This window comes from Kluyvera sichuanensis (assembly GCF_040930405.1).
Taxonomy (GTDB): Bacteria; Pseudomonadota; Gammaproteobacteria; order Enterobacterales; family Enterobacteriaceae; genus Kluyvera; species Kluyvera sichuanensis.
The window spans coordinates 57672-173014 of record NZ_CP162271.1; the positions used below are offsets into that span (position 1 = coordinate 57672).

The window sequence follows — 115343 nt, forward strand, 5'->3', positions numbered from 1 at the left end:
ATCTGAAGATCGCGGTGATGGCGCATCTCCCAGTCGCCGAAAAACATCTCGTTCAACAGCGGGTGAGGGGTGATAGGGATTCGTCGCTCGCCCAGCAGCAGGCGTGCCGTGTGCTGGGTGCGCTCCAGTTCGCTGCACAGCACGCGGTCGAAGGGAACCTGATACAGCATTTCGCCAAGGCGTTCAGCCTGCCTTTGGCCTTTAACGGTCAGCGGGGTCGGCGCGTGGCCGCTGTACAGTCCTGCCACGTTGGCTTCGGTTTCACCGTGACGTACTAGCCAGATTTTCATCGCGTCTCCCCTGGTGTATGACGCTAAGCGCCGTGGTGATACAGCCCCTGGTTGATGATGTAAGAGAGTACGGCCTCCGGCATCATCTCTTCACAGGACTCACCGCGCTCTAAGCGTTCGCGAATCAGCGTGGCGGAAACATCAAACCACGGCGTTTCTGCCAGGTATATTTTCCCTGCCGGCTGATGATGCAGATCTTCGATGTTGCTGGTGAGATGGCGATCCAGCCACTGCTGGTGCTCCTCATGCTTCATGGTTAGAGGATAGCCCGGCCGGCGGGTCACCAGCAGGTGAGCGTTGTCGAGAATCGTCTCGTAGCGCTCCCAGCTTGGGAAGGTAAGCAGCGAATCCTGGCCGATGATAAAGGCGAGCGGTTGCTCTGGCCCCTGTTCCTGTCGCCACTCCTGCAGCGTATCTGCCGTCCAGGACGGCGTGTCACGGCGCAGTTCGCGTTCGTCGAGCACAAACAGCGGCTTATCGGCAATGGCCAGTTCGACCATAAACTTACGCTGTTCGCTAGTGGCTTCCGGCTGCGGACGGTGCGGCGGCACGTTATTGGGCATAATGATGACCCGAGACAGGCCTATCTGGTTAGCCAGAATCTCTACTGGTTTGAGGTGACCATAGTGAATGGGATCGAAGGTCCCGCCGAAAAGCGCCTGTAGTTTTGCCATATCATCCATCGATAAAAACGTCGGCCAGTGCTTTATGACAAAGCAGCAGCGACAAACTTTCCAGTTCAGCCCAGACCGACTGACCGTAATCCTGTTTCAGCGTCAGCTCTGCGTGACTTAACAGCGTCACGGCCTGACGAAGCTGTGCGGCGCTATGTCGGTTGAGCGCATCGCCCACCATGCCGCGACGGTTTTGCCAGACCCGATGCTTATCAAACAATGCGCGCAGCGGAGTGTGCGCGCTTTGACGCTTTAAGGTCACCAGCATGAGCAGTTCACGCTGTATGGTGCGCAGCAGGATAACCGGCTCGCTGCCTTCCAGACGTAGCTGCTGCAGGATATGCAGCGCGCGTTTGCTCTTGCCAGCTAACAGGGCATCGACCCAGTGGAAAGGGGTAAAGTGCGCGGCATCGTTGACGGCTTGTTCAACGCGAGGCAGCGTCAGCTTGCCGTCCGGCCACAGCAGCGACAGGCGCTCCAGCGCCTGTGACAGCGCCAGCAGGTTGCCTTCATAGCAGTAGCAGAGCAGTTGGCTTGCGGGTTCATCAAGCTGCAGGTTGTTCTGCTTCGCGCGGTTAGCCAGCCAGCGCGGTAAATTCGCGGGTTCCGGCGTCTGACAGCTAATCTGCACGGCGCGGGTCGCCAGAGTGGTCAGCCAGGCGGCGTTTTCCTGCGCTTTGGTCAGCTTGTTGCCGCGAATAATCAGCAGGAGATCGTCATGCAGCAGGCTCACCAGCGTGGCGAGCTGTTCGTTGATCGCGGCGTTAGGGCCGTTTTCAGGCAGCAGCAGCAGCAGCGTCTGGCGGCTGGCGAACAGGCTCATCGCCTGGCAGAGGGAAAAAAGCTCGTTCCAGTCGGTGCTGGCGTCAAGCGTGATGGTATGGTGCTCGATAAAGCCTTCGCTGACGGCGGCATGCCGGATGGCGTCCTGGCTTTCCTGGAGGAAAAGGGGGTCATTACCGAGCAGGAGATACGCCGCGCGCAGCCCTTCAGAGAGCTGCGCGCGGAGTTGTTCTGGGTACAACCGAATCATCAGTTACCCAGAGTGGTTGATACACGAGAGCTGGCGGCAGGCTGGGTCGCCTGATTTTCCGCACTCTCTTTGGCATCGGCAATGTGTACGCTTGGCAGCTTACGAATCAACTGTTCAGCCGCTTTCTGGTACATCTCTTGTACGATCATGCCCTGCTCGCTGTCTTTCGCCAGCGCTTTCTGCGGGTTGTCGAAGAACGAACGGTACACTTTGGTCGAGATAGGGAAAATATCCTGACCTGGGATAAGTACCGTGGCGTTAACCGTCATCACCATCTGATATTCAGCCGTTTGACCATTCTGGAACACGGAAGCTGTGTCCTGCTGGAGGCTGAATGAGCCCAGACGCAGGGACGGAACGTCCTGGCGCGTCGTGCTTTGATCAAGCACGGTTATGCCACTCGTTCTCAGCTGTTCGCGAACTGCACGGCTCAGAGGACCGTTTGGATCGCTAGACTGGAAAATCAGCGTTTTCATTTCGTCTGGCACCTGCGTAGTGCTACGCAGATGCCAGCCGCATCCGGCGGTGACCAGCACCGCCAAAGATAACAACAATGTTGTCAGGTATCGCACGCTTCCTCCCGCGCTTAGCCAACGACCAGGTTAAGCAGCTTGCCCGGTACGTAAATCACTTTACGCACGGTTACGCCCTCAAGGTATTTCGCAACCAGGTGTTCCTGGCCTGCACGCTCACGAACTTGCTCTTCAGTCGCGTCAACCGCAACGGTGATTTTACCGCGAACTTTACCGTTGACCTGAACCACGACCAGCGTGGTGTTTTCCACCATCGCTTTCTCGTCAGCCACCGGCCACGGCGCGTTGTCGATATCGCCTTCGCCGCCCAGCTCTTGCCACAGCGTGAAGCTAACGTGTGGGGTGAACGGGTTGAGCATACGCACGACGGCCAGCAGCGCTTCCTGGATCAGCGCTCTGTCCTGCTCGCCTTCCTGCGGTGCTTTCGCCAGTTTGTTCATCAGCTCCATGATCGCCGCGATGGCGGTGTTGAAGGTCTGACGACGACCGATATCATCGGTAACTTTAGCAATAGTTTTATGAACGTCACGGCGCAGTGCCTGCTGATCTTCCGTTAACGCATCGACGTTCAGCGCCGCAACCGGGCCCTGAGCGGTGTGTTCATAGACCAGTTTCCAGACACGTTTCAGGAAGCGGTTCGCCCCTTCAACGCCGGATTCCTGCCATTCCAGAGTCATATCCGCTGGAGAAGCAAACATCATGAACAGACGCACGGTATCTGCACCATAGCGTTCAACCATCACCTGCGGGTCGATGCCGTTGTTTTTGGACTTGGACATTTTGCTCATGCCGGTATACACCAGCTCATGGCCCGCCGCGTCCTTCGCTTTCACGATACGGCCTTTCTCGTCGCGCTCAACGATAGCGTCAACTGGGGAAACCCAGTTACGTTCGCCGTTTGCGCCCACGTAGTAGAAGGCATCTGCCAGCACCATGCCCTGACACAGCAGCTGTTTAGCCGGTTCATCAGAGTTAACCATGCCCGCATCACGCATCAGTTTGTGGAAGAAGCGGAAGTAGAGCAGGTGCATGATAGCGTGTTCGATACCGCCAATGTAGATATCAACCGGCAGCCAGTAGTTCGCCGCTTTAGCGTCCAGCATGCCTTCCTGATACTGCGGGCAGGTGTAACGCGCGTAGTACCATGAAGATTCCATGAAGGTGTCGAAGGTGTCGGTTTCACGCAGTGCAGGCATACCGTTAACGGTGGTTTTTGCCCACTCTGGGTCGGCTTTGATCGGGCTGGTGATGCCGTCCATGACCACATCTTCCGGCAGGATAACCGGCAGCTGATCTTCTGGGGTTGGCAGCACGGTGCCATCTTCCAGCGTCACCATTGGGATTGGCGCACCCCAGTAGCGCTGACGGGATACGCCCCAGTCACGCAGACGGTAGTTCACTTTACGCTCACCCACGCCCATCGCCGTCAGTTTGTCAGCGATAGCGTTGAAGCCGTCTTCAAAGCTCAGGCCGTCGAACTCGCCGGAGTTAAACAGGGTGCCTTTTTCGGTCAGCGCCTGCTCGGAGAGATCCGGCTTGCTGCCGTCTGCGGCAAGGATAACCGGCTTGATGTTCAGGCCGTATTTAGTCGCAAATTCATAGTCGCGCTGATCGTGGCCCGGAACGGCCATCACTGCGCCAGTACCGTACTCCATCAGGACGAAGTTTGCCGCCCATACAGGGATCGCTTCGCCGGTCAGCGGATGAATAGCTTTAAAGCCGGTGTCGACGCCTTTTTTCTCCATGGTCGCCATATCGGCTTCAGCCACTTTGGTGTTACGGCATTCGTCGACGAAAGCTGCCAGAGCTGGGTTGTTAGCCGCAGCCTGCTGTGCCAGCGGGTGACCCGCAGCAACGGCCAGGTAGGTGCAACCCATGAAGGTATCTGGACGGGTGGTGTAAACGGTCAGTTTGTTGGCGTAGTCGTTAACGTCAAAGGAGATTTCAACCCCTTCGGAACGGCCGATCCAGTTGCGCTGCATCGTTTTCACGGTGTCAGGCCAGTGATCCAGGTTGTCCAGATCGCGCAGCAATTCGTCAGCGTAAGCGGTGATTTTGATAAACCACTGTGGGATCTCTTTACGCTCAACTTTGGTATCGCAGCGCCAGCAGCAGCCGTCGATAACCTGTTCGTTCGCCAGTACGGTCTGGTCATTCGGACACCAGTTCACCGCAGAGGTCTTCTTGTACACCAGGCCTTTTTTATACAGCTCGGTGAAGAACTTCTGCTCCCAGCGATAGTACTCAGGGGTACAGGTAGCCAGCTCGCGGCTCCAGTCATAGCCAAAGCCCAGCATTTTGAGCTGGTTTTTCATGTACGCGATGTTGTCGTAGGTCCATGGCGCAGGCGCGGTGTTATTTTTTACCGCAGCACCTTCAGCCGGCAGGCCGAACGCATCCCAGCCGATAGGCTGCAGAACGTTTTTGCCCAGCATGCGCTGATAGCGAGCAATAACGTCGCCGATGGTGTAGTTACGGACGTGGCCCATGTGTAGTCGACCAGAAGGATAGGGAAGCATCGACAGGCAGTAATACTTCTCTTTGCTCTCGTCTTCAGTAACTTCAAATGTGCGCTTCTCATCCCAGTGAAGCTGGACTTTCGATTCTATCTCTTCCGGGCGGTATTGCTCTTGCATGGCAGCCAGTGATCCTGTTTTCAATACAGCTACAAATGTAGCCTATAGATGTGGTATTTCAGATCCGCATAGCATAGCCCAAACGTTCACGTCAAAACAGCCTTTCGCACGTTAAGGCGGCGAAAAGCTCCGGGCGTCATTTATCAACTCTGTGGTGAAGCTGGCAAAGCAGAAATCAAATAACGGCTATTATTAGAAGAGGTTAACTGGCTGGGAGAGGAAACAATGAACAAGGTTGCTCAAATTTACCGTGAATTGGTGGGCTCGCTAACTGAACGTCTGCGCAATGGTGAACGCGATATCGATGCCCTGGTCGCGCAGGCGCGGGCGAAGGTCGCACAAACCAGCGAGTTAACGCGTAGTGAAATTGATGAACTGCTGCGCGCCGTTCGTCGTGACCTCGAAGAGTTCGCGATGAGCTACAGCGAAAGTCAGGAAGATGATTCCGACAGCGTGTTTTTGCGGGTGATTAAGGAGAGTATCTGGCAGGAGTTGGTGGATATTACCGACAAAACGCAGCTGGAATGGCGCGAAGTGTTCCAGGATCTGAACCATCACGGGGTGTATCACAGTGGGGAAGTGGTGGGGTTGGGTAACCTGGTGTGCGAGAAGTGTCATTACCACCTGGCGGTGTATACGCCGGACGTGCTGCCGCGCTGCCCGAAGTGCGGGCATGACCAGTTCCAGCGTCGGCCGTTCGAGCCGTAATGGGTATTCCCGGGGGCACACCGTTCGCCCGGGCTACATGAGGATTGTAGCCCGGCCAAGCGCAGCGCCGCCGGGACCGGCTCAATGGTAAAACGCTAACCGTTCAGCCAACAGATCAACAAACGCCTCTCGGTCTACGTCCACCATGACCGTCGCGTTCGGTTTATTCCCCGTCAGGAAGTAGTAATCCACCACCGTCATCCCCTGCGTGTATTTCCCCTGCGTCTCCACGCCAACCCAGCGCTCAACGGTAGTGAAGATCTCCGGCTTCAGCAGCCAGGCGATGGTACACGGGTCGTGCAGCGGCGCGCCAACAAAGCCCCACTTTTCATCCTTGTGGTATTCCATAAAGAAGTCGAGTAGCTCGGCAACAATGGTTGAAATCGGGTTGCCAATCGCGCGAAAACGCTCGGTATCGGCAGCGTGGATTTGCGCTTTATGCGTCACATCAAGTCCAGCCATGACGACCGGAATTCCCGACTGGAAGACGATTTCTGCCGCTTCCGGATCAACAAAGATGTTGAACTCGGCGGCAGGCGTCCAGTTGCCGAGCGTCATCGCACCTCCCATGATAACGATACGGGCGATTTTTGCGTGCAGTTCCGGGTGGCCGTTGAGCAGCAGCGCGACGTTGGTTTGCGGGCCTGTAGAGACAATAGTGACCGGCTGCGGGCTTTCACGTAGGGTTTTGGTCATCAGCTCAACGGCGGTGCAAGGCTGCGGCGCAAAGGACGGCTCCGGCAGCGCCGGGCCATCAAGCCCGCTCTCGCCGTGAACGTTGTCGGCAATAATCAGCTCACGCATCAACGGCTTTATCGCGCCGCGAGCGACCGGAATATCCGGACGTTGGAGTAACGTCAACATGCGCAGGACGTTACGCAGGGTTTTGTCCGGCGTCTGGTTACCGGCGGAAGAGGTGATAGCTTTCACCTCCAGCTCAGGTGAGGCGAGGGCGAGAACAATAGCGATCGCGTCATCATGACCCGGGTCGCAATCAAGAATAATTGGCAGTGCCATAGCGGTTCCTTGTCAGCATTATTTTGTGACAAGGGTAAATCCTGCATGTGGAATGAACGAGAGCAGAAACGCGAAAGCGTGATGAGACGCGCAAAAGGGTAGCCCGGCCGAGCGAAGCGACGTCGGGATAGCTCAGTGCCCGACCCGGCGTCGCTTCGCTCGGCCGGGCTATATGAGGTTGGGATTAGTGCAGGATTTTGGCGAGGAAATCTTTCGCGCGGTCAGATTTCGGGTTAGCGAAGAAGGCCTCTTTGTCGGCATCTTCAACGATCTTGCCTTCGTCCATAAAGATAACTCTGTTAGCCACTTTGCGCGCAAAGCCCATTTCGTGAGTCACCACCATCATGGTCATCCCTTCATGGGCCAGCTCGACCATCACGTCCAGCACTTCGTTGATCATCTCAGGATCGAGCGCCGATGTTGGCTCATCAAACAGCATTGCGACCGGATCCATACAGAGCGCACGGGCGATTGCCACACGCTGTTGCTGGCCGCCGGAGAGCTGCGCCGGGAACTTGTTGGCGTGCGCGGAAAGCCCTACGCGCTCGAGCAGCTTTAAGCCTTTTTCGCGGGCCGCGGCTTTATCGCGTTTCAGAACCTTAACCTGCGCCAGCGTCAGGTTCTCGATGATCGACAGGTGCGGGAACAGCTCGAAGTGCTGGAACACCATGCCGACGTGAGAACGCAGCTTCGCGAGGTCGGTTTTTTTGTCGTTGACCTTAGTGCCGTTGACCAGGATTTCGCCCTGCTGTACCGGCTCAAGACCGTTAACGGTTTTAATCAGCGTGGATTTGCCGGAGCCGGACGGCCCGCACACCACCACCACTTCGCCTTTTTTCACTTCCGTGGAGCAATCGGTCAGCACCTGAAAGTGACCATACCATTTAGAGACGTTTTTCAGGGTAATCATTATACGGTCCTTTTCTTCAAGTAGCTGACCAGCAGCGAGGCGCTAAGGCTAATCACAAAATAGACAAAACCAGCAAACAGAATCATTTCCACCTGAGTCCCGTCACGCTCACCAATCGTGGAAGCGGTACGGAAGAAGTCCGCGAGGCTCAGGACGTACACCAGCGAGGTATCCTGGAACAGGACAATCCCCTGGGTTAGCAGCAGCGGCACCATGGCGCGGAAAGCCTGCGGCAGAATGATGAGCTTCATTGATTGCCAGTGGGTCATCCCCAGCGCCAGTGCGGCGCTGGACTGCCCGCGCGAGATGCTCTGAATACCTGCACGGATAATCTCGGAGTAGTAGGCGGCTTCAAACATCGAGAACGCCACCATCGCCGAGATCAGGCGGATATCGCTTTTTGGTGACAGCCCAAGCACGTTTTGCAGGAAGCCCGGCACAATCAGGTAGAACCACAGCAGCACCATCACCAGCGGCACGGAGCGGAAGATATTGACGTAGGCTTTAGCAAACCAGGCAACAGGTTTAAACGCCGACAGGCGCATCACCGCCAGCAGCGTACCCCAGACGATACCGATGATAATCGCCGTGACGGTAATTTTGAGGGTGATAACCAGACCTGCCAGCAGGTAAGGCATCGACGGAACAATCGAACTCCAGTCAAAATCGTACATTATTTACCTCCCAGATTGCCTGGCAGGCGGATTTTGCGTTCCACCAGCGCCATTACCAGCATAATCACGGCGTTAATGAAGACGTAGGCGAGGGTGATCGCCGTAAAGGATTCCCAGGCGTGCGCGGAGTAGTCCAGCAGCTTGCCTGCCTGCGCGGCCATATCGACCAGACCAATCGTGGAGGCGATGGCCGAGTTCTTCACCAGGTTCATCATCTCGGAGGTCATCGGCGGCACGATAACGCGATAAGCGTTCGGCAGCAGCACGTAGCGGTAGGTTTGCGGTAGCGTCAGGCCCATCGCCAGACCGGCGTTCTTCTGCCCGCGCGGCAGCGACTGAATGGCGGCGCGTACCTGCTCGCAGACGCGGGCGGCGGTGAACAGACCCAGACAGATCATCGAAGAGAGGAAGAACTGGATGTTCGGATCCAACTCCGACTTAAACCACATGCCGAGATTTTCCGGCAGTAATTCCGGCACCACGAGGTACCAGGTAAAGAACTGCACAATCAGCGGGACGTTACGGAACAGCTCGACGTAGCAGGTGCCGAGCGAGGACAAAAAGCGGTTTGGAACGGTACGCAGGATGCCGAACAGCGAGCCGACGAGGAAGGCGATAATCCAGGCGGTAATCGAGAGTGCGACGGTGACCTGAAAGCCGCTCCACAGCCAGCCGAGATAGGTGGTGTTGCCGAATGGGGCCTGTTGTAAAAAGATACCCCAGTTCCAGTCTATTGACATAATGAACTCCAGAAAAAAAAGGGTAGCAGTACGACCTGCTACCCTCGAAGATTGTGGAACAGCGTTTTGCGGTATTCAGGCCAGGTGGGGAACGACCACCTGACGTATAGTCTGTCCGTGCTGAACTACAATCGAGAGGGCAGATTTATCCGCCCCATTTTTTTAATTAGTTAAGTGCTTTGTCGTTTGGCGTTTTGAACAGCGTTTTCATCTCTTCTGACAGCTCAAAGTTCATGTTCAGGTTTTTCGGTGGAATTGGGTTTTTGAACCACTTATCAAACCATTTCGCCGCTTCGCCTGAGGTCTGCGCCTGAGCGATGGTGTCATCCATCAGCTTTTTGAAGTCAGGGTCGTTTTTACGCAGCATACAGCCATAAGCTTCCTGAGACTGCGGCTTGCCGACGATCTCCCAGTTGTCTGGTTTCTTGGCTTTCGCACGTTCACCAGCCAGCAGGGCATCATCCATCATAAACGCCACTGCACGACCGCTTTCCAGGGTACGGAAGGAGTCACCGTGGTCTTTGGCGCTGATGATGCGCATATTCATTTTTTGCTCGTCGTTCAGCTTGTGCAGCAGAATTTCAGAGGTAGTACCGGAGGTCACAACCACCGCTTTGTCTTTCAGATCCGGGAAGTCTTTAATCGGGCCGCCTTTTTTCACCAGCAGACGCGTACCGACCACGAAGATGGTGTCGGAGAATGCAGCTTGTTTCTGGCGTTCGACGTTGTTGGTGGTAGAGCCACACTCAAAGTCGAAGGTGCCGTTTTGCAGCAGTGGAATACGGTTCTGGGAAGTGATTGGAATCAGCTTCACATCCAGTTTCGGGTTGTTGAGCTTTTTCTTGATAGCGTCAACGATGGCGTTGGAGTAGTCCTGAGAGTAACCGACCACTTTCTGCTGGTTGTCGTAGTAGGAGAACGGCACAGATGATTCGCGGTGGCCAACGACGATAACGCCGTTTTTAGCAATTTTATCCAGCGTCGATTGCTGCGCGGCATCGGCGGCAGGCTGTGCGTCTTCTGCATGCGCCAGGCCAGCGGTCACACCCATGACCAGCATGGCGGCGGCCAGTTTACGTAATTGCATATCCAACTCCTTTATCCTCTGCATCGGCAAAGATGCATTGATACCCATTGTGATTGTTGTGTTGTTCTCGCTGCGTCTTTAGCGTGCAGCGTTATGTGTGTTTGTTAGCATTTAGTTTGGCTTAATGTAAAGATTTTGCTGCTTTATTGTTTATTTTTGCGAAGCGCGCCGCACCGATTTGAGGCAAAAATCGCAGTTTGCACGATTTTGGTGCTACCGATGTGTTGTTGTGGTGCAACTTAGTTGCGCCAGTCGGTGGTGTGCAGCCTCTTGATTATATTAAGCAATTGGCGTGCCAGAATGGGCTTTGTGAGGGAGGTTTACGAGTGGAAAAGGACCTGTAGGCCTGATAAGCGCAGCGCCATCAGGCGCCATACGGCACGGTTGCCGGATGGCGGCGTACCGCCTTATCCGGCCTACATTCGGTAGTGCAGAGTTTTACTTGCGACGCTGACGCAGGCTCATCACCAGCGCACCAAAACCAAACAGTGCGGTAATCAGCCACACGGTCCAGTCGCCGGTACGTGCATAAGGCGTTAACCCAGTGGTTGGCGTCACTTTGGTGGTCAGTACCTGACGCGTGAACTGCGGGATCATCGCCTGAATTTCACCGCGTGGGCCAATCACGGCGGTAATGCCGTTGTTGGTGCTACGCAGCAGCGGACGCGCCAGCTCCAGCGCGCGCATGCGTGCCATCTGGAAGTGCTGCCACGGGCCGATAGACTTACCAAACCACGCATCGTTAGAGATAGTCAGCAGGAAGTTGGTGTCCGGGCGGAAGTTGTCGCGCACCTGCTGGCCGAGAATAATCTCGTAGCAGATAGCGGCAGTCAGCTTCAGGTTATGCGCCTGCAGCTGCGGCTGGACGTACGGCCCACGGCTGAATGACGACATCGGCAGGTCAAAGAACGGCGCGAGCGGGCGCAGAATCGACTCCAGCGGGACAAACTCACCAAATGGCACCAGGTGATTTTTGTTGTAACGGTTGGTCGACTCGTAGCTGTACGGGCTGTCTTTACCCAGGGTGATGATGGTGTTGTAAGTGTCGTAGCGGTTCTGCTTATTGAGTCGCTGGTCGACAATACCGGTAATAAGCGTGCTGTCTTTGGCGCGCAGTAAATCATCCATCATGCTCAGGAAGCGCTGCTGGTTGATTTCCAGATCCGGAATCGCCGACTCCGGCCAGATAATCAGCTGCGATTTGCCCATCACCTGTTCGGTGGCATCAAGGTAGATTTTCAGCGTATTAATCAACTGGCCTTCATCCCACTTCATGGCCTGCGGAATATTGCCCTGCACCAGTGAAACCTGAGTGGTTTTGTCGGTTTGTAGGGTATACCACTGGATGTAACGCAGTGGGAACGGCAGGGCGAAGAGCACGACGCCCACCACCAGCGGACGCCAGTTGCGGGTCACCAATGCCAGCACTAACAGGCCGCTTACCGCCATCAGCAGGAAGTTGATGGCCTCAACGCCCATCAGCGGCGCCAGCCCTTTCAGCGGGCCGTCAATCTGGCTGTAGCCAAACTGCAGCCACGGGAAGCCGGTCAGCACCCAGCCGCGCAGGAACTCGGTAATTTGCCAGACAACCGGCGCGGCAATAGCGACGCGAACCCAGTTGGTTTTCGGCCACAAGCGCGACAGAATGCCGGCAAACAGGCCGGTATAGAGTGAGAGATAGGCGGCCAGCAGCACGACGAGGAAGACGTTGACCGGGCCCGGCATACCGCCAAACTGCGCGATGCTGACGTAGACCCAGTTAATGCCGGTACCAAACAGGCCAAAGCCCCAGAAATAACCAATGGCGGCGGCCTGCACGGGACGACGGTTAAGCGTCAGCGCCTGCAGCCCTATCAGCGAAACAATCGCCGCTGGCCAGAAGTCATAGGGAGAAAAAGCCAGCGTACCGCTGGCTCCGAAAAGTAGCGCCAGCAGCAGACGAATGCGCTGGCGTTCAAGCAGTGAGGCAAATGCCATGAAGGTTATTCATCCAGTTTCGGTTGTGGGGAATCGTCCGGGATTTTAACGTGAACCTGAATAATACGACGGCTGTCCGCCATAGCGACCTTAAACTGGTAACCATCGATGTCGATGGTTTCCCCACGGGCAGGCAGGTGGCCAAAGGCCTGCATTACCAGACCGCCAATGGTGTCCACTTCGTCATCGCTGAAGTGGGTGCCGAACGCGTCGTTGAAGTCCTCAATAGAGGCCAACGCGCGTACCGTCCAGGTGTGGCGGCTGAGCTGACGGAAGTCGATATCGTCCTCTTCGTCATACTCATCTTCAATTTCGCCGACGATCAGTTCGAGAATGTCTTCAATCGTCACCAGACCCGACACGCCGCCAAACTCATCGATAACGATGGCCATATGGTAGCGCTGGGAGCGGAACTCCTTCAGCATACGGTCAACCCGTTTGCTTTCCGGCACGACAACCGCGGTGCGTAACACTTTATCCATGCTGAAGGCTTCGGAGTCGCTGCGCATAAACGGCAGCAGATCTTTCGCCATCAGAATCCCTTCGATGTGATCTTTATCCTCACTGATCACCGGGAAGCGCGAGTGGGCGGACTCGATGATCACATCAAGACATTCGTCCAGGGTCTGGTTGCGTTTCAGGGTAATCATTTGGGAGCGCGGGATCATGATGTCGCGGACGCGTTGGTCTGCGATATCCATTACCCCTTCAAGCATATCGCGCGTATCTTCATCGATAAGCTCGTTCTGCCCGGAATCACGGATCAGCGCCAGGAGATCGTCACGGTTTTTTGGTTCACCGTGGAAAAGCTGGCTGAGTAAGAGGGAGAAGAATCCCTTTTTGCTGTTTACTGTGTCACTACTGTGTGAATTGTCGTCGCTCATGGCGTCGTTTGGGTTCTCATGTTGATTTAACTGTCGCTCGTCACGCGTAAACTCAGCGCCGGACGGCATGTGTACTCGTCTTACTTCAAGTATAAAAAGGCAGGGCCGAAGCCCTACCGTTTATTCTTTCTCGGAAATGTACGGATCCTCATAGCCCAGAGCAAGCATTATCTCTGTCTCGAGGCTTTCCATCTCTTCCGCTTCCTCATCTTCGATATGGTCATAGCCCAGCAGATGCAGGCTACCGTGCACCACCATATGCGCCCAGTGGGCTTCCAGCGGCTTGCCTTGCTCAACGGCTTCCTGCTCAACGACCTGGCGGCAGATGATCAAATCGCCCAGCAGCGGCATTTCCATTCCCGGCGGTGCTTCAAACGGGAATGACAGCACGTTGGTTGGCTTATCCTTGCCGCGGTAGGTGAGGTTCAGTTCGTGGCTTTCAGCCTCATCCACCAGGCGAATCGTAACTTCTGATTCCTCCTGAAACTGCGGGATGACGGCATCCAACCATGTCTGAAACTGACTTTCTTCTGGCAGACCGGTGTTGTTTTCACAGGCCAACTGGAGATCGAGGATCACCTGACTCATTTCTGCTCCTGCGCCTGAGTTTCGCGTTTACGTTCTGCGGCCTGCTCGGCTTTACGTTTTTGATCGGCTTCTTCCCACGCCTCGTAGGCGTTAACGATGCGGGCAACCACCGGGTGGCGCACCACGTCTTCGCTGTGGAAGAAGTTAAAGCTAATTTCATCGACTTCAGCCAGCACTTCAATAGCGTGGCGCAGGCCAGATTTGGTGCTGCGCGGCAGGTCAATCTGGGTAACGTCGCCGGTAATTACCGCCTTGGAGTTGAAGCCGATACGGGTCAGGAACATTTTCATCTGTTCGATGGTGGTGTTCTGGCTCTCATCAAGGATGATAAAGGCATCGTTCAGCGTACGGCCGCGCATGTAGGCCAGCGGCGCAACTTCGATGACGTTACGCTCCATCAGCTTTTCGACTTTCTCGAAGCCCAGCATCTCGAACAGCGCGTCGTACAGCGGGCGCAGATACGGGTCAACCTTCTGGCTTAAATCGCCCGGCAGGAAGCCGAGTTTTTCGCCTGCTTCCACCGCAGGGCGGGTCAGCAGAATACGGCGAATCTCCTGGCGCTCCAGCGCATCAACGGCGGCGGCGACGGCAAGGTAGGTTTTACCCGTACCGGCAGGGCCTACGCCGAAGGTGATGTCGTGGTCGAGAATATGGGCGATATACTGCGCCTGGTTCGGCGTACGCGGTTTAATCACCCCGCGTTTGGTTTTGATATTGATGGCTTTGCCGTACTCCGGCACGCTCTCCGCGCTCTGTTCCAGCACGCGCGCTTCTTTAATCGCCAGGTGAATCTGTTCCGGCTCAATATCCTGAAGCTGGCCGCGCATTGGCGCGGTATCAACGTACAGGCTGCGCAGAATGTCGGCAGCGGCGGTCACGCAGATAGCGCGTCCCGTCAGTTTGAAATGGTTATCGCGGCGGTTGATCTCGATGCCCAGTCGTCGCTCCAGCTGTTTGATATTGTCATCAAACGGGCCACACAGGCTCAGCAGACGGGCATTGTCGGCTGGCTCCAGGGTAATTTCGCGAGTGTCTATGTTCAAACTGTTCCTCTTATGCATGAGTTGCCGGTAGTAAGACGTGACCGGCTGATAAAGGAATTATTCACGCCGCAGTAAAAAGGCGCAAGCATTGCAGTAAATATGGGGATGACGGCAGGAAATACAAGGCCCGTCAGGGGAGACGGGCCAGGGAGATTATGGCTGATAAATCCCAACGCCAGCGTCGCTCTCTTTGCGAGTACGCGCAATCACCGACTCCGGTGATTCAACGATACGCAGGCCCATTTCGTCCTCGGTGCGCACCAGCTTGCCGCGCAGTGAGTTGGTGTAGACGTCAACGATCTCCACATCAACGAATTTACCGACCATATCCGGCGTACCTTCAAAGTTGACCACGCGGTTGTTCTCGGTGCGGCCGGTTAGCTCCATAATGCTCTTACGGGAAGTGCCTTCTACCAGAATGCGCTGCACGGTGCCGAGCATACGACGGCTCCAGGCCATTGCCTGTTGGTTGATGCGTTCCTGCAGAATGTAGAGGCGCTGTTTTTTCACCTCTTCCGGCACGTCGTCGACCATATCGGCCGCTGGCGTTCCCGGACGCGCGGAGAAGATAAAGCTAAAGCTGACGTCAAAGTTCACGTCGCCAATCAGCTTCATGGTCTGCTCGAAGTCCTGGTCGGTTTCGCCCGGGAAGCCGACGATAAAGTCGGAGCTAATCTGAATATCCGGGCGCGCTTCACGCAGCTTACGGATGGTGGATTTGTACTCCAGCGCGGTATGGGTACGCCCCATCATGTTCAGCACACGGTCAGCACCGCTCTGAATCGGCAGATGCAGGAAGCTCACTAGCTCCGGCGTATCGCGGTAGACATCGATAATATCGTCGGTAAATTCGATCGGGTGGCTGGTGGTGAAACGGATACGGTCGATGCCGTCAATTGCCGCCACCAGACGCAGCAACTCGGCAAAGCTGCCGGTAGTACCGTCGAAGTTCTCACCGCGCCAGGCGTTGACGTTCTGCCCCAGCAGGTTGACTTCGCGCACGCCCTGAGCGGCCAATTGGGCAATCTCAAACAGAATATCGTCGCACGGACGGCTGACCTCTTCACCACGGGTGTACGGCACCACGCAGTAGGTGCAGTATTTATTGCAGCCTTCCATGATCGAGACAAACGCGGTCGGGCCGTCGGCGCGCGGCTCCGGCAGGCGGTCAAACTTCTCGATTTCCGGGAAGCTGACGTCCACCACCGGGCGGCGGTTATTACGCACGGCATCGATCATTTCTGGCAGGCGGTGCAGGGTCTGCGGGCCAAAAACGATATCCACGTAGTGTGCACGTTGGCGGATAAGTTTGCCTTCCTGTGAGGCGACGCAGCCGCCAACACCAATAATCAGCTTAGGATTTTTTGCTTTAAGTAATTTCCAGCGGCCTAAAAGGTGGAAGACTTTCTCCTGGGCTTTCTCACGGATTGAGCAGGTATTCAGCAGCAGGACGTCGGCTTCTGCTGCGTTTTCAGTCAGTTGATACCCATGAGTGGCATCCAGCAGATCGGCCATCTTTGATGAATCGTATTCGTTCATCTGACAGCCCCAGGTTTTAATATGGAGTTTTTTTGTCATCGACTTGCTCTTGCTCAATTATGAATAGCCCACATTGCAGGGCGCGTATTGTAATGCTTTGGTGCGGTTGTGACCAGCTTGACGGTTATTGGCCTCAGAGGGCGAAAGTCCGGTAAACTGAAGGTATTCGGCTTTAAGGATAATAAATGATGACAATTCTACATAAAGACGTTGCGGTGGTTGGCGGCGGGATGGTCGGTGGTGCGCTGGCATTAGGGTTGGCGCAACAAGGGTTTTCCGTGGCGGTGCTGGAAAAGAGTCCGCCGCCGGACTTTGACCCGGCCTCACAGCCTGATGTCCGGATTTCAGCCATCAGCGCCGCGTCGGTGCAGCTGTTACGTGGCCTCGGCGTCTGGGACGCTGTGCTGGCAATGCGGGCACATCCCTGGCGTCGACTGGAGACCTGGGAGTGGCAAACCGCACACGTTGTTTTTGATGCCAGCGAGCTGAAGCTGCCTAACCTTGGCTATATGGTCGAGAACAACGTTCTGCAGTTGGCGCTTTGGCAGGCGCTGGAAGCGCATCCGCAGGTGACGTTGCTGCACGGTACGTCGCTCAATGCGATGCGGGTTGATGGCGATAGTCACGTTTTACATCTCGAAGATGATAGTCAGGTTACGGCTCGCCTGGTGGTGGGCGCTGATGGCGCACTTTCGCAGGTGCGTCAGCAGGCGGGAATTGGCACCAACGGCTGGCAGTATCCGCAGTCCTGCATGCTGATTACCGTACAGTGCGACAATGAACCGGGTGACAGCACCTGGCAGCAGTTTACGCCAACCGGGCCGCGCGCTTTCTTACCGCTGTTCGATAAGTGGGCTTCGCTGGTGTGGTACGACACCCCGGCGCGGATCCGTCAGCTACAGTCGCTGCCGATGCCGCAACTACAGCGGGAAATCACGCGCCATTTTCCGGAACGTTTAGGAACTATCACGCCGGTTGCCGCCGGGGCATTTCCGCTGACTCGCCGTCATGCGCAGCAGTATGTGCAGCCGGGGTTGGTGCTGATAGGCGATGCCGCACACACCATTCATCCGCTGGCGGGGCAGGGGGTAAACCTTGGCTATCGCGACGTCGATGCGCTGCTGGATGTGTTGGCAAACGCGCGTAGCATCGGCGAAGACTGGTCTAGCCTACCGGTGCTGGAGCGCTACCAGGCGCGCCGTCGAGTGGATAACTTGCTGATGCAAAGTGGGATGGATCTGTTCTACGCCGGTTTTAGCAACGATCTCGGCCCGCTGCGGATTTTACGCAACCTGGGGCTGATGGCGGCGCAGCGCGCGGGCGTGTTGAAGCGTCAGGCGCTGAAGTACGCGCTGGGATTATAGTTTGCTCGCTCGGGCGACATTGAAGTAGTAGCCCGGGCGAACGCAGTGACCCCGGGATATCAAAAGCACAAAAACAAAAAAAGCTCGCCGAAGCGAGCTTTTTGAAAATGGCTGGGGTACGAGGATTCGAACCTCGGAATGCTGGTATCAGAAACCAGAGCCTTACCGCTTGGCGATACCCCAACGGGTGCGTCCACAAAAGTGAACGACTTTTTGAAAATGGCTGGGGTACGAGGATTCGAACCTCGGAATGCTGGTATCAGAAACCAGAGCCTTACCGCTTGGCGATACCCCAACAATTTTTTTTCGAATGTATCGATAACTCGATAGATTCTGAATTTGGTGGCTACGACGGGATTCGAACCTGTGACCCCATCATTATGAGTGATGTGCTCTAACCAACTGAGCTACGTAGCCGATACTAACATATTCTTCGATGGCTGGGGTACCTGGATTCGAACCAGGGAATGCCGGTATCAAAAACCGGTGCCTTACCGCTTGGCGATACCCCAATACCGTCGCGGCTATCCGCAAATATCGAAGAAAATATGGCTGGGGTACCTGGATTCGAACCAGGGAATGCCGGTATCAAAAACCGGTGCCTTACCGCTTGGCGATACCCCATCCGTGCAACGCTTACTGGTGAATGGTGCGGGAGGCGAGACTTGAACTCGCACACCTTGCGGCGCCAGAACCTAAATCTGGTGCGTCTACCAATTTCGCCACTCCCGCAAAAAAAGATGGTGGCTACGACGGGATTCGAACCTGTGACCCCATCATTATGAGTGATGTGCTCTAACCAACTGAGCTACGTAGCCATCTTTTTTTTCGCGTTACCTTATCGGCGTTGCGGGGCGCATTATGCGTATTGAGCCCAATACCGTCAACACCTTTTTCAATGAAATTCACCGGAATGTGACTGTTTGGTTGGGTTGTGAACAGCCTGGCGCATTATTCGGCAATTATTGGTTATTTCGCGTTAAATCATGCCATCAATACATCCGGATTCACTGCAAGGTTATCGCGTTAATACGCTAACAAGTGAAACCACCGGGCCACCGACTGTACGCTTAAGTGCACCGAAAGCCAGCGTTTTTAATAAATGACTGGCGCCCACGCGCAGGGTGTTCTCGATATAGCTTTTATCTTTCTGGCTGCTAAGCCATTGCGCCTGTTCCAGCTCATTGAGCAGGGTTGAGGCAGAAATACGTGCGGGATCGAAGCTCACCGCCACGGAACCAGCATATAAGCGGTGAATCACCTCTTTAATACCGTCGCGGGCGCGGAGTTGTTCAATCAGCTTCTCGACTTCATGCGGATGGCGTTGGATCCAGCTGGAGCGGATGCGGATGCGATTGGGGGTCTGGTGCAGGTAAGGAGTCATAGCCGCCTCATTTTTACTTATATAGTGGTAATGAGAGTAATTTATATTTGCATTCCACCCATGTCCAGCCTTCACCGCACGCAGCGCAAAAAAGAATCGGACGTTCCCTTTTGACACATCGCAAGAGAAGGGCGATTAGCGCTATCTGACGTTTTCTATCTGTGATTTCATTAATGTCACCTATAAATATCAGGGTATTAAATGATATGCCTGCCGAATCCTTGGGCGACTTACTGACTTTGCGCCGCTTTGTCGAAGTGGCGCACCATATACCCGGGCGTCTGCGCCTGCGGTTTTCCAACAAGCTTGTAGCCAGCCTTAGCCAGGGGAAGCTCAAGCAGCTTGATGCTTATTGCTCCCCTGAGGGGTACCTCCGGCGTTATCAAATCAACAGCGAAACCGGTTCTATCGTCCTTGAGTACGATGCGGCCGCGATTCGCCCGCAAATCCTCAACCAGCTGTTTGGTCAGGATGGTGAGCAGGCCCAGCACGCGCTGGAGCAGCTAGCCGCCATTCTTAGCCCTTCTCACTAAATGAAAAAGGACAGTCATCATGAGCACCAATGACAACAACGCACAGCAAGTTCCACCGGCCGGTTACTATCCGCCATACGGCTACCCGTGGTATCCGTACCCGCCAATGCCGCAGGGAATGGCATGGCCGCAGAGCGGGCAGATGCCTCCTCAGCCACAGATGCCACCACAGCCGCAAATGCAGATGCCACCGCAAATGGCGATGGGGTTCCCGCCTATGGGCTTCCCACCGGCACCTCAGGGCGCGGTACCGCCGCAGTTTGCTCACCCGCATCACCATCATCACCACCACGCTGCCGCGCAGCAGGGCGTGGACTGGAGCCAGTATGCTCAACACGTGGTTGATGGCGCGATGGGCGACCAGGCTGGCCTGCTGAAAAATATCATCAGCACCGTCGGGATGGACGACAAAGAGTTCTGGAAAGGCGCGATGGTTGGCGCGGCGGTAACGCTGCTGCTGACCAACGATTCCGTGCGCGGCATGCTGATGCAAACGCTGGCGGGGGCGGGCGACATGCTTAAAGCCGGTTCCAGCAAAGTCAAAGACGGCGTGAAGAATAGCTCTGAAGCCATCAAAGATACGGCAACCTCCAGCGCGGCTATCTTTCGCGACACCATGAAAGCAGGTAAAGAGGGCTTTCAGGAGTCCGTAGAGCGTCATCGCCAGCCGGGTGCCGTGCCGTTTGATGATGAGGGCGTAGCGGATGAACAACAGCCGTGACCGACAAAACCGCGTAGGCCGCGCCGCCATTGCTGGCGCGCTGGTCGGGGGAAGCGCTGCCTGTGCGCGTGAATGGCAGCGCTACCAACAAAATGAACAAACGCTGAATGAAGCGGCCTGTACGGTAATGAAGGCGACGGCGAAGGCCAGCCTTATTAGCGGAACGGTGATGGCGATAGCGGATGCCAATAAGACGCGTCCGCTGCAGTCCGTGCTGACCCTTATCGGGGTGAGCGCTGCTTCTCTTTATCTTATGGATGCGATAGCTAAGCGAGGAAATGATGAATCAGCCTGAATACCTGTACAACCCGTGGACCGGTGCGTGGGAACGTAATCCCGCAGCAATGCCGGTACAGGTGCCTACGGCAACCAATAGCCGTACCCACCTGTTAACCGGGCTGGTAGCGGGTGCCGCAATCACCTACCTTCTGACCAACCGTAACGTCCAGCAGGGGATCACCAATACGGCGAGTAAAGCCTGGGGTACCGTGCGTGGCGAAATGGAAGAGATGAAAGAGCGCATTGCCGACCTGCAGGCCGAACTGGACTACTACCGTAGCCAGAATAAGGATGAGATCGAGTGAGTGCGGTAGGCGAACGGGTTACCGTCGTTCACCAGATCCCCGGACGCGTGCGCCTGCGTATTGCGGCGCTCGGTGACTACCCTGATGCCGCCGGGTGGCTGAAACAGCAGATCCTGACGTTGCCCGGCGTAAGCGGTGTGCGTATTCGTCCTTCGGCGCGTAGCGCGGTGATCCAGTGGGATCGCGCCCGGACTTCACTTGCCGCGATTATGGCTGCGGTGGAAGCGCTGGACTGGCAAGCGGCGGAAGACGGCGAATTCGAAACCGAATACTGCGGTGGCGATAACCTCCTCAACCTCGCTGGGTTGGCGCTAACGCAGGTGCTGCCGCCTCGCTGGGCGCGTCTGCCGGCGGCGCTGCTGACTGCACCGACTATCCTGGAAGGGGCGCATACCCTCAGCCAGGGGCAGTTGAAGGTGGAAGTGCTGGATGCGCTGGCGCTGAGCCTGTCGATGCTGCGCGGCGATAACCGTACCGCTATGCTGACGCAGTCGCTGCTGACGCTCGGCGAGTATATGGAGCAGGAGACCAGCCGTCACTCCGACGCGCTGCTGGCCGATCTGATGCAGCCTCGTGAGCACCCGGTCTGGGTTGAGCGCGATGGTGAAAGCGTGGAGATCAACAGCAGCGAGCTGGTGGCGGGTGACGTAATGCTGCTCGGCCCGGGGGATAATATCCCTGCCGACGGTACAGTGCTGCGCGGCGTTGCTCAGGTCAACCAGGCGTCAATGACCGGAGAAAGCGTGCCGGTGCGTCGTGAGCCGGGTTCCTGGGTTTATGCGGGAACGCAAATCCAGGACGGCAACGTGGCGATCACCGCCGAGCAGGTGGGCGAGTCTTCCTCGACGGCGCATATTCGCCGCTTTATCCGCGACTCGCTGACTCAGCGTAGTGAAACCCAGCAGGTTACTCAGGCCATGGCCGACCGTCGCGTTGGTATCACGCTTGGGGTGGGTGCGGCGGTGTTTGCCATGACCCGCAGTTGGGAGCGTCTGGCTTCGGTATTCCTCGTTGACTACTCCTGCGCGCTGAAGCTCAGTACGCCAATCGCCTTTAAATCGATTATGTATCGGGCCGCGCAGAACGGTCTGCTGCTGAAAGGCGGGCGAGCGATTGAGAAGCTGGCTGAAGTCGATACGGTGGTGTTCGATAAAACCGGCACCCTGACTCACGACGAGATGCAGGTGACGGACGTCATCAGCTTCAACGACCAACTGGTACAGGCTAAACGCTTGCTGGCGATTGCCGCTTCGGTGGAAGAGCACAGCAATCACCCGCTGGCGCATGCGGTCGTGGCGGCGGCAGAGCACCACGAACTGCCGCATATTGCGCACGGCGAAGTGGAGTATGTCATTGCTCACGGTCTGCTTTGCGCGCTGGAAGATCATCAACTGGTGATCGGCAGTCGTCACTTCCTGGATTGTCACTACGACATCGATTTCACGCCGTATGAAGCGGAAATTAATGAACTGGCGGCGCAGGGGCGGCATCTGCTGTTTATCGGCTTTGATAATCAACTGGTGGGGATGATCGGTCTGCAGGATCATCTGCGCGATGAAGCCTCTGAAGTGATCGAACAGCTTAAAGCGTCCGGCATTCGTCAGGTGGTCCTGTTGACCGGCGATCGCGCCGAGAAAGCATGCCAGTTGGCAGAACGTGTAGGCATCGATCGCTACGTTGCCGAAGCCACGCCAGAGAGTAAGGTCGAAGTCGTGAAAGCGCTGCAGGAAGCGGGGCACAAGGTGATGTTCGTGGGTGATGGTATCAACGATGCGCCGGTGCTGACGCAGGCAGACGTGGGCCTCGCCATGAACCAGAGCACTGAGCTGGCGCAGCAGGCGGCGGATGCCGTGCTGTTGCAGGACAGTTTGTATGGCGTTATCACCGCGCGTGAACTCTCGCTGGAGGCGATGAAGCTGGTAAACAGCAACATCAAGCTGACCGAGTGGGTGAACAGCGCCATTATGCTGGCAGCGGCGCTAGGCTGGCTGTCGCCGGGTGCTAGCGCCATGCTGCATAATGGGACGACGCTTGGGGTGCTGCTGCGATCGCTGGCGGCGAAGAAAGGGCGCGGGGAGTAGGTGTTCCCCTCACCCTAACCCTCTCCCAAAGGGAGAGGGGACCGCTGGTTTTCTCCCTCGCCCCTTTGGGGAGAGGGCCGGGGTGAGGGGAATCACCCGCACCGAGCCAAAATAAAAAGCCCCCGATGTCACCATCAGGGGCTTTTTTCTATCTCACCGCCACGCTTACTTGTAAGCCGACTGGTGCACGCCTACCGCGCGACCAGACGGATCGTCCATGGTTTTGAACGCTTCATCCCACTCAATCGCTTTCGCAGAAGAGCACGCAACGGACGGGCCGCCCGGGACACATTCCGCAGCGCTTGGCACCGGGAACAGCTCTTCAAAGATTTCACGGTACAGATAGCCTTCTTTAGACGTCGGTGTGTTGTACGGGAAGCGGAAGTGCGCGGTTTCCAGTTGCTGATCGGTCACCTGTTTCGCCGCCACTTCTTTCAGCGTATCAATCCAGCTATAGCCTACGCCGTCGGAGAACTGCTCTTTCTGGCGCCATGCAACACTTGCTGGCAGGTAAGATTCGAAGCATTCACGCAGTACGTGTTTCTCCATCTTGCCGTTGCCGCACATTTTGTCCTGCGGGTTGATGCGCATCGCCACGTCGAGGAATTTTTTATCCAGGAACGGTACGCGTGCTTCCACGCCCCAGGCGGACATCGCTTTGTTAGCACGGGCGCAGTCGTACATATGCAGCGCCTGCAGCTTACGTACGGTCTCTTCGTGCAGCTCTTTAGCGTTTGGCGCTTTATGGAAGTACAGGTAGCCGCCAAACACTTCATCAGAACCTTCGCCGGACAGCACCATTTTGATGCCCATTGCTTTGATTTTACGCGACATCAGGTACATCGGCGTAGAGGCGCGAATCGTGGTTACATCGTAGGTTTCGATGTGGTAAATCACGTCGCGAATCGCATCCAGACCTTCCTGCACGGTGAAGTGAATTTCATGGTGCACGGTGCCCAGGTGGTTTGCTACTTCCTGCGCGGCTTTCAGGTCAGGGGACCCTTCCAGACCAACGGCGAAGGAGTGAAGCTGCGGCCACCAGGCTTCTGAACGTTCCTGATCTTCAACGCGGCGAGCGGCAAATTTCTTGGTGATAGCCGAGATAACCGAAGAATCCAGGCCGCCGGAGAGCAGCACGCCGTAAGGCACGTCTGACATCAGGTGGCTTTTCACCGACTCTTCCAGTGCCTGACGCAGTTCGTTTTTGTCGGTCACGTTGTCTTTAACCGCGTCGTAGTCGAACCAGTCACGCTGGTAGTACTGACGAATTTCGCCGTCTTTGCTCCACAGATAGCTCCCGGCTGGGAACTCCTGGATGGTGCGGCAAACCGGGGTCAGCGCTTTCATTTCAGAAGCAACGTAGAAGTTGCCGAATTCGTCGTGGCCCATATACAGCGGGATAATACCGATATGGTCGCGGCCAATCAGGTACGCGTCTTTTTCGCTGTCGTACAGCGCAAAAGCGAACATCCCCTGCAGGTCGTCGAGGAATTCAGGCCCTTTTTCCTGATACAGCGCGAGGATAACTTCGCAGTCAGAACCGGTCTGGAACTGGTAGCGGTCACCGTATTCAGCGCGCAGCGCCTGATGGTTGTAGATTTCACCGTTGACGGCCAGAGCGTGCGTTTTCTTTTCGTTATACAGCGGTTGAGCACCGGCGTTGACGTCAACAATCGACAAGCGTTCATGCGCGAGAATCGCTTTATCGCTGGCGTAGATCCCGGACCAGTCCGGGCCACGGTGGCGCATCAGGCGGGAGAGCTCAAGCGCCTTTTTACGCAGCTCAACCGCATCAGTTTTAATATCCAGTACACCGAAAATAGAACACATAGACTTCTCCGTTAACCCTGTGGCGTTGTGCTGTTTAATTGTGTGGCGCTGCGCTATCGCGGTGCCTTTGCATAACTAAAAAAATGCCGTAAAGCCGGGGACGGCGCAAGGGTTTTTCCGCCTCATAAAGAAAAAATGCAATGGGGGTTATGGAATACTAAAAAATACGTACGCCTATTCTTCTATTATTGATGAATCATCATTTTTTAGGTGTTATTTTTGAATTATCTTCTTTTTTTGCCAGTCGGTAGATAACGAGAATAGATTTCTCTCCCCGTGCAGAGGAAAAATCTGCACGGGGTGGGGTCAGGCAATGCCGAAAGGCCAGACCTGCTGGACCGTTTTGTAGAGAATTTGCTCGCGGTCTTTGGGGGTTAACCACGCCAGGTGATCGCGGTAGAGCGCGACCGCTTGCGCGTAGCTCAGTTTATTCAAACAGATTGGCCAGTCGGTGCCCCACATCAGTCGCTGTGGCCCAAAGGCATCAAACACCTGCTTAACCTGCTGCGCGGCATCCGGGTAGGGGTAAGGCTGCTGGGAGAGCGACCACATATGCGAAATTTTGACGTAGACCTGCGGATAGCGCGCCAGCGCCAGCAGTTTGTTCAGCTCGTCAGGATGATTCAGCGGCGAATCGGCCATGTGGTCAATGACCACCGTCAGATCCGGGTTTTGCTCAATCCAGGGAATAAGGTCGGGCATTCGGCTGGGAGCAGCCAGAATGGTCATCGGTACTTTCAAGTCGGCGGCCTGTCGCCAGAGTGGTTTCATTAACGGCCCACGAATCCAGTCACCGTCAGCTTTATCAGAAGGGCTCAACCTGACGCCGCGAAAACCTTCGTCAATGGTCAGGCGGGCCAGATGTTCCGGCGCAGCTGGGTCTTCCGGGTTAACGCGGCAGATACCCTGGAATTTATCCGGATACTGTCGCAGAACGTCAGCCAGATAGCGATTATCCCAACGGTAGTGAATAACCTGCACGATCACCGTGCGAGCAACGCCGTTGGCGGCCATCAGCGATAGCAGCATTTCGGCGGTGAAATCCTGCGGCGGCGCTTTGCGGTCCTTAGCGTAAGGATAGCGCGGGTCGGTTTTCCAGACGTGCACGTGGGAGTCAATCATGAGCGGTGAGGGTAGAGCGGCAAACGCCGGGCGCAGCGCACAGGCGAGCGGTAGGGCGGCGCTGGCGGCAAGGAATTGACGACGGCTAAGCATGTTTTTCTCCATTGCATCGGCCGTTGGCAACCCTGGGGTGTCAGAGGTAGTTGTTATAAAGGGTGAACGGGCGGATGCGTGAACTGACGAGATACTATAAAACGCGAGGTGGCAGGGCGACTCGGGCTAATGCCCAGGAACGGTTGAGCGATATTGGTAGGGTGAACAAGGTCGTGTGATCCCTTTCTCCAGAATGTGTACCGTATTCATTTCGTAAATGGGTATTACGATGCAGAGCTTCCGGTGACTAGCATTACCACCGGAAGCCCGTTTCTGCCTTTAGAAATGGTAATAGACGCCGACACGCACGCGGTTTTCGTCATCGCCATTGCTAGCTTTGTCGAGGTAGGCGACATCAATGTACGGTGTGAAATGGTCGTCAATTTTGTAGCTCAGGGCGACCGTATGCTCATAGTTTTCCGTTGAACCGTTGCCGTAGCGATAGTCCTCATCGCGTTTATGGTAGGTAAAGTTGTACTCCATCCAGATGCGGTCGGTAACGTTCAGGTCGGCCCAGATGTTCACTTCCTGGTTAGAATCCTCCGTGTAGTCACCGTTATAGTCATAGCTCTGGTAGTTGTTCTGGTTATAGCGGTAGCCAGCAATCAACATAAAGTTATCGGTGACCTGCACACCGAGCTTCACATAGGGGTCAAAGGCGCTGCCGTTAGCACCCCAGTTAAAGACAAAACCCGGCCAGAAGAAGAGTCGCGAGGCGAGTGGAATTTTGTAATTGCTTTCAATCTCGTTGTAACGGTTATTAAATTCGTCGAAATGCTTACCCTGCCCGGAGGTATTCTGGATGCTGAAATAGAGATCATTATCCAGCTTCATGCCGTATTCCATTTTTGTCTGAAACTGTTCGCTGCCTGACATATAGGCTTCACGGAAGTTTACCCAGGAGTCGGTAATCGTCATTGCCGGGACGGAGGAGCTAACGAGGGCTAAACCCACGGCGGTTGATAACCAGGAGATTTTATTCATTTGATTTATCCATTATTAATTTGAATTATATTTCCGATACGGCTTAATTCGGGCAAGAAGCGTTATCGTTATTTTTCAGGCCACAGTTTCTCGTGTGGAATACCGGTTAATGTGTGGAGTACGGATTTTGTTTCGGGATCCGTCTCGGTTAATGAGCCTCCATTTTTCAGTCGGGCAATTTCGTTTTTGACAATCAGATGGTTTTCTTTCGAGAGCTTAAAGTGGAAGGCAATCACCGTGCTGAGCAGCAGCAGAATGACGTTGCCGAAGAAGAACAGGCTGGTAATGCCGTGGATGGTGGTGAGGGATTGGGTGGTGCTGGTGGCATCAAAATGCACAAACTGCAGCACGACCCCAATGAGCATACCGGCGAGCGCTGAGGTGCTTTTACGGGCGAGCGTCATCACGCCAGCAAAGACCCCTTCACGACGCTGGCGGGTTACCAGTTCATCGACATCAGGAATAAACGGATAAATATTCCAGATGATATAGACGTAGCCGCCCTTAAAGAATTGATAGACCAGCGAAGTGGCGTACATGATGGGCAGCATCAGCAGCGGCTTCCAGAAATAGAAACCGGCAAAGACAAAGAAGCACAGCATGCTGATGGTCAGGCAGACCCTCAGGCACCAGGTCTGGCCGTAGCGGATCACCATCCACGCCATCAAAGCGTTGCTCCAGCCGGTCAGGAAGATGCCCACCGCCAGCAGGTTTGAGGCCATAACGGCGGTACTGTTAAGCGAGTAGATAATGAAATAGATAAAGACGGTGTAGAACAGATCGAGCGAGGTAAACGACAGTACGTACATTGTCAGATGCTGACGGAAGCAGCGAACGCGCAACGTTGAGGCCATATCGGTGAAGATATGCTTGATGTTGAACCCGCGTGGTTTGGGGGCTTCCTCTGCGATGTCCTGTTTACGCTCCCAGGTTGTAGACCAGGTCACCAGCAGCGCAAACATAAAGATGATGGAGAAGATAACGCCGTTGATGAAAAAGACTTTACTGTCGGAGGTGCCGAAATGAGCAAACAGGCGTCCGGGGAGGAAAGTCGCAAGCCAGGTGCTAAAGCCGCCGTAAAACAGGCGTATCGCGGAGAGAATACTGCGTTGCTTATAGTCGTCGGTCATCTCGGAGGCCAGCGTTTCCCAGGGGATAATCACCAGCGCCGCGACGATCTCGACGGAGATATAGACCACCAGATAGTAGACGTATGGCATACCGGGGATCCACAGCAACGAATAGATGTAGACCAGCACGGCGCCTAATAATAAAAACAAGCGACGGCGGCCAAACTTGCGACCAAGCCGGGTATTGCCAATATTATCGGTCAGATAACCCACGCAGGGGCTAACGAAGGTATCAATAATTTTAGCGATAAAAAGAATCGATCCAGCTTCAATAGGCGTCAGACCCGAGAAATTAGTGAAGAAATACATTAACCAAGCGGCAATAATTGCGAAGGCGCCGCTGGAAAATAGATCTGTCATGCCATAGCCAATATAGGTCTTGAGTTTAATAGGTATAGGGGCGCTCATAGGGTATCTCCAGGAATACACCATATCAGTGAAATAGTCGGTAGGCTGGCGTTCGTATAAACGCCAGCGTTATTTTTTATTTATCAGGGGTAAATGTTCCTGTTACGAGAATCTTTAATTCCAGATTTACGGTAAAAATAGGTATTAACCTGATCGCACCACGCTTGTGCGTTATTCAGTTGCTTACTAAGGCGAGTTTTAACTTCGTTGAAAATACATTCCGGGATATGGCTATCCGCTGAAAGCGCATCCCACTGCTGGATAAAGTCCTGCACCTGATTAACACCGTTGAAGTGGCTATCGTAGATATGCTGGATAACGGTTTTACCGGAAGGTAGCACGTGGCGATATTTCAGGTGATGGAAGAACAGCAGCAGTTCTTGCGGGCAGCGGTTAGGGTTGTTGTACATCTGGCAATTGATCGGGTGATATTGTTTAACGTAGCCTGTGCCGCTTGCCTGACTGCGGTCAACGCCCAGACCAAAACGGTTGGCGTAATGGTAGGTTCCCCAGCTGTCATATTCGTAGCCGTCGACTGACGGACCATAGTGATGATGAGGCTGGACCATCCAGCCTACGCCGAGCGGCGCGGTGTAATTTTCATAAACCTGCCAACTGCTGAGCAGCATCCGGCTAACCGTTTCGACGGTTTTGGGCTCGCAGGAGAGCGTCAGTCGGCACCACTCTTCGGCAAGCTCGCGCTCATCAATGTCCGGATCCCACAGCAGGCGTCCATAGCCGTAGAGATTCGCCTGCGCCAGCGGGTGCCCGGTCCAGAAGGGGTGGTCACCAACGTTGACCACGGCGGTGATCCCGCTGTGGCGCATCCGCTGCTGCTGGCAGCGCCCGGCGAGAATATCGCTAATAAGCGCGTCGTGCCGGCCGGGTTGAGTGTCGAAGTTCAGGATGGATTTCCACTGCGGCACCAGCCAGCAGAGATCGATTTGTTGACCGGTGTACTCCTGCGTTATTTGCAGTTCCATCACTTTGTTGGTATCAGGCATGGCGCCGAGCAGTGGTGATACGGGTTCCCGTACCTGAAAATCCATCGGGCCGTTTTTAATCTGCAGGATCACATTGTCATCGAACTGCCCGTCCAGCGGTGAAAAATGGTCCCAGGCGGCCTTTGCCCGATCGGTGCTGCGGTCGTACCATTTTTGCTGGCAGTTGTAGACAAAGCAGCGCCAATACAGCAACCCACCGTGTTCATTGAGGGTACGTGCTAGCATATTGGCCCCGTCGGCATGCGTGCGCTGGTAGGTAAACGGGCCAGGGCGATGTTCTGAATCGGCTTTGACCACGTAGCCGCCGAAATCGGGAATCTGCTGGTAAATGCGCTCTGCGCGCTGTTGCCACCAGGCGATGACCTCTGGGTCGAAGGGATCTGCGGTGGTGAGATCGCCGGTTTCTATCGGCGCGGCGAAATTGACGCTCAGGAAAAGCTGAATGGCATACTGACGAAAAATAGCCGCAATGCGTGCGACTTCAGGGAGACGTTCATCACCAATCAGCGCCGTTTCGTAGTGATGGACGTTAACGTTATTGATGGTGAGCGCATTAATGCCCACGCTGGCAAGCAGGCGTGCATATTGATGCAGGCGAGCGGCATCATAGGCGATTTTATTATCCGCAAAGAACAGCGAGCGCCCGGCATATCCACGCTCAATTGAACCATCCATATTATCCCAGTGGTTAATCATGCGGATAGCAAAGGACGGCTTCTGCTTTTTCGCAGAAATAAAATATTCGGGGTGCTGTCTATTCCGTAAAAGATGGAACCAGGCGTAGAGAAATCCCCGCCAGTCGCAGGCGGTAATAGTAATGGAGCGGCTATCCTGCGCAATGAAATATTCGCCGGGCACGGTATCATTATTCGTTTCTGATAGCAGTGAAAATCGCAATGTGGCATTATCTGCTGATGTTAATGTGACAGGTGAATCCGCTAATTGTTTGATCTCCTGAAGTAATGTGTCGCGGATAACGCTATCTTCTGGCGGAATATGGACTGCATGTAAATAGCGCATGAGCCATGTCCCATCGAGGCTGGAAGGTAACCAACAATCTGCAACATGACCGGGGGTATTTGCATTAAGGCTGACGTTCATTATTGACCCTTATTAGTACCATACAAGTATTTAAATGAGGGTAATTAGCAGCAGAAAAGAAATCTATTATAAAAATCGACTGCGGGTTTACGAGAATTCCTTTTTACTCGGTGGATCACATTTTTAATGGTTGCTGGATGAATGTGTTGCGGACGATGGTATATAAGTCGCGTGGGTGCGGTGAGGAGGTCGGGGGGAATATGAATGCTTGTGATTTTATAAATTGAATGGGTGAATGAATATGGTGATTGGCGACGTTCATTCACCCTCTGCGGGTAGGCGAGTTAGATAATGTCGATTTCCGCAACGGACGGATAAATCCACGACGGACGGAACGGCATATTATCGATGTCATCAACGGTCGAGACGCCAGAGAGCACCAGAATCGTCTCCAGGCCTGCCTGGAAGCCGGCCAGAATATCGGTGCGAAGATTATCGCCGACGATAACCGTCTGCTCTGAGTGCGCCTGCATTTTGTTCAGCGCAGCGCGGATGATCCACGGGCTTGGCTTGCCCACGACAAACGGCTTACGGCCTGAGATTTTTTCGATGCCGGCGCACAGTGCGCCACAGGCTGGGTAATAGCCGCGGCCATGCGTGTCCGGGTTGGTCGCGATGAAGCGAGCGCCATTGGCGACGAAGAATGCCGCCTTGTGCATCATTTCCCAGTTAAAGGAGCGCGTTTCACCCACGATAACGAAGTCAGGGTTGACGTCGGTGATGGTGAACCCGGCTTTATAGAGCTCGTGGATCAATGCCCCTTCGCCGACAACGTACGCTTTTTTCCCTTCCTGGCGACGCAGGAAGTCGGCGGTTGCCATGGCGGAGGTATAAAACACGCTATCAGGCACGTCGATGCCTGCGGTGGCGAAACGGTTCGCCAAATCCTGACCCGTCTGTGAAGGGTAGTTGGTCAGACAGAGGAACGGCATACCTTTATCCAGTACGCGAGCGACGAATTCTGCCGCGCCCGGCACGGCAACGTTGTCGTGCATCAGCACGCCGTCAATATCACAGATTACATTCTGAATGGTCATGGACTACCTGGCGTTTGTTTTTAAAGAGGCGTAATTATACACGTTATCCCCAGCATTGCCTCTTAGGTCTAGCCTTCCAACAAATGTTGCAGCAGGATACCGTTGAGCATTGCACGCTTAACCAGTGCAAAAGCGCCGATCGCGGAGCGGTGATCGAGGGTTGAGCGCACCACCGGCAGGTTTTTGCGAAAAGCCTTTAAAACCTGAGTGTTGATGCAACCTTCAATAGCGGGTAGCAGCACGCGGTCAGCCTCGATGATCTCACCGGCAATCACCACTTTCTGCGGGTTAAACAGGTTAATGGCAATGGCGATGGTTTTACCAAGATGACGGCCCACGTGTTCAATCACCTCGGTGGCCAGCGCGTCGCCTTTATTGGCGGCTTTGCAGATGGTTTTGATGTGGCAGTCATCGAGCGTGACGCGGCTCTGGTATCCCTGTTCCAGCAGGTGGCGCACGCGCTGCTCGATGGCGGCGTTGGCGGCGACGGTTTCCAGGCAGCCAAAGTTACCGCAGTGGCAGCGTTCGCCGAGCGGGTCGACCTGTATATGACCAATTTCCCCGACGTTGCCATTACGGCCGATAAAAATACGCCCGTTAGAGATGATTCCCGCACCGGTACCGCGGTGTACGCGCACCAGAATGGAGTCTTCACAATCCTGACTTGCACCAAAGTAGTGCTCTGCCAGCGCCAGGCTGCGGATATCGTGGCCGACGAAGCAGGTGACTTTAAAGCGTTTTTCCAGCGCTTCGACCAAACGCCAGTTTTCCACTGGGATGTGCGGCATGTAGCGGATGACTCCACTCTCCGGGTCAACCAGGCCAGGCAGAATCACTGAAATGGCGATCAGTTCACGGATTTTACGCTGGCACGATTCAATAAAGGTGCCGATAGTGTTCAGCAGAGCGTGTTCCAGCGTCTCCTGGGTGCGTTCCGGCAGCGGGTAGTGCTCTTCAGCAACCGCTTTACTGCTCAGATCGTACAGCGTGAGGGTGGTGTCGTGACGGCCCAGACGAACGCCGATGGCGTGGAAATGGCGGGTTTCGGTGACAATCGAGATAGCGCGGCGGCCCCCGGTGGAGGCCTGCTGATCGACTTCTTTGATCAATCCGCGCTCAATGAGCTGACGCGTGATTTTGGTCACGCTGGCGGGAGCAAGCTGGCTCTGCTCGGCAATCTGAATACGCGAGATTGGCCCATGCTGGTCAATCAGGCGGTATACGGCCGCGCTGTTAAGCTGTTTTACGAGGTCAACATTACCAATTTGAGCTTGTCCGCCTGGTGTCATACTTTCTCTTACTCAGTAACGACCTCGTTGCCATTAACGATGGTCTTGATGATTTTATAATCGTGCGTGAATGCGGTCAGGTTGGCGACCTTGCCAGGCGCGATGCTACCAAAATGTTTCTCAACGCCAATCGCGCGGGCAGGGTAGAGCGTTGCCATGCGCAGCACTTCGTCCAGCGCAATATTGGCATGCTCAACCAGATTACGAACGCCTTCGATCATCGTCAGCGATGATCCACTCAGTGTGCCGTTTTCATCAACACAGAGTCCATTGCGGTAGTATATTGTTTTACCAGCAAAAATGAACTGATCAATATTGGCACCTGCCGGAGCGGTGGCGTCGGTCACCAGACACAGCTTATCGCCTTTCAGACGTTTGGCGTTACGGATATTGATGTAATCCACGTGCAGGCCATCAGCAATGATGCCGCAGTAAATTTCGTTTGCATCCAGGATAGCGCCGGTCAGACCAGGTTCGCGGCCTGACATATAAGGCATGGCGTTAAACAGGTGCGTCGCGAAGGTGATACCCGCGCGGAAACCTACGCGTGCTTCTTGCGCCGTGGCGTTGGAGTGGCCTGCAGAAACCACGATACCGGCATTCGCCAGCGCGGTGATAACTTCCGGTGCAACCATTTCGGGCGCCAGGGTCACTTTGGTAATTACGTCGGCGTTATCGCAGAGGAACTTCACCAGTTCAGCGTCGGGTTTACGCACGAAGCTTGGGTTGTGAGTGCCTTTTTTCACCAGATTCAGCCATGGGCCTTCAAGGTGCAGCCCCAGCGCTTGGTTAGGGTGCTTCGCCAGATATTCGCGCATCACGCGTACGCCCTGTTTCATCAGATCGTCGCTGGTGGTGATAAGCGTTGGCAGATAGTTGGTGCAGCCCGATTTCTCGTTGGCTTTCTGCATGATTTCCAGCGTTTCAACGGAGACTGCTTCAGCGGTGTCGTTAAACTGCACGCCGCCGCAGCCGTTGAGCTGAACGTCGATAAAACCAGGGGCGAGAATGGCGCCATTAACGGAACGCTGTTCGACGTTCGCTGGTACATCGGCCAGTGGGCAAATACGTTCAATAAGGCCATTGGCGACGATAATCGCATGGTCATCCAGAATTTCGTGGCCGGTATAAATTCGGCCATGGGTTAATGCATACATTACGACCCCCGGTGTTCTAAAATTTTGTCCCGCAGCAGGCTACGGGACGGTAAGACATTACAGACCTTTAATATTTTCAGCTTCTAATTCATTGAAATATTTCAGGGTCTTGACCTTCAACTCCATGGTGGAAGGTTCATCGCAGACGATCAGTGATTTCGGATGCAGTTGCAGACAGGTGATGGTCCACATGTGGTTGACGTTACCTTCAACCGCTTGCTGCAGCGCCAGCGCTTTCGTCGCGCCCTGCACCAGAATCATCACTTCTTCCGCATCCAGCAGCGTACCAACGCCAACGGTCAGCGCGTATTTTGGTACCAGCGCAACGTCGCCGTCAAAGAAACGGGAGTTAGCGACGCGGGTTTCATGCGTCAACGTTTTGATACGGGTACGGGAAGACAGTGAAGACGCCGGTTCGTTGAACGCGATGTGACCATCGTTGCCCACGCCACCCATAAACAGGTGAATTTTGCCGTAAGAGCGAATTTTTTCTTCATAACGGCGGCATTCTGCGTCAACATCCGGCGCGTTGCCGTTCAGCAGGTTGATGTTTTCTTCTGGGATATCAATGTGGTCGAAGAAATTGCGGTGCATGAAGCTGTAGTAGCTTTCCGGATGCTCTTTTGGCAGCCCAACGTATTCGTCCATGTTGAAGGTGACGACGTGCTTAAAGCTCACCTGGCCCGCTTTATGCATTTCAACTAAAACTTTATAGGTCGCCAGCGGGGTGCCGCCGGTTGGCAGGCCGAGGACAAACGGACGGTCCGCGGTAGGTTTAAAAGCATTGATGCGGTTAACGATGTGGCGGGCAGCCCATTTGCCGACTTGTTCAGCGTTAACGAGAGGAATCAGTCTCATTCTTCACCTCAAAATGTAAAATATAAGAAGTTGGCGGATGGCATCTCCGTGCACTCTTTAAGCGTAACCTGTTTGCATCGTCAGGGAGCAATCCGTTTTGATTTTTTGAATGATAAAATAAGTTTTCATGGTTAGCCAGTAAAAGGGAGTGGTGAGAACAATATTTGGTGACTATAGTCACAAAAAACACGTGTTTAATTTGCGATACGAATTAAACTTCCACACACTCATAAGCCTTAGAGTTGTGATTGCAGTTTACAAGACATCGCAGTGTCATGCTTTTTTGCACAATAAAAAAATGGCTTAAATGAGCCGTATCGGGGTCTCGTAGGGGGAATAAGATGAATATTTTAGGTTTTTTCCAGCGGTTAGGTAGGGCGTTACAGCTCCCTATCGCCGTGTTGCCAGTAGCGGCGCTGTTGCTGCGATTTGGTCAGCCAGATTTACTGAACGTGCCTTTCATCGCGCAAGCGGGTGGGTCCATTTTTGATAACCTGGCGCTGATTTTCGCCATCGGTGTGGCATCCAGCTGGTCTAAAGACAGCGCGGGTGCGGCAGCACTGGCGGGCGCAGTCGGTTATTTCGTTCTCACTAAAGCAATGGTCACCATCAACCCAGCCATTAACATGGGTGTCCTGGCGGGTATCATTACCGGTCTGGTCGGCGGTGCCGTTTATAACCGTTGGGCGGGTATCAAACTGCCTGACTTCCTGAGCTTCTTCGGCGGCAAACGCTTTGTGCCAATCGCCACTGGCTTCTTCTGTCTGGTGCTGGCAGCCATCTTTGGCTACGTCTGGCCACCGGTGCAGAACGCCATCCACGCAGGTGGTGAGTGGATCGTAGGCGCTGGCGCGCTGGGCTCCGGTATCTTTGGTTTCATCAACCGTCTGCTGATCCCAACCGGGCTGCATCAGGTGTTGAATACCATCGCCTGGTTCCAGATTGGTGAGTTCACCAACGCGGCCGGTGCGGTCTTCCACGGTGACATCAACCGCTTCTACGCGGGTGACGGCACTGCGGGTATGTTCATGTCCGGCTTCTTCCCAATCATGATGTTTGGTCTGCCGGGTGCGGCGCTGGCGATGTACTTCGCAGCACCGAAAGCGCGTCGTCCAATGGTTGGCGGTATGCTGCTGTCCGTTGCGATCACCGCGTTCCTGACCGGTGTTACCGAGCCGCTGGAATTCCTGTTCATGTTCCTGGCGCCGTTACTGTACCTCCTGCACGCGATTCTGACCGGTGTGAGCCTGTTTATCGCGACGCTGCTGGGTATCCACGCTGGCTTCTCCTTCTCCGCAGGTGCTATCGACTACGTGTTGATGTACAGCCTGCCGGCAGCAAGTAAGAACGTCTGGATGCTGGTGGTAATGGGTCTGGTGTTCTTCGTTATCTACTTCGTCCTGTTCAGCGTAGTGATCCGCATGTTCAACCTGAAAACGCCGGGTCGTGAAGATAAAGACGACAGCGTGGTGACGGAAGAAGCGAACAGCAACACCGAAGAAGGTCTGAATCAACTGGCAACTAACTACATTGCAGCGGTTGGCGGTACTGACAACCTGAAAGCGATTGATGCCTGTATTACCCGTCTGCGTCTGACCGTAGGCGACTCCGCGAAGGTGAGCGATGCGATGTGTAAACGTCTGGGCGCTTCCGGTGTGGTGAAACTGAACAAACAAACCATCCAGGTTATCGTGGGTGCGAAAGCCGAATCTATCGGTGACGCGATGAAGAAAGTGGTTGCTCGTGGCCCGGTTGCCGCAGCAGCAGCGGAAAGTGCAGCACCAGCAGCGCCAGCGGCAGCAAAACCGCAGGCGGTGGCTAACGCCGCGACCGTAGAAACCCTGGTTTCTCCGATTACCGGTGATGTGGTTGCGCTGGAGCAGGTTCCTGATGAAGCCTTCGCTAGCAAAGCGGTCGGTGACGGCGTGGCGGTAAAACCAACGGATAAAACCGTGGTTTCCCCAGCAGCGGGCACCATCGTGAAAATCTTCAACACCAACCACGCGTTCTGCCTGGAAACTGACAAAGGCGCGGAAATCGTTGTCCATATGGGTATCGATACCGTTGCGCTGGAAGGTAAAGGCTTCAAACGTCTGGTTGAAGAGGGTGCAGAAGTGAAAGCGGGTGAGCCAATCCTGGAAATGGATCTGGACTTCCTGAACGCCAATGCACGCTCCATGATTAGCCCGGTTGTTTGCAGCAACAGCGATGATTTCGGTGGTCTGGTGATTAAAGCCGAAGGTCATGTCGTTGCCGGTCAAACGCCACTGTATGAGATTAAAGGTAAGTAACTGCTCCTGAGTAAAGTGAGTTAAGTGCCTTAAGCGGCGGGGGCGTTCCTCCGCCGCTTTTTTTTGCCGCTAATTCCCCCACATTCGTTATTCCATCGCTTTTTTTGTGCAACTAATAGTTGTCTAGAAGCGCGGCTTATAAGATCATGTGCCGTTATACGTTGTTTACGCTTTGAGGAATCTACGATGAGTGAGGCTGAAGCCCGCCCGACTAACTTTATTCGTCAGATCATTGATGAAGATCTGGCTACCGGTAAGCACAACACGGTGCATACCCGTTTTCCGCCGGAGCCGAATGGCTATCTGCACATTGGCCACGCGAAATCTATCTGCCTGAACTTCGGCATTGCGCAAGATTATCAGGGCCAGTGCAACCTGCGTTTCGATGACACCAACCCAGTCAAAGAAGACATCGAATACGTTGAGTCCATCAAAAACGACGTCGAATGGTTAGGTTTTCACTGGTCTGGCAACGTTCGCTACTCCTCTGATTACTTCGATCAACTGCACGCCTATGCGGTAGAACTGATCAACAAAGGTCTGGCGTACGTCGATGAACTGACGCCTGAGCAGATCCGCGAATACCGCGGCTCGCTGACCGCTCCGGGCAAAAACAGCCCATACCGCGATCGCAGCGTAGAAGAGAACCTGGCGCTGTTCGAAAAAATGCGTACCGGCGGTTTTGCCGAAGGTACAGCCTGCCTGCGCGCGAAAATCGACATGGCATCACCGTTTATCGTGATGCGCGATCCGGTGCTGTATCGCATCAAATTTGCCGATCACCACCAGACCGGCACCAAGTGGTGCATCTACCCGATGTACGACTTCACCCACTGCATCAGCGATGCGCTGGAAGGCATTACGCACTCCCTGTGTACGCTGGAGTTCCAGGACAACCGTCGTCTGTACGACTGGGTGCTGGATAACATCACGATTCCGGTTCACCCGCGCCAGTATGAATTCTCGCGCCTGAATCTGGAATACACCGTGATGTCCAAGCGTAAGCTGAATCAACTGGTGATGGAAAAGCACGTAGAAGGCTGGGATGACCCGCGTATGCCGACCATCTCCGGTCTGCGTCGTCGTGGTTACACCGCCGCGTCTATCCGTGAGTTCTGTAAGCGCATCGGCGTGACCAAGCAGGACAACACCATTGAGATGGCTTCCCTGGAATCCTGCATTCGTGAAGATCTCAACGAAAACGCGCCGCGCGCGATGGCGGTTATCGACCCGGTTAAACTGGTTATCGAAAACTACCCGCAGGGCGAAAGCGAGCTGGTGACCATGCCTAACCATCCGAGCAAACCGGAAATGGGCAGCCGTGAAGTGCCGTTTAGCGCGGAGATCTGGATCGACCGCGCGGACTTCCGTGAAGAAGCCAACAAGCAGTACAAGCGTCTGGTGATGGGTAAAGAAGTTCGTCTGCGTAACGCCTACGTGGTGAAAGCAGAGCGCGTGGAGAAAGATGCGGAAGGCAATATCACCACCATCTTCTGTTCCTACGATGCGGATACTCTGAGCAAAGATCCGGCCGATGGTCGTAAAGTGAAGGGCGTGATTCACTGGGTGAGCGCGGCACATGCGCTGCCGGTTGAAATTCGTCTGTATGACCGTCTCTTCAGCGTGCCGAATCCAGGCGCCGCAGAAGACTTCCTGTCGGTGATGAACCCAGAGTCACTGGTTATCAAGCAGGGCTACGCTGAGCCGTCTCTGCAGGCTGCTGAGGCCGGTAAAGCATTCCAGTTCGAGCGTGAGGGTTACTTCTGCCTCGACAGTCGTTATACCACCGCTGAGAAGCTGGTCTTTAACCGCACCGTCGGTCTGCGTGATACCTGGGTAGGTTGATTCCTTTCCCTGATAAAAACGCCGCGCTTGCGGCGTTTTTTTTGGCCTGGATAAAGTCTGTTATCGTTTTGGCCTTAGCATCAGAACCTCTTATCCTGGGTACGGTTAAAACAGTGTGATGAATAACTTTTTCGCTAATGACCGGGTGATTAATTATCTCTGATGATAGGTCTGAAAACGGAGATGAATTGGTATGTACTTAATAGACAGATAGGGATATAAGCGAATAAACGTTTCCCTGCTGTTATCCTGAACCATATTCAATAATATATTAAGGTGAGTAAATAAGCGCAAATTATAATTTAATGGGATTAATATGCTAAATATTAAAGGACTAACCTATAGCACTTCAGGTATTTTTGTGGCATTCCGTTTTCGATACCGCCCTCATGCTCGACTGAAACACCTGCTTTATTTTATTGGGATCGCATGTACTACGGTAGTCACACCGCCTCTTTATGCTGAATCACTTAATACAGGGACTGATGATGACGCCCTGCCGGCGATGACCTGGGATGAACTGGAGAGGCAACGTCCCGCCAATAGCTTTAACATGGTTTACGCTGAAGATAAACAGATATGCCAGACCGTCCTCAATGCACTGAATGAACAGGGTTATGACCCGGAGGTCTATCACTCCTCACCTGATATCTACCATCCACTCCCTGAATTACTCCTGCAAACCCGTCTCAATCTGCCACGCAAACTCCTGGGAACGCATATTTTTCGCACCGAGGAGTATGAAATAAATTACACCGATAAAACGGGAATGCAGCAGAAGGATTACTGGTATCGATTTATAGGCCAGGGCTATGATGAACTTGCGTTGGGCCATGAAGTGAAGGAAAGCTATACGGTACATCATACGGTTCCATATACTGATTTTATTCAATTCCGTTGGGAGGCCTTTCCACTAACCCAATCGACGTGTGGTGACTGTGTATTCGGTCTGGAAGAAGCGCGTCGGTATGATTATTGGAAGAATGAGACATTTAACCAATGGACTTATGATGCTGTGGATAATAAATCTCATACTTTTAGCTATTTTGATGAGATTATAACGGTTAATAAAGAATATTTTATCCTCTCTACGCTATCTTATCCTGAACAAGATAAACCGCTACGTGTTGTAGCTAGTCCATTAAATCGTATGCGGACTTTTCAGCAATGGGTTTATGGGGAAAGATCGACTCTTGGTATTTGTTTTATGAAATCCAGGTTTATACTTCAGGGGTTTAAAAATGAATAAATTATCCTTAATGGTTAGCAAACATAAAGTAAAAATGGTGTTTTTAGTTTTTATAGCATGCGTTATATTAATTGCTCTTCAGGGAATATACCAAGGGGAGAAAAAATTTGCCATCAGGGAACGTAGGGCGGTAGAGGAAGTTATCAAGAGTTTTGTTACTAATAGAGATAAGCAAATAGAAATTTCACATGATATTTTGTCTATTTATCCATGGCCTAAGCTTGGTGATTATTTTATTCATGATGCTACAGCGTATAAAGATAAATTAAAAAAGAAATATACAAATGGCAATTATTTTATGTTAGTGCTTTATCGTTCTGTCAATGAATTTAACCGTGAGAATCCAGATTGCTGTGAGACCACTACCGTGAACAATAGTGATAATTGTTTTCCCGGTGAATTAGATTGGGTGGGTGATGATGGCCCATATACCTGCGTATTTTTTAGAGCCAGGATTCGCTACTTTGATGAAAACCATGCTTATAGTGAAACGTCGAATGGGCTTACCACAGGAGTGATTGTTGATAAAAAGGGGAAAGTCATTGCGTGGTATTAGATGATGGTCACGAGATAATCCTATGACCTGGTCCCATGGTCAGCTTGCTGGGGTGTGCATGGAGGCACTCAGCACCGGGTAAGCGTCTCGGCAAACGTTGCCTTACTTAGTTTCGCGAAGCGAATTAATGCAATTATTCTACCTCTAAGTATCCCACGCTTTTAATCCCGCTTGTTACAAAAGTCTAATGTAAACGGTCTCATTCACACTTTTCTCAGGCCCGGCAAGGCTTGGCGCGGAGATGTTGCAGTAACGCACTCTGTTACAAACGGAAACCAAATATGTGCGCTTTGTCATAATCCTGCACTCTCGTTGCGGAAAAGGATTGATAATTCGCGTCGCGAAAAATAGTCTGTAGGTGTAGTGAAACACAATTTTTTAGCAGTACCTTTTTATCAGTTTTATTTTTTTGCCTTCTGCTTTGCAGCGGCATTTTTAAAAGTCAAAGAGGATATAACTATGCGTACGTTTAGTGGCAAACGTAGTACGCTGGCGCTGGCTATCGCCGGTGTGACAGCAATGTCAGGCTTTATGATGACTCCGGAAGCAAAGGCAGAAGGCTTCATCGACGATTCTACAATGACCGGTGGTATCTATTACTGGCAGCGTGAGCGTGACCGTAAAGATGTAAATGACAACGGTAAATATAAAACCAACCTTTCCCACTCCACCTGGAACGCCAACCTCGACTTCCAGTCTGGCTATGCGGCTGACATGTTCGGTATTGATATTGCGGCGTTTACCGCGATTGAAATGGCAGAGAATAACGGTAGTGCTCACCCGAACGAAATTGCCTTCTCCGCGAGCAATAAAGCATACGATGAAGATTGGTCTGGCGATAAAAGCGGTATCAGCCTTTATAAAGCGGCAGCTAAATTTAAATATGGTCCTACCTGGGCACGTGCTGGTTATATCCAGCCAACCGGTCAAACGCTGCTGGCTCCGCACTGGAGCTTTATGCCTGGCACCTATCAGGGTGCTGAAGCCGGCGCTAACTTCGACTACGGTGATGCTGGCGCGCTGAGCTTCTCGTACATGTGGACCGATCAGTACAAGGCTCCGTGGCACCTGGAAATGGATAATTTTTACCAGGGCGACCGTAAAAAGAAAGTGGATTATTTACACTCTCTGGGCCTGAAGTATGACTTCAAAAACGATCTGGTGCTTGAAGCTGCTTTTGGCCAGGCTCAGGGATATATGGACCAGTATTTTGCTAAGGCATCCTATAAATTTGATGTCGTGGGTAATCCATTAACCACCAGCTATCAGTTCTATGGCGCACATGACAAAGTCAGCGACCAAAAAAATCTGACAACGGCAGATGATGTTGCGCTGGCTAACGACCTTTACGATGGAATGGCATGGTTACAGGCATTAACCTTCGGCTACAAAGTCGGTCAGGTTGATTTACGCCTGGAAGGCACCTGGGTGCGTGCAGAAGGTAACCAGGGTTACTTCCTGCAGCGTATGACTCCTACCTATGCATCGTCTAACGGTCGTCTGGATATCTGGTGGGATAACCGTTCTGACTTCAACGCCAACGGCGAAAAAGCGGTATTCTTCGGCGCCATGTACGACTTAAGTAATTGGGACCTGCCGGGTTGGTCCGTCGGGGCATCATATGTCTACGGCTGGGATGCTAAACCAAGCTCTGCTGAAATCTACGATCAAAGCCAGCGTCTGAAAGAATCCTCGTACAGCCTTGATGCTGCCTATGTTGTACAGGATGGCCGTGCGAAAGGAACGATGTTCAAACTGCACTTCACCCAGTATGACAATCACTCCAATCTTAATATGGGCGATGCAGGTTACAACAACATGTTCCAGGATGAGCGTGACGTGAAATTCATGGTTATCGCACCGTTCACTATTTTCTGATGCTAACGCGGCAGGGGGAGACCTCTGCCGCTGTTAAGAGGCTCATCGTATGAAAAAATTGATTATTATTGCGCTGATGGCTGCTGGATTAACCGCCTGTGCCCAATCTCCTGCACCGAAGGAAGATAGCAAGCTTAAGGATGCTTACAGCGCCTGTATTAACACCGCAGAAGGCAATCCGGATAAAATTCAGGCCTGCCAGAGCGTGCTGAATGTGCTGAAGCAAGAGAAAACGCACGAGCAGTTCGCGAATCAGGAAAGCGTGCGCGTCATTGATTACCAGAAATGTATTAACGCCAGAAAAATGGGCAATGACGAAGCGGTAGCGAAAAACTGCGATAAGATTTGGCAGGAAATTCGCAGTAACAACGCGCCACAGAAATAAGTTCACGTTGATTACCAATAACCGCTGCTTGCAGCGGTTTTTTTATGGCTATCGTAAAAGCAGGGCATAAAAAAACCAGCGCTTAGGCTGGTTTTCGAGAAGCGCGGTACGCTTATTTTGCTACCGCGTCATGTGCGTGTTCATCTTCACGGCAGTCGCCTTCAGCGCAGTGACCATAAAGATAAAGACTGTGGTTCGTTAAGCGGATACCGTGCTTCGATGCGATTTCACGCTGACGAGCTTCAATGGAATCATCGCTGAACTCGATCACTTTGCCGCAGTCGAGGCAGATCAGGTGATCGTGGTGATGCTGCTGGGTCAGTTCAAAAACGGATTTACCGCCTTCAAAATTGTGACGGGTCACGATACCAGCGTCATCGAACTGGTTCAGTACGCGGTAAACCGTGGCTAAACCAATCTCTTCACCCATGTCGATCAGGCGTTTGTATAAGTCTTCCGCGCTGACATGGTGGTTATCCGGTTCCTGAAGGACTTCCAGAATCTTTAACCGTGGAAGTGTGACTTTCAGGCCAGCCTTCTTTAATGCGGTGTTATTGTCAGTCATGCGGAATCTGTCCTGTTGCTAAACGATTAACTTCCATCAGCGAAAGTATCACAGAGAATGCACCCGAATTAATGCGTCTCATTATAGAATGACCCTATTGAAATGAAAACAGCAAGAGCCGGGTAAACTAAGCTTTCAAAAACGAGGCTTCACCGACAAACTGGCGATGAGACCGCGCTAAATCAGAAGATATTGTACAGGTATGCGCTCAAAAGTTAAAAAATTGTAGCTATTATTTTAATTGCTTTTACCTATTAATGCGGCACGATTTATCATCGTGCCGCAGGATAATCAGGCGTTTTTGATCTCATCCAGGTGCAGCTCTTCTGCAACCTGCTTGACCCATTTCTCAACGCGCTCGGCGGTCAGTTCTGGCTGACGGTCTTCGTCGATAGCCAGACCCACAAAGTGGTCGTCATCCGCCAGACCTTTGGATGCTTCGAAATGGTAGCCCGCGGTCGGCCAGTGGCCGACGATGGTTGCGCCACGCGGCTCAATGATGTCGCGGATGGTGCCCAGTGCGTCACAGAAGTATTCCGCGTAGTCTTCCTGGTCGCCGCAGCCAAACAGCGCAACCAGTTTACCGTTGAAGTCCACTTCTTCCAGCGTAGGGAAGAAATCATCCCAGTCGCACTGTGCTTCACCGTAGTACCAGGTTGGGATACCCAGCAGCAGAATATCGAATGCTTCCAGATCTTCCTTGCTGCTCTTGGCAATGTCGTGAACGTCAGCGACATCTTTACCAAGCTGTTTTTGAATCATTTTTGCGATATTTTCGGTGTTTCCGGTATCGCTACCGAAAAAGATGCCAACGATTGCCATGAGTAAAATAACCTCTTGAAACTTAATGATATGGTGGTGGCTCATTGCCCACAGATAAGGGCAATCATAGCAGAACAGAGAGGTGCGCGGAAACCGCTATCGTGCCGGACTGCACACTCTGCTACATGAAAGCGTATTTTGGGGGATTTTTCAGACTTTCCCCTGTCCGTGCAGCTGGGCCAGTTGGCTCATCAGAATCTCTTCAATGAGTTCACTCCGGCTCATATCACGGGCAGTCGCCAGCTCGTTGAGTGCATCAACGGCTTCGTTATTCAGCTTCAGCTCCACGCGCTTCAGACCGCGCACTTTGTCGCGTTTTAACTGATTACGCTTATTAATGCGCAGCTGTTCGTCACGCGAAAGCGGATTGGTTTTTGGTCTTCCCGGCCGACGCTCATTTGCGAACAAATCTAAGGTCGTACGGTCCGTTTGTTCTTTTGCCATGGTTCTGAGTGACTTCGGGGAAACAAGCTACCGGGCGGTACCCGGTGCAGACAGCGCGCAATCATACATCAGTGGGGCCCACACGCCAACGACCACGGCCATTCTGGCGCGCGGTCGATGCATTTTTAATCACTCGGCGAGATAACGGCGAATGGCTCGCAGCACCGCTTCCGGTTTTTCGGCGTGAACCCAGTGACCCGCGCCGGCGATAACGTGCGCTTTTGCCTGCGGGAACTGAGCCAGCAGCGCGTCACGATAGGCTTCGGTCACATAGGGTGAATTGCCACCGGGAATGAATAGGGCAGGGTGGTCCCAGGCCGGAATGGTCTCCCAACCAACGATATGCGGGTATTGCTCCCACAGCACCGGTACGTTAAAACGCCAGGCACCATCGACAAAGGATTTCAGCAGGAACTGAATCACGCCTTCTTCTTTAAGGTACTCGCGCATTACCGTCGCGGCCTGCTGACGGGTGGCGACGCCAGCGTTGGTGACTGCATTAATAGCTGCAAAAATCTCATCGTGACGGCGGACCTGGTAATCGACCGGGGCAATATCAATCGCCACCAGTCGGTCGATGCGTTCAGGGGCCAGCGCGGTGAGCGCCATCACCGCTTTACCGCCCATGGAATGGCCGATAACCGTTGCTTTTTCAATGCCGTTAGCATCGAGCGTATCGAGCAGATCCTGAGCCATAGCGGGGTAGGTCATCTCATCGGCGCGCGGTGAGAGACCGTGGTTACGCATGTCTACCTGGAGGATATCGTGGTCGGTGACCAGGTCGCGGGCCAGGATGCCCAGATTATCCAGGCTACCAAACAGGCCGTGGACGAGAACGATGGGAGAATTATTGTGCAGGTTTTGTGCAGTTTGCGCTCGGACATTCAATTTCATAGCAAAGTTCTTTTTTTCGCATTGTCGGGTTAGGGTATCATGTTGGACATTCTAACGCTCAGGGGCAAGAGAGGAACTCATCCGAATTTTGCTGTCTTCCTGGTTTGGCGCTACCCGCTGTTGGGTTTTGACTTTATAATCCCAATGAATTGTATTCAGAAAAATTATCGCACCGGATTAAGATGAAAACGATCGAAGTTGATGACGAGCTCTATCGCTATATTGCGGCTCACACTCTGCACATTGGCGAGAGCGCGTCCGACATTTTACGGCGTATGCTGAAATTCTCCGCCGCTTCTCAGCCCGTGGCGACTGCTGCTGCGCCGGTCGTCAAAGCAGAACCGGCTCCCGCTCCGGCCCCGGCTGCTGCCCCCGTTGCTGACGTGAAAACGGTAAAAACCGCCAAAGATAAAGTCCGTGCTATGCGTGAGCTGCTGCTCTCTGATGAGTATGCAGAACAGAAGAAAGCGGTTAACCGCTTCATGCTGGTACTGACCACGCTGTACGCTCTGGACAACAAGGCGTTTGCCGAAGCTACCGAATCCCTTCACGGTCGTACCCGCGTCTATTTTGCTGCTGATGAGCAGACGCTGCTCAAAAACGGCAACCAGACAAAACCAAAACAGGTTCCGGATACGCCATACTGGGTCATTACTAATACCAATACAGGCCGTAAATGCAGCATGGTCGAACACATCATGCAATCAATGCAATTCCCGGCGGAATTGATTGAGAAGGTTTGCGGTACTATCTAATACTGACAATCTAACCCTTGCATAAGAAGGACCAGGCAATGGCAAACCATACCCGTGCAGGACAACCTGCACAGCAGAGTGATTTGATCAACGTCGCCCAACTGACGGCGCAGTACTACGTGCTGCAGCCTGACGTGAGCAACCCGGAACATGCGGTGAAGTTCGGTACGTCCGGCCACCGTGGGAGCGCGGGTCGTCACAGCTTCAACGAAAAGCATATTCTGGCCATTGCTCAGGCGATCGCGGAAGAGCGCGCGAAAAATGGAATTACGGGCCCATGCTATGTCGGGAAGGATACACACGCGCTTTCTGAGCCAGCGTTTATCTCTGTTCTCGAAGTGTTGGCGGCAAACGGGGTAGATGTCATTGTCCAGGAAGACAATGGCTTCACGCCGACTCCGGCGGTATCCAATGCTATCCTGGTACACAACAAGAAAGGCGGTAAGCTGGCTGATGGGATCGTGATTACGCCATCCCACAACCCACCGGAAGACGGCGGCATCAAGTACAACCCACCAAACGGTGGCCCGGCTGATACCAACGTCACCAAAGTGGTTGAAGACCGCGCGAACGCGCTGTTGGCAGCCGACCTGGCGGGCGTGAAGCGTATTGCTTACGACGCTGCGCTGGCTTCCGGTCACGTGAAAGAAGTCGATCTGGTACAGCCGTTCATTGAAGGGCTGGCGGATATCGTCGATATGGCGGCTATCCAGAAAGCCGGTCTGACCCTGGGCGTTGACCCACTGGGTGGCTCCGGTATTGAATACTGGAAGCGTATCGCTAAGCACTACAACCTGAACCTGACCATCGTTAACGATCACGTTGACCAGACCTTCCGCTTTATGCACCTCGATAAAGATGGCGCAATCCGCATGGACTGCTCCTCCGAGTGCGCGATGGCGGGCCTGCTGGCGCTGCGTGATAAGTTCGACCTGGCGTTTGCTAACGACCCTGACTACGACCGTCACGGTATCGTCACGCCGGCTGGCTTGATGAACCCGAACCACTATCTGGCAGTGGCGATCAACTACCTGTTCCAGCATCGTCCGCAGTGGGGCAAAGAGGTTGCCGTCGGTAAAACCCTGGTCTCTTCCGCGATGATTGACCGCGTGGTGAACGACCTGGGGCGTAAGCTGGTTGAAGTGCCGGTTGGCTTTAAATGGTTTGTTGACGGTCTGTTCGACGGCAGCTTCGGCTTCGGCGGCGAAGAGAGCGCGGGCGCTTCCTTCCTGCGCTTCGACGGTACGCCGTGGTCTACCGATAAAGACGGGATCATCATGTGCCTGCTGGCGGCGGAAATCACTGCTGTCACCGGTAAGAACCCGCAGGAGCACTACAACGAACTGTCTGCCCGTTTCGGTGCGCCAAGCTACAACCGTCTGCAGGCTAGCGCCACTTCAGCGCAGAAAGCAGCGCTGTCTAAGCTCTCTCCAGAGATGGTGAGCGCGAGCACCCTGGCAGGTGATCCTATTACCGCACGTCTGACGGCGGCACCGGGTAACGGCGCTTCTATCGGCGGTCTGAAGGTGATGACCGACAACGGTTGGTTCGCGGCGCGTCCATCCGGTACCGAAGATGCGTACAAAATTTACTGCGAAAGCTTCCTCGGTGCTGAACACCGTAAGCAGATTGAGAAAGAAGCGGTAGAGATTGTTAGCGAAGTGCTGAAAAACGCCTGAGTGATTAGGTAAGAAAAAGGGAGCCGACTGGCTCCCTTTTTTTATGGACTTTGTGCTGCCCCGGGGTCGGCATAAATGCCTCGCCCGGGCTTGTATGATTACCTCGTCAGAAAGAACCGGCCAGTTCTCTCTGATGGCGGTCCGGATGCCGTGCCCGGGCTTAGGCTTTCACGCCTGTACCGTAGATATTCTGCACCGGTCCGCCGTTCTTTCTCATGTGACAAACCGGACAGTATCATGGACCGGTTTTTACCGGTAATCCGCATTCGCAAGGTGGGTTTCACTATGGAATATGAACTGTACTTCATCGGCATTGATGTCGCTAAAACTAAACTTGATGTTGATATCCTTCGCCCTGATGGCCGCCATCTCTGTAAAAAGTTTGCCAATACTCCCCCGGGCTATGAGGACCTGGTCCGCTGGCTTCGTAGCCATGAGGTGAGCCATGCTCATGTCTGCATGGAGTCTACCAGCACCTACATGGAAGACGCTGCCGCCCATCTGAGCGATGCCGGGTATACCGTCTCCATCATCAACCCTTCCCTGAGCGCTGCCTTTGCCCGCAGTGAAGGGCTGCGCAACAAAACCGACAAAGTGGACGCTCGTATGCTGGCTCACTTCTGCCGGGAGAAAAAGCCGCCAGCATGGGAAGCGCCGCACCCGACAGAGCGGGCCCTGAAAGCGCTGGTGCTACGACATCAGTCGCTGACAGAGATGCAGACTCAGGAGAAAAACCGCCAGGAAACTGCACCGGAAGTACAGCTGGAGAGCATTGATGTTCTCCTGCAGTGTCTGGGAGCAGAGCTGAGGCGCATTGAAAAACAGATAAAAGACCTGGCGGACAACGACCCGGATATGAAACAACGGCGGAAGCTGCTGAGCAGTATCCCGGGGATAGGAGAGAAAACCGCCGCGGTGCTGCTGGCGTACACGGGACTGAAGCTGAGGTTCGCCACTGCGCGGCAGTTCGCAGCGTATGCAGGACTGACGCCGAAGCAGCATGAGTCGGGGAGCAGCGTGATGCGAACAAGCAGGATGAGCAAAGCAGGACCGGTTCATCTGCGCGGAGCGTTATATATGCCGGCGATGTCAGCGTTGTATCACACGGCATGGGGAAAAGCGTTCAGGGAAAGGCTGGAAGGTAACGGGAAGCGACCGAAAGTGATAATAGGTGCAATGATGCGTAAGCTGGCGCAGGTGGCCTATGGGGTATTAAAGTCAGGAAAAACGTTCGATGCGTTGCAGCATGGGATGCCTGTAGTATAAAGGCGGACGGGGAAGTGATAACAGCGCCAGAAGGCGCTGTTAAAGTTATGCCTGCAATCCGGGAAGCAACGGTGAAAAGGAGTTGCTGCCGCTCACAGTATCTACGATCAACTGTGTTTGTTTTTCAATTCGAAACGTGGTGACACCAGGCCGTACAGCGTCCAGCCGAGGAACGTCACAATGGAACCGTACAGCATTGCTTCTTCGCCGGAAGAGTAGAGCGCATAGAAGCTGTACATCGCGCCAATAAAGGCCACGAAGTTGGCGACGCGCGCTTTGTTCACCGGCACGTTAGCCATCCGCTGGATGATGACCAGCGCAGCCATCGACAGGATGTACGGAATAATGTTGGTCACCACCGCCAGGTTAACCAGCACGTTGAACTGATTGTTCAGCGACGGGCTAATGGTCATCAGCGACAGCCCGGACTGAATAACCACAATAACCAGCATCCCTTGAACCGGCGCGTCGGCACTGCTGACGCGGGAGAAGATTTTCGGGAAGTAGCCTTCGTCCGCCGAGGATTTGAATACCTGGGCGATGGTGAACTGCCAGCCGAGCAGCGAACCGCAGCAGGACATCACCATCAGCGCCATGATCACTTTCCCGACTTCCGGGGTAAACATCTGCGCGAAGGCCAGACCGAACGGCGCGGTGGAGTTAGCCAGATCCATGTTTGGCACGATACCGGCAATCACGTTGGTGGAGATGATGTAAATCACCGCTGCCCCGAGCGTCCCACCGAGCACGGCGATTGGCACGTTACGTTCCGGATTCTCCACCACTTCAGCGTTGGCACAGGCGGATTCCAGACCGAGGAACGCCCACAGCGTCATCGCAATAGAAGAACCTACGGCGCTAAAGAACGGCACGTGGTGCGGGTTCCAGGATTCAACGTACATCGTTGGGCTGAACCAGTACCAACCGATAATGCACAGACCGACGACCGGAATAATGACGCCCCATACCGTGATGCTGCTGATCTGCCCGGTAATGCGCGCACCACCGAAGTTAGCCACGGTACAGATCCACAGTACGCCGATGGTGGCGAGCCCGATCTGCACCGGGCTCAGCGCGGCACCGAAAAGCTCGGTGCCATAACCCACTGCCGAAATCGCGATAGCGACGTTGGCAATCAACAGCGAAACCCCGTAGGTATAGTTGGCCATAAAGTTGCCCGACTTACCAAAGGCATACTCCGCATAGCCGCCCATGCCGCCGGATTTCTTACTGAACATCCCACATTTTGCAAAGGCCCAGGCCAGCGCCATCGAACCGACGGCGGTGACCAGCCAGGAGATAATGGAGATGGTGCCGACTTCAGCGAGTTTGGTGGGCAGCATGATAATCCCGGAGCCCATCATGTTCACCATCGTCAGGATGGTGAGCTGAACAACACCCATCTTATTGTTGGCTTTGCTCATAATTTCTCCCCTTTCAGCAGGGCAGGCTGCGGCTGCTGAGTATCAATCACGTTGCACCACACTTCTTTGCGGCCGTCGTGTTCCTGGATATAAACCCCCTGCAGCTCTGGCGCGAAGCCCGGCAGCAGGTTGATGCCTTCTTCCAGCGCTTTGAAGTAACGCAGAACGGAGTCACCCCAGATTTCCCCAGGAACAACGCACAGCACGCCTGGAGGATAAGGCAGAGCACCTTCGGCGGCGATTTTGCCTTCTGCCATTGACAGCGGTACCAGCTCAACCTGTCCACGAAGGTAAGCGTAGTTGGCATCCTGCGGGTTCATGCTGACGCGTGGGAAGTGTGATTTACGGAACATCTCTTTTTGCAGCTGTTTCACGTTGTGGCGTGCGTACAGATCGTGCATTTCCTGACACAGCTGGCGCAGGGTGTAACCGGCATAGCGGTCTTTATGCTGGACGTAGAGCGATGGCAGAACCTCTTGCAGCGGCGCATCGGCTTCCAGCAGCGTTTCGAAACGTACCAGCAGGGCCACAAGCTGTTGCAGCTTGGCCATATCTTCCGCTGGCGTCAGCAGGAACAGGATGGAGTTGAGGTCGCATTTTTCCGGTACTACGCCGTGCTCGCGCAGGTAGTTCGCCAGAATGGTTGCCGGTACGCCAAAGGTGTCATATTCACCTTCACCGTTGATGCCCGGCGTGGTTAGCAGCAATTTGCATGGGTCGACAAAGTACTGATGTTCGGCGTAGCCTTCAAAACCGTGCCAGCGTTCGCCTGGGACAAAGTGGAAGAAACGCAGATCGTTAGCGATGCTCTCGGTCGGCCAGGACTGCCATGGTTTACCGTCAATCTCGGCAGGCACGAACGGGCGAATGTGGTGGCAATTATCGAGGATCAGCTTACGCGCTTCGATACCGTTGGAGACGCAGTCCATCCACATATTGCGGCCTGCCTGCCCTTCGTGCATGCGGGCGTTCACGTCCAGCGCGGCAAACAGCGGGTAGAACGGGCTGGTGGAGGCGTGCATCATAAAGGCGTTATTAAGACGCTTATGCGGAACATAGCGCTGCTGGCCTTTGATATGGCTATCTTTTTTGTGAATTTGCGAAGTCTGAGAGAAGCCCGCCTGCTGTTTATGCACCGACTGGGTGACCAGAATCCCTGGATCGTTTTCGTTAAGCTCAAGCAGCAGCGGCGAGCAGTCGGCCATCATCGGAATAAACTGTTCGTAGCCGACCCACGCGGAGTCGAACAGAATGTAGTCGCAAAGATGACCAATTTTATCCACCACCTGACGAGCGTTATAGATCGTGCCGTCGTAGGTGCCGAGCTGAATGACCGCCAGGCGGAAAGGACGCTGATTGCGCGCGCGGTTTGGTGCGACTTCAGCAATCAGTTCACGCAGATAGCGCTCTTCAAAGCAGTGGGCATCAATACCGCCGATAAAGCCGTACGGGTTACGTGCGGTTTCCAGATAAATTGGCGTGGCCCCCGCCTGTAACAGCGCGCCGTGGTGGTTGGATTTGTGGTTGTTGCGGTCAAACAGCACCAGGTCACCCGGAGTGAGCAGGGCATTCAGCACCACTTTGTTAGAAGAAGAGGTACCGTTCAGGACGAAGTAAGTTTTGTCAGCGTTAAACACTTTGGCCGCGTGCTGCTGCGCAATGCACGGCGCGCCTTCGTGGATCAGCAGGTCACCCATTGCCACGTCGGCGTTGCAAAGGTCAGAGCGGAACAGGGTTTCGCCAAAGTATTCAACAAACTGGTTGCCGGAAGGGTGACGACGGAAGAATTCACCACCCTGATGCCCTGGGCAGTCAAACGCACTGTTACCCTGCGCGACGTAATCGACCAGCGCGCTAAAGAACGGTGGGCGCAGATTCACTTCATACTTGTGTGCCGCCGATTCCAGCTGGCGACCGTAGAAGTCGTTGCGGGTTTCGTCATGCTCAAATACCCCTTGAATACGTGAGAGATATTCGGCGGGAACAATTTGGTCTTTATTAATAGCAATAAATACTGGCAGGTTATAACCCGTCGCGTCTATTTCATCGAGTTTACCACACTCAACGTCTTCAATAGATAATACGGCAGCAGCAACATCAATAAAGTGAGTGTCGCAGGTATTGATAATACTACGCTGGGTAGTAAAACAGTCCGGGCAAGTACGGCTTACGGCAATTTTTAATTCAGACATTTTTCATCTCTTTATTTTAGGTAATAGCAGTCCCTCAATTTCCCGAATGAGAAATTGATTTCGCCGGAAAAAAAGCAACACTATCTCGCTGACAATAACGTCAGGGCGTGAGCTTTTTTGGAATGTGGCAAACCCAGCCGGTCCGGTGGCCGGAAGCTTTATACCCTAGGGTATAGGTTTGTCAGAGCGAGCGCTGGCTACAGGCGTGAGCCCGTATTAGCAGGGAATAACTGCGAGGCGCCCGAAGTCGGGAGACTTATCGGGCGTTAAAGAAGTGAAAATCGAAACTATTGCGATGGGCAAACATCATAATATGTGTTGTCCGTCGAATATGAGGCATCAATCGGTTATTGTTTTCCATTTCGTATACCTTCGATGAATATCTTAAAGCGAAGTCATTTTATCTCTGAATGGTCTTAAAACTGTGAGGATGATCAACATAACAAGATCAATAGTGAAATTATCCATTATTGGTAGGGGTGATGCCAGGATTAAATGCTGTATTGTTTCAATGTTGTAAATAAACTGTTTAATGTTTAGTTTAAATAACGGTGGTGACGCCGCGGTAATATTTCGCGGCTTAGGATTAATGTATTTATGGAATAATAATTGAAGGAAGCAAGAATTATGAATAAGTATTCATAACATAAACCGATAGCCAATTCCGGTTTCGGTTAATAAATGCTGAGGGCGCGCGGGATCTATTTCCAGCTTCTGACGCAGGTGCCCCATATAAATGCGCAAATAGTGACTATGCTCCACAGCATTTGGCCCCCAGACCTGATTGAGCAACTGGCGTTGGGTGAGCACCTTTCCCGCATTGTTGAGCAGCACCGCCAGCAGGCGGAACTCAATAGGGGTGAGGTGAACTTCTTCACCGCCGCGCGTGATACGACGTGCGGCAAGGTCGACGGTGGTATCCGAGAACGTGACGATCGGGTCGTTCGGCTGACTGCCCGCATGACGTCGCAGCGCGACGCGCAGGCGAGCCTGAAGTTCGCCGATGCCAAAAGGTTTGCTGAGATAGTCATCTGCGCCCGCGTCGAGCGCGGCAATTTTATCGCTCTCTTCGCTGCGCGCCGACAGCACAATAATCGGTACCGGGCTCCACTGACGAATGTCGCGGATAAAATCCAGGCCGTCGCCGTCGGGCAGACCGAGGTCGAGAATGATCAGGTCAGGCTTGCGCGTCGCGGCTTCCAGCAGGCCTCGCTGGAGCGTAGGGGCATCAAAAACGCGCAGTTCGTCAGCTTCCAGCGCGGTGCGCAGAAAACGGCGGATCGCTTGTTCATCTTCAACAATTAAAACGCTGGTCACAGGCCGTCGTGTCCCTCATCAAGTTCAGGTGGTTGTTCTAACGGAAGTGTAACACGAAAACAGGCGCCGCCTTCCGGGCGGTTGCTGGCGGAGAGCGTCCCGCCGTGAATATCGACAATCGCCTGGCAGATAGCCAGCCCCAGGCCGACGCCGGGGATCGCGGACTCTTTATGCCCACGGGTAAACTTGGCAAAAATATGCTCTTCCTGCCCGCCGGGAATGCCCGGGCCGCTGTCCCAGACGTCGAGCAACAGATGGTCATCTTTGGTGGCGGCGGCGATACCTATTTCGGCGTCGTGACCGGCATATTTCACGGCGTTTTCCAGCAGGTTAATCAGCACACGTTCAAACAGTGGGCCGTCGATGTGGACCAGCATCAACGGGTCGGGGAGGGAGAGGGCGATATGCCGACCGTTAAGGCTTGGTTCCAGCATACGCAGCGCGCTACCGACCACTTCCTCGAGCGTCAGCCACTCTTTATTCAGATTAAAGCCGCCCGATTGCAGCCGCGCCATATCCAGCAAATTATTGACCAGTCGCGTGGTATTGAGCACGTGTTGGCGAATTTCATTGGCCTGTGGGGCGTACGGTGAGCCACTGCTGGCAAGGTCGAGCGTCAGAATTTCCGCCTGGCCGAACAGCACGGTCAGCGGCGTACGTAGATCGTGAGAAAGTGCCGCCAGCAGTGAGTTGCGCAGGCTTTCGCGGGCGCTGATAAGTCGCGATTGCTCCTCACTTTCGGTCAACGCCAGGCGTTCCAGTGCGCTGGCGACCAGTAGGGTGAAGGTTTCCAGCAGCCGCTGCTGCTCGGGGATCATCAACTGGCGCAGGTTATTGGGCTCGACCACGATAAGCCCGTGGGTTTTATCGGCGCTACGCAGGGGCAGGATCAGGTACGGTACGCCGGGCAGGGTATCGGTTCCTGCGCCCGCTGGCAGCCCTTTATCAAAGCTCCAGTGAGCAATGGCGTCATCCCACGGCGTCATACCTTCCTGGTGGGTCAGCGACGTCAGCTTCCCCTGTTCATCCGGCATCAGTACCTGGCTGCGCGCATGGAAGGTGGTGCGAATATACTGCTCGCAGGTGTGGGCGATATCGTGGGCGTTGCGGCCGACGGCAAGCGCTTTGGACATCTCATAAAGATGGCGCGTGCGCTGTTCGCGATAGCGCGCCACCCGCGCCTGATAGCGCACGCCGGCGGTGAGATTACCGATAACCAGACCCACGGTGAGCATCACGCCAAAAGTGAGCAGGTACTGCACGTCAGAGACGGCGAGCGTCCCGCGTGGGGCAATGAAAAAGAGATCGAAGCTAACCACGTTAATCACCGTGGCGAGCACCGACGGCCAACGGCCGTAAAACAGCGCGACGATCACCACGCCCAGCAGATACAGCATCACCAGGTTGGCGGCCTCAAAGGCCATCAGAAATTGATCGGCAATCAGCGTAATACCGGCACACAGCCCCAGCGCCACCAGGCAGCCGCGGATCTGCACCCGCCACTTATCCATAAACGGCCGTTGATCGCGCGCCCGCTCCGGCAGGGGAAGGGGCGATTCATCGACGCCGACGACCAGCAGATCCAGCTCTGGCGCGTGGCGGGAGATGCGTTCGCCAAAGCGTTCACCTCGCCACCAGTGGCGCTTTTTCTGGCGGCCAATCACGATTTTGCCAAGGTTGTGCTCGCGCGCATAGCGGATCACCGCCGCCTCTTCCGATGGCTCAGAAAGCGTGGCCGTTTCAGCGCCCAGCTCCTGCGCCAGACGCAAGGCGTTGAGAATGGCTCGGCGCTGCGGCTCAGGCAGTCGGTGTAGGGTCGGGGTTTCGACATAGACGGCATGCCAGGCGCTGCCAAGGCGGGCCGCCAGCCGGGCGGCAGAGCGCACCAGCTTTTCGCTGCCGCTGTGGTGACCGATGCACAGCAAAATGGCATCGCGGGTGTGCCAGACTTTTTCTTGCCCCTGGCCATCGCGCCAGGCACGCATCTGATCGTCCACGCGGTCGGCGGTGCGGCGCAGCGCCAGTTCACGCAGGGCAATCAGGTTACCTTTGCGGAAAAAGTTCTCGATGGCCCGTTCGGCCTGCCCGGCAAGATAGACCTTTCCTTCGTTCAGGCGCTGGCGCAGATCGTCCGGGGGAAGGTCGACCAGCACTACCTCATCGGCGGCATCAAAAAAGGGGTCAGGCACCGTTTCGCGTACCTGAATGCCGGTTACGCCGCTGACGATGTCGTTGAGGCTTTCCAGGTGCTGAACGTTAACGGTGGTGAAAACATCGATGCCCGCCTCCAGCAGTTCATCAATGTCCTGCCAGCGCTTCGGGTGGCGAGAGCCGGGCGCATTACTGTGCGCCAGTTCGTCCATTAACACCAGCGCCGGACGGCGGGCGAGTGCGGCATCGAGGTCGAATTCATAAACGTAGCGACCACGATAGGCACTGCGCTTTGGTGGCAGGAGAGTGAGACCGCTGAGCATCGCGGCGGTCTCCTTACGCCCGTGCGTCTCCACCACGCCCGCCAGAATATCCAGCCCTTGCGACCGCAGACGCTGCGCCTCGGCCAGCATCGCCCAGGTTTTTCCCACGCCAGCACAGGCACCGAAGAAAATCTTCAGCTTGCCGCGGTGAGCTTCGGTGGCTTGTTCCAGCAGGCGATCCGGGTTGGGACGCAGCGGCTCGTCGGTCATCATCAGTTATCCTTGTGGGCATCCAGCGCCATATTCAGCTTAGTAATATTTACCACAGGTTGTCCGAGAAAGCCGAGCAGCGGAGAGTTTGTCGCCGCTTCAACCTCTTTACGCAGCCACTCTGCCGGGACGTTGCGCGCTTTGGCGATACGCGGCACCTGCCACAACGCGGCGGCTGGCGTCAGGTTAGGGTCCAGCCCGCTGGCGGAGGCGGTAACCAGTTCCACCGGCACCTCGCGGCTGGCTTCCGGGTTAGCGGCGCGCAGCGCGGTGATGCGGTCGGTAAACTGTTTATCCAGCGCCGGGTTGCTGCCCGCCAGGTTGCTGCCGCCGGATGCCATCGGGTTATCCGGGGAGTCCGACGTCGCCGAAGGGCGGCCCTGGAAATAGCGGGGATCGGTAAAGTTCTGCCCGATCAGGTACGATCCGCGAATTTCATGGTTTTCGATAATCAACGACCCTCCCGACTGCGCCGGAAAGAACCACTGCCCCAGCGCGGTGGTCAGCAGAGGGTAGAGCCCTCCGGTGATAAGCGTCAGGAACAGAAAAATTACGATGGCAGGACGTAATGCAGACATGTCTATTTCCTCAGACCAGACCCAGCAGGGTCAGCAGTAAATCGATAACTTTGATGCCGATGAACGGCACAACCAGACCACCCGCACCGTAAATCCACAGGTTACGGCGCAGCATCGCCGAGGCGGAGAGCGGACGGTAGCTCACCCCTTTCAGCGCCAGCGGCAGCAGGAAGACGATAATCAGGGCGTTGAAAATCACCGCGCTCAGGATCGCCGAGTCTGGCGAGTGCAGGTGCATGATGTTGAGCACGCCCAGCTGCGGCCAGCTTGCCGCGAACGCCGCGGGAATAATGGCGAAGTACTTGGCAACGTCGTTGGCAATACTGAAGGTGGTCAGCGAACCACGGGTCATCAGCATCTGCTTACCGATATGCACCACTTCAATTAGCTTGGTGGGGTTCGAGTCCAGATCCACCATGTTGCCAGCCTCTTTCGCTGCCTGGGTTCCGGAGTTCATTGCTACCGCTACGTCGGCCTGCGCCAGCGCCGGGGCATCGTTGGTACCGTCGCCGGTCATCGCCACCATGCGACCTTCGGACTGATACTGACGAATCAGCGCCAGTTTGGCCTCCGGTGTGGCTTCGGCCAGGAAGTCATCCACGCCCGCTTCGGCGGCGATGGCGGCGGCGGTGAGACGGTTGTCGCCGGTGATCATCACCGTCTTGATACCCATTTTACGCAGCTGCGCGAAGCGTTCTTTGATGCCGCCTTTGACGATATCTTTCAGCGAGATAACGCCGAGCACCCGCGCCCCTTCAGCCACCACCAGTGGGGTGGCACCCAGGCGGGCAACGCTCTCTACTTTCTGCTCCACGTCCTGCGGGAAGCTGCCGCCGTTGCTTTCGATATGGCGGCGGATCGCATCGACGGAGCCTTTACGAATCAGGCGGTTGTCGATGTTGATCCCGCTCATGCGGCTTTGGGCGGTAAAGGGTACGAAGGTGGCATGCAGCGTTTGCAGATCCCGCTCGCGCAGATTAAAGCGCTGTTTCGCCAGCACCACGATACTGCGGCCTTCCGGCGTTTCGTCCGCCAGCGATGACAGCTGCGCGGCATCGGCCAGCGTTTTTTCGTCCACGCCATCGGCTGGCAGGAACTGGGAAGCCTGACGGTTACCGAGCGTGATGGTGCCGGTTTTATCCAGCAGCAGCACGTCAACGTCGCCCGCTGCTTCGACCGCACGACCGCTGGTGGCGATCACGTTGGCGCCGAGCATACGGCTCATCCCGGCCACGCCGATGGCGGAAAGCAGGCCGCCGATGGTGGTCGGAATCAGGCACACCAGCAGGGCGACCAGCACGGTGACGCTAATCGGCGTACCGCTCCAGGCGGAGAACGGCCAGATGGTGGCGGTCGCCAGCAGGAACACGATAGTCAGCGCGACCAGCAAGATGGTCAGGGCAATTTCGTTAGGCGTTTTACGACGCTGCGCGCCTTCGACCATGGCGATCATCCGGTCAAGGAAGGTTTCGCCAGGGTTCACGCTGCAGCGCACGACCAGCCAGTCGGAGAGGATGCGCGTCCCACCGGTCACCGAAGCAAAGTCGCCGCCGGACTCACGGATAACCGGAGCTGATTCCCCGGTAATAGCGCTTTCATCCACCGATGCGCCGCCCTCAATGACTTCACCATCGCAGGGAATGATATCCCCGGCTTCGACCAGCACCACGTCGCCTTTGCGCAGTTCATCTGCCGGAACGTGATCCATCGCGGCACCATAGCGGGCTTCGCGCAGTTTGCGGGCAAACGCCGTTTTCTTCACCCCTTTCAGGCTGTTCGCCTGCGCCTTGCTGCGGCCTTCCGCCATCGCTTCGGCAAAGTTGGCGAACAGCACGGTAAACCATAGCCACAGCGCGATAGCGCCGCTAAACCACGCATTGCCAGGCAGGGTGCCCAGCGCCATGGCGACGGCCAGTCCGCTGGTGAGCACGCTGCCTACCCAGACGATAAACATCACCGGGTTGCGCCACTGAATGGTCGGGCTCAGTTTTTTCACGGCATCGATCAACGCCTGGCGAACCAGAGACGGTTCGAACAGGGCCAGTTGTTTGCGACTCATAACCAATAGCTCCGCATCACTCAAAACAGGGAAAGATGTTCCGCAACAGGGCCAATCGCCAGCGCGGGAATAAAGGTCAGGGCGCCGACCAGCAGCACGGTCCCCATCAGCAGGCCGATAAACAGCGCATCGTGGGTCGCCAGGGTGCCTGAGGTGGCGGGTTGAATTTTTTTGCTCACCAATGAACCGGCAATCGCCAGCACTGGCACAATCACCCCGAAGCGGCCGAGGAACATGCACGCGGCCAGCAGACAGTTCCAGAACGGCGTATTGGCGCTAAGACCGGCAAAGGCGCTACCGTTGTTGTTTGCCGCCGACGACACGGCGTACAGCACTTCGCTAAAGCCGTGCGAACCGGGGTTCGCCATCGCGCTGCGGCCTGCATCGGTCATCATCGCCAGCGCCGTGCCAAGCAGCACCAGCGTTGGGGTAACCAGAATCGCCAGCGCGGTCATCTTCATTTCCGGCACGTCGATTTTTTTACCGAGGTATTCCGGGGTGCGGCCAATCATCAGCCCGGCGATAAATACCGCCAGCAGAACGAACAGCAGCATGCCGTAGAGGCCAGAACCCACGCCGCCGAAGACCACTTCACCAATCTGCATCAGCCACAGCGGGATCATGCCGCCCAGTGCGGTAAAGGAGTCGTGCATTGCGTTGACCGCACCGCAGGAGGCGGCGGTGGTCACCACGGCGTACAGGCTGCTGGCCAGAATGCCAAAGCGGCTCTCTTTGCCTTCCATATTGATACTGCTGTCGGCTCCGAAGGCGAGTAGGTGCGGGTTACCGCGGGTTTCAGCCCACATCACCACCGCGACGCAAATGATGAAAATAAGCGTCATGGCCCACAGGATGGCGCGGCCCTGACGGTTATCACCCACCGCGTCACCAAAGGCAAAACACAGTGCGGCAGGGATGAGGAAAATCGCCAGCATCTGCACAAAGTTGGTCAGCGCCGTCGGGTTCTCAAACGGATGTGAGGAGTTGGCGTTAAAGAAGCCGCCGCCGTTGGTGCCGAGCATTTTAATGGCTTCCTGAGACGCTACCGGCCCCATTGGCAGTAGCTGATGGGCGCCTTCAATGGTGGTAAACGGCTGGTAGGACAGGAAGTTTTGTAACGCCCCTTGCTGGATGAAGAACAGGGCCAGCAGCAGGGAAATCGGCAGCAGCAGCCACAGCGTGATGCGGGTGATATCGACCCAGGCGTTGCCCAGCGTATTCACGCTATGGCGGGCAAAAGCACGCACCAGTGCAAACAGCACGGCAATCCCGGTGGCGGCTGAGAGGAAGTTCTGCACCGTCAGGCCGGCCATCTGGCTAAAGTAGCTCAGGGTGGTTTCACCGCTATAGGATTGCCAGTTGGTGTTACTGACAAAGCTAACGGCGGTATTGAGCGCCAGATGCCATGATAGCCCCGGCAGGTTTTGTGGATTCAGCGGCAGCACGCCCTGTAGCATCAGCATGGCAAACAGCACCAACAGCCCGACCAGGTTTAGCAGCAGGATGGCAATGGCATAGCGCCCCCAACTCATCTCCTGACCGGAAATGCCCATGACGCGCCAGAGCCCGCTTTCACAGCGGGCAAGCCCCGGCAGCGGCGTGTTGTTAATCATCCCAGCCAGCACTTTGCCAAGCGGGCGGGCAAGAACAAACAGCACCAGCAGGAAGCTGGCAACGAGTAAAAATCCTTGAGCAGCCATTACAGCGCCTCCGCCTTGAAAAGGGCATAAACCAGATACGCCAGTAACAGGAACACCAGCACCGTGCCGGCTATTACGCCTGTAGTCACAATCCACCTCCGGATGGTTCAGTTGATGCGCTAAGCGTAGGTTTTTGGGTGCAAAGATTTCGCAAAAATAGAATGGCGGGGTGTAAAAAAAGTATAAAAATGACCGTAATCCACAATTTAACTAATGGTTAGTATTAATTTAACAATCATGTAACTCAGTTACGGCATGAATGTAAATAAACACTAAATGCACAAAAATTAGTGGTCGGATGAGTAGTAAAATTACACAAATAACGGTACTCTTTTAGTCAGATTACTGAGCTTCATTTTCCGGCGTGCGTTGCCGGCCAACTTAGGGGAGAGAATATGGACCTGTATAGAAAATATCCTGCACACATCGTATTGTTACGTCGTACTTTCGCCGTGGTGGCGGGGATCGTCGCATTACCGGTGATGCTGTTCTGGAAAGACCGTGCCCGCTTCTACAGCTACCTGCACCGCGTATGGTCGAAGACCAGCGATAAGCCGGTATGGATGGCACAGGCTGAAGAGGCCGCCTGCGACTTCTATTGATAGTATCGTGCCATTCCCGGCGGCGCTGCGCTTGGCCGGGCTACAAAGCCGTCCTTACCAGGGCGGCTTTTTTGTTTTCAGGTAGCCCGGACGAGGCGCGAATGCGCCGACTCCGGGAGGGCACAACGACCCGCATTTGTCCTCCTGACATTTGGTGTAAGATGAAAGTATTCGTTGAATACATTCAGGATATTTATGTCTACCCATCTGGTCTGGTTTCGCGCCGATCTCCGACTGCACGACAATTTTGCCCTTGCCGCCGCCTGCCGCGATCCCAATGCGCAGGTGCTGGCATTGTTTATCGCCACTCCAGAACAGTGGGCTACGCACAGTATGGCACCACGCCAGGCCGCCTATATTGCCGCGCAGTTGAACGCGCTGCGCCGCTCGCTGGCAGAGAAAAATATCCCGCTGATATTCCATGAGGTGGCCGACTTTGCCGCCAGCGTCGAGGTCGTCAAAACGGTGTGCCAGCAGCACCAGGTCACGCAGCTTTTTTATAACTACCAATACGAATTCAATGAGCGTCAGCGCGACGCCGCCGTAGAGCGGGCGCTGACCGACACGGTGTGTCAGGGCTTTGATGATAGCGTGATCCTGCCGCCCGGTGCGGTGATGACCGGCAATCACGAAATGTATAAAGTTTTCACACCGTATAAAAACGCCTGGCTGCGGCGCTTAAAAGAGCACATGCCCGAATGCGTGCGGGCCCCCGAGGTGCGGTCTGCTCCGGCGGTGGCCGATGCTGCAACACTCCATTTTCACTATCCCCAGCAGTCGTTTGACCCGGCGCTGTTCCCGCCTGACGAAAAGACGGCGATTGGTCAGCTGCGTCGTTTTTGTCAGGAAGGCGCGGGTGAATACGAGGCTCAGCGCGATTTCCCATCCATTGAAGGCACCAGCCGTCTGTCGGCCTGTCTCGCGGTCGGTGTGCTTTCACCACGTCAGTGCCTGTATCGACTACTGGCAGAACAGCCCGATGCGCTCAACGGCGGTGCGGGCAGCGTCTGGCTGAACGAACTTATCTGGCGCGAGTTTTATCGTCACCTGATGACCTACTTCCCTCGGCTTTGCAAACATCGCCCGTTTATCGACTGGACCGATCGCGTGCGCTGGCGCGAGCCGTCAGACGCGCTTATCGCCTGGCAGGAGGGGCGTACCGGCTACCCGATTGTTGATGCGGCAATGCGGCAGCTTAATGCAACCGGCTGGATGCATAATCGGCTGCGGATGATTGTTGCCAGCTTCCTGGTCAAAGATTTGCTGATCGATTGGCGGCAGGGCGAACGTTACTTTATGTCGCAACTGGTGGACGGTTGTCTGGCGGCTAACAATGGCGGTTGGCAGTGGGCGGCCTCAACCGGAACGGATGCGGCGCCCTATTTTCGTATCTTCAACCCCACGACACAGGGCGAACGTTTTGATAAGCGTGGGGCGTTTATCCGCGAGTGGTTACCGGAGTTAGCCGAGGTGCCGGATAAGGCGATTCACCAGCCGTGGGCGTGGGCGGAAAAGCAGGGCGTTGAGATTCACTATCCGCGACCGATTGTTGATCACGCTGAGGCGAGGGTGGCGACGCTTGCTGCCTATGAAGCGGCTAAGCATCTTCAGTAGCCCGGCAGAACGACGTGACGCCGGGGAATCCCCGGAGTCGGCGTTTACACGCCTCGTCCGGGCTACAGGATGGGGTTACGCTTCTGCTGCCAGGCGGCGGGAGCGGACTTTCATTGAGTGATACAGCCAGATAACCAGCACCACGGCGACGCAGGCCAGCGCGCCCCAGGTGATTTCGCTGAACACATCAATGTAGGCATTGATGGAGTAATCCACCGCGCCCGCAGAGTCGAACGAACCTTGAGAGGTCTGGTCAGCAATAATCCCCGCCACGTAGTTTGCCACCGCGCCGGAAAGCAGCATATAGATGCCGGTCAGCACGCCGGTCACACCCGGGATCTGGATGCGGGTGATCTGCGACATCGCCACCGGGTCGATAAACAGCTCGGCAAAGCCCATCACCGACAGCCCCAGCAGCATCAGCGGCATGGAGGAGTGACCGTAGCTTGCGGACAGACGTGCGCTCAGGGTCAGAATGCAGAAACCTGCGCTCATCAGGCCAAGGCCCAGCGCGTATTTGCCCCACAGGCGCAGATCGCGGTTGTTAGTCACTTTCTCTTTAATCAGCCAGGCCAGCACAATCCCGCACAGCATCACGGCAAAGGCGTTCACCGACTGGAACATCGCGGTCGGCACTTCATAGCCCAGCACGTTACGGTTAACGAAACGGTCGATATAGAGGCTGATGGAGCTGCCGCCCTGCTGAGCAAACGCCCAGAACAGCAGGCTGAAGAAGGTCAGCACAACAATCAGACGCAGGTCTTTACGCTGCTCGGCGGTTTCTGCACGACGATAAATTTTTGCCAGCACTACCAAGCCGATGATAGAGGCGACAATCAGCGCATAGACCGACCACTCTTTCCAGAACAGTACGGTGATAAACAGCGGTGCAACGACCAGCAGAACCAGCAGCCAGCCCCAGTTCGGCAGCAGGAATTTTTTCGCGCACAGCACTTCTTTGTTCACACCGGCGGTGTGGGCAAAGTGGCGGCGGCCGCTGATAAAGATAACCAGACCGGCGAGCATGCCTACCGCGGCGAGGGTGAAGCCCATTGCCCAGCTATACTGTTCCTGGGCGAAACCACAGGCGATAGGGGCGACGATGGAGCCGACGTTACCTGCCGCATAAAGCAGTGAGAAGCCGCCATCGCGACGTGGGTCGGTAGGTTCATAGAGCTCGCCCAGCAGGCAGCTGATGTTCGATTTAAACAGCCCGTAGCCGCAGACGATAATCGCCAGCGACAGGTACAGGAACATCGGCGCCACTTCGCTGGCCCCGAGCACCATATGGCCGATAACCATCAGCAGCGCGCCCAGCATGACGGCCATGCGGTTGCCGAGGACTTTATCCGCCAGGTAGCCGCCGAGGATTGGCGTCACATAAACTAATGAACAGTAAGCGCTAAACAGCTCGTAAGCGTGGGTGTCGTTGTATTTCAGTTGATTGGTGAGATACAGGATCAGCAGCGCGCGCATGCCATAGAAACTAAAGTATTCCCAAATTTGCAGCGCGACGACGTAGTAAATTGCCTTTGGCTGCGATTGTGATTTATTCATTGCACATTTGACCTCGAAACCCGGCAACATCACGCTACGCAAGGCTTTGTTTCATTTATGTAATAATACGAAGAGAATCGTATTATCTTTGTAATATGCGGTATGGTTGCATAAATATACATGATTTCGGTCACACAAAAACAGACAAATCGTGTTACTTAAGCATTTATTGCGCGTAGTTAAGCGGTATCAAGTGAAGGTTAACGAATTGTGTATCGACGTAACGCGTCGGTGACGCTATTTTATCCTGTAGTAAGGCATCAATATTGAAGAGAGCGATGATGAAAAATACCGAACTAGAACAACTGATTAATGAAAAACTCAACAGCGCCGCCTTCAGCGATTACGCCCCTAACGGCCTGCAGGTCGAAGGGCGTGAAACGGTACAGAAGATTGTGACTGGCGTGACCGCCAGCCAGGCGCTGATTGACGAAGCCGTGCGCCAGCAGGCGGATGCGGTGATTGTGCACCACGGTTACTTCTGGAAAGGGGAGTCGCCGGTCATCCGCGGCATGAAGCGCAATCGTCTGAAAGCGCTGCTGGAGAACGATATCAACCTGTATGGCTGGCACCTGCCGCTGGATGCACATCCGGAGCTCGGTAACAACGTACAGCTGGCGCAGTTGCTCGGTATTAACGTAATGGGTGAGATCGAACCGCTGGTGCCGTGGGGCGAACTCTCGATGCCGGTATCGGGGCTGGAACTGGCCTCATGGATTGAAGCTCGACTGGGGCGTAAACCGCTGTGGAGCGGGGATACCGGGTCGGATAAAGTCTCACGCGTGGCCTGGTGTACCGGCGGCGGTCAGGGCTTTATCGACAGCGCGGCGCGCTTTGGCGTCGATGCGTTTATTACCGGTGAGGTTTCAGAGCAGACCATACATTCTGCCCGTGAGCAGGGGCTACACTTTTATGCAGCGGGCCACCACGCCACGGAACGCGGCGGCATTCGCGCGCTGAGCGAGTGGCTCACCGAAACGACCGATCTGGATGTGACCTTTGTGGACATCCCCAATCCGGCCTGATGATGAGGGAATAAAGTGCAGCGAGCGCGTTGTTATCTGTTAGGTGAAACGGCTGTCGTACTGGAGCTGGAGCCGCCGGTGACGCTGGCGGCGCAAAAGCGGGTATGGCGTTTGGCCCAGCGAGTGGCGACATTACCGGACGTGGTAGACGTCATTCCTGGCATGAATAATATCACGGTGACATTAACCGATCCGCAGACTCTGGCGCTGGATGCTATTGAACGGCTCCAGCGCTGGTGGGAAGAGAGTGAAGCGCTGGAGCCGGATTCCCGTGCGATCGATATCCCCGTTATTTATGGCGGTGAACAGGGGCCGGATCTGACCGAGGTCGCCCGCCTTAGCGGCTTTACCCCGAAGCAGGTGGTGGAGCTGCATGCGTCGGTGGACTACGTGGTGTGGTTCCTCGGCTTCCAGCCGGGCTTTCCCTACCTTGGCGGGCTGCCAGCTTCGCTGGCCATGCCGCGCCGTGCGGAGCCACGTTTGAAGGTGCCCGCCGGGTCGGTGGGCATTGGCGGCCAGCAAACCGGTATTTACCCGCTGTCCACGCCGGGCGGCTGGCAGTTGATTGGCCGCACGTCGCTGCCGCTGTTCTCGCCCAATCGTGAAGAACCGATATTGCTGCGTCCCGGTGACACGGTGCGCTTCGTGCCGCAAAAGGAGGGCATATGCTGAAGGTGATTCGTGCAGGCATGTATACCTCGGTGCAGGACGCGGGGCGTGATGGGCTACGCCAGTTCGGCGTGAGCCGCTGCGGGGCGTTGGATAAACCGGCGCTGATGACCGCCAACCTGCTGGTGGGCAACGATGCCAACGCCGCTGCGCTGGAGATAACCCTCGGTATGGCGACGTTTACCTTTGCCCGCGACGGCTGGTTTGCGCTGACGGGCGCGGGCTGCGAAGCGACGCTGGACGGTGAGGCGGTATGGAGCGGCTGGCGACACTGGGCAAAAACCGGCCAGACGCTCAAGCTCAAGCGCCCGCAGCACGGTATTCGCAGCTATCTGGCGCTGGCGGGGGGCATTGATGTCCCTGCCGTGATGGGCTCGCGCAGTACCGATCTTAACGTTGGCATAGGCGGTTTTGAAGGCCGTCGTCTGCAGGATGGCGACGTGCTGCCGCTGGGGAAGCCCGTGCGTACGTTCCGCGAGCCGCGCGGCGTCAAGCCGCTTATCGCCAGCAACCGCATTCGTGCTTTGCCGGGGCCGGAGTATCACGAATTTGATACGACCTCGCAGGAGACCTTCTGGCGCTCGCCGTGGCACTTAAGCCCGCAGAGCAACCGGATGGGTTACCGCCTGAAAGGGCAGCCGCTGGTGCGTGATAACGCCCGTGAGCTGGTGTCTCATGGCCTGGTGCCCGGCGTGGTGCAGGTGCCGCATAACGGTCAGCCTATCGTGCTGATGAACGATGCCCAGACCACCGGTGGTTATCCGCGTATTGCCTGTATTATTGAGGCGGATATGTTCCAGCTGGCGCAAATTCCCCTCGGGCAGCCCATTCACTTCATTCGCTGTACGCTTGAAGAGGCGCTCAAGGCGCGTCACGACCAGCAGCGCTATCTGGAACAGCTCACCTGGCGGCTTAATGATGATGATTGATCTCAACGCCGACCTTGGCGAAGGCGCGGCCAGCGATGCTGAACTGCTGACGCTGGTCTCCTCGGCCAACATCGCCTGCGGCTTTCATGCAGGCGATGCCGGGATGATGCTGACCTGCGCGCGCGCGGCGCTGCAAAATGGCGTGGCCGTGGGGGCGCATCCGAGCTTCCCCGACCGGGAGAATTTTGGCCGTACCGCGATGCACCTGCCGCCGGAAACGGTCTACGCTCAGACTCTGTATCAAATCGGCGCCCTGTCGGCGATAGTTCGGGCCGAAGGCGGTGTACTGCGTCACGTGAAGCCGCACGGCATGCTCTATAACCAGGCCGCCAAAGACCCGGCTTTAGCGGACGCTATCGCTAAAGCGGTGTTTGCGGTGAATCCGACGCTGATTCTGGTCGGCCTGGCAGGAAGTGAGCTGATTCGCGCCGGAGTGCGCCACGGACTCGCCACGCGTCAGGAAGTGTTTGCCGACCGGGGCTATCAGTCTGACGGTGCTCTGGTGCCGCGCAGCCAGCCGGGAGCGCTGATTAGCGATGAAGCGCAGGCGTTGGCACAAACGCTGGAGATGGTGCAGCGTGGGCGTGTGAGAACCGTAGACGGCCAGTGGGCCAATGTAACGGCGGAAACGGTCTGCCTGCACGGCGACGGCGCGCATGCGCTGGCGTTTGCTCGCCATCTGCGGCGCGAATTTACCGCGCAGGGCATTCAGGTAAGGGCATGATGTTGTTGAGTGAGTGCCGACAAACCCGCCGGTAATTCGGAATTCATCAAGGCTGAAACGGACGGAAATTGCAGTACACTTTCGGCGGGTGCTTGAGGCTATTTGTCTCAGGCATTAGCCGAAAGGCAGATAGAGAAAAGCCCCAGATAACCTTCAACGTCTTACCGGACGTTAAACATTAATCTGAGGCCAAATCTAATGCCAGACACATTAAGATTAGCCTCTTACCGACCTTCGGGTCAAGGAGTAGCAGGCTATGAAACAGCCAAAGGCGATGGTTATCGCCCTGATTGTTATCTGTATCACTTTCATTCTGGTGGTACTGGTCACAAGAGAAGATCTCTGCGAGGTACGGCTCCGAACCGGTCACGCGGAGCTCGCTGTCTTCACAGCTTACGAATCTGTTAAGTAAGAGCGCCGGCGGGGAGTCATCCCCGCCACTTTGCGGTGTTGTTGCTATCCTCATGCGCCCGTTCTTTTTATTCGAGATGCCGTGTGCGAGCCAAACGTATTATTGATAATATTGTTGCCTTGACGATCGAAAGGGAGCAATCACTATGCCTGAAGGTCCAGAGATCCGCCGGGCGGCGGACAGCCTGGAAAAGGCGATTCAGGGCAACCCGTTGACCGAGGTCTGGTTTGCGTACCCCGAATTATCCTCTTATGCACCCACCCTGATCGGCCAGCATGTCACCCACGTTGAAACCCGCGGTAAAGCGCTGCTGACCCATTTTTCCGGTGGCCTGACCCTCTACAGCCACAATCAGCTCTACGGCGTGTGGCGAGTGGTTAACGCTGGGGAAATGCCCGATACCACGCGGGTACTGCGGGTTAAATTACAAACGGCGGATAAAGCGATTCTGCTCTACAGCGCGTCCGATATTGAGATGTTGACGCCAGAGCAGGTGAAAACGCACCCATTCTTACTGCGCGTTGGGCCGGACGTGCTCGATATGACCTTAACGCCCGAGGCGGTAAAAACGCGACTGCTGTCGGCAAAATTTCGCAACCGCCAGTTCTCCGGCCTGCTGTTGGATCAGGCGTTTCTCGCGGGGCTGGGTAACTATCTGAGGGTTGAGATCCTCTGGCAGGTTGGCTTAACCGGCAACCATAAAGCGTCGCAGCTCAATGAACAGCAGCTCGAGGCGCTGTCGCATGCGCTGCTCGATATTCCTCGACTCTCCTACAACACGCGAGGCCAGGTGGATGAGAACAAGCACCACGGCGCGCTATTCCGCTTCAAGGTGTTTCATCGCGATGGCGAAACGTGCGAGCGTTGCGGTGGGGTGATTGAGAAGACGATGCTCTCCTCAAGGCCGTTTTATTGGTGCCCGGGGTGTCAGCATTAGGTTGTGAAAACGACCAATATGCACGACTGTAGATACTGTGAGCGGCAGCAACTCCTTTTCACCGTTGCTTCCCGGATTGCAGGCATAACTTTAACAGCGCCTTCTGGCGCTGTTATCACTTCCCCGTCCGCCTTTATACTACAGGCATCCCATGCTGCAACGCATCGAACGTTTTTCCTGACTTTAATACCCCATAGGCCACCTGCGCCAGCTTACGCATCATTGCACCTATTATCACTTTCGGTCGCTTCCCGTTACCTTCCAGCCTTTCCCTGAACGCTTTTCCCCATGCCGTGTGATACAACGCTGACATCGCCGGCATATATAACGCTCCGCGCAGATGAACCGGTCCTGCTTTGCTCATCCTGCTTGTTCGCATCACGCTGCTCCCCGACTCATGCTGCTTCGGCGTCAGTCCTGCATACGCTGCGAACTGCCGCGCAGTGGCGAACCTCAGCTTCAGTCCCGTGTACGCCAGCAGCACCGCGGCGGTTTTCTCTCCTATCCCCGGGATACTGCTCAGCAGCTTCCGCCGTTGTTTCATATCCGGGTCGTTGTCCGCCAGGTCTTTTATCTGTTTTTCAATGCGCCTCAGCTCTGCTCCCAGACACTGCAGGAGAACATCAATGCTCTCCAGCTGTACTTCCGGTGCAGTTTCCTGGCGGTTTTTCTCCTGAGTCTGCATCTCTGTCAGCGACTGATGTCGTAGCACCAGCGCTTTCAGGGCCCGCTCTGTCGGGTGCGGCGCTTCCCATGCTGGCGGCTTTTTCTCCCGGCAGAAGTGAGCCAGCATACGAGCGTCCACTTTGTCGGTTTTGTTGCGCAGCCCTTCACTGCGGGCAAAGGCAGCGCTCAGGGAAGGGTTGATGATGGAGACGGTATACCCGGCATCGCTCAGATGGGCGGCAGCGTCTTCCATGTAGGTGCTGGTAGACTCCATGCAGACATGAGCATGGCTCACCTCATGGCTACGAAGCCAGCGGACCAGGTCCTCATAGCCCGGGGGAGTATTGGCAAACTTTTTACAGAGATGGCGGCCATCAGGGCGAAGGATATCAACATCAAGTTTAGTTTTAGCGACATCAATGCCGATGAAGTACAGTTCATATTCCATAGTGAAACCCACCTTGCGAATGCGGATTACCGGTAAAAACCGGTCCATGATACTGTCCGGTTTGTCACATGAGAAAGAACGGCGGACCGGTGCAGAATATCTACGGTACAGGCGTGAAAGCCTAAGCCCGGGCACGGCATCCGGACCGCCATCAGAGAGAACTGGCCGGTTCTTTCTGACGAGGTAATCATACAAGCCCGGGCGAGCGCAGCGACCCCGGGAAAATCACCACACTGCAGCCATAAAAAAAAGCGCCCGCAGGCGCTTTTTTACTTTCAAACTCTCGATTACTTCTTGAGGTCTGATTTGAAATCACGCTGCTCGTAGCCGGTGTACAGCTGACGAGGACGCGCAATCTTCATGCCGTCGGTGTGCATTTCGTTCCAGTGAGCAATCCAGCCAATGGTACGCGCCATCGCGAAGATAACGGTAAACATGGACGATGGAATACCCATCGCTTTCAGGATGATACCGGAGTAGAAATCGACGTTCGGATACAGTTTCTTCTCGATGAAGTACGGGTCGTTCAGCGCAATGTGCTCAAGCTCCATCGCCACTTCCAGCAGGTCATCTTTGGTACCCAGCTCTTTCAGCACTTCGTGACAGGTTTCACGCATCACGGTGGCACGCGGGTCGTAGTTCTTGTACACGCGGTGGCCGAAGCCCATCAGACGGAAAGAGTCGTTCTTATCTTTCGCACGACGCACGAACTCAGGGATGTGCTCAACGGAGCTGATCTCTTCCAGCATCTTCAGTGCTGCTTCGTTGGCGCCACCGTGTGCCGGCCCCCACAGAGAAGCGATACCGGCAGCGATACAGGCGAACGGGTTCGCACCAGAAGAGCCAGCGGTACGGACGGTAGAGGTGGACGCGTTCTGCTCGTGGTCAGCGTGCAGGATCAGAATACGATCCATTGCGCGTTCCAGAACCGGGTTCACTTCGTAATCTTCGCAAGGGGTCGCGAACATCATACGCAGGAAGTTCCCGGCGTAGGAGAGGTCGTTACGTGGATAGACGAACGGCTGACCGATGGAATATTTGTAGCACATCGCGGCCATGGTCGGCATTTTCGACAGCAGGCGGAATGCGGCAATCTCGCGGTGACGTGGGTTATTCACATCCAGAGAGTCGTGATAGAACGCTGCCAGTGCGCCGGTAATCCCGCACATCACCGCCATTGGGTGAGAGTCGCGACGGAACGCATGGAATAAGCGAGTGATCTGCTCGTGGATCATGGTGTGGCGAGTCACGGTAGTGGTGAACTCGTCAAACTCAGCCTGGGACGGTTTTTCACCGTACAGCAGGATGTAGCACACTTCGAGATAGTTAGATTCTGTGGCTAGCTGATCGATAGGGAAGCCACGGTGCAGCAAGATCCCTTCGTCGCCATCAATAAAAGTAATCTTAGACTCGCAAGATGCGGTAGAGGTAAAACCAGGGTCAAAGGTAAAAATGCCTTTCGAACCCAGACTACGGATATCAAGAACATCCTGACCGAGCGTGCCTTTTAGCACATCCAGTTCAATAGCAGTATCACCCGATAGAGTGATTTTTGCCTTCGTATCAGCCATTTACGGTCTCCTTAGCGCCTTTTTGCTTAAGACTGCTGGATGCCGGATTTGCAATTCAAAACATAGTTCGACGTTGCCAGTTTGTTATTTGGCTCACGGCTCTGCGGTAAAGATAACGCGAGGGTACAGAGCAAGGGCGCTTGACGGTGCACGTCTAATCTACAGTGAAACAACAGCAAATCAGGGTCTTAGCAATCCGATGATTCAAACCTGTACAACACTAATAACTGTCCTGATAAGTTCGGTCAATACCGTCACACTGTTACATAACTTATTATCAGGTGAAAGAGTGACCCCATAACTTTTGAGCATTATATGCTTTTACAGGTGATGGTTGTAACAATAATGTTTAATATTTGTCAAATCACGTGATTAATTTTTAAAAAATTGTTTTAATCGTGAGCATGATCACTGTTCTGCATAAAACCGGACAAACTATATGTAGGTTAATTGTAATGATTTTGTGAACAGCCTATACTGCCGCCAGGTCTCCGGAATACCCTGCAATCCCGAGCCACCCAGCGTTTTAACGTGTCGATTTAGCATCTGTGAGCAGATTTAACCATGACGCGAAGTTATAGAAAGGACGCTGCTTGACCCGCCTGCGGACCGGAGGAAGGAAATAATAAGAACAGCATGTGGGCGTTATTCATGATAAGAAATGTGAAAAAACAAAGACCTGTCAATCTGGATTTGACAACAATCCGGTTCCCTATAACAGCGATAGCGTCCATTCTCCATCGCGTATCCGGTGTGATCACGTTTGTGGCGGTCGGTATTCTGCTATGGTTGCTGGGCACCAGTCTCTCCTCCCCGGAAGGCTTCCAGACCGCTTCCTCCATCATGAGCAGCTTCTTCGTTAAATTCATTATGTGGGGCATCCTCACTGCGCTGGCGTACCATGCGGTTGTGGGTATTCGTCACGTGTTAATGGATTTCGGTTATATCGAAGAAACTCTCGAAGCCGGTCAGCGCTCTGCGAAAATCTCTTTTGTTATTACTGTCGTGCTTTCAATTCTTGCAGGAGTCCTCGTATGGTAAGCAACGCCTCAGCATTAGGACGCAACGGCGTACATGACTTCATCCTCGTCCGCGCCACCGCTATTGTCCTGACTCTGTACATCATCTACATGGTGGGCTTTTTTGCGACGCACGGTGAAGTCACCTGGGAAATCTGGAGCGGTTTCTTTGCCTCTGCGTTCACCAAAGTGTTCACCCTGCTGGCTCTGGTCTCAATCTTGATTCATGCCTGGATCGGCATGTGGCAGGTGTTAACCGACTACGTTAAACCACTGGCTCTGCGCCTGACGCTGCAACTGGTTATTGTTGTGGCCCTGTTGGTTTACGTTATCTATGGATTTGTTGCGGTGTGGGGTGTGTGATGAAACTGCCAGTCAGAGAATTTGATGCTGTTGTGATTGGTGCCGGTGGCGCAGGTATGCGCGCGGCGCTGCAAATTTCCCAAAGCGGCCAGACTTGTGCGCTGCTGTCTAAAGTGTTCCCGACCCGTTCCCATACCGTATCTGCGCAGGGTGGTATCACCGTTGCGCTCGGTAATACCCATGAAGATAACTGGGAATGGCATATGTACGATACCGTAAAAGGGTCGGACTACATCGGTGACCAGGACGCTATTGAATACATGTGTAAGACCGGCCCGGAAGCGATTCTGGAGCTGGATCATATGGGCCTGCCGTTCTCCCGTCTGGAGAATGGGACCATCTATCAACGTCCGTTCGGCGGCCAGTCGAAAAACTTCGGCGGCGAGCAGGCGGCACGTACCGCAGCGGCAGCTGACCGTACTGGTCACGCCCTGCTGCATACGCTTTATCAACAGAATTTGAAAAACCACACCACTATTTTCTCCGAGTGGTATGCGCTGGACCTGGTGAAAAATGCCGATGGCGCAGTGGTGGGTTGTACCGCGCTGTGTATCGAAACCGGTGAAGTGGTTTATTTCAAAGCCCGTGCAACCGTGCTGGCAACCGGCGGGGCAGGGCGTATCTATCAGTCCACCACTAACGCCCACATCAATACCGGTGACGGCGTGGGTATGGCTATCCGTGCCGGTGTTCCGGTGCAGGATATGGAAATGTGGCAGTTCCACCCGACCGGTATCGCCGGCGCGGGCGTTCTGGTGACAGAAGGCTGCCGTGGTGAAGGTGGTTACCTGCTGAACAAACACGGCGAGCGCTTCATGGAGCGTTATGCGCCGAACGCGAAAGACCTCGCGGGTCGTGACGTGGTGGCGCGTTCCATCATGATCGAAATCCGTGAAGGTCGCGGCTGTGACGGCCCATGGGGTCCACACGCTAAGCTGAAGCTGGATCACCTGGGTAAAGAAGTGCTGGAATCCCGTCTGCCGGGTATCCTGGAACTGTCTCGTACCTTCGCACACGTTGACCCGGTTAAAGAACCTATCCCGGTTATCCCAACCTGCCACTACATGATGGGCGGTATTCCGACCAAAGTGAGCGGCCAGGCACTGACCGTGAATGAGCAGGGCGAAGACGTGGTGATTCCTGGTCTGTTCGCGGTAGGTGAAATTGCCTGCGTATCCGTTCACGGTGCGAACCGTCTGGGCGGCAACTCGCTGCTTGACCTGGTGGTCTTCGGTCGTGCGGTTGGCCTGCATCTGCAGGAATCCATTGCTGAGCAGGGCGAACTGCGCGACGCGACCGAAGAAGAGATTGACGCTTCTCTGGAACGTCTGAATCGCTGGAACGGTAACCGTGACGGTGAAGACCCGGTCGAAATTCGCAAAGCGCTGCAGGAATGTATGCAGCATAACTTCTCGGTCTTCCGTGAAGGCGATGCGATGGCCAAAGGTCTTGAGCAGCTGAAAGCGATTCGCGAGCGTCTGAAAAATGCCCGTCTGGATGACACGTCCAGCGAATTTAACACCCAGCGCGTTGAGTGTCTGGAGCTGGATAACCTGATGGAAACGGCTTACGCCACCGCGGTGTCTGCAAACTTCCGTACCGAAAGCCGTGGCGCGCATAGCCGCTTCGACTTCCCGGATCGTGATGATGAAAACTGGCTGTGCCATTCCCTGTATCTGCCAGAGTCGGAATCCATGACGCGTCGTAGCGTCAATATGGAACCGAAACTGCGTCCGGCATTCCCGCCGAAGATTCGTACTTATTAATGCGGAGACAGGATTATGAAACTCGAGTTTTCAGTTTATCGTTATAACCCGGACGTTGACGATGCTCCGCGCATGCAGGATTACACCCTGGAAGCGGAAGAAGGTCGCGACATGATGCTGCTGGATGCATTGATGCAGCTGAAAGAAAAAGATCCAAGCCTGTCGTTCCGCCGCTCCTGCCGTGAAGGGGTATGTGGTTCTGACGGCCTGAACATGAACGGGAAAAACGGTCTGGCGTGCATCACGCCGATCTCCGCGCTGAATCAGCCGGGCAAGAAAATTGTTATCCGTCCACTGCCTGGTCTGCCGGTTATCCGCGATTTGGTGGTAGACATGGGGCAATTCTACGCACAGTATGAGAAGATTAAGCCTTACTTGTTGAATAATGGGCAAAATCCTCCGGCTCGTGAGCATCTGCAGATGCCAGAGCAGCGTGAGAAACTCGATGGTCTGTACGAGTGTATTCTCTGCGCATGCTGTTCGACCTCTTGCCCGTCGTTCTGGTGGAACCCGGACAAGTTTATCGGCCCGGCAGGCCTGCTGGCTGCGTATCGCTTCTTGATTGATAGCCGCGATACCGAAACCGACAGCCGCCTGGAAGGGTTAAGTGACGCTTTCAGCGTATTCCGCTGCCATAGCATCATGAACTGCGTCAGTGTATGTCCTAAGGGGCTGAACCCGACGCGCGCCATCGGCCATATTAAGTCGATGCTGCTGCAACGTAGTGCGTAATACCCTGTTCCCCTCTCCCATAAGGAGAGGGGATAACATGCAGGAAACCTTTAAAAACTGCCAAATCTGCTTTCTCTCATGAGAAAGGGTGAGCGCAAAGCGCTTAAGACAGTTTCTAAAGGTTCCTTCGCGGGCCAGTGCAAATACAAGAGCTCGCAAGTGAACCCTGGGACGTGTGCTATATCGGCGTACGTCGTAGTTATCCACGGCGAAATAAGCATAAGATGCTTAAGGGATCACGATGCAGAACGGCGCAATGAAAGCCTGGCTGGACTCTTCTTACCTCTCTGGCGCGAACCAGAGTTGGATAGAACAGCTCTATGAAGACTTCTTAACCGATCCTGACTCTGTCGACGCTCACTGGCGTTCAATGTTCCAGCAGTTACCTGGTACCGGAGTCAAACCGGATCAATTTCATTCCAAAACACGTGATTATTTCCGTCGTCTGGCGAAGGATGCCTCACGTTACTCTTCTTCGATTTCCGACCCTGACACGAATGCGAAGCAGGTTAAAGTCCTGCAGCTTATCAACGCTTATCGCTTCCGTGGTCACCAGAACGCGATCCTCGATCCGCTGGGACTGTGGCAGCAGGATAAAGTGGCTGATTTAGATCCCGCTTTCCACGATCTGACTGAGGCCGACTTCCAGGAGAGCTTTAACGTAGGTTCTTTTGCCATCGGCAAAGACACGATGAAGCTCGGCGATCTGATTGATGCTCTCAAACAGACCTACTGCGGCCACATCGGCGCGGAATACATGCACATCACGAACACCGAAGAGAAACGTTGGATCCAACAGCGTTTTGAAGCGGGGCATGCCACCTTTACTGCAGAAGAGAAAAAACGCTTCCTGAGCGAACTGACTGCGGCAGAAGGTCTGGAACGCTACCTGGGCGCGAAATTCCCAGGCGCAAAACGCTTCTCGCTGGAAGGCGGCGACGCGTTGGTACCGATGCTCAAAGAGATGATCCGCCATGCGGGCAAGAGCGGTACCCGTGAAGTGGTGCTGGGTATGGCGCACCGCGGTCGTCTGAACGTGCTGATCAACGTTCTGGGTAAACAGTCCCAGGAGCTGTTCGACGAGTTCTCCGGCAAGCATAAAGAACACCTCGGCACCGGTGACGTGAAGTACCACATGGGCTTCTCCTCCGACATCGAAACCGAAGGCGGCCTGGTACACCTGGCGCTGGCGTTTAACCCGTCGCACCTCGAAATCGTAAGCCCAGTGGTTATCGGTTCCGTCCGTGCGCGCCTGGACCGTCTGGACGAGCCAAGCAGCAATAAAGTTCTGCCGATTACCATCCACGGCGATGCCGCGGTAACCGGTCAGGGTGTGGTTCAGGAAACCCTGAACATGTCCAAAGCGCGTGGTTACGAAGTGGGCGGTACCGTTCGCATCGTGATTAACAACCAGGTGGGCTTCACCACGTCTAACCCGCTGGATGCGCGTTCAACGCCATACTGTACCGATATCGGTAAGATGGTGATGGCGCCAATCTTCCACGTGAATGCGGATGACCCGGAAGCGGTGGCTTTCGTTACCCGTCTGGCGCTGGACTTCCGTAACACCTTTAAACGCGATGTGTTCATCGACCTGGTGTGCTACCGCCGTCACGGCCATAACGAAGCCGACGAGCCAAGCGCAACCCAGCCGCTGATGTACCAGAAAATCAAAAAGCATCCGACCCCGCGTAAAATCTATGCTGACAAGCTGGAAGCGGACAACGTCGCGACGCTGGAAGATGCCACCGAGATGGTTAACCTGTATCGCGACGCGCTAGACGCGGGCGAATGCGTGGTGAAAGAGTGGCGTCCAATGAATCTGCACTCCTTTACCTGGTCGCCATACCTCAACCATGAGTGGGACGAAAGCTACCCGAACAAGGTTGAGATGAAGCGCCTGCAGGAGCTGGCTAACCGTATCAGTACCGTACCTGATGCCATTGAAATGCAATCTCGCGTAGCGAAAATCTACGGCGACCGCCAGGCAATGGCGGCGGGCGAGAAGCTGTTCGATTGGGGCGGCGCGGAAAACCTGGCGTACGCCACGCTGGTCGATGAAGGCATTCCCGTCCGTCTGTCCGGTGAAGATGCCGGTCGCGGCACCTTCTTCCACCGCCACGCGGTGATTCATAACCAGTCTAACGGTTCCACCTACACCCCGCTGCAGCACGTGCATAACGGGCAGGGCGTATTTAAGGTGTGGGACTCCGTACTGTCCGAAGAAGCGGTCCTGGCATTCGAATATGGTTACGCGACGGCTGAGCCGCGCACGCTGACCATCTGGGAAGCCCAGTTCGGCGATTTCGCCAACGGTGCGCAGGTGGTTATCGACCAGTTCATCTCCTCCGGCGAGCAGAAATGGGGCCGTATGTGCGGTCTGGTTATGCTGCTGCCACACGGTTATGAAGGTCAGGGTCCGGAGCACTCCTCTGCGCGTCTGGAACGTTATCTGCAGCTTTGCGCACAGCAAAACATGCAGGTTTGCGTACCGTCCACCCCGGCACAGGTTTATCACATGCTGCGTCGTCAGGCGCTGCGCGGGATGCGCCGTCCGCTGGTGGTCATGTCGCCGAAGTCTCTGCTGCGTCACCCGCTGGCGGTCTCTACGCTGGACGAACTGGCAAACGGCACCTTTATGCCGGCCATCGGCGAGATTGACGAGCTGGATCCTAGAGTCGTGAAACGCGTCGTGCTGTGTTCTGGTAAGGTTTACTACGACCTGCTGGAACAGCGTCGCAAGAACGACCAGAAAGATGTCGCTATCGTGCGTATAGAACAGCTGTATCCGTTCCCGCACCAGGCGGTACAAGAAGTGCTGAAAGCTTATGCTCACGTGCATGATTTTGTCTGGTGCCAGGAAGAGCCGCTTAACCAGGGCGCATGGTACTGCAGCCAACATCATTTCCGTGATGTGATTCCATTTGGTGCTGGTCTGCGTTACGCAGGTCGCCCAGCCTCCGCCTCGCCGGCGGTAGGGTATATGTCCGTTCACCAGAAGCAGCAACAAGATCTGGTCAATGACGCGCTGAACGTCGATTAATTAAGGATACAAAATGAGTAGCGTAGATATTCTGGTCCCTGACCTGCCTGAATCCGTAGCAGATGCGACCGTAGCCACCTGGCACAAAAAACCGGGCGATGCGGTAGTTCGTGATGAGGTGCTGGTAGAAATCGAAACTGACAAAGTGGTACTGGAAGTACCGGCGTCGGCGGATGGCATTCTGGATGCCGTTCTGGAAGATGAAGGTACTACCGTCACCTCCCGTCAAATCCTGGGTCGCCTGCGTGAAGGCAACAGCGGTGGTAAAGAAACCAGCGCGAAATCTGAAAGCAAAGAGTCGACTCCGGCTCAGCGCCAACAGGCTTCACTGGAAGAGCAGAACAACGATGCGCTGAGCCCGGCGATCCGTCGCCTGCTGGCTGAGCACAGCCTCGATGCCAGCGCAATTAAAGGCACTGGTGTTGGCGGTCGTCTGACCCGTGAAGACGTTGAAAAACATCTGGCGAAAGCACCAGCGAAAGCCGCTGCTGCACCGGCTGCGGCTGCGGCAGCTGCAGCGCCGGTTGCACCGCTGGCAGGTCGCTCCGAGAAACGTGTTCCGATGACCCGTCTGCGTAAACGCGTAGCTGAGCGTCTGCTGGAAGCGAAAAACTCTACCGCGATGCTGACGACCTTCAACGAAGTCAACATGAAACCAATCATGGACCTGCGTAAGCAGTACGGTGACGCGTTTGAAAAACGTCACGGTATCCGTCTGGGCTTCATGTCCTTCTACGTGAAAGCCGTAGTTGAAGCGCTGAAACGCTACCCAGAAGTGAACGCGTCTATCGATGGCGAAGACGTGGTTTACCACAACTACTTCGATGTGAGCATGGCGGTGTCTACGCCGCGTGGCCTGGTGACCCCAGTCCTGCGTGACGTTGATGCACTCGGCATGGCTGACATTGAGAAGAACATTAAAGAGCTGGCGCTGAAAGGCCGCGACGGCAAACTGACTGTCGAAGATCTGACCGGTGGTAACTTCACTATTACCAACGGCGGCGTCTTCGGTTCCCTGATGTCTACCCCGATTATCAACCCGCCTCAGAGCGCGATTCTGGGTATGCACGCCATTAAAGACCGTCCTATGGCGGTTGATGGCAAAGTGGAAATTCTGCCGATGATGTACCTGGCACTGTCCTATGACCACCGTCTGATCGATGGGCGCGAGTCTGTAGGCTTCCTGGTGGCAATTAAAGAGCTGTTAGAAGATCCAACCCGTCTTCTGCTGGACGTGTAGGTTTGGGATAACCCCGGCGTCGCTTTCGCTCGGCCGGGCTACGAAATTGTAGCCCGGCCGAACGGAGTGACGCCGGGAGGCCCACCAGAGTTCCAGACAACAACTCAACAACATTTTATAGGATGGATAGAACACATGAACTTACATGAATATCAGGCAAAACAACTCTTTGCCCGCTATGGCTTACCGGCTCCGGTGGGTTATGCCTGTACTACTCCGCGTGAAGCAGAAGAAGCCGCTTCAAAAATCGGCGCTGGCCCGTGGGTAGTGAAATGTCAGGTTCACGCTGGTGGCCGCGGTAAAGCGGGCGGTGTGAAGGTCGTAAACTCTAAAGAAGACATTCGCGCTTTTGCAGAGCATTGGCTGGGCAAACGCCTGGTAACCTACCAGACGGATGCACACGGCCAGCCGGTTAACCAGATTCTGGTTGAAGCCGCGACCGACATCGGTAAAGAACTGTACCTGGGCGCGGTTGTTGACCGTAGCTCCCGTCGCGTGGTCTTCATGGCCTCTACCGAAGGCGGCGTAGAAATTGAAAAAGTGGCGGAAGAAACCCCGCACCTGATCCACAAAGTTGCGCTGGATCCGCTGGCAGGCCCAATGCCTTATCAGGGTCGTGAACTGGCGTTCAAACTGGGTCTGGAAGGTAAACAGGTTCAGCAGTTCACCAAGATCTTCATGGGTCTGGCAACGATTTTCCTGGAGCGCGACCTGGCGCTTATCGAAATCAACCCGCTGGTCGTGACCAAGCAGGGCGACCTGATCTGCCTCGACGGCAAACTGGGCGCTGACGGCAACGCACTGTTCCGTCAGGCTGACCTGCGCGAAATGCGTGACCAGTCTCAGGAAGACCCGCGTGAAGCGCAGGCGGCACAGTGGGAACTGAACTACGTTGCACTTGATGGCAACATCGGTTGCATGGTTAACGGTGCGGGCCTGGCAATGGGCACCATGGACATCGTTAAACTGCACGGCGGCGAACCAGCGAACTTCCTGGACGTTGGCGGCGGCGCAACCAAAGAGCGCGTGACTGAAGCGTTTAAAATCATCCTCTCTGATGACAATGTTAAAGCCGTTCTGGTTAACATCTTCGGCGGTATCGTACGTTGCGACCTGATCGCTGACGGTATCATCGGCGCGGTAGCAGAAGTGGGCGTTAACGTCCCGGTTGTTGTCCGTCTGGAAGGCAACAACGCCGAACTCGGCGCGAAGAAACTGGCTGACAGCGGCCTGAATATTATTGCAGCGAAAAGTCTGACGGACGCAGCACAGCAGGTTGTTGCCGCAGTGGAGGGGAAATAATGTCCATTTTAATCGATAAAAACACCAAGGTTATCTGCCAGGGCTTCACCGGTAGCCAGGGTTCTTTCCACTCCGAACAAGCGATTGCTTACGGTACGCAGATGGTTGGCGGCGTAACCCCAGGCAAAGGCGGCACCACTCATCTGGGCCTGCCAGTGTTCAATACCGTGCGTGAAGCGGTAGAAGCAACGGGCGCAACCGCCACCGTTATCTACGTTCCAGCACCGTTCTGCAAAGACTCTATCCTGGAAGCTATCGATGCAGGCATCAAACTGATCATCACCATCACCGAAGGTATCCCTACGCTGGATATGCTGACCGTGAAGGTGAAACTGGATGAAGCCGGCGTGCGCATGATTGGCCCGAACTGCCCAGGTGTTATCACCCCGGGCGAATGCAAAATCGGCATCATGCCGGGTCACATTCACAAGCCAGGTAAAGTGGGTATCGTCTCCCGTTCCGGCACCCTGACTTACGAAGCGGTTAAGCAGACCACTGACTACGGTTTTGGCCAGTCTACCTGTGTGGGCATCGGCGGCGACCCGATCCCAGGCTCTAACTTCATCGATATCCTGAAGCTGTTCCAGGAAGACCCGCAGACCGAAGCGATCGTGATGATCGGTGAAATCGGTGGTAGCGCGGAAGAAGAAGCGGCGGCCTACATCAAAGAACACGTCACCAAGCCGGTTGTTGGCTACATCGCAGGCGTTACCGCGCCTAAAGGCAAGCGTATGGGCCACGCAGGCGCCATCATTGCCGGTGGTAAAGGTACCGCTGATGAGAAATTTGCTGCCCTGGAAGCCGCTGGCGTGAAGACCGTTCGCAGCCTGGCTGACATCGGTGAAGCGCTGAAGTCCGTCATTAAGTAATCCTCTCTGCTCCCTCACTGAATTCCCGCTGCATACAGGGAAGAGGGAGCCTTATATGTCTTGTTTCGACATGGTTGGCCGCCCTTGGGTGGCCTTTTTTTGTCGTTCCCCCTCCCAGATTGTTGCAACGTTGTACACGTGGGTTAATTTTATCTACGTCAGTTACTGTCGCCTGTTTTTTGTGCAAACGATAGCCAAACAAAATCATTTGTCAGCAGGGTGGAAACGGCGCTGATATCTGCAAATGTTAATTTATTAATATTTAAAGTAAATGAAATGTTATTTGCATCATAATGCAATGTGCGATGTGGAAAAAAATGAGGGACGGTCTACTTTAAACTATACGGGGGAATTGTGCTTATTCGCACCTGGCAAGGTTAAATCTAATTACCTCCATGTCTAATTTCACTTCATTTGATAACCATCAAAGTCAAATTAAAAACACATCGTTAACATTTTGTTCATCATAATATTCAATTAAAAACATAATTAACAATCTCGCGTTAAGTTGATTTAAATCAATATGTAATCACTGGCTATCGGTGGCTAAAACGGCTAAATTGTCGTGGATCAAACTGGCTGGATAATGCTTGATTCGCTATAAATTGATCACCGTCGAAAAACGTAAAACTTCTCCAATAAAAACCTGTTTATTGTAAGGGTTTTACAGCGTAATATATTTTAGGGATCAATTGAGTTTTTTATTAACACGTTTGTAACTTTCGCTTATGGCTGTTTCCGGTGCTCACCAAGGGGCGGTTGTAGGGAAGGGGACAAATCAATTTGTATTGGGGCATGTGTTTGAATCCCGGTCTACGGATTCATTCTCGGAGTCTTCATGCGATGAGCAAGGAGTCATGATGTTAGATATAGTCGAACTGTCGCGCTTACAGTTTGCCTTGACCGCGATGTACCACTTCCTGTTTGTTCCGCTAACGCTCGGTATGGCGTTCCTGCTGGCAATCATGGAAACGGTTTACGTCCTTTCCGGCAAACAGATTTATAAAGATATGACCAAGTTCTGGGGCAAGTTGTTTGGTATCAACTTTGCGCTGGGTGTGGCTACCGGTCTGACCATGGAGTTCCAGTTCGGGACTAACTGGTCGTACTATTCCCACTACGTGGGCGATATCTTCGGTGCGCCGCTGGCCATCGAAGGTCTGATGGCCTTCTTCCTCGAATCTACCTTTGTAGGTCTGTTCTTCTTCGGTTGGGATCGTCTGGGTAAAGTCCAGCACATGGCGGTGACCTGGCTGGTAGCCCTGGGCTCCAACCTGTCTGCACTGTGGATCCTCGTGGCGAACGGCTGGATGCAGAACCCGATTGCATCTGATTTCAACTTCGAAACCATGCGTATGGAAATGGTCAGCTTCTCCGAGCTGGTCCTGAACCCAGTCGCTCAGGTGAAATTCGTCCATACCGTGGCATCTGGCTACGTCTGCGGCGCGATGTTCGTTCTCGGTATCAGCTCCTACTACATGCTGCGCGGCCGTGACTTCGCCTTCGCTAAGCGTTCCTTCGCGATTGCAGCCAGCTTCGGCATGGCGGCTATCCTCTCCGTTATCGTTCTGGGTGATGAATCTGGTTACGAAATGGGTGACGTACAGAAAACCAAACTGGCTGCGATTGAAGCCGAGTGGGAAACGCAGCCAGCACCGGCCGCCTTTACCCTGTTTGGTATTCCTGACCAGGATGCGCAGGAAAACCACTTCGCCATTCAAATTCCTTACGCGCTGGGCATCATCGCGACCCGTTCTGTTGATAAGCAGGTTACCGGTCTGAAAGATCTGATGGTGCAGCACGAAGAGCGTATCCGTAACGGTATGAAGGCGTATGCACTGCTTGAGCAACTGCGTAGCGGCTCTACCGACCAGGCCATTCGCGATGAGTTTAACCACGTGAAGAAAGACCTGGGCTACGGTTTGCTGCTGAAGCGCTATACGCCGAACGTGTCTGATGCGACTGAAGCACAGATCCAGATGGCAACCAAAGATTCTATCCCACGCGTTGCGCCGCTGTACTTTGCGTTCCGTATCATGGTGGGCTGCGGCATTCTGATGCTGCTGATTATTGCGACCTCCTTCTGGACGGTCATTCGTAACAAGATTGGCGAGAAAAAATGGCTGCTGCGCACCGCGCTGTACGCGATTCCGCTGCCGTGGATTGCTATCGAATCCGGCTGGTTTGTGGCGGAATACGGCCGTCAGCCGTGGGCGATTGGTGAGGTGCTGCCGACGGCAGTGGCTAACTCCAGCCTGACCGCGGGCGACCTGATCTTCTCGATGGTGTTGATTTGCGGCCTGTACACCCTGTTCCTCGTGGCGGAGCTGTACCTGATGTTCAAATTCGCTCGCCGTGGACCTAGCAGCCTGAAAACCGGTCGTTACCACTATGAGCAGCCTACCGCTCAGCCGGCACGCTAAGACAGGAGTCGTCAAATGATCGATTATGAAGTATTGCGTTTTATCTGGTGGCTACTGATTGGCATTCTGCTGATTGGTTTTGCCGTCGCCGATGGCTTCGACATGGGGGTGGGCATGCTCACCCGCTTCCTCGGTCGTAACGACACCGAGCGTCGAATCATGATTAACTCCATCGCTCCGCACTGGGACGGTAATCAGGTGTGGCTCATCACCGCCGGTGGCGCGCTGTTCGCCGCGTGGCCGATGGTGTATGCCGCTGCCTTCTCCGGCTTCTATGTGGCGATGATTCTGGTGCTGGCGTCCTTGTTCTTCCGTCCGGTCGGTTTTGACTACCGCTCTAAGATTGAAGACACCCGCTGGCGCAACATGTGGGACTGGGGCATCTTCATCGGTAGCTTCGTGCCGCCGCTGGTGATTGGCGTCGCGTTCGGTAACCTGCTGCAGGGCGTACCGTTCCACGTCGATGAATACATGCGTCTGTACTACACCGGTAACTTCTTCCAGTTGCTGAATCCGTTTGGTCTGCTGGCGGGTATTGTTAGCGTCGCGATGATCCTGACGCAGGGCGCAACCTACCTGCAGATGCGTACCGTGGGCGAACTGCACCTGCGCACCCGCAACGTCTCTATGGTGACGGCGCTGGTAACCCTGGTGTGCTTCGCACTGGCAGGCGTCTGGGTTTACTACGGCATCGATGGCTATGTGGTGAAATCGGTTCTGGATCACTCCGGCCCGTCTAACCCGCTGACCAAAGAAGTGGCGCGTGAAGCCGGTGCGTGGATGGTGAACTTCAACAACATGCCAGCGCTGTGGGCGATTCCTGCTCTGGGCGTGGTGCTGCCGCTGCTGACTATCCTGGCCACCAAGGCGGATAAAGGCGCGTGGGCGTTCCTGTTCTCCTCACTGACGCTGGCGTGCATTATCCTGACCGCTGGTATTGCTATGTTCCCGTTCATTATGCCTTCCAGCACAATGATGAACGCGAGCCTGACCATGTGGGATGCGACGTCTAGCCAGATGACGCTGAACCTGATGACCTATGTCGCCGCTGTCTTCGTACCGATTATTCTGGCCTACACCACCTGGTGTTACTGGAAAATGTTCGGTCGCATCACCAAAGAAGACATCGAACGCGACACCCACTCTCTGTACTAAGTAAGGAGCTGAATATGTGGTATTTCGCATGGATTTTGGGAACGCTTCTTGCCTGTGCATTCGGCGTGATCACCGCGCTGGCGTTAGAGCACGTCGAAGCAACCAAAGCGGGTGAAGAAAAGCACTGATGAAAAATGTTATCGCAATGTTATACGCGATAATGGATAAGCGCCCCTTGCGGGCGCTTTCCCTTGTTATGGCCCTGCTGCTGGCAGGCTGCATCTTCTGGGATCCGACGCGTTTCGCGGCGAAGACCAGCGAACTGGAAATCTGGCACGGTTTCTTGTTGATGTGGTCAGTGTGTGCAGGGGTGATCCACGGCGTAGGCTTCCGTCTGCGTACGGTTCACTGGCAGGGGATTTTTTGTCCGCTCATCGCCGATCTGGTACTGCTGGCTGGTTTGATTTTCTTCTTCTATCGTTGAAAATTATCGCCTGATGATAATGGGCTTGCATAAGCCCATAAAAATTTACTCTCCGTTTACTTCCCCCCATTCCAAACCATCTTTCCCGCGCGTATAGTAGCGAAGTTCAAAAACCCAAAAATTTTTTGCATTACTGGGATGTAAAGTGAATACAACGCTGTTTCGATGGCCGGTTCGGGTCTATTACGAAGATACCGACGCCGGTGGTGTGGTTTACCACGCTAGCTATGTCGCTTTCTATGAAAGAGCACGCACAGAGATGCTGCGGCACCACCACTTCAGTCAGCAGGTTCTGCTGGCGGAGAGGGTGGCCTTTGTTGTGCGTAAAATGACGCTGGAGTATTTTGCGGCTGCCCGACTCGACGATATGCTCGAAGTCCAGACAGAAATTACATCAATGCGTGGTACCTCCATGGTGTTCACGCAGCGAATTGTCAACGCTGAGAATAAGGTACTGAACGAAGCAGAAGTCCTGATTGTCTGTGTTGATCCACTCATCATGAAGCCTCGTGCGCTTCCCAAGTCTATTGTCGCGGAGTTTAAGCAGTGACTGACATGAATATCCTTGATTTGTTCCTGAAGGCTAGCCTTCTGGTTAAACTTATCATGTTGATTTTGATTGGTTTTTCAATCGCCTCCTGGGCCATCATCATCCAGAGAACGCGCATCCTCAACGCGGCAAGCCGCGAAGCTGAAGCGTTTGAAGATAAATTCTGGTCCGGTATCGAGCTGTCTCGCCTGTATCAGGAGAGCCAGGGGCGTCGCGAAAACCTCGCGGGATCGGAGCAGATCTTCTACAGCGGCTTTAAAGAGTTTGCGCGCTTACACCGTGCGAACAGCCATGCGCCGGAAGCGATTGTGGAAGGGGCCTCGCGTGCGATGCGTATCTCCATGAACCGCGAACTGGAAACGCTGGAAACGCATATTCCGTTCCTCGGCACCGTGGGTTCCATCAGTCCTTATATCGGCCTGTTTGGTACCGTATGGGGGATCATGCACGCCTTTATCGCGCTGGGCGCGGTGAAACAGGCTACGCTGCAGATGGTTGCACCAGGGATCGCGGAAGCGCTGATCGCCACCGCTATTGGTCTGTTTGCGGCAATTCCAGCGGTTATGGCGTACAACCGCCTGAACCAACGCGTGAACAAACTGGAACTGAACTACGACAACTTTATGGAAGAGTTCACCGCCATTCTGCACCGTCAGGCTTTTACCGTCAGCGAGAGCAACAAGGGGTAAGCCATGGCCAGAGCACGTGGACGCGGGCGTCGCGAACTGAAGTCCGAAATTAACATCGTTCCGCTGCTGGATGTGTTGTTGGTACTGCTGCTGATCTTTATGGCGACAGCGCCGATCATTACGCAGAGCGTGGAAGTGGATCTTCCTGATGCAACCGAATCGCAGGCGGTGAGCAGTAACGATGAACCGCCGGTTATCGTTGAAGTGTCCGGTGTTGGACAATACAGCGTGAACGTCGGTCAGGAGAAGATGCCGCAACTGCCGCCTGAACAGGTTGTTGCAGAAGCGCAGCGCCGCTTACAGGCGAATCCGAAAACGGTCTTCTTAATTGGGGGCGCGAAAGACGTGCCTTACGATGAAATAATTAAAGCGCTTAACCTGTTACACAGCGCCGGGGTGAAATCGGTCGGGTTAATGACTCAGCCAATTTAACCTGCGATATGCCGCGCAAACGCGCAGGGTGACAGGCCGCTTCCGGCCTGTTGCGCGCGTTATTAAGTAACGGGTGAACAGTTTTTGGGAACCGAGAGTGTCAAAGGCAACCGAACAAAACGACAAGCTTAAACGAGCGATAATTATTTCAGCAGTGCTGCACGTCATTCTGTTTGCGGCGCTGATCTGGAGCTCGTTCGATGAGCATATAGAGGCTTCTGCGGGCGGCGGTGGCGGTTCGTCCATCGACGCCGTCATGGTCGATCCCGGCGCGGTCGTTGAGAACTATAATCGTCAACAGCAGCAGCAATCCAGCTCGAAACGTGCGCAAGAGCAACGTGAAAAGCAGGCTCAGCAGCAGGCTGAAGAGTTACGTGAAAAACAGGCTGCTGAACAGGAACGTTTAAAAGCGCTGGAAAAAGAGCGTTTGCAGGCTCAGGAAGCGGCCAAAGAAGCACAGCAGCAGCAGAAGCAGGCTGAAGAAGCGGCGGCAAAAGCAGCGGCCGATGCAAAAGCGAAGGCGGATGCCCAGGCAAAAGCTGCAGCTGATGCGGCGGTGAAAGCAGCCGCTGATGCCAAAGCAAAAGCCGATGCTCAGGCTAAAGTCGCGGCAGAAGCTGCGAAAAAAGCCGCTGCTGATGCGCAGAAAAAAGCAGAAGCGGAAGCAGCGAAAGCGGCTGCCGATGCTAAAAAGGTAGCCGAAGCTGCCGCCGCGAAAGCGGCTGCGGATGCCGAGAAGAAAGCGGCAGCCGAAGCAGCGAAGAAAGCGGCAGCTGAAAAAGCCGCGGAAGAGAAAGCCGCTGCTGCTGCCGAGAAGGCTGCTGCTGCCGCTGAAAAAGCCGCTGCCGATAAGGCCGCTGCTGCTGCCAAAGCGGCTGCAGATAAGAAAGCCGCCGCTGCTGAAAAAGCAGCTGCGGACAAGAAAGCTGCCGCTGACAAAGCCGCCGCCGCGAAAAAGGCTGCCGCTGAGAAAGCCGCTGCTTCTTCCGGCGTTGACGACCTGCTGGGCGACCTCAGTTCTGGTAAGAATGCGCCGAAAACCGGCGGCGGAGCGAAAGGTAACAATGCTTCTGCAGCGGGGAGTGGTAATACTAAAAATAATGGCGCGTCAGGCGCGGATATCAGCAACTACGCTGGGCAGATTAAAACTGCCATTGAGAGCAAGTTCTACGACGCATCGTCCTATGCAGGAAAAACCTGTACGTTGCGCATAAAACTCGCTTCAGACGGCCTGTTGCTGGACATTCAGTCTGAGGGTGGCGATCCCGCACTTTGTCAGGCCGCACTTGCTGCAGCCCGTCAGGCGAAGATTCCAAAACCGCCGAGCCAGGCAGTATATGAAGTGTTTAAAAATGCACCGCTGGACTTCAAGCCGTAAGTATAATTTTCCCCGCTCCGGCGGGGGAAAACTATCTTCGGACGCCGGTGGGTTTTGGTAGTTTTGTGTATTTTAGTTTGTTAACATTCTGCTAAATTATCGTGGGCTTTCCGCCTGGATAAGGGAGAAATGATGAAGCAGGCATTACGAGTAGCGTTTGGTTTTCTGATGCTGTGGGCAGCCGTGCTGCACGCAGAAGTACGTATCGAGATCACCCAGGGGGTGGACTCGGCACGCCCAATTGGCGTCGTTCCTTTCCAGTGGGCGGGGCCAGGTGCTGCGCCTGAAGATATCGGCGGCATTGTGGGCGCCGACCTGCGTAACAGCGGGAAATTTAACCCATTAGATCGTTCTCGTCTGCCGCAGCAGCCGGGCAGCGCTCAGGAAGTTCAGCCAGCCGCATGGTCTGCGCTGGGCATTGATGCCGTTGTTGTCGGGCAGGTGAGCCCTAACGCTGATGGCAGCTATAATGTCTCTTATCAACTGGTGGATACCGGCGGTGCCCCTGGCTCCGTGCTGGCACAGAACACCTACAAAGTTAACAAGCAGTGGCTGCGTTATGCCGGTCACACTGCCAGTGACGAAGTGTTCGAGAAGCTGACGGGCATCAAAGGCGCGTTCCGTACCCGTATTGCTTACGTTGTTCAGACCAACGGCGGCCAGTTCCCGTATGAGTTGCGCGTTTCTGACTACGACGGCTACAACCAGTTCGTGGTTCACCGTTCTCCGCAGCCGCTGATGTCTCCAGCATGGTCTCCGGACGGTTCTAAAGTGGCTTATGTGACCTTCGAAAGCGGTCGCTCAGCGTTGGTGGTGCAGACCTTGGCTAACGGCGCAGTGCGTCAGATTGCCTCGTTCCCGCAGCACAACGGTGCGCCAGCGTTCTCGCCTGATGGTTCTAAACTGGCATTCGCACTGTCGAAAACCGGTAGCCTGAACCTGTACGTGATGGACCTGGGCTCTGGTCAGATTCGTCAAGTGACCAACGGTCGCAGCAACAACACTGAACCAACCTGGTTCCCGGACAGCCAGAACCTGGCATTTACGTCTGACCAGGCCGGTCGTCCACAGGTGTATAAAGTTAACGTCAACGGCGGTGCTCCGCAGCGTATTACCTGGGAAGGTTCACAGAACCAGGATGCTGATGTCAGCAGCGACGGCAAGTTTATGGTAATGGTCAGCTCGGCTAACGGCCAGCAGCACATTGCTAAGCAGGATCTGGTAGCGGGTGGCGTACAAGTACTGTCGTCAACGTTCCTGGACGAAACGCCAAGTCTGGCACCTAACGGCACTATGGTTATCTACAGCTCTTCTCAGGGGATGGGATCCGTGCTGAATCTGGTTTCTACAGATGGGCGTTTCAAAGCGCGTCTTCCGGCAACTGATGGACAGGTCAAATTCCCTGCCTGGTCGCCGTATCTGTAATAATAATTAATTGATTACTAAAGGAATCATAGAAATGCAACTGAACAAAGTGCTGAAAGGGCTGATGATCGCTCTGCCTGTTATGGCAATCGCGGCATGTTCTTCTAACAAGAACGCTAGCAATGACCAGAGCGGCGAAGGCATGCTGGGTGCCGGCACTGGTATGGATGCGAACGGTAGCGGCAACATGTCTTCTGAAGAGCAAGCTCGCCTTCAGATGCAGCAGCTGCAGCAGAACAACATCGTTTACTTCGATCTGGACAAGTACGATATCCGTTCTGACTTCGCTGCGATGCTGGATGCTCACGCTAACTTCCTGCGTAGCAACCCATCTTACAAAGTCACCGTAGAAGGTCACGCGGACGAACGTGGTACTCCTGAGTACAACATCTCCCTGGGTGAACGTCGTGCAAACGCTGTTAAAATGTACCTGCAGGGTAAAGGCGTTTCTGCTGACCAGATCTCCATCGTTTCTTACGGTAAAGAAAAACCTGCAGTACTGGGTCACGACGAAGCGGCTTACTCCAAAAACCGTCGTGCCGTACTGGTTTACTAAGAGAATTGCATGAGCAGTAACTTCAGACATCACATGTTGAGTCTGTCGTTACTGGTTGGCATAGCGGCCCCCTGGGCCGCTTTTGCTCAGGCGCCAATCAGTAGTGTCGGCTCAGGCTCGGTCGAAGACCGTGTCACCCAACTCGAGCGTATTTCTAACGCTCACAGTCAGCTTTTAACCCAACTCCAGCAGCAACTCTCCGATAATCAGACTGATATTGACGCTCTCCGCGGACAGATCCAGGAAAGTCAGTACCAGCTGAATCAGGTCATCGATCGTCAAAAGCAGATTATGCTGCAGATTGACAGCCTGAACGGCGGTGGTGGTGCAGCTCCAGCGACGGGCGACCAGAGCGGTGCAGCGCCTGCAGCGGCGGCTCCAGCAGCATCTGCGGGCGGTAATGCCCCTGCAGCAGCTTCTGGTGTGCCGGTACAGACGGGTGATGCCAATACCGATTACAACGCGGCTATCGCGCTGGTGAAGGATAACGCTCGCCAGGATGATGCCATTGCTGCGTTTCAGAACTTCGTCAAAAAATACCCTGATTCAACCTACCAGCCGAATGCAAATTATTGGCTGGGGCAGCTGAATTACAACAAGGGTAAAAAAGATGATGCGGCGTACTATTTTGCGTCGGTGGTGAAAAACTATCCGAAGTCGCCAAAGGCGGCTGACGCGATGTTTAAGGTTGGGGTCATCATGCAGGACAAGGGTGATACCGCTAAAGCAAAAGCGGTATACCAGCAGGTTGTCAGCAAATACCCAGGTACCGACGGTGCAAAACAGGCGCAAAAACGTCTTAGTGGGCTGTAATGCGCGAAGTAAGACCAGAAATTGTTTTATTTCTGGTCTTGCCGCATGAAACATAAGCAGTTAAGTGATCTTTGTCGAAATATTTGTTGCGCTGAATTCTGAATTCAGTAATATATGCCGCCGTTGCCAAGGGATATCAAACATCCTGAAAGTGACGAAAAAAGTGGGTCGTTAGCTCAGTTGGTAGAGCAGTTGACTTTTAATCAATTGGTCGCAGGTTCGAATCCTGCACGACCCACCACTTAAAGCAGTATCCAGTGTAGTATCGGGTGATTAGCTCAGCTGGGAGAGCACCTCCCTTACAAGGAGGGGGTCGGCGGTTCGATCCCGTCATCACCCACCACCGGGGCGTTAGCTCAGTTGGTAGAGCAGTTGACTTTTAATCAATTGGTCGCAGGTTCGAATCCTGCACGCCCCACCATCATTTATGGTGGGCACGGTGAAAGCAGTAGGTAGTATCCAGCGCAGTATCGGGTGATTAGCTCAGCTGGGAGAGCACCTCCCTTACAAGGAGGGGGTCGGCGGTTCGATCCCGTCATCACCCACCACTCGGGGCGTTAGCTCAGTTGGTAGAGCAGTTGACTTTTAATCAATTGGTCGCAGGTTCGAATCCTGCACGCCCCACCATCTTAATGGTGGTTTCGAGTAAAAGATCTTTCAGGCGGCACCCTAATGGGGCGTTAGCTCAGTTGGTAGAGCAGTTGACTTTTAATCAATTGGTCGCAGGTTCGAATCCTGCACGCCCCACCATCCTGAAATGATTTAAGCAGTAACCCTTACCCAAGGGGTCGTTAGCTCAGTTGGTAGAGCAGTTGACTTTTAATCAATTGGTCGCAGGTTCGAATCCTGCACGACCCACCAATGTAAAAAAGCGCCCTAAAGGCGCTTTTTTGCTATCTGCGATTTGACTCCCACCTTTAGAACCTTCCCGGCGTCGCTGACGCTCGTCCGGGCTACGTTTGTGCTTGCTGTAGCCCGGACGAGGTGTGAAGCACCGACTCCGGGGAAGGGCGCAAAATTCACCACGACTTTTTTCATGGAATCGGCTATCTTGTTTAGCATATAAAACATATTGCCGTGGTAACGGCGAATCTTCGCCGAATAACCGTTTATTTCGTTAAGCCAGTAAAACGAGAAGCCTGATGAGCGTGATGTTTGACCCAGAAGCTGCAATTTATCCGTTCCCACCGAAGCCTGTTCCGCTAAGTCTTGATGAGACTCAATTTTATCGCGAGAAAATCAAGCGGTTGCTAAAGGAACGTGATGCCGTCATGGTGGCACACTACTACACCGATCCCGAAATCCAACAGTTGGCGGAAGAGACCGGCGGCTGTATTTCTGATTCATTGGAGATGGCGCGCTTCGGGGCAAAACATTCTGCTTCAACGCTTCTGGTGGCAGGCGTTCGTTTTATGGGCGAAACCGCGAAAATCCTCAGCCCGGAAAAAACGGTTCTGATGCCGACGCTGAACGCCGAGTGCTCGCTCGATCTTGGTTGTCCTATTGATGAGTTCAATGCGTTCTGTGATGCCCACCCTGACCGCACCGTCGTGGTCTATGCCAATACTTCGGCGGCGGTAAAAGCACGCGCCGACTGGGTAGTGACCTCAAGCATTGCCGTTGAGCTTATCGAACATCTCGATAGCCTGGGAGAGAAAATCATCTGGGCACCGGACCGCCATCTTGGGCGCTACGTGCAAAAGCAGACCGGTGCAGACGTGCTGTGCTGGCAGGGGGCATGTATCGTCCACGACGAGTTTAAAACCCAGGCATTGAGCCGCATGAAATCGCTGTATCCGCAGGCGGCAGTGCTGGTGCACCCGGAGTCCCCGCAGGCGATTGTTGATATGGCCGATGCCGTCGGTTCAACCAGTCAGTTGATTAATGCCGCCAAAACGCTGCCGCACCAGCAGCTTATTGTGGCAACCGATCGCGGTATCTTCTACAAAATGCAGCAGGCCGTGCCGGATAAAGAACTGTTCGAAGCGCCAACCGCCGGTGAAGGGGCAACCTGCCGCACCTGCGCACACTGCCCGTGGATGGCGATGAACGGCCTGAAGGCCATTGCTGAAGGGTTGGAGAACGGCGGGCATGCCCATGAGATCCACGTCGATGAACAACTGCGTCAGGGCGCGCTGGTTCCGCTGAACCGGATGCTGGATTTTGCGGCTACACTACGAGGGTAAACCTCTAACGCGCTGGAGTTAAAATGGATTTCTTTAGTACGCAAAACATTCTGGTTCATATACCGCTGGGCGCGGGAGGCTACGACCTCTCGTGGATAGAAGCGGTAGGAACGGTTGCTGGGCTGCTCTGTATCTGGCTGGCCAGCCTTGAAAAGATCGTGAACTACCTGTTTGGCCTGATTAACGTCACGCTGTTTGCGATCATCTTTTTCCAGATTCAGCTCTACGCTAGCCTGCTGTTACAGCTGTTCTTTTTTGCGGCCAACCTTTACGGCTGGTACGCATGGTCGCGGCAGACCAGCCAGAATGAAGCTGAACTACAAATCCGCTGGCTGCCATTGCCGAAGGCCATGAGCTGGCTAGCCGCGTGTGTAGTGGCGATTGCGCTAATGACGCTCTACATCGACCCCGTTTTCGCCGTGCTCACGCGGGTGGCGGTTAACGTGATGCAAGGAATGGGCATGAACGTGGTGATGCCGACGCTGCAGCCGGATGCGTTCCCGTTCTGGGACTCCAGTATGATGGTCTTGTCGATTGCCGCGATGGTGCTGATGACCCGCAAATACGTCGAGAACTGGCTGCTGTGGGTGATCATTAACGTTATCAGCGTGGCGATTTTTTCCCTGCAAGGGGTTTACGCCATGGCGCTGGAATATCTGATCCTGACCTTCATCGCGCTCAATGGCAGCCGGATGTGGATGAATAGCGCACGTGAACGGGGTTCTCGCGCGCTGTCCCATTAATGGTGGTGATGATGCCCGTGTTCGGAATGCGCCTCGTTAAGGTGGCATTCCGGGCCGCTACAGGGCTGGTATTCCATCTGCACCGTCGCGTGATCGATTTGATAGTGCTCTTCAAGAAAGTGATGAATACGATCCAGCAGCGCATCGTGATCGTGCGGCGGCACCACCTGAACGTGTAGCGTCATCAGCGGTTTTTCACCGACCAGCCAGACATGTACATGGTGCACATCGCGTACTTCGGGCAGTGAACGGCGCATATTGCGCTTTAACGCCGCTACGTCGATTGACTGCGGCGCGCCTTCCAGCAGTTCGTTCATACTCTCTTTCAGCAGCGACCAGGCGCTACGCAGCACCAGGCAGGAGACCAGCACCGAGAGAATCGGGTCGATGGGCGTCCAGCCGGTGGTCATGATCACCACTGCCGCCACAATCGCACCCACTGAACCCAGTAAATCGCCCATCACATGCAGCGCTGCTGCGCGCACGTTGAGGTTTTTCTCTTCGCTGCCGCGATGCAAAATCCAGAAGGCCAGAATATTCGCCAGCAGGCCAGCGACCGCAATGACCATCATGGTGACGCCTGCCACCGGCTGCGGATGATAGAAGCGCTGCACGGCCTCCCAGACAATCAGGATGATGATAAACAGCAGGGCGATGGCGTTGACGAAAGCGGCGAGGGTGGTCAGACGCAGCCAGCCGAAGGTATGACGCCCGCTTGGTGGTCGACTGGCAAAGCGCACGGCTAGCAGTGCGAACAATAGCGCGGCCGAGTCGGTCAGCATATGCCCGGCATCGGCGAGCAGCGCTAGCGATCCGGAGACAACCCCGCCAATCGCCTCGACGACCATAAAACCAGCGGTTACCCCAAAAGCCAGCAATAAACGACGGGCGTTGCCATCATTCTGCGTAGTGTGCGAGTGTGAATCATGCCTATGCGCCATGACGCTCATCCTTCCCTATTTGAGTGTGACTATCTGACATCATTGCAGATCTTTGTATTTTCCGCACAGAAATACGCAACGAAAGCCCACGGGCAAAAATAGCGCCTGATACGGCATGTGATATTGAAATATATTGTTTTTAACCTAATTTGTAGACTATTGAGTTGTTAATTGCCGTTATTGCACCGGTATATTGCTATTAAATTCTAAATTGTAGGGTTTTTTTAGTTATTATCCGGCTAAAGTGTAAAAGCCAGTTTACACTTTTTGGCTGACGATATAGATTGAGGGGATTGCACTCAATTGTATAAGTATGGCAACACTGGAACAGTCATGAATTATCAGAACGACGATTTACGCATTAAAGAGATCAACGAGTTATTACCTCCTGTAGCACTCCTTGAAAAATTCCCAGCCACTGAAAATGCCGCCAATACGGTGTCTCATGCCCGTAAAGCGATCCATCAGATCCTGAAAGGGGATGACGATCGTCTACTGGTGGTGATTGGTCCTTGCTCGATTCACGATCCGGCTGCTGCCAAAGAGTATGCGCAGCGCCTGCTGAAAATTCGTGAGGAACTGCAGGGCGAGCTGGAAATCGTCATGCGCGTCTATTTTGAAAAGCCGCGCACCACCGTTGGCTGGAAAGGGCTGATTAACGATCCGCATATGGATAACAGCTTCCAGATTAACGACGGCCTGCGTATCGCACGTAAGCTGCTGCTCGATATTAACGACAGCGGCCTGCCAGCGGCGGGCGAGTTCCTGGATATGATCACCCCGCAGTACCTGGCAGATCTCATGAGCTGGGGCGCGATTGGTGCGCGTACCACCGAATCCCAGGTTCACCGTGAACTGGCGTCTGGCCTCTCTTGCCCGGTCGGTTTCAAAAACGGTACCGATGGCACCATTAAAGTGGCGATTGATGCCATCAATGCCGCCGGTGCGCCGCACTGTTTCCTGTCCGTGACCAAATGGGGCCACTCAGCGATTGTGAACACCAGTGGTAACGGCGATTGCCATATCATCCTGCGCGGCGGTAAAGAACCGAACTACAGCGCCTCCCACGTGGCGGCGGTGAAAGAAGGTCTGGCGAAAGCGGGCCTGCCGGCGCAAATCATGATTGATTTCAGCCACGCTAACTCCAGCAAGCAGTTTAAAAAGCAGATGGAAGTGGGCACTGACGTTTGCAACCAGATTGCCAACGGCGAGAAAGCCATTATGGGCGTGATGATTGAAAGCCACCTGGTGGAAGGTAATCAGAACCCGGATAGCGGCGAGCCGCTGGTATATGGCAAAAGCATCACCGACGCCTGCATTAACTGGGAAGACACCGATACTGTGCTGCGCCAGTTAGCGAACGCGGTTAAGGCGCGCCGCCGGGAACACAGCAGAAATAAAAAAAGCGTGGAATATTCCACGCTTTTTTCTTTTACCGTTCAGCGAAAATTATTTCGCTTTACCCTGGTTTGCTACCGCCGCCGCTTTTGCAGCGATTTCGTCAGCGTTACCCAGATAGTAATGTTTGATTGGCTTGAAGTTTTCGTCGAACTCATACACCAGCGGTACGCCAGTTGGGATGTTCAGTTCGAGGATCTCATCTTCGCCCATGTTGTCCAGGTATTTCACCAGCGCACGCAGGGAGTTACCGTGAGCCGCGATGATCACGCGCTCACCGCTTTTCAGGCGTGGCAGAATGGTTTCATTCCAGTACGGGACAACGCGTTCGATGGTCAGCGCCAGGCTTTCGGTGGTTGGCAGCTCTTTATCGGTCAGCTTCGCGTAGCGCGGGTCGTGGCCCGGGTAGCGCTCGTCATCTTTGGTCAGCTCTGGTGGGGTTACCGCGAAGCCGCGACGCCACTGTTTAACCTGCTCGTCACCGTATTTTTCAGCGGTTTCTGCTTTGTTCAGACCCTGCAGCGCACCGTAGTGACGCTCGTTCAGCTTCCAGGATTTCTCAACTGGCAGCCAGGCCTGATCCAGTTCATCCAGCACGTTCCACAGAGTGTGGATGGCACGTTTCAGCACGGAGGTATAAGCAAAATCAAAGCTGAAGCCTTCAGCCTTCAGCAGTTTACCTGCCGCTTTTGCTTCGCTAACGCCTTTCTCAGACAGATCAACGTCGTACCAACCGGTGAAGCGGTTTTCGTTGTTCCACTGACTTTCACCGTGACGAACCAGTACCAGCTTAGTTACAGCCATACTCTCACTCCTCAAGCTTTATTGAATGATAACAATTCTCATTATATTGCCGCGATAGGCTCGACGGCAACGCTTATGCATAACCATAGCGAAAATAGTGTCCCAGTGTAAGGTGCATGTGAACCAGGCGTTATGATTTTGTCTTTGCGTGACGTAATTTTCAGCGATATGGCTAAAACTTCGGCGGGACAGCGGAAGGGAGTCGCCCGGCTGAGCGAAGCGACGCCGGGGAAACCCCGGAGTCGGTGCTATTGCACCTCGTCCGGGCTACGGGTAAGCCACGTGATTATAATGCGGTAAACTGATATTCCGTCAGGCTGACGTACTCTTCGCCTGGGCGCAGCACGCAGTCCGGCTGCGGCCACTCTGGATGGTTCGGGCTATCCGGCAGGAACTCGCTTTCCAGTGCCAGGCCTTGCCAGGCGGCGTAAGGCTGCGGGCTACGAGACAGCGTACCGTCCAGGTAGTTACCGGAGTAGAACTGAATGGCCGGTGCGGAGGTGTAGACTGTCATCTGCAGCTTTTCATCCTGGGACCAGACATGGCCTACTGGCTGAGTCGCATCGCCTTTTGCCTGTAGCAAGAACGCGTGGTCGTAGCCTTTCACCTTCTTCTGGTCATCGTCGCTCAGAAAATCCTGTGCCACGGTTTTGGGTTGACGGAAATCGAAGCTGGTGTTGGCAACGTCTTTCAGCCCATCGTGTGGGATCCCGCTCTCATCGACCGGCAGATAAGCATCTGCCAGCAGTTGAAGCTTGTGGTTGCGCACATCGGTCTGATCGCCGTCGAGGTTGAAATAGACGTGGTTTGTCAGGTTCACCGGACAGGCTTTATCGACGGTTGCGCGATACTCAATGGAGATGCGGTTATCTTCGGTCAGGCGATAGATAGCCGTCGCCTGAAGCTCGCCCGGATACCCCTGGTCACCATCAGGCGAGGTGAGGGTGAAAACGGCCTCCGTTGGGTTCTGCGAGGTAATCGCCCAGCGGCGTTTGTCGAAGCCTTCTGGCCCGCCGTGCAGTTGGTTTTTGCCCTGGCTTGGCGCGAGTTCAACCGTCTGTCCATCGAGCGTATAGCGGCTGTTGGCGATGCGGTTGGCGTAACGGCCAATCGATGCGCCGAGGAACGCCGCCTGCTCGGTGTACTGTTCCGGCGACGCGCAGCCCAGCAGCGCTTCACGTACGCTGCCGTCTTTCATTGGGATGCGCGCAGATAGCAGCGTTGCACCCCAGTCCATTAACGTCACCACCACGCCATTGGCGTTGCGTAACGTAATCAGTCGATACGGCTGGCCATCTGCGGCCAGCGCAGGCGTTTCTCTTAGCACTGTCCTGCTCCTTGTGACGGTTTGCAGACGTAGAACGTCTCTTTAATGCCGGTTTTGGCTTCGTATTGCTCGGCCACAGCCTGTTTCACCGCAGGCACCAGCGCTTCAGGGATCAGCGCCACGATGCAGCCGCCGAAGCCGCCGCCGGTCATGCGTACGCCGCCCTGGTCACCGATGGTCGCTTTCACGATATCGACCAGCGTATCAATTTGCGGCACGGTGATTTCGAAATCGTCGCGCATGGAGGCGTGGGATTCCGCCATCAGCTGGCCCATGCGCAGCAGATCGCCTTTTTCCAGCGCAGCTGCAGCTTCAACGGTGCGGGCGTTCTCGGTCAGCACGTGACGTACACGCTTCGCGACAATCGGGTCCAGCTCATGAGCGACGGCGTTGAATTCATTAATGGTCACATCACGCAGCGCCGGGCGCTGGAAGAAGCGCGCACCGGTTTCACACTGCTCGCGGCGGGTGTTGTACTCGCTGCCGACCAGAGTACGTTTAAAGTTGCTATTGATGATCACCACCGCAACGCCTTCCGGCATGGAGACGGCTTTGGTGCCAAGCGAACGGCAGTCGATCAGCAGCGCGTGGTCTTTCTTGCCGAGCGCGGAGATAAGCTGGTCCATAATGCCGCAGTTACAGCCGACAAACTGGTTTTCCGCTTCCTGACCGTTCAGCGCAATTTGCGCGCCGTCCAGCGGCAGATGATACAGCTGCTGGAAGACGGTGCCGACTGCCACTTCCAGAGAGGCCGATGAACTCAGGCCCGCACCCTGCGGCACGTTGCCGCTGATAACGAGGTCTGCGCCGCCAAAGGCGTTATTGCGTTTTTGCAGATGTTTCACCACGCCGCGCACATAGTTGGACCACTGCTGGGTATCGTGGCTAACGATCGGTGCATCGAGAGAAAACTCGTCGCTCTGATTATCGTAGTCGGCGGCAATCACGCGCACCAGGCGGTCATCACGCGGGGAGCAGCTGATCACCGTCTGGTAATCGATGGCGCACGGCAGGACAAAACCATCGTTGTAGTCGGTGTGCTCACCAATCAGGTTAACGCGGCCCGGAGCCTGAATGACGTGGGTAGCAGGGTAGCCGAATTTCTCAGCGAACAGGGTTTGGGTTTTATCTTTCAGACTCATTGTTATTCTCCGGACTCGCGAAAGTGGATGTCGCTGACCGCACGCAGGCGTTCAGCCGCTTGTTCTGCCGTCAGGTCGCGCTGGGTTTCTGCCAGCATTTCATAACCAACCATAAATTTGCGCACGGTAGCGGAGCGCAGCAGCGGTGGATAGAAATGGGCATGCAACTGCCAGTGTGCGTTTTCTTCGCCGTTGAACGGCGCGCCGTGCCAGCCCATCGAGTAGGGGAAGGAGCACTGGAACAGGTTGTCGTAACGGCTGGTCAGTTTTTTCAGCGCCAGCGCTAAATCGTCGCGCTGTGCCTCAGTTAAATCGGTAATCCGCAGCACGTGCGCTTTTGGCAGCAGCAGCGTTTCGAACGGCCACGCCGCCCAGTACGGCACCACCGCCAGCCAGTGATCGGTTTCAACCACCGTACGGCTGCCGTCTGCCAGCTCACGGTTAACGTAATCAACCAGCATCGGCGATTTCTGCTCGGCGTAGTACTCACGCATCAGGCGGTCTTCACGCTCGATTTCGTTCGGCAGGAAGCTGTTAGCCCAGACCTGTCCGTGCGGGTGCGGGTTGGAGCAGCCCATCGCTGCGCCTTTGTTTTCGAACACCTGTACCCACGGATACTGCTGGCCGAGTTCAGCGGTCTGCTCCTGCCAGGTTTTCACCACGGATTTCAGCGCATCGACGCTCAGTTCAGGCAGCGTTTTGCTGTGGTCCGGTGAGAAGCAAATCACCCGGCTGGTGCCGCGCGCGCTCTGGCAGCGCATCAGCGGATCGTCGCTTTCCGGCGCGTCCGGCGTGTCGGTCATCAGCGCAGCAAAGTCATTGGTAAAAACGTATGTGCTGGTGTAGTCGGGGTTTTTATCGCCCGTCACCCGAGTATTACCCGGGCATAAAAAACAATCCGGATCGTGCGCGGGCAGCGTCTGTTTTGCTGGTGTCTCTTGCGCCCCTTGCCATGGGCGCTTTGCACGATGCGGTGATACAAGGATCCACTGGCCGGTTAACGGATTAAAACGGCGGTGTGGATGGTCGACGGGGTTAAATTGCGTCATGACAAAATCCTTAGTCTGGATATCCCTGAGGATGACGGGACTGCCAGTTCCAGGTGTCCTGCGCCATTTCGTCAAGGTTACGGGTTACGCGCCAGTTCAGCTCGTTGTCGGCTTTGGTCGCATCGGCCCAGTAGGCCGGAAGATCGCCGTCGCGACGTGGAGCAAAATGGTAGTTAATGGGTTTGCCGCAGGCTTTGCTGAACGCGTTGACCACATCCAGCACGCTGCTGCCGACGCCTGCGCCCAGGTTATAAATATGCACGCCGGCTTTGTTCGCCAGTTTTTCCATCGCGGCAACGTGGCCGTCGGCGAGATCCATCACGTGGATGTAGTCGCGCACGCCGGTGCCGTCAGGTGTAGGGTAGTCGTTGCCGAAAATGGCCAGTGATTCGCGGCGGCCCACGGCGACCTGCGCGATGTACGGCATCAGGTTGTTCGGGATGCCCTGCGGATCTTCACCCATATCGCCGGACTGATGTGCGCCCACCGGGTTGAAGTAGCGCAGCAACGCAATGCTCCACTCCGGCTGCGCTTTTTGCAGGTCAGTCAGGATCTGTTCAACCATCAGCTTGCTCTTGCCGTACGGGCTCTGTGGCGTACCGGTAGGGAAGCTTTCGACGTAAGGGATTTTCGGCTGGTCGCCATAGACGGTTGCGGAGGAGCTGAAGATGAAGTTTTTGACGTTGGCGGTGCGCATTGCAGCAACCAGACGCAGGGTACCGTTGACGTTGTTGTCATAGTATTCCAGCGGTTTTTGCACGGACTCGCCCACGGCTTTCAGGCCCGCGAAGTGAATCACCGCTTCAATGGCGTGATCTTTGAGGATCTCAACCATCAGCGCTTCGTTACGAATATCGCCTTCGACGAAGCTCGGTTGTTTGCCGCCCAGGCGGGCAATGACCGGTACAACGCTGTGCTTGCTGTTGCACAGGTTATCGAGGATGACAACATCGTGGCCCTGTTGCAGCAGTTGCACACATGTGTGGCTTCCAATGTAACCGCTACCACCTGTAACCAATACTTTCATTTTTAGCTCCGTTAAGCTTATGGCATGGAATAACCTTAGCATAACAGAGAAGCCAAAAGTGTGACATGGGCTAAATTAGTGGAATCGCTTACACTGGCGAAATCTACATGATAATTTCAAGTTTTTTCATTATAAATCAAAGAGGTTAACGGTGAGGGCTGAAAATAGTCTGAAAAAGGAGGTGTAGTCGCGGGGGCGTATTGTGTAAACCCGGCGGCACTTCGCCTGGCCGGGCTACATTCAGAGAGTACGCTTGGCCATCTTAAATTGGGCCGACCTCATAGCGATAACCCTCGCCGTCGGCGACAAATTCCAGACGATGAGTGATGCACTCCGGCGCGTCTTCCGCGTGGTGCGATACAAACAGCAGTTGCGTTTTACCTTCGCTAATCAGCACATCCACAAAGCGGCGAACCACCTGGCGGTTGAGCGGGTCCAGCCCTTGCAGCGGTTCATCGAGGATCAGCAGCGTCGGGTGTTTCACCAGCGCGCGGACGATCAGCGCCAGACGCTGCTGCCCCCAGGAGAGGCTGTGGAACGGCGCATCGGCGGTGCGCGGGTCCATGCCGAGGATCTGCAGCCACTCGTCTACCAGCTTGCGTTGCTTATCAGAGACGGCCTGATAGATACCGATGGAATCAAAATAGCCAGAGAGGATCACATTGCGCAGCGTCGTGCTCACTCTGTAATCCAGATGCAGGCTGCTGCTGACGTAGCCGATATGTTTTTTAATATCCCAGATGGTTTCACCGCTGCCACGGCGGCGGCCAAACAGCGTCAGGTCGTTGCTGTAGCCCTGCGGATGATCGCCAGTGACCAGGCTTAGCAGGGTGGATTTCCCGGCGCCGTTCGGGCCAACAATTTGCCAGTGTTCGTCCGGGGCGACCGTCCAGCTTAAATGGTTGATGATCGCGCGATCGTTATAGGAGACCACGCCGTCGTTCAGCACGATGCGCGGTAGATCGTCGGCAATGGACAACCGCGCGGACGGTGCATCTGGCTCTGGCAGGGTCATACCGGAGAGCTTTTCGCTGTGTGCCAGTTGCGCAATCAGCGTTTGCGCAAGCAGCGCTTTTTTCTCGCCGGTTTCCGTCAGGGTACAGTCGGCCAGCACCCCGGCAAACGGCACAAACTCAGGGATATCATCAAAGCGATTGAGCACCAGCACCAGCGTATAACCCGCTTTATGCAACTCTGCCAGATGTTCCGCCAACTGACGGCGAGAAGCTACGTCCAGGCCGTCGAAGGGCTCATCGAGGATCAACAGATCCGGCTGTGCCATCAGCGCCTGACAGAGCAGGGTTTTGCGAGTTTCACCGGTGGAGAGGTATTTAAAGCGGCGATCCAGCAGATGGCTGATGCCAAACTGCGCGGCAAGCCGGGCGCATAGGGCCACGTCTTTGACTTCATCCAGGATGATTTGCGCGGTGGTGCGGCCGGTATCGTCTTCGTCCGGGCTCAGCATATCGGTGTTGTTGCGTTGCCACTCATCGCTGACCAGCTTTTGCAACTGTTCGAAGGAGAGGCGAGCAATGCGGGTGAAGGTAGCGTCGCGGCTGCCAGACAGCAGCGGCAGCTCGCCTGCCAGCGCGCGGGCCAGCGCCGATTTGCCGCTGCCGTTGCTGCCGACAAAAGCCCAGCTCTCTCCGGCACGCAGCGTCAGATGCTCAATTTTTAATGTTTTTGTGTCGCTAAGACGAAACGTGCCTTGCGAAATTTGCAATGATGACATGATGTATCCCGTTTTTTGCAGCGATGTGCATCAGGGATACGTCTTCCTCAGCGCAAAGTCAATGCCATCAGCACAACGTGGCAAGAATGATGCGATCGGCGTTAAAGAATGCTGTGACGTCAGCACCTTCTTCCAGCCCTGCGGCCTCTGCCAGCGGCAGGGTGGCACACAGGGTCTGCCCATCCGGCAGCGCCATCAGCACTTCACACTGCTCTTCGCCGCGCTGGATATGGCTAATTCGGCACGGCAGCTGGTTGTCTGCCGCAGCGGCAACCTGCGGATCGTGAGTGACGCTGACCCACGGCGCTTTCAGCAAAACCAGCACCTCTTTGCCTTCATCCAGCCCTAAACGCTCGCCGCTCTGGGCGGTGATGGCCACCTTGAGGCGCGTGGTGCCGTCGGCCAGCAGAATATCCACGTGCTGCTGAACCTGCTGGTGGTCGCGCTGGGTCACGGTGCCAAACCACTGGTTACGGGCGCTGGTTTGCAGGGAGAAGCGCGAAATGGCGGCGAGCAGGCTGTCTAGCGGCAGCGCGTCGTCGTCGCTCAGCACATCAAAGGCTTTTTGCTGGATCTGCGCCAGCAGGTCGTAGAGCTGAATCAGGCGCTGACCGTAACGGGTCAGCACCGCACCGCCGCCGCCTTTGCCACCGGTGGCGCGGTCGACCAGCGATTGCTCGCTCAGCTGGTTCATTTCATTAATCGCATCCCATGCGCTCTTATAACTGATACCCGCATTTTTCGCTCCCTGGCTGATGGAGCCGGTCTGTGCTATTTGTTTGAGGAGTGAAATGCGGCGCGGATCGGCGAACAGGCGCTGCTGGAGCTTGAGGGTAAGAAGGATTTCAGCCTGCATAAGAGTATCCTGGCAATAAAAAGGGTATTTTGACCCAAATGTTAGCAAGCGGAAAGCACACCGCACAAAAGGGAGTGTATTTCTGCGATATCCGGTTACAATAACCGCATCACAATGTCTGGAGTAAACCATGTTAGAGCTGTTGAAAAGTCTGGTTTTTGCCGTAATCATGGTACCCGTAGTGATGGCGATCATCCTGGGGTTAATTTACGGTCTGGGTGAAGTATTTAACATCTTCTCCGGTGTCGGTCACAAAAACGGCAACCAGCAAAATCACTGATTTCCCCCAAACGCCCGGTTTAACCGGGCGTTTTGCTATGAAGTTCTTCACACTCCTGCCGATAACACCCCGTAAACACAGCAATAATTCATGTATCTGTAATGCATTAATCTGAGAAAGCCCCTATACTCTGCGCTGTATTTTTCGATATACAACGGCACACACAGGAGTTTCAAATGACAGGTCCATGGTTACGTTTGTTTGCAGGAGCGACTTTAACGCTTTCCGTTGCAGGTCACGCGCTGGCGGACGAAAGCAAAATCACCGTATTTGCGGCAGCATCGCTGACCAACGCAATGCAGGATATTGCGAAAGAGTATAAAAAAGAGAAGAACGTTGATGTGGTTTCTTCTTTTGCTTCCTCTTCTACTCTGGCCCGCCAGATTGAAGCAGGCGCTCCGGCTGACCTGTTTATCTCCGCAGACCAGAAATGGATGGACTATGCGGTAGATAAAAAAGCCATCGACACCGCGTCTCGTGAAACTCTGCTGGGCAATAGCCTGGTCGTTGTGGCGCCAAAAGCCAGCGCACAGGGCGATATCACCATTGATGCCAAAACCAACTGGACCAGCCTGCTGAAAGGCGGCCGTCTGGCGGTGGGCGACCCGGACCACGTACCGGCGGGCATCTACGCGAAAGAAGCGCTGCAGAAACTGGGCGCATGGGACACCCTGTCACCAAAACTGGCTCCGGCTGAAGACGTGCGCGGTGCGCTGGCATTGGTTGAACGTAACGAAGCCCCGCTGGGCATCGTCTACGGTTCCGACGCAGTCGCAAGCAAAGGTGTTAAAGTGGTTGGCACCTTCCCGGAAGATTCGCACAAGAAAGTGGAATACCCAATTGCCATTATCGATGGCCATAAAAACGCAACCGTCTCGGCGTTCTACGACTACCTGAAAGGGCCGCAGGCATCCGAAATCTTTAAACGTTACGGATTTACGACGCACTAATGATATTGACCGATCCCGAATGGCAGGCGGTTCTGCTGAGCCTTAAAGTGTCATCCCTGGCCGTGGTGTTTAGCTTGCCGTTTGGGATCTTCTTCGCCTGGCTGCTGGTCCGCCGCAGCTTCCCCGGCAAAGCGCTGCTGGATGGTCTTATCCATCTGCCGCTGGTGCTGCCGCCGGTGGTGGTGGGATATCTGCTGCTGATTGCGCTGGGGCGTCGGGGGTTTATTGGTTCCTGGCTGTATGATTGGTTCGGCCTGACCTTTGCTTTTAGCTGGCGTGGCGCGGTCATTGCCGCCGCGGTGATGTCGTTCCCGCTGATGGTTCGCGCGATTCGTCTGGCGCTGGAAGGGGTCGACGTCAAGCTGGAGCAAGCGGCACGTACGCTGGGCGCTGGGCGCTGGCGAGTGTTTTGTACCATAACGCTACCGCTGATGCTGCCCGGTATTATCGTCGGCACCGTGCTGGCCTTTGCCCGCTCGCTCGGCGAGTTTGGCGCGACCATTACCTTTGTCTCAAATATTCCAGGCGAAACCCGCACCATTCCCTCTGCGATGTATACCCTGATCCAGACTCCCGGCGGCGAAAGCGCGGCGGCGCGTCTGTGCTTGATTTCCATCGTGCTGGCGCTGATTTCCCTGATGATCTCTGAATGGCTGGCGAGCATTAGCCGCCGTCGGATGGGGGCGTAACCATGCTGGAGCTGAATTTTAGCCAGACGCTCGGTACGCACTGTCTGCAAATTGATGAATCGCTGCCGGCTTCCGGTATCACTGCCGTATTTGGCGTCTCCGGGGCGGGCAAAACCTCGCTGATTAACGCCATCAGCGGTCTGACCAAGCCGCAGCAGGGGCGTATTGTGCTCAATGGCCGTGTGCTGAACGATGCGGAGCAGGGCGTCTGTCTGGCACCGGAAAAACGCCGCGTCGGCTACGTGTTTCAGGATGCGCGACTGTTCCCGCACTACAAGGTGCGCGGCAATCTGCGTTACGGCATGGCAAAAAGCATGGCCGACCAGTTCGATAAGCTGGTGGCGTTGCTGGGCATTGAACCCCTGCTCGATAGACTCCCCGGTAGCCTCTCCGGTGGCGAAAAACAGCGCGTGGCGATTGGCCGTGCGTTGCTGACCGCCCCTGAGTTACTGCTGCTTGATGAACCGCTGGCCTCGCTTGATATTCCGCGTAAACGTGAGCTGCTGCCGTATCTGCAGCGTCTGGCGCGGGAAATTAACATCCCGATGCTCTACGTCAGCCACTCGCTGGATGAAATTCTCCATCTGGCGGATAACGTGCTGGTGTTGGAAAGCGGTAAGGTGAAAGCCTTCGGTCCTCTGGAAGATGTATGGGGCAGCAGCGTGATGCACCCGTGGTTGCCGCAGGAGCAGCAGAGCAGCATTCTGCGTGTGACGGTGCTGGAACACCATCCACACTATGCTATGACCGCGCTAGCGCTGGGCGACCAGCATATCTGGGTCAACAAGCTGGATAAGCCGCTGCAGAGCGCGGTGCGTGTGCGCATTCAGGCCACTGATGTGTCGCTGGTGCTGCAACCGTCGTTACACACCAGTATCCGTAACGTGCTGCACGCGAAAGTGGTGCAGTGCTACGACGATAACGGGCAGGTGGAAGTCCAGTTGGACGTTAGCGGACGCACGCTGTGGGCGCGCGTCAGCCCATGGGCTCGCGATGACCTGGCGATTAAACCAGGCCAGTGGCTCTATGCTCAGGTGAAAAGCGTGTCGATCACCGCCTGATTACAGCAGGTGTTTATTGATGTAGTCGGCGATGGCATCGGTGGTGTTGTCGCCAATCACCACGTTGGCGTGGGCTTTTACTGCGTCACCGGCATTGCCCATCGCCACGCCGGTTCCGGCAGCTTCCAGCATACTGATGTCATTAAAGTTATCGCCAAACGCCACCACATCCTGCATCGACCAGCCCTGGTCGGTGATAAACTGCGTCAGGCGTTTGCCTTTGCTGTTACCCTGGCGGGCGATATCAACCTGATCGTGCCACGACCATTCGCACTCCAGCTGCAACGTTTTTTCGACATGCTCGGCGAATTCACGCAGTTTCTGCCCATTTTCGTCGGTCAGCGCAAACTTCCAGACGTTCTCGACTTCGTGAGCGGCCTGCGCCAGTGAATCGACCTGGGTGAACGACGGGCGCTGGGCTTCCGGCAGACTCTGCGCCCAGTTGCTGGTGCGCACCACGTGGCCGGTTGGATACTGATACATCATGGTATCGTCGACGTACATCAGGCCGTGCACCTGATGTTCATCCAGCAGGGTAATCAGTTGCTGGGCTTTTTCGACCGGCATCGGGTCGGCGGTCAGTACTTTTTTATTTTGATAATCATAAAGATAAGTACCATTACAACAAATTGCAGGTGTATCTAACGCCAGTGCCTGATAAAAAGGATGAATGGCAACGTGATGTCGACCGGTAACAATCATTAATTGATAGCCAGCTGCTCTGGCACGATTCAGCGCTTCCAGTGAAGAGGGAAGCAGAGTTTTCTTTGGCGTCAGGAGCGTTCCGTCCAGATCCAGGGCAATCACACGTGCAGTCATAGTGTTGTCTCGAGTTAAAGAGAAAATTCGCTGTTCAGGATGGTACACCGAGATACCTGTACGGCAAAATTGTGTGGACCAGGCCGCGACTCGTCGCCGCCAATTCAATGTTTTCAGAAAGGAGTAGTCATGAAACAGACCGTTTATACCGCCAGCCCGGAGAGCCAGCAGATCCACGTCTGGACGCTGAACCATGACGGCAGCCTGACGCTGGTTCAGGTGGTGGATGTCCCGGGTCAGGTACAACCCATGGTTGTCAGCCCTGATAAACGCTTTCTGTACGTCGGCGTACGCCCTGAATTCCGCGTGCTGGCTTACCGCATTGCCCCAGACGACGGCGCACTGACCTTTGAAGCCGAAGCGCCGCTGCCGGGTAGCCCAACCCATATCTCCACTGACCGCAAAGGCAACTTCGTCTTTAGCGCCTCCTACAACCAGGCCAACGTCAGCGTGATTCGTCTGGAAGCTGGCCTGCCGCGCGACACCGTGACGGTTGTGGAAGGGCTGGACGGTTGCCACTCGGCGAACATTTCCCCGGACAACCGCACCCTGTGGGTACCGGCGCTGAAGCAGGATCGCATCTGCCTGTTCACGCTGAGCGATGACGGTTTCCTGTCCGCGCAGACTCCGGCGGAAGTGACTACCGTAGAAGGTGCTGGCCCGCGCCATATGGTGTTCCATCCGAACGAACAGTACGGCTACTGCGTCAACGAACTGAACGGTTCTGTCGATGTGTGGGAACTGAAAGATCCGTACGGCAAAATTGAGTGTGTGCAGACGCTGGACATGATGCCTGCTGATTTCACCGATACCCGCTGGGCGGCAGATATTCATATCACCCCAGACGGCCGTCACCTGTACACCTGCGACCGTACCTCTAGCCTGATTACCATCTTCAGCGTGTCAGAAGACGGCAGCGTGCTGTCACTGGAAGGCTTCCAGCCAACCGAAACGCAGCCGCGCGGTTTTAACGTCGATCACAGTGGGAAATACCTGATTGCCGCCGGGCAGAAATCACACCATGTTGCGGTGTATGAGATTGCCGGTGAGCAGGGTCTACTGCAGGAGAAAGGGCGTTATGCGGTAGGCCAGGGCCCGATGTGGGTGGTGGTTAACGCGTATTAATCGACGTCGCCATTCGGTAATGTTGGCATGATGCCTGATGGCGCTACGCTTATCAGGCCTACGTGATAAAAAAAGGCCCATGATCTCATGGGCCTTTTTCACATCATCACGAATTACTTCTTAGGTTCAGTCACTACGTGACTTCCCACGCCGCGGTTGTTGTACTCCCACATGCGGTTGAAGTTACGGTCGTTCAGATCGCGCTTCAGCTGACCTTTCTCGTCCTGCGCGCCGGTATTACCGCTGAATGGACGTTTAGATACCGCGGCATCAGCCCACGGTTTTGCCACGTTGAAGCCTTCGTTAATCACGCTATCGCGAATAACGACCTGACCGTTGGTGTTGCCATCAACGTCCAGAGAACGGCCCAGTTGCGCTACGCCGTCACCGGTAGCGGTGAAGCGGCTGTCGGTCGCCAGGAAGCCGAAGTTGATGGTGGACAGGGTCGCTGGAGCGAACACGTAACCCTCCTGCTGGGTGCGGGAGTTCACCACGCGGAAGTCGGTGTTCTCAAATACCACTGCGCCGCGGCCGGAAACGATATCCACGTCGCCTTCCAGATAGCTGTCGGTGACCAGCGTACGGGTCTGACGGTTATTCTGCAGACGGTTATCGACACCGCTATTCGTCACGAAGAAGGTGTTCTGACGGCCCAGGATGTTCACTTTGTTAATCTGGGTTTTATCGCCATCGGTACGCAGGGCCACTGCCTGATGCGTTCCGGCATCCACGCTATCGCCGAGGTTATTTTCGATGGTCAGGTTCTGCAGTTGCAGACCGTTGTTCTGTGACCAGACAACCGCGGAACACATCACGCCGACGGTGGCGGTGCGTTTGCTCTGGCAGCTATCGAACATGTACCACGCCGGTTTGCCTGGCATGTATTTGCCGCCTGGGTTTACCTGACGACGCCAGCTGGTTGGGTCCATTTCGGAGTCGATAGCCAGACCGATTTTCACGTCGGCGGCTTTTTCGCCGGTACCGTAAATGGTCACGCTGCCCGGTGCCGCAGGAATATAAACGGTGCCAGGGTATTCGCCCGGCAGAACGGCGATGAACAGACGTGAGCTGCTGTGGCGAGCAATGGCGGCATCAACCGCAGCCTGAATGGTGGTGTGGGTAACGCCCTGCGTACCCGCAGGACCTACTACGAAGTCTGCTTTGGCCGGAACGGCGATGGAAGACGGAGACCAGGCGGCAGCGTTAGGATCAAGCGATGAGAAATAACGCGCGGCGACAAAGTTCTGCGCTTCATCAGCTGACAGCACCGGACGAGAGGCCGTACCAGGGGCTGCCTGGTCAGAAGGACGTTGATCCGCTGGGGTTGAGCTGCAAGCCGTCAGTGTCACGCCAAAAGCCAATGCCAGCGCCAGACGAGAAACCGAGAAAGTGTTCATGTTGCTCCAGGCTAATTTAAGTGAATGTGAATCCCGTAAAAGCAGCCTTTTTATACTAAGTTGAGCGAAACGGGAAGATGTGCTGGCAAAAAAATCGCCTGTTTTTTTGCCGACTTACCGTGATGGAAGGAAAGGGGAGGTCTCTGGCGGAGATGACCGCCATTTGTCAGGGGCGTTCGTAGAGACAATGGATGCGCCATCGTCCTGCTAGAACGCTTTTTTGTGGGCCAGACGGGTAATTAAATCGGTAATGCTTAATACCAGCGCCGACCGCACCATTTGCTGATAGCGCTGCTCCTGCATGGTTCTTAGCGCATCATCCACCACATCCTCCGGCATATGCAGCGTTGGAGGGGGCGGCAACGCCGTCATGCTGTGCAGCATGCTAATCGGGCCGAGGACTTCATCATCGGTAAAGCTGTAAACGGTCTTCTCCTGCTCCAGCTCGTTGTTTAGCGCTACCAGCAGCTCCACGTCTTCATATTCATCGCGGCTGATCACGCCGAGTGCGTAAATGAGCTTGAGACGGACCGACAGATTCGCTAATGGGCCGCTACCTTCGAGCAGCGGTTCGACGGCGTACTTAACGGCATAATCGTCTTTACGAAAAGCCTGAAGAATCAGCTGATCGACCGCTTCAGCCAGCAGCAAGACGGCGGTCTGAATAAAACCGCTGAGCGTCTGGCGCGCGTTGAGCTTTTCCAGCACGCGGTTCTCTGCGGCCTGGTTTTTATAAAGGTCAGATTCGTCCATTGTCGCCATCATGGTGGTTTCATTGACCGAAGGGCGCGGCTTTAGCGGCGTCGGCTCCTTCGGATGATGTCCTTGTATCTCTGGTTGCGTCGTCAAACGCAGTCGATTTTGTTTCATCTTACCTTCTTATTCTGGAGCTGCTGTCCCGGCAGCAGCTCCAACCCTATGGGCAACAACATTATTTCCGTTGCATGGCGTTATACACATTCGCTATCTGGGCGACAAGCGTTGGCTGGTCCTGCAGGCCGCAGACCTGGGTGACGGTGTGGGCGACGCCATTATCGCGCAGCAGGCTCGCCATTTCTTGCGCCTGCGGGTCATCGCCGCTGCGATAGCTTAACGCTGCCGCAATGCCCATCACCAGGTTGTTATGAGGCAGGCCGTATTCCAGCGTGCCGCGCAATGGCTTGATCAGACGGTCGCCTTCGCTGAGCTTGCGCAGCGGCTGACGGCCCACGCGCTCCACGTCGTCATGCAGGTACGGGTTTTCAAAGCGAGTCAGGATCTTCTCGATATAGGCCGCATGCTGCTCAGGGTTAAAGCCGTAGCGTTTGATCAGCACATCGCCGCTCTCCACCATCGCGCCTTTCACCACATCGCGAATGGCCGGGTCCAGAATGGCATCGCGAATCGTTTTATGCCCGGCCAGTTGACCAAGATAAGCGGTGATGGCGTGACCGGTATTGAGGGTAAACAGCTTACGCTCGATATAGGCCATCAGATTGCTGGTGGACTCCATACCGGCGATTTCCGGCAGTGCGCCTTTGAACTGCGTGCTGTCGACAATCCACTCGCTAAAGGTTTCCACGGTCACGTCCAACGGATCGTCGTTCGCCGCCGAACCCGGCGGTACGATACGGTCTACCGCAGAATCGACGAATCCAATATGTTCTTCCACCCAGCCGTGCAGCTCGGCGGGCATCGCCTGCAGCACGTGCTGTTTGAGCTGGCTGGTGCCGCGCACCATATTCTCGCAGGCGATGATATTCATCGGTTGATGATTACCGTTGTCATGGCGGGCAATCAGTCCCTGCGCCAGCGTACTGGCGATTTTGCTCAATACCTGTGGGCCCACGGCGGTGGTGATGATGTCGGCTTCAGCAATCTGCTGGATGGCATCCGGGCTGTTGCTGTGGATAGCGCTGACGCGGTTAACCTGCTCGATGCGGGCATTTTCACCCACCACGTTGACCTGATAGTGCTGCTGATGCGCCAACTGATCGACCAGCGGCTGGTTAACGTCGGCAAAGGTTAACTCTGCCTGGGCATCGGCCAGCAATTTACCGATAAATCCCCGACCAATATTCCCTGCACCAAAATGAATCGCTTTCATAAATCTGACCTCGAGAAAAACTTTCCATGTCAGGGGCGGCTCGCCCCTGAAGCCTTATGCTGCTTGTTCGCCGGACAGGATTTGTAGAATTTCCTGCACGCTGCTGGTTTGCGTCAGACGCTCAATCACGTCTTTATCATCCAGGGCGTTTGCTAAGCGGGCGATAACCTGTACGTGCTCGTTGTTGCGGGCGGCAATGCCGATAACCAGGCGGGCAATATCGTCCGGCTCATCGCCGAATCGAACGCCTTCTGGGTACTGGCAAATGACAATCCCGGTGCGCAGCACGCGGTCTTTGGCTTCTACGGTACCGTGCGGCACCGCGATGGATTCTCCCAGGTAAGTGGTGGTCAGCGCTTCACGCGCCAGCATGGCATCCACATAGTCCGGCTCAACGTAGCCGCCGGAGACCAGCATCTCACCGGCAAAGCGGATAGCCTGAGCCTTATTTTCAGCGGTCAGGTTGAGGAAAATGTTGTCCGCGCTGAGCTTAAACAGATTCTCATCGCGCTCGGTGCCGTCAAAAGCGTCATCGTTCGCCGCGATAATCGTCTGGTTAATGAGACGGCCATCGTTCGCGGCGGCAGGCAGTTTAGCTGCCAGCAGACGGGTGGTCAGGTCGGTATACAGGCCGCTATCAAGGAAGTTGGAGAGCGACATGTGCATCGCCTGTGGCGCAAAGCGCATGGCGCGTTCGGTTAAGTCCTGATGGGTAATCACCAGGTCAACGTCGTCAGGCAGGCTGTTAATGGCGCAGTTGCTCACCGAAATGTGGGTCAGGCCCGCATCTTTCACCTTTTTA

The 115343-nt window shown here is 54.8% G+C and carries 104 protein-coding genes, 14 tRNA genes and 1 pseudogene (2 of these 119 cut by a window edge); 58 read left to right on the top strand and 61 right to left on the bottom strand.

Features of this window, described 5'->3' with window-relative positions:
- The 5 genes in view from AB2B48_RS00265 to leuS are tightly spaced (at most 23 nt apart) and all read right to left on the bottom strand, a layout consistent with a single transcriptional unit that may run on beyond the window.
- Positions 1 to 290, bottom strand: the 5' end (the start) of a protein-coding gene (locus tag AB2B48_RS00265; RefSeq protein ID WP_368300505.1) for an adenosylcobalamin/alpha-ribazole phosphatase. The gene continues 322 nt to the left of window position 1, outside the view; only the first 290 of its 612 coding nucleotides appear in the window; its start codon is at positions 288 to 290; its stop codon lies beyond the left edge, outside the window.
- 23 nt (positions 291 to 313) lie between these two features.
- On the bottom strand, positions 314 to 973 hold the full coding sequence (gene nadD, locus AB2B48_RS00270) for a nicotinate-nucleotide adenylyltransferase (protein WP_368300506.1): 660 nt from the start codon (positions 971 to 973) through the stop codon (positions 314 to 316).
- Positions 966 to 1997, bottom strand: coding sequence for a DNA polymerase III subunit delta (holA, locus tag AB2B48_RS00275; RefSeq protein WP_368300507.1), 1032 nt, complete (start codon positions 1995 to 1997; stop codon positions 966 to 968). The genes nadD and holA overlap by 8 nt, the downstream gene beginning before the upstream one ends.
- The gene (gene lptE, locus AB2B48_RS00280) at positions 1997 to 2569 is read right to left on the bottom strand and encodes an LPS assembly lipoprotein LptE (protein ID WP_368300508.1); all 573 of its coding nucleotides are present in this window, start codon (positions 2567 to 2569) and stop codon (positions 1997 to 1999) included. The genes holA and lptE overlap by 1 nt, the downstream gene beginning before the upstream one ends.
- 14 nt (positions 2570 to 2583) lie before the next feature.
- Positions 2584 to 5166, bottom strand: coding sequence for a leucine--tRNA ligase (gene leuS, locus AB2B48_RS00285; RefSeq protein ID WP_368300509.1), 2583 nt, complete (start codon positions 5164 to 5166; stop codon positions 2584 to 2586).
- A 225-nt stretch (positions 5167 to 5391) separates the two neighbouring features.
- On the opposite strand from leuS, the gene AB2B48_RS00290 reads away from it, so the two are divergent.
- The gene (locus AB2B48_RS00290; protein WP_333010291.1) at positions 5392 to 5874 is read left to right on the top strand and encodes a zinc ribbon-containing protein; all 483 of its coding nucleotides are present in this window, start codon (positions 5392 to 5394) and stop codon (positions 5872 to 5874) included.
- An 81-nt stretch (positions 5875 to 5955) separates the two neighbouring features.
- Here AB2B48_RS00290 and rihA read toward each other — a convergent pair whose 3' ends face one another.
- The 10 genes from rihA to miaB all read right to left on the bottom strand — a co-directional run bounded on the left by rihA (position 5956) and on the right by miaB (position 16372).
- Positions 5956 to 6891 (bottom strand): pyrimidine-specific ribonucleoside hydrolase RihA, encoded by a 936-nt coding sequence (gene rihA, locus AB2B48_RS00295; RefSeq protein ID WP_368300510.1) that lies wholly within the window; start codon positions 6889 to 6891, stop codon positions 5956 to 5958.
- Between the two features lie 184 nt (positions 6892 to 7075).
- Positions 7076 to 7801: a glutamate/aspartate ABC transporter ATP-binding protein GltL gene (gene gltL, locus AB2B48_RS00300; protein ID WP_185669822.1), complete on the bottom strand. Its 726-nt coding sequence runs from the start codon at positions 7799 to 7801 to the stop codon at positions 7076 to 7078.
- A complete protein-coding gene (gene gltK, locus AB2B48_RS00305) occupies positions 7801 to 8475 on the bottom strand; it encodes a glutamate/aspartate ABC transporter permease GltK (RefSeq protein WP_185669821.1) in 675 nt (224 codons plus the stop codon). The genes gltL and gltK overlap by 1 nt, the downstream gene beginning before the upstream one ends.
- Positions 8475 to 9215: an amino acid ABC transporter permease gene (locus AB2B48_RS00310; protein ID WP_035894314.1), complete on the bottom strand. Its 741-nt coding sequence runs from the start codon at positions 9213 to 9215 to the stop codon at positions 8475 to 8477. The genes gltK and AB2B48_RS00310 overlap by 1 nt, the downstream gene beginning before the upstream one ends.
- 166 nt (positions 9216 to 9381) lie before the next feature.
- Entirely contained in the window at positions 9382 to 10302 is a 921-nt protein-coding gene (locus AB2B48_RS00315; protein WP_185669820.1) for an amino acid ABC transporter substrate-binding protein, read from the bottom strand.
- 438 nt (positions 10303 to 10740) lie between these two features.
- The gene (lnt, locus tag AB2B48_RS00320; protein WP_333010294.1) at positions 10741 to 12279 is read right to left on the bottom strand and encodes an apolipoprotein N-acyltransferase; all 1539 of its coding nucleotides are present in this window, start codon (positions 12277 to 12279) and stop codon (positions 10741 to 10743) included.
- Positions 12280 to 12284: 5 nt separating this feature from the next.
- Positions 12285 to 13163 carry a CNNM family magnesium/cobalt transport protein CorC gene (corC, locus tag AB2B48_RS00325; RefSeq protein WP_185669850.1) on the bottom strand — a complete coding sequence of 293 codons (879 nt, stop codon included), beginning with the start codon at positions 13161 to 13163 and terminating at the stop codon, positions 12285 to 12287.
- A gap of 120 nt (positions 13164 to 13283) precedes the next feature.
- Entirely contained in the window at positions 13284 to 13751 is a 468-nt protein-coding gene (ybeY, locus tag AB2B48_RS00330; protein WP_035894311.1) for an rRNA maturation RNase YbeY, read from the bottom strand.
- Entirely contained in the window at positions 13748 to 14794 is a 1047-nt protein-coding gene (locus AB2B48_RS00335; protein WP_368300511.1) for a PhoH family protein, read from the bottom strand. The genes ybeY and AB2B48_RS00335 overlap by 4 nt, the downstream gene beginning before the upstream one ends.
- A gap of 153 nt (positions 14795 to 14947) precedes the next feature.
- Positions 14948 to 16372, bottom strand: a complete 1425-nt coding sequence (gene miaB / locus AB2B48_RS00340) for a tRNA (N6-isopentenyl adenosine(37)-C2)-methylthiotransferase MiaB (protein ID WP_220438464.1) — start codon at positions 16370 to 16372, stop codon at positions 14948 to 14950.
- Positions 16373 to 16521: 149 nt separating this feature from the next.
- Here miaB and ubiF point away from each other — a divergent pair, with 149 nt between their 5' ends.
- A complete protein-coding gene (gene ubiF, locus AB2B48_RS00345; protein WP_368302007.1) occupies positions 16522 to 17697 on the top strand; it encodes a 3-demethoxyubiquinol 3-hydroxylase in 1176 nt (391 codons plus the stop codon).
- A 108-nt stretch (positions 17698 to 17805) separates the two neighbouring features.
- Here ubiF and AB2B48_RS00350 read toward each other — a convergent pair.
- The 8 genes from AB2B48_RS00350 to AB2B48_RS00385 all read right to left on the bottom strand — a co-directional run bounded on the left by AB2B48_RS00350 (position 17806) and on the right by AB2B48_RS00385 (position 19081).
- A tRNA-Gln gene (locus tag AB2B48_RS00350) sits at positions 17806 to 17880 on the bottom strand.
- Positions 17881 to 17917: 37 nt separating this feature from the next.
- Positions 17918 to 17992 (bottom strand) — tRNA-Gln (locus tag AB2B48_RS00355).
- A gap of 45 nt (positions 17993 to 18037) precedes the next feature.
- Positions 18038 to 18114 (bottom strand) — tRNA-Met (locus AB2B48_RS00360).
- A gap of 20 nt (positions 18115 to 18134) precedes the next feature.
- A tRNA-Gln gene (locus AB2B48_RS00365) sits at positions 18135 to 18209 on the bottom strand.
- Positions 18210 to 18246: 37 nt separating this feature from the next.
- Positions 18247 to 18321, bottom strand: a tRNA-Gln gene (locus AB2B48_RS00370).
- A gap of 23 nt (positions 18322 to 18344) precedes the next feature.
- Positions 18345 to 18429 (bottom strand) — tRNA-Leu (locus tag AB2B48_RS00375).
- 9 nt (positions 18430 to 18438) lie between these two features.
- A tRNA-Met gene (locus AB2B48_RS00380) sits at positions 18439 to 18515 on the bottom strand.
- A gap of 200 nt (positions 18516 to 18715) precedes the next feature.
- Entirely contained in the window at positions 18716 to 19081 is a 366-nt protein-coding gene (locus AB2B48_RS00385) for a hypothetical protein (protein WP_035892675.1), read from the bottom strand.
- A 206-nt stretch (positions 19082 to 19287) separates the two neighbouring features.
- On the opposite strand from AB2B48_RS00385, the gene AB2B48_RS00390 reads away from it, so the two are divergent.
- The 5 genes from AB2B48_RS00390 to AB2B48_RS00410 are packed head-to-tail and all read left to right on the top strand — an operon-like array spanning position 19288 to position 23000.
- Complete coding sequence (locus tag AB2B48_RS00390) at positions 19288 to 19614, top strand: HMA2 domain-containing protein (RefSeq protein WP_368300512.1); 327 nt, start codon at positions 19288 to 19290, stop codon at positions 19612 to 19614.
- 19 nt (positions 19615 to 19633) lie between these two features.
- Positions 19634 to 20335, top strand: a complete 702-nt coding sequence (locus AB2B48_RS00395) for a hypothetical protein (RefSeq protein WP_368300513.1) — start codon at positions 19634 to 19636, stop codon at positions 20333 to 20335.
- Positions 20319 to 20630 carry a hypothetical protein gene (locus tag AB2B48_RS00400; protein WP_368300514.1) on the top strand — a complete coding sequence of 104 codons (312 nt, stop codon included), beginning with the start codon at positions 20319 to 20321 and terminating at the stop codon, positions 20628 to 20630. Before AB2B48_RS00395 ends, AB2B48_RS00400 begins: the two co-directional genes overlap by 17 nt.
- Complete coding sequence (locus tag AB2B48_RS00405) at positions 20614 to 20919, top strand: YtxH domain-containing protein (protein ID WP_368300515.1); 306 nt, start codon at positions 20614 to 20616, stop codon at positions 20917 to 20919. Before AB2B48_RS00400 ends, AB2B48_RS00405 begins: the two co-directional genes overlap by 17 nt.
- On the top strand, positions 20916 to 23000 hold the full coding sequence (locus AB2B48_RS00410) for a heavy metal translocating P-type ATPase (protein ID WP_368300516.1): 2085 nt from the start codon (positions 20916 to 20918) through the stop codon (positions 22998 to 23000). Before AB2B48_RS00405 ends, AB2B48_RS00410 begins: the two co-directional genes overlap by 4 nt.
- Positions 23001 to 23165: 165 nt before the next feature.
- Here the strand turns inward: AB2B48_RS00410 and asnB are convergent, their stop codons facing one another.
- The 9 genes from asnB to nagB form a co-directional block, all read right to left on the bottom strand.
- A complete protein-coding gene (asnB, locus tag AB2B48_RS00415) occupies positions 23166 to 24830 on the bottom strand; it encodes an asparagine synthase B (RefSeq protein WP_185669362.1) in 1665 nt (554 codons plus the stop codon).
- 306 nt (positions 24831 to 25136) lie between these two features.
- Positions 25137 to 26045, bottom strand: coding sequence for an amidohydrolase family protein (locus AB2B48_RS00420; protein ID WP_368300517.1), 909 nt, complete (start codon positions 26043 to 26045; stop codon positions 25137 to 25139).
- Between the two features lie 279 nt (positions 26046 to 26324).
- Entirely contained in the window at positions 26325 to 27029 is a 705-nt protein-coding gene (locus AB2B48_RS00425; RefSeq protein ID WP_368300518.1) for an oligogalacturonate-specific porin KdgM family protein, read from the bottom strand.
- 68 nt (positions 27030 to 27097) lie between these two features.
- Positions 27098 to 28567 carry an MFS transporter gene (locus AB2B48_RS00430; protein ID WP_368300519.1) on the bottom strand — a complete coding sequence of 490 codons (1470 nt, stop codon included), beginning with the start codon at positions 28565 to 28567 and terminating at the stop codon, positions 27098 to 27100.
- A gap of 83 nt (positions 28568 to 28650) precedes the next feature.
- A complete protein-coding gene (locus AB2B48_RS00435) occupies positions 28651 to 30246 on the bottom strand; it encodes an alpha-glucuronidase (RefSeq protein WP_368300520.1) in 1596 nt (531 codons plus the stop codon).
- A gap of 710 nt (positions 30247 to 30956) precedes the next feature.
- Positions 30957 to 31709 (bottom strand): HAD-IIA family hydrolase, encoded by a 753-nt coding sequence (locus AB2B48_RS00440; protein WP_106924677.1) that lies wholly within the window; start codon positions 31707 to 31709, stop codon positions 30957 to 30959.
- Between the two features lie 68 nt (positions 31710 to 31777).
- The gene (locus AB2B48_RS00445; protein ID WP_220438459.1) at positions 31778 to 32998 is read right to left on the bottom strand and encodes a DNA-binding transcriptional regulator NagC; all 1221 of its coding nucleotides are present in this window, start codon (positions 32996 to 32998) and stop codon (positions 31778 to 31780) included.
- A gap of 8 nt (positions 32999 to 33006) precedes the next feature.
- Positions 33007 to 34155: an N-acetylglucosamine-6-phosphate deacetylase gene (gene nagA, locus AB2B48_RS00450; protein ID WP_185669359.1), complete on the bottom strand. Its 1149-nt coding sequence runs from the start codon at positions 34153 to 34155 to the stop codon at positions 33007 to 33009.
- 57 nt (positions 34156 to 34212) lie between these two features.
- Positions 34213 to 35013: a glucosamine-6-phosphate deaminase gene (nagB, locus tag AB2B48_RS00455; protein WP_185669358.1), complete on the bottom strand. Its 801-nt coding sequence runs from the start codon at positions 35011 to 35013 to the stop codon at positions 34213 to 34215.
- Between the two features lie 341 nt (positions 35014 to 35354).
- On the opposite strand from nagB, the gene nagE reads away from it, so the two are divergent.
- From nagE to chiQ, 6 genes are all read left to right on the top strand, one after another.
- Complete coding sequence (gene nagE / locus AB2B48_RS00460; RefSeq protein WP_185669357.1) at positions 35355 to 37304, top strand: PTS N-acetyl glucosamine transporter subunit IIABC; 1950 nt, start codon at positions 35355 to 35357, stop codon at positions 37302 to 37304.
- Positions 37305 to 37490: 186 nt separating this feature from the next.
- On the top strand, positions 37491 to 39149 hold the full coding sequence (glnS, locus tag AB2B48_RS00465) for a glutamine--tRNA ligase (RefSeq protein ID WP_368300521.1): 1659 nt from the start codon (positions 37491 to 37493) through the stop codon (positions 39147 to 39149).
- Positions 39150 to 39465: 316 nt separating this feature from the next.
- The gene (locus AB2B48_RS00470) at positions 39466 to 40398 is read left to right on the top strand and encodes a hypothetical protein (protein ID WP_368300522.1); all 933 of its coding nucleotides are present in this window, start codon (positions 39466 to 39468) and stop codon (positions 40396 to 40398) included.
- Complete coding sequence (locus AB2B48_RS00475; RefSeq protein WP_368300523.1) at positions 40391 to 40954, top strand: hypothetical protein; 564 nt, start codon at positions 40391 to 40393, stop codon at positions 40952 to 40954. The genes AB2B48_RS00470 and AB2B48_RS00475 overlap by 8 nt, the downstream gene beginning before the upstream one ends.
- A gap of 459 nt (positions 40955 to 41413) precedes the next feature.
- Positions 41414 to 42832, top strand: a complete 1419-nt coding sequence (locus tag AB2B48_RS00480; RefSeq protein ID WP_368300524.1) for a chitoporin ChiP — start codon at positions 41414 to 41416, stop codon at positions 42830 to 42832.
- Between the two features lie 49 nt (positions 42833 to 42881).
- On the top strand, positions 42882 to 43217 hold the full coding sequence (chiQ, locus tag AB2B48_RS00485) for a ChiQ/YbfN family lipoprotein (RefSeq protein WP_368300525.1): 336 nt from the start codon (positions 42882 to 42884) through the stop codon (positions 43215 to 43217).
- Positions 43218 to 43329: 112 nt separating this feature from the next.
- Here chiQ and fur read toward each other — a convergent pair whose 3' ends face one another.
- From fur to ybfF, 4 genes are all read right to left on the bottom strand, one after another.
- Positions 43330 to 43782 (bottom strand): ferric iron uptake transcriptional regulator, encoded by a 453-nt coding sequence (fur, locus tag AB2B48_RS00490; protein WP_035892692.1) that lies wholly within the window; start codon positions 43780 to 43782, stop codon positions 43330 to 43332.
- Between the two features lie 291 nt (positions 43783 to 44073).
- On the bottom strand, positions 44074 to 44604 hold the full coding sequence (fldA, locus tag AB2B48_RS00495; RefSeq protein ID WP_061283436.1) for a flavodoxin FldA: 531 nt from the start codon (positions 44602 to 44604) through the stop codon (positions 44074 to 44076).
- A gap of 150 nt (positions 44605 to 44754) precedes the next feature.
- Positions 44755 to 45048 carry a LexA regulated protein gene (ybfE, locus tag AB2B48_RS00500; RefSeq protein WP_185669352.1) on the bottom strand — a complete coding sequence of 98 codons (294 nt, stop codon included), beginning with the start codon at positions 45046 to 45048 and terminating at the stop codon, positions 44755 to 44757.
- A gap of 129 nt (positions 45049 to 45177) precedes the next feature.
- Positions 45178 to 45942: an esterase gene (gene ybfF, locus AB2B48_RS00505; protein ID WP_220438454.1), complete on the bottom strand. Its 765-nt coding sequence runs from the start codon at positions 45940 to 45942 to the stop codon at positions 45178 to 45180.
- A 182-nt stretch (positions 45943 to 46124) separates the two neighbouring features.
- Here ybfF and seqA point away from each other — a divergent pair, with 182 nt between their 5' ends.
- The 3 genes from seqA (at position 46125) to AB2B48_RS00520 (ending at position 49642) form a co-directional block, all read left to right on the top strand.
- Positions 46125 to 46697 carry a replication initiation negative regulator SeqA gene (seqA, locus tag AB2B48_RS00510; protein WP_185669350.1) on the top strand — a complete coding sequence of 191 codons (573 nt, stop codon included), beginning with the start codon at positions 46125 to 46127 and terminating at the stop codon, positions 46695 to 46697.
- A gap of 38 nt (positions 46698 to 46735) precedes the next feature.
- A complete protein-coding gene (gene pgm, locus AB2B48_RS00515) occupies positions 46736 to 48376 on the top strand; it encodes a phosphoglucomutase (alpha-D-glucose-1,6-bisphosphate-dependent) (RefSeq protein ID WP_368300526.1) in 1641 nt (546 codons plus the stop codon).
- 285 nt (positions 48377 to 48661) lie between these two features.
- Positions 48662 to 49642, top strand: coding sequence for an IS110 family transposase (locus AB2B48_RS00520; RefSeq protein ID WP_368301999.1), 981 nt, complete (start codon positions 48662 to 48664; stop codon positions 49640 to 49642).
- Between the two features lie 107 nt (positions 49643 to 49749).
- Here AB2B48_RS00520 and potE read toward each other — a convergent pair whose 3' ends face one another.
- From potE to kdpF, 9 genes are all read right to left on the bottom strand, one after another.
- Complete coding sequence (potE, locus tag AB2B48_RS00525) at positions 49750 to 51066, bottom strand: putrescine-ornithine antiporter (protein WP_185669348.1); 1317 nt, start codon at positions 51064 to 51066, stop codon at positions 49750 to 49752.
- A complete protein-coding gene (speF, locus tag AB2B48_RS00530; RefSeq protein ID WP_368300527.1) occupies positions 51063 to 53258 on the bottom strand; it encodes an ornithine decarboxylase SpeF in 2196 nt (731 codons plus the stop codon). Before speF ends, potE begins: the two co-directional genes overlap by 4 nt.
- A 256-nt stretch (positions 53259 to 53514) precedes the next feature.
- Positions 53515 to 53619 (bottom strand): leader peptide SpeFL, encoded by a 105-nt coding sequence (speFL, locus tag AB2B48_RS00535; protein ID WP_106875989.1) that lies wholly within the window; start codon positions 53617 to 53619, stop codon positions 53515 to 53517.
- Between the two features lie 278 nt (positions 53620 to 53897).
- The gene (kdpE, locus tag AB2B48_RS00540; protein WP_368300528.1) at positions 53898 to 54575 is read right to left on the bottom strand and encodes a two-component system response regulator KdpE; all 678 of its coding nucleotides are present in this window, start codon (positions 54573 to 54575) and stop codon (positions 53898 to 53900) included.
- Positions 54572 to 57259, bottom strand: a complete 2688-nt coding sequence (gene kdpD, locus AB2B48_RS00545) for a two-component system sensor histidine kinase KdpD (RefSeq protein ID WP_368302008.1) — start codon at positions 57257 to 57259, stop codon at positions 54572 to 54574. The genes kdpE and kdpD overlap by 4 nt, the downstream gene beginning before the upstream one ends.
- Before the next feature lie 2 nt (positions 57260 to 57261).
- Entirely contained in the window at positions 57262 to 57837 is a 576-nt protein-coding gene (kdpC, locus tag AB2B48_RS00550; protein WP_185669345.1) for a potassium-transporting ATPase subunit KdpC, read from the bottom strand.
- 10 nt (positions 57838 to 57847) lie between these two features.
- The gene (kdpB, locus tag AB2B48_RS00555; protein WP_333495021.1) at positions 57848 to 59896 is read right to left on the bottom strand and encodes a potassium-transporting ATPase subunit KdpB; all 2049 of its coding nucleotides are present in this window, start codon (positions 59894 to 59896) and stop codon (positions 57848 to 57850) included.
- A 20-nt stretch (positions 59897 to 59916) separates the two neighbouring features.
- A complete protein-coding gene (kdpA, locus tag AB2B48_RS00560; protein WP_368300529.1) occupies positions 59917 to 61596 on the bottom strand; it encodes a potassium-transporting ATPase subunit KdpA in 1680 nt (559 codons plus the stop codon).
- A complete protein-coding gene (gene kdpF, locus AB2B48_RS00565; protein WP_035892707.1) occupies positions 61596 to 61685 on the bottom strand; it encodes a K(+)-transporting ATPase subunit F in 90 nt (29 codons plus the stop codon). Before kdpF ends, kdpA begins: the two co-directional genes overlap by 1 nt.
- A 306-nt stretch (positions 61686 to 61991) precedes the next feature.
- On the opposite strand from kdpF, the gene AB2B48_RS00570 reads away from it, so the two are divergent.
- Both AB2B48_RS00570 and phrB read left to right on the top strand, forming a co-directional pair.
- The gene (locus tag AB2B48_RS00570; RefSeq protein ID WP_035892708.1) at positions 61992 to 62198 is read left to right on the top strand and encodes a YbfA family protein; all 207 of its coding nucleotides are present in this window, start codon (positions 61992 to 61994) and stop codon (positions 62196 to 62198) included.
- Positions 62199 to 62393: 195 nt separating this feature from the next.
- The gene (gene phrB, locus AB2B48_RS00575; protein WP_368300530.1) at positions 62394 to 63812 is read left to right on the top strand and encodes a deoxyribodipyrimidine photo-lyase; all 1419 of its coding nucleotides are present in this window, start codon (positions 62394 to 62396) and stop codon (positions 63810 to 63812) included.
- Between the two features lie 75 nt (positions 63813 to 63887).
- Here phrB and dtpD read toward each other — a convergent pair whose 3' ends face one another.
- Positions 63888 to 65369 carry a dipeptide permease DtpD gene (gene dtpD / locus AB2B48_RS00580; RefSeq protein ID WP_185669341.1) on the bottom strand — a complete coding sequence of 494 codons (1482 nt, stop codon included), beginning with the start codon at positions 65367 to 65369 and terminating at the stop codon, positions 63888 to 63890.
- 281 nt (positions 65370 to 65650) lie between these two features.
- Here dtpD and AB2B48_RS00585 point away from each other — a divergent pair, with 281 nt between their 5' ends.
- The 6 genes from AB2B48_RS00585 to nei all read left to right on the top strand — a co-directional run bounded on the left by AB2B48_RS00585 (position 65651) and on the right by nei (position 70065).
- The gene (locus AB2B48_RS00585) at positions 65651 to 66394 is read left to right on the top strand and encodes a type 2 GTP cyclohydrolase I (protein ID WP_368302009.1); all 744 of its coding nucleotides are present in this window, start codon (positions 65651 to 65653) and stop codon (positions 66392 to 66394) included.
- A gap of 15 nt (positions 66395 to 66409) precedes the next feature.
- Positions 66410 to 67066, top strand: a complete 657-nt coding sequence (gene pxpB, locus AB2B48_RS00590) for a 5-oxoprolinase subunit PxpB (RefSeq protein ID WP_185669340.1) — start codon at positions 66410 to 66412, stop codon at positions 67064 to 67066.
- Positions 67060 to 67992, top strand: a complete 933-nt coding sequence (pxpC, locus tag AB2B48_RS00595; RefSeq protein WP_368300531.1) for a 5-oxoprolinase subunit PxpC — start codon at positions 67060 to 67062, stop codon at positions 67990 to 67992. Before pxpB ends, pxpC begins: the two co-directional genes overlap by 7 nt.
- Positions 67982 to 68716: a 5-oxoprolinase subunit PxpA gene (gene pxpA, locus AB2B48_RS00600; protein ID WP_368302010.1), complete on the top strand. Its 735-nt coding sequence runs from the start codon at positions 67982 to 67984 to the stop codon at positions 68714 to 68716. Before pxpC ends, pxpA begins: the two co-directional genes overlap by 11 nt.
- A 256-nt stretch (positions 68717 to 68972) precedes the next feature.
- On the top strand, positions 68973 to 69128 hold the full coding sequence (locus AB2B48_RS00605; RefSeq protein ID WP_368300532.1) for a Hok/Gef family protein: 156 nt from the start codon (positions 68973 to 68975) through the stop codon (positions 69126 to 69128).
- 145 nt (positions 69129 to 69273) lie between these two features.
- A complete protein-coding gene (nei, locus tag AB2B48_RS00610) occupies positions 69274 to 70065 on the top strand; it encodes an endonuclease VIII (RefSeq protein WP_368300533.1) in 792 nt (263 codons plus the stop codon).
- Between the two features lie 133 nt (positions 70066 to 70198).
- Here nei and AB2B48_RS00615 read toward each other — a convergent pair whose 3' ends face one another.
- Both AB2B48_RS00615 and AB2B48_RS00620 read right to left on the bottom strand, forming a co-directional pair.
- The gene (locus AB2B48_RS00615) at positions 70199 to 71179 is read right to left on the bottom strand and encodes an IS110 family transposase (protein WP_368301999.1); all 981 of its coding nucleotides are present in this window, start codon (positions 71177 to 71179) and stop codon (positions 70199 to 70201) included.
- Positions 71180 to 71466: 287 nt separating this feature from the next.
- Entirely contained in the window at positions 71467 to 72750 is a 1284-nt protein-coding gene (locus AB2B48_RS00620; RefSeq protein WP_185669336.1) for a citrate synthase, read from the bottom strand.
- Between the two features lie 636 nt (positions 72751 to 73386).
- Between AB2B48_RS00620 and sdhC the strand changes: the two genes are divergently transcribed.
- The 28 genes from sdhC (at position 73387) to pnuC (ending at position 95858) form a co-directional block, all read left to right on the top strand.
- The gene (sdhC, locus tag AB2B48_RS00625; protein ID WP_185669335.1) at positions 73387 to 73791 is read left to right on the top strand and encodes a succinate dehydrogenase cytochrome b556 subunit; all 405 of its coding nucleotides are present in this window, start codon (positions 73387 to 73389) and stop codon (positions 73789 to 73791) included.
- Complete coding sequence (sdhD, locus tag AB2B48_RS00630) at positions 73785 to 74132, top strand: succinate dehydrogenase membrane anchor subunit (RefSeq protein ID WP_185669334.1); 348 nt, start codon at positions 73785 to 73787, stop codon at positions 74130 to 74132. Before sdhC ends, sdhD begins: the two co-directional genes overlap by 7 nt.
- Positions 74132 to 75898, top strand: a complete 1767-nt coding sequence (gene sdhA, locus AB2B48_RS00635; protein ID WP_185669333.1) for a succinate dehydrogenase flavoprotein subunit — start codon at positions 74132 to 74134, stop codon at positions 75896 to 75898. Before sdhD ends, sdhA begins: the two co-directional genes overlap by 1 nt.
- 15 nt (positions 75899 to 75913) lie before the next feature.
- Positions 75914 to 76630 carry a succinate dehydrogenase iron-sulfur subunit SdhB gene (gene sdhB / locus AB2B48_RS00640; protein ID WP_035892722.1) on the top strand — a complete coding sequence of 239 codons (717 nt, stop codon included), beginning with the start codon at positions 75914 to 75916 and terminating at the stop codon, positions 76628 to 76630.
- Positions 76631 to 76871: 241 nt separating this feature from the next.
- Complete coding sequence (gene sucA, locus AB2B48_RS00645) at positions 76872 to 79673, top strand: 2-oxoglutarate dehydrogenase E1 component (protein ID WP_220438437.1); 2802 nt, start codon at positions 76872 to 76874, stop codon at positions 79671 to 79673.
- A gap of 13 nt (positions 79674 to 79686) precedes the next feature.
- Complete coding sequence (gene odhB, locus AB2B48_RS00650) at positions 79687 to 80913, top strand: 2-oxoglutarate dehydrogenase complex dihydrolipoyllysine-residue succinyltransferase (RefSeq protein ID WP_368300534.1); 1227 nt, start codon at positions 79687 to 79689, stop codon at positions 80911 to 80913.
- A gap of 135 nt (positions 80914 to 81048) precedes the next feature.
- On the top strand, positions 81049 to 82215 hold the full coding sequence (sucC, locus tag AB2B48_RS00655) for an ADP-forming succinate--CoA ligase subunit beta (RefSeq protein ID WP_003022927.1): 1167 nt from the start codon (positions 81049 to 81051) through the stop codon (positions 82213 to 82215).
- A complete protein-coding gene (sucD, locus tag AB2B48_RS00660) occupies positions 82215 to 83084 on the top strand; it encodes a succinate--CoA ligase subunit alpha (RefSeq protein ID WP_166514885.1) in 870 nt (289 codons plus the stop codon). Before sucC ends, sucD begins: the two co-directional genes overlap by 1 nt.
- A gap of 860 nt (positions 83085 to 83944) precedes the next feature.
- Entirely contained in the window at positions 83945 to 85507 is a 1563-nt protein-coding gene (cydA, locus tag AB2B48_RS00665) for a cytochrome ubiquinol oxidase subunit I (RefSeq protein WP_185669367.1), read from the top strand.
- Between the two features lie 15 nt (positions 85508 to 85522).
- The gene (cydB, locus tag AB2B48_RS00670; protein WP_368300535.1) at positions 85523 to 86662 is read left to right on the top strand and encodes a cytochrome d ubiquinol oxidase subunit II; all 1140 of its coding nucleotides are present in this window, start codon (positions 85523 to 85525) and stop codon (positions 86660 to 86662) included.
- Positions 86663 to 86676: 14 nt separating this feature from the next.
- Positions 86677 to 86790 (top strand): cytochrome bd-I oxidase subunit CydX, encoded by a 114-nt coding sequence (gene cydX / locus AB2B48_RS00675; protein ID WP_003858598.1) that lies wholly within the window; start codon positions 86677 to 86679, stop codon positions 86788 to 86790.
- The gene (gene ybgE, locus AB2B48_RS00680) at positions 86790 to 87086 is read left to right on the top strand and encodes a cyd operon protein YbgE (protein WP_035892729.1); all 297 of its coding nucleotides are present in this window, start codon (positions 86790 to 86792) and stop codon (positions 87084 to 87086) included. The genes cydX and ybgE overlap by 1 nt, the downstream gene beginning before the upstream one ends.
- 145 nt (positions 87087 to 87231) lie before the next feature.
- Positions 87232 to 87636, top strand: coding sequence for a tol-pal system-associated acyl-CoA thioesterase (ybgC, locus tag AB2B48_RS00685; protein ID WP_035892730.1), 405 nt, complete (start codon positions 87232 to 87234; stop codon positions 87634 to 87636).
- The gene (gene tolQ / locus AB2B48_RS00690) at positions 87633 to 88325 is read left to right on the top strand and encodes a Tol-Pal system protein TolQ (RefSeq protein WP_185669329.1); all 693 of its coding nucleotides are present in this window, start codon (positions 87633 to 87635) and stop codon (positions 88323 to 88325) included. The genes ybgC and tolQ overlap by 4 nt, the downstream gene beginning before the upstream one ends.
- Before the next feature lie 3 nt (positions 88326 to 88328).
- Entirely contained in the window at positions 88329 to 88757 is a 429-nt protein-coding gene (gene tolR, locus AB2B48_RS00695) for a colicin uptake protein TolR (protein ID WP_035892731.1), read from the top strand.
- Positions 88758 to 88854: 97 nt separating this feature from the next.
- A complete protein-coding gene (tolA, locus tag AB2B48_RS00700) occupies positions 88855 to 90135 on the top strand; it encodes a cell envelope integrity protein TolA (protein ID WP_368300536.1) in 1281 nt (426 codons plus the stop codon).
- Between the two features lie 132 nt (positions 90136 to 90267).
- A complete protein-coding gene (gene tolB / locus AB2B48_RS00705) occupies positions 90268 to 91560 on the top strand; it encodes a Tol-Pal system beta propeller repeat protein TolB (protein WP_185669366.1) in 1293 nt (430 codons plus the stop codon).
- Between the two features lie 34 nt (positions 91561 to 91594).
- Entirely contained in the window at positions 91595 to 92116 is a 522-nt protein-coding gene (gene pal / locus AB2B48_RS00710) for a peptidoglycan-associated lipoprotein Pal (RefSeq protein ID WP_185669327.1), read from the top strand.
- A gap of 9 nt (positions 92117 to 92125) precedes the next feature.
- Entirely contained in the window at positions 92126 to 92929 is an 804-nt protein-coding gene (gene cpoB, locus AB2B48_RS00715; protein ID WP_368300537.1) for a cell division protein CpoB, read from the top strand.
- 165 nt (positions 92930 to 93094) lie between these two features.
- A tRNA-Lys gene (locus AB2B48_RS00720) sits at positions 93095 to 93170 on the top strand.
- A gap of 26 nt (positions 93171 to 93196) precedes the next feature.
- Positions 93197 to 93272, top strand: a tRNA-Val gene (locus tag AB2B48_RS00725).
- 2 nt (positions 93273 to 93274) lie between these two features.
- A tRNA-Lys gene (locus tag AB2B48_RS00730) sits at positions 93275 to 93350 on the top strand.
- 51 nt (positions 93351 to 93401) lie between these two features.
- Positions 93402 to 93477: transfer RNA gene (locus AB2B48_RS00735), tRNA-Val, on the top strand.
- Positions 93478 to 93480: 3 nt separating this feature from the next.
- Positions 93481 to 93556, top strand: a tRNA-Lys gene (locus tag AB2B48_RS00740).
- 47 nt (positions 93557 to 93603) lie between these two features.
- Positions 93604 to 93679 (top strand) — tRNA-Lys (locus AB2B48_RS00745).
- A 35-nt stretch (positions 93680 to 93714) separates the two neighbouring features.
- Positions 93715 to 93790, top strand: a tRNA-Lys gene (locus AB2B48_RS00750).
- Positions 93791 to 94071: 281 nt separating this feature from the next.
- Complete coding sequence (nadA, locus tag AB2B48_RS00755; protein WP_368300538.1) at positions 94072 to 95115, top strand: quinolinate synthase NadA; 1044 nt, start codon at positions 94072 to 94074, stop codon at positions 95113 to 95115.
- A 23-nt stretch (positions 95116 to 95138) separates the two neighbouring features.
- Positions 95139 to 95858 carry a nicotinamide riboside transporter PnuC gene (gene pnuC, locus AB2B48_RS00760; protein WP_368300539.1) on the top strand — a complete coding sequence of 240 codons (720 nt, stop codon included), beginning with the start codon at positions 95139 to 95141 and terminating at the stop codon, positions 95856 to 95858.
- Here pnuC and zitB read toward each other — a convergent pair.
- A complete protein-coding gene (zitB, locus tag AB2B48_RS00765) occupies positions 95855 to 96799 on the bottom strand; it encodes a CDF family zinc transporter ZitB (protein ID WP_185666734.1) in 945 nt (314 codons plus the stop codon). The genes pnuC and zitB overlap by 4 nt on opposite strands.
- A gap of 333 nt (positions 96800 to 97132) precedes the next feature.
- Here zitB and aroG point away from each other — a divergent pair.
- Positions 97133 to 98179: pseudogene (gene aroG / locus AB2B48_RS00770) on the top strand (3-deoxy-7-phosphoheptulonate synthase AroG); the annotation flags it as partial.
- 69 nt (positions 98180 to 98248) lie between these two features.
- On the opposite strand, the gene gpmA reads toward aroG, so the two are convergent.
- The 7 genes from gpmA to modE all read right to left on the bottom strand — a co-directional run bounded on the left by gpmA (position 98249) and on the right by modE (position 106134).
- Positions 98249 to 99001, bottom strand: a complete 753-nt coding sequence (gene gpmA, locus AB2B48_RS00775; protein WP_035892201.1) for a 2,3-diphosphoglycerate-dependent phosphoglycerate mutase — start codon at positions 98999 to 99001, stop codon at positions 98249 to 98251.
- Between the two features lie 286 nt (positions 99002 to 99287).
- Complete coding sequence (gene galM / locus AB2B48_RS00780) at positions 99288 to 100328, bottom strand: galactose-1-epimerase (protein WP_368300540.1); 1041 nt, start codon at positions 100326 to 100328, stop codon at positions 99288 to 99290.
- Complete coding sequence (gene galK, locus AB2B48_RS00785) at positions 100322 to 101470, bottom strand: galactokinase (protein ID WP_220438423.1); 1149 nt, start codon at positions 101468 to 101470, stop codon at positions 100322 to 100324. Before galK ends, galM begins: the two co-directional genes overlap by 7 nt.
- 2 nt (positions 101471 to 101472) lie before the next feature.
- Entirely contained in the window at positions 101473 to 102519 is a 1047-nt protein-coding gene (gene galT / locus AB2B48_RS00790) for a galactose-1-phosphate uridylyltransferase (protein ID WP_185666730.1), read from the bottom strand.
- A 10-nt stretch (positions 102520 to 102529) separates the two neighbouring features.
- Positions 102530 to 103546 (bottom strand): UDP-glucose 4-epimerase GalE, encoded by a 1017-nt coding sequence (gene galE / locus AB2B48_RS00795; protein WP_368300541.1) that lies wholly within the window; start codon positions 103544 to 103546, stop codon positions 102530 to 102532.
- A gap of 262 nt (positions 103547 to 103808) precedes the next feature.
- Positions 103809 to 105278: a molybdate ABC transporter ATP-binding protein ModF gene (modF, locus tag AB2B48_RS00800; protein WP_368300542.1), complete on the bottom strand. Its 1470-nt coding sequence runs from the start codon at positions 105276 to 105278 to the stop codon at positions 103809 to 103811.
- A 67-nt stretch (positions 105279 to 105345) separates the two neighbouring features.
- Positions 105346 to 106134 (bottom strand): molybdenum-dependent transcriptional regulator, encoded by a 789-nt coding sequence (modE, locus tag AB2B48_RS00805; RefSeq protein WP_368300543.1) that lies wholly within the window; start codon positions 106132 to 106134, stop codon positions 105346 to 105348.
- A 130-nt stretch (positions 106135 to 106264) separates the two neighbouring features.
- Here modE and AB2B48_RS00810 point away from each other — a divergent pair, with 130 nt between their 5' ends.
- From AB2B48_RS00810 to modC, 4 genes are all read left to right on the top strand, one after another.
- Positions 106265 to 106414 carry an AcrZ family multidrug efflux pump-associated protein gene (locus AB2B48_RS00810; protein ID WP_185666726.1) on the top strand — a complete coding sequence of 50 codons (150 nt, stop codon included), beginning with the start codon at positions 106265 to 106267 and terminating at the stop codon, positions 106412 to 106414.
- 176 nt (positions 106415 to 106590) lie between these two features.
- Positions 106591 to 107364: a molybdate ABC transporter substrate-binding protein gene (gene modA / locus AB2B48_RS00815; protein WP_368300544.1), complete on the top strand. Its 774-nt coding sequence runs from the start codon at positions 106591 to 106593 to the stop codon at positions 107362 to 107364.
- On the top strand, positions 107364 to 108053 hold the full coding sequence (gene modB, locus AB2B48_RS00820) for a molybdate ABC transporter permease subunit (protein WP_035892212.1): 690 nt from the start codon (positions 107364 to 107366) through the stop codon (positions 108051 to 108053). The genes modA and modB overlap by 1 nt, the downstream gene beginning before the upstream one ends.
- 2 nt (positions 108054 to 108055) lie before the next feature.
- Entirely contained in the window at positions 108056 to 109114 is a 1059-nt protein-coding gene (gene modC / locus AB2B48_RS00825; RefSeq protein ID WP_368300545.1) for a molybdenum ABC transporter ATP-binding protein ModC, read from the top strand.
- Here the strand turns inward: modC and AB2B48_RS00830 are convergent, their stop codons facing one another.
- On the bottom strand, positions 109115 to 109933 hold the full coding sequence (locus AB2B48_RS00830) for a pyridoxal phosphatase (RefSeq protein ID WP_368300546.1): 819 nt from the start codon (positions 109931 to 109933) through the stop codon (positions 109115 to 109117). It lies immediately after the preceding gene.
- A gap of 129 nt (positions 109934 to 110062) precedes the next feature.
- Here AB2B48_RS00830 and pgl point away from each other — a divergent pair, with 129 nt between their 5' ends.
- The gene (pgl, locus tag AB2B48_RS00835) at positions 110063 to 111058 is read left to right on the top strand and encodes a 6-phosphogluconolactonase (RefSeq protein WP_368300547.1); all 996 of its coding nucleotides are present in this window, start codon (positions 110063 to 110065) and stop codon (positions 111056 to 111058) included.
- 113 nt (positions 111059 to 111171) lie between these two features.
- Here pgl and AB2B48_RS00840 read toward each other — a convergent pair whose 3' ends face one another.
- The 4 genes from AB2B48_RS00840 to AB2B48_RS00855 all read right to left on the bottom strand — a co-directional run.
- Complete coding sequence (locus tag AB2B48_RS00840; protein WP_185666721.1) at positions 111172 to 112455, bottom strand: putative acyl-CoA thioester hydrolase; 1284 nt, start codon at positions 112453 to 112455, stop codon at positions 111172 to 111174.
- Positions 112456 to 112662: 207 nt separating this feature from the next.
- Entirely contained in the window at positions 112663 to 113325 is a 663-nt protein-coding gene (locus AB2B48_RS00845) for an MltR family transcriptional regulator (RefSeq protein WP_368300548.1), read from the bottom strand.
- 61 nt (positions 113326 to 113386) lie between these two features.
- On the bottom strand, positions 113387 to 114541 hold the full coding sequence (locus tag AB2B48_RS00850; protein WP_333012119.1) for a mannitol-1-phosphate 5-dehydrogenase: 1155 nt from the start codon (positions 114539 to 114541) through the stop codon (positions 113387 to 113389).
- Positions 114542 to 114595: 54 nt separating this feature from the next.
- A protein-coding gene (locus AB2B48_RS00855; protein WP_185666718.1) for a PTS mannitol transporter subunit IICBA crosses the window boundary here: on the bottom strand, positions 114596 to 115343 show its 3' portion. 1238 nt of this gene lie beyond the right edge of the window; 748 of the gene's 1986 nt are visible here — the last part of the coding sequence; the start codon falls outside the window, past its right edge; the stop codon is at positions 114596 to 114598.

What these genes read in the sequence shown, in the direction of transcription:
- galE (WP_368300541.1), bottom strand. Translation starts at nt 103,546, where the DNA reads ATGAAAGTATTGGTTACAGGTGGTAGCGGTTACATTGGAAGCCACACA.
- AB2B48_RS00520 (WP_368301999.1), top strand. Translation starts at nt 48,662, where the DNA reads ATGGAATATGAACTGTACTTCATCGGCATTGATGTCGCTAAAACTAAA.
- AB2B48_RS00310 (WP_035894314.1), bottom strand. Translation starts at nt 9,215, where the DNA reads ATGTCAATAGACTGGAACTGGGGTATCTTTTTACAACAGGCCCCATTC.
- sdhB (WP_035892722.1), top strand. Translation starts at nt 75,914, where the DNA reads ATGAAACTCGAGTTTTCAGTTTATCGTTATAACCCGGACGTTGACGAT.
- leuS (WP_368300509.1), bottom strand. Translation starts at nt 5,166, where the DNA reads ATGCAAGAGCAATACCGCCCGGAAGAGATAGAATCGAAAGTCCAGCTT.
- AB2B48_RS00430 (WP_368300519.1), bottom strand. Translation starts at nt 28,567, where the DNA reads ATGAGCGCCCCTATACCTATTAAACTCAAGACCTATATTGGCTATGGC.
- corC (WP_185669850.1), bottom strand. Translation starts at nt 13,163, where the DNA reads ATGAGCGACGACAATTCACACAGTAGTGACACAGTAAACAGCAAAAAG.
- AB2B48_RS00405 (WP_368300515.1), top strand. Translation starts at nt 20,614, where the DNA reads ATGATGAATCAGCCTGAATACCTGTACAACCCGTGGACCGGTGCGTGG.
- phrB (WP_368300530.1), top strand. Translation starts at nt 62,394, where the DNA reads ATGTCTACCCATCTGGTCTGGTTTCGCGCCGATCTCCGACTGCACGAC.
- AB2B48_RS00435 (WP_368300520.1), bottom strand. Translation starts at nt 30,246, where the DNA reads ATGGATGGTTCAATTGAGCGTGGATATGCCGGGCGCTCGCTGTTCTTT.
- modA (WP_368300544.1), top strand. Translation starts at nt 106,591, where the DNA reads ATGACAGGTCCATGGTTACGTTTGTTTGCAGGAGCGACTTTAACGCTT.
- sucA (WP_220438437.1), top strand. Translation starts at nt 76,872, where the DNA reads ATGCAGAACGGCGCAATGAAAGCCTGGCTGGACTCTTCTTACCTCTCT.
- pnuC (WP_368300539.1), top strand. Translation starts at nt 95,139, where the DNA reads ATGGATTTCTTTAGTACGCAAAACATTCTGGTTCATATACCGCTGGGC.
- cydX (WP_003858598.1), top strand. Translation starts at nt 86,677, where the DNA reads ATGTGGTATTTCGCATGGATTTTGGGAACGCTTCTTGCCTGTGCATTC.
- lnt (WP_333010294.1), bottom strand. Translation starts at nt 12,279, where the DNA reads ATGGCATTTGCCTCACTGCTTGAACGCCAGCGCATTCGTCTGCTGCTG.
- nadA (WP_368300538.1), top strand. Translation starts at nt 94,072, where the DNA reads ATGAGCGTGATGTTTGACCCAGAAGCTGCAATTTATCCGTTCCCACCG.
- AB2B48_RS00425 (WP_368300518.1), bottom strand. Translation starts at nt 27,029, where the DNA reads ATGAATAAAATCTCCTGGTTATCAACCGCCGTGGGTTTAGCCCTCGTT.
- miaB (WP_220438464.1), bottom strand. Translation starts at nt 16,372, where the DNA reads ATGACAAAAAAACTCCATATTAAAACCTGGGGCTGTCAGATGAACGAA.
- AB2B48_RS00420 (WP_368300517.1), bottom strand. Translation starts at nt 26,045, where the DNA reads ATGCTTAGCCGTCGTCAATTCCTTGCCGCCAGCGCCGCCCTACCGCTC.
- glnS (WP_368300521.1), top strand. Translation starts at nt 37,491, where the DNA reads ATGAGTGAGGCTGAAGCCCGCCCGACTAACTTTATTCGTCAGATCATT.
- pgl (WP_368300547.1), top strand. Translation starts at nt 110,063, where the DNA reads ATGAAACAGACCGTTTATACCGCCAGCCCGGAGAGCCAGCAGATCCAC.
- nagA (WP_185669359.1), bottom strand. Translation starts at nt 34,155, where the DNA reads ATGTATGCATTAACCCATGGCCGAATTTATACCGGCCACGAAATTCTG.
- AB2B48_RS00440 (WP_106924677.1), bottom strand. Translation starts at nt 31,709, where the DNA reads ATGACCATTCAGAATGTAATCTGTGATATTGACGGCGTGCTGATGCAC.
- sdhD (WP_185669334.1), top strand. Translation starts at nt 73,785, where the DNA reads ATGGTAAGCAACGCCTCAGCATTAGGACGCAACGGCGTACATGACTTC.
- AB2B48_RS00570 (WP_035892708.1), top strand. Translation starts at nt 61,992, where the DNA reads ATGGACCTGTATAGAAAATATCCTGCACACATCGTATTGTTACGTCGT.
- AB2B48_RS00445 (WP_220438459.1), bottom strand. Translation starts at nt 32,998, where the DNA reads ATGACACCAGGCGGACAAGCTCAAATTGGTAATGTTGACCTCGTAAAA.
- asnB (WP_185669362.1), bottom strand. Translation starts at nt 24,830, where the DNA reads ATGTGTTCTATTTTCGGTGTACTGGATATTAAAACTGATGCGGTTGAG.
- kdpD (WP_368302008.1), bottom strand. Translation starts at nt 57,259, where the DNA reads ATGACCGACGAGCCGCTGCGTCCCAACCCGGATCGCCTGCTGGAACAA.
- AB2B48_RS00845 (WP_368300548.1), bottom strand. Translation starts at nt 113,325, where the DNA reads ATGAAACAAAATCGACTGCGTTTGACGACGCAACCAGAGATACAAGGA.
- rihA (WP_368300510.1), bottom strand. Translation starts at nt 6,891, where the DNA reads ATGGCACTGCCAATTATTCTTGATTGCGACCCGGGTCATGATGACGCG.
- dtpD (WP_185669341.1), bottom strand. Translation starts at nt 65,369, where the DNA reads ATGAATAAATCACAATCGCAGCCAAAGGCAATTTACTACGTCGTCGCG.
- AB2B48_RS00475 (WP_368300523.1), top strand. Translation starts at nt 40,391, where the DNA reads ATGAATAAATTATCCTTAATGGTTAGCAAACATAAAGTAAAAATGGTG.
- modE (WP_368300543.1), bottom strand. Translation starts at nt 106,134, where the DNA reads ATGCAGGCTGAAATCCTTCTTACCCTCAAGCTCCAGCAGCGCCTGTTC.
- sucC (WP_003022927.1), top strand. Translation starts at nt 81,049, where the DNA reads ATGAACTTACATGAATATCAGGCAAAACAACTCTTTGCCCGCTATGGC.
- sucD (WP_166514885.1), top strand. Translation starts at nt 82,215, where the DNA reads ATGTCCATTTTAATCGATAAAAACACCAAGGTTATCTGCCAGGGCTTC.
- AB2B48_RS00470 (WP_368300522.1), top strand. Translation starts at nt 39,466, where the DNA reads ATGCTAAATATTAAAGGACTAACCTATAGCACTTCAGGTATTTTTGTG.
- cydB (WP_368300535.1), top strand. Translation starts at nt 85,523, where the DNA reads ATGATCGATTATGAAGTATTGCGTTTTATCTGGTGGCTACTGATTGGC.
- zitB (WP_185666734.1), bottom strand. Translation starts at nt 96,799, where the DNA reads ATGGCGCATAGGCATGATTCACACTCGCACACTACGCAGAATGATGGC.
- kdpB (WP_333495021.1), bottom strand. Translation starts at nt 59,896, where the DNA reads ATGAGTCGCAAACAACTGGCCCTGTTCGAACCGTCTCTGGTTCGCCAG.
- AB2B48_RS00395 (WP_368300513.1), top strand. Translation starts at nt 19,634, where the DNA reads ATGAGCACCAATGACAACAACGCACAGCAAGTTCCACCGGCCGGTTAC.
- AB2B48_RS00480 (WP_368300524.1), top strand. Translation starts at nt 41,414, where the DNA reads ATGCGTACGTTTAGTGGCAAACGTAGTACGCTGGCGCTGGCTATCGCC.
- AB2B48_RS00850 (WP_333012119.1), bottom strand. Translation starts at nt 114,541, where the DNA reads ATGAAAGCGATTCATTTTGGTGCAGGGAATATTGGTCGGGGATTTATC.
- AB2B48_RS00830 (WP_368300546.1), bottom strand. Translation starts at nt 109,933, where the DNA reads ATGACTGCACGTGTGATTGCCCTGGATCTGGACGGAACGCTCCTGACG.
- ybfE (WP_185669352.1), bottom strand. Translation starts at nt 45,048, where the DNA reads ATGGCAAAAGAACAAACGGACCGTACGACCTTAGATTTGTTCGCAAAT.
- kdpC (WP_185669345.1), bottom strand. Translation starts at nt 57,837, where the DNA reads ATGTCTGCATTACGTCCTGCCATCGTAATTTTTCTGTTCCTGACGCTT.
- kdpA (WP_368300529.1), bottom strand. Translation starts at nt 61,596, where the DNA reads ATGGCTGCTCAAGGATTTTTACTCGTTGCCAGCTTCCTGCTGGTGCTG.
- ubiF (WP_368302007.1), top strand. Translation starts at nt 16,522, where the DNA reads ATGACAATTCTACATAAAGACGTTGCGGTGGTTGGCGGCGGGATGGTC.
- gltK (WP_185669821.1), bottom strand. Translation starts at nt 8,475, where the DNA reads ATGTACGATTTTGACTGGAGTTCGATTGTTCCGTCGATGCCTTACCTG.
- odhB (WP_368300534.1), top strand. Translation starts at nt 79,687, where the DNA reads ATGAGTAGCGTAGATATTCTGGTCCCTGACCTGCCTGAATCCGTAGCA.
- AB2B48_RS00620 (WP_185669336.1), bottom strand. Translation starts at nt 72,750, where the DNA reads ATGGCTGATACGAAGGCAAAAATCACTCTATCGGGTGATACTGCTATT.
- fur (WP_035892692.1), bottom strand. Translation starts at nt 43,782, where the DNA reads ATGACTGACAATAACACCGCATTAAAGAAGGCTGGCCTGAAAGTCACA.
- potE (WP_185669348.1), bottom strand. Translation starts at nt 51,066, where the DNA reads ATGAGCAAAGCCAACAATAAGATGGGTGTTGTTCAGCTCACCATCCTG.
- AB2B48_RS00615 (WP_368301999.1), bottom strand. Translation starts at nt 71,179, where the DNA reads ATGGAATATGAACTGTACTTCATCGGCATTGATGTCGCTAAAACTAAA.
- gltL (WP_185669822.1), bottom strand. Translation starts at nt 7,801, where the DNA reads ATGATTACCCTGAAAAACGTCTCTAAATGGTATGGTCACTTTCAGGTG.
- AB2B48_RS00585 (WP_368302009.1), top strand. Translation starts at nt 65,651, where the DNA reads ATGAAAAATACCGAACTAGAACAACTGATTAATGAAAAACTCAACAGC.
- cydA (WP_185669367.1), top strand. Translation starts at nt 83,945, where the DNA reads ATGTTAGATATAGTCGAACTGTCGCGCTTACAGTTTGCCTTGACCGCG.
- galT (WP_185666730.1), bottom strand. Translation starts at nt 102,519, where the DNA reads ATGACGCAATTTAACCCCGTCGACCATCCACACCGCCGTTTTAATCCG.
- cpoB (WP_368300537.1), top strand. Translation starts at nt 92,126, where the DNA reads ATGAGCAGTAACTTCAGACATCACATGTTGAGTCTGTCGTTACTGGTT.
- nadD (WP_368300506.1), bottom strand. Translation starts at nt 973, where the DNA reads ATGGATGATATGGCAAAACTACAGGCGCTTTTCGGCGGGACCTTCGAT.
- pxpA (WP_368302010.1), top strand. Translation starts at nt 67,982, where the DNA reads ATGATGATTGATCTCAACGCCGACCTTGGCGAAGGCGCGGCCAGCGAT.
- holA (WP_368300507.1), bottom strand. Translation starts at nt 1,997, where the DNA reads ATGATTCGGTTGTACCCAGAACAACTCCGCGCGCAGCTCTCTGAAGGG.
- speF (WP_368300527.1), bottom strand. Translation starts at nt 53,258, where the DNA reads ATGTCTGAATTAAAAATTGCCGTAAGCCGTACTTGCCCGGACTGTTTT.
- nagE (WP_185669357.1), top strand. Translation starts at nt 35,355, where the DNA reads ATGAATATTTTAGGTTTTTTCCAGCGGTTAGGTAGGGCGTTACAGCTC.
- gpmA (WP_035892201.1), bottom strand. Translation starts at nt 99,001, where the DNA reads ATGGCTGTAACTAAGCTGGTACTGGTTCGTCACGGTGAAAGTCAGTGG.
- pxpC (WP_368300531.1), top strand. Translation starts at nt 67,060, where the DNA reads ATGCTGAAGGTGATTCGTGCAGGCATGTATACCTCGGTGCAGGACGCG.
- AB2B48_RS00400 (WP_368300514.1), top strand. Translation starts at nt 20,319, where the DNA reads ATGAACAACAGCCGTGACCGACAAAACCGCGTAGGCCGCGCCGCCATT.
- chiQ (WP_368300525.1), top strand. Translation starts at nt 42,882, where the DNA reads ATGAAAAAATTGATTATTATTGCGCTGATGGCTGCTGGATTAACCGCC.
- speFL (WP_106875989.1), bottom strand. Translation starts at nt 53,619, where the DNA reads ATGGAAAACAATAACCGATTGATGCCTCATATTCGACGGACAACACAT.
- pgm (WP_368300526.1), top strand. Translation starts at nt 46,736, where the DNA reads ATGGCAAACCATACCCGTGCAGGACAACCTGCACAGCAGAGTGATTTG.
- ybfF (WP_220438454.1), bottom strand. Translation starts at nt 45,942, where the DNA reads ATGAAATTGAATGTCCGAGCGCAAACTGCACAAAACCTGCACAATAAT.
- fldA (WP_061283436.1), bottom strand. Translation starts at nt 44,604, where the DNA reads ATGGCAATCGTTGGCATCTTTTTCGGTAGCGATACCGGAAACACCGAA.
- sdhC (WP_185669335.1), top strand. Translation starts at nt 73,387, where the DNA reads ATGTGGGCGTTATTCATGATAAGAAATGTGAAAAAACAAAGACCTGTC.
- tolR (WP_035892731.1), top strand. Translation starts at nt 88,329, where the DNA reads ATGGCCAGAGCACGTGGACGCGGGCGTCGCGAACTGAAGTCCGAAATT.
- pal (WP_185669327.1), top strand. Translation starts at nt 91,595, where the DNA reads ATGCAACTGAACAAAGTGCTGAAAGGGCTGATGATCGCTCTGCCTGTT.
- nei (WP_368300533.1), top strand. Translation starts at nt 69,274, where the DNA reads ATGCCTGAAGGTCCAGAGATCCGCCGGGCGGCGGACAGCCTGGAAAAG.
- galK (WP_220438423.1), bottom strand. Translation starts at nt 101,470, where the DNA reads ATGAGTCTGAAAGATAAAACCCAAACCCTGTTCGCTGAGAAATTCGGC.
- AB2B48_RS00385 (WP_035892675.1), bottom strand. Translation starts at nt 19,081, where the DNA reads ATGACTCCTTACCTGCACCAGACCCCCAATCGCATCCGCATCCGCTCC.
- AB2B48_RS00290 (WP_333010291.1), top strand. Translation starts at nt 5,392, where the DNA reads ATGAACAAGGTTGCTCAAATTTACCGTGAATTGGTGGGCTCGCTAACT.
- seqA (WP_185669350.1), top strand. Translation starts at nt 46,125, where the DNA reads ATGAAAACGATCGAAGTTGATGACGAGCTCTATCGCTATATTGCGGCT.
- sdhA (WP_185669333.1), top strand. Translation starts at nt 74,132, where the DNA reads ATGAAACTGCCAGTCAGAGAATTTGATGCTGTTGTGATTGGTGCCGGT.
- AB2B48_RS00315 (WP_185669820.1), bottom strand. Translation starts at nt 10,302, where the DNA reads ATGCAATTACGTAAACTGGCCGCCGCCATGCTGGTCATGGGTGTGACC.
- nagB (WP_185669358.1), bottom strand. Translation starts at nt 35,013, where the DNA reads ATGAGACTGATTCCTCTCGTTAACGCTGAACAAGTCGGCAAATGGGCT.
- AB2B48_RS00810 (WP_185666726.1), top strand. Translation starts at nt 106,265, where the DNA reads ATGTTAGAGCTGTTGAAAAGTCTGGTTTTTGCCGTAATCATGGTACCC.
- ybgE (WP_035892729.1), top strand. Translation starts at nt 86,790, where the DNA reads ATGAAAAATGTTATCGCAATGTTATACGCGATAATGGATAAGCGCCCC.
- tolB (WP_185669366.1), top strand. Translation starts at nt 90,268, where the DNA reads ATGAAGCAGGCATTACGAGTAGCGTTTGGTTTTCTGATGCTGTGGGCA.
- modB (WP_035892212.1), top strand. Translation starts at nt 107,364, where the DNA reads ATGATATTGACCGATCCCGAATGGCAGGCGGTTCTGCTGAGCCTTAAA.
- modF (WP_368300542.1), bottom strand. Translation starts at nt 105,278, where the DNA reads ATGTCATCATTGCAAATTTCGCAAGGCACGTTTCGTCTTAGCGACACA.
- ybeY (WP_035894311.1), bottom strand. Translation starts at nt 13,751, where the DNA reads ATGAGTCAGGTGATCCTCGATCTCCAGTTGGCCTGTGAAAACAACACC.
- AB2B48_RS00390 (WP_368300512.1), top strand. Translation starts at nt 19,288, where the DNA reads ATGCCTGCCGAATCCTTGGGCGACTTACTGACTTTGCGCCGCTTTGTC.
- AB2B48_RS00840 (WP_185666721.1), bottom strand. Translation starts at nt 112,455, where the DNA reads ATGAACACTTTCTCGGTTTCTCGTCTGGCGCTGGCATTGGCTTTTGGC.
- AB2B48_RS00605 (WP_368300532.1), top strand. Translation starts at nt 68,973, where the DNA reads ATGAAACAGCCAAAGGCGATGGTTATCGCCCTGATTGTTATCTGTATC.
- modC (WP_368300545.1), top strand. Translation starts at nt 108,056, where the DNA reads ATGCTGGAGCTGAATTTTAGCCAGACGCTCGGTACGCACTGTCTGCAA.